At 64.3% G+C, this 114,281-nt stretch carries 108 protein-coding genes, 2 tRNA genes and 1 pseudogene (2 of these 111 cut by a window edge); 72 read left to right on the plus strand and 39 right to left on the minus strand.

All coding sequences use genetic code 11. The features are described 5' to 3' along the window. From murJ to trmB, 16 genes are all read left to right on the plus strand, one after another. Window positions 1–1,391, plus strand: partial view of a murein biosynthesis integral membrane protein MurJ gene (gene murJ / locus ACVJGD_RS28465; protein ID WP_456637345.1) — the 3' portion only. The gene continues 151 nt to the left of window position 1, outside the view; 1,391 of the gene's 1,542 nt are visible here — the last part of the coding sequence; the start codon falls outside the window, past its left edge; it ends in the stop codon at window positions 1,389–1,391. 66 nt (window positions 1,392–1,457) lie between these two features. Next, a complete protein-coding gene (trpS, locus tag ACVJGD_RS28470; RefSeq protein WP_456637346.1) occupies window positions 1,458–2,510 on the plus strand; it encodes a tryptophan--tRNA ligase in 1,053 nt (350 codons plus the stop codon). A 92-nt stretch (window positions 2,511–2,602) separates the two neighbouring features. After that, on the plus strand, window positions 2,603–3,097 hold the full coding sequence (locus ACVJGD_RS28475; protein WP_456637347.1) for a universal stress protein: 495 nt from the start codon (window positions 2,603–2,605) through the stop codon (window positions 3,095–3,097). Window positions 3,098–3,213: 116 nt separating this feature from the next. Then, complete coding sequence (locus ACVJGD_RS28480) at window positions 3,214–3,783, plus strand: NifU family protein (RefSeq protein WP_456637348.1); 570 nt, start codon at window positions 3,214–3,216, stop codon at window positions 3,781–3,783. A 180-nt stretch (window positions 3,784–3,963) separates the two neighbouring features. After that, complete coding sequence (gene tsaB, locus ACVJGD_RS28485; RefSeq protein WP_456637349.1) at window positions 3,964–4,662, plus strand: tRNA (adenosine(37)-N6)-threonylcarbamoyltransferase complex dimerization subunit type 1 TsaB; 699 nt, start codon at window positions 3,964–3,966, stop codon at window positions 4,660–4,662. Beyond that, the gene (gene rimI / locus ACVJGD_RS28490) at window positions 4,659–5,144 is read left to right on the plus strand and encodes a ribosomal protein S18-alanine N-acetyltransferase (protein ID WP_456637350.1); all 486 of its coding nucleotides are present in this window, start codon (window positions 4,659–4,661) and stop codon (window positions 5,142–5,144) included. The genes tsaB and rimI overlap by 4 nt, the downstream gene beginning before the upstream one ends. A 52-nt stretch (window positions 5,145–5,196) precedes the next feature. Next, the gene (locus ACVJGD_RS28495; protein WP_456637351.1) at window positions 5,197–5,646 is read left to right on the plus strand and encodes a Fur family transcriptional regulator; all 450 of its coding nucleotides are present in this window, start codon (window positions 5,197–5,199) and stop codon (window positions 5,644–5,646) included. A 5-nt stretch (window positions 5,647–5,651) separates the two neighbouring features. Further along, a complete protein-coding gene (locus ACVJGD_RS28500; RefSeq protein WP_456637352.1) occupies window positions 5,652–6,329 on the plus strand; it encodes an HAD family hydrolase in 678 nt (225 codons plus the stop codon). Between the two features lie 171 nt (window positions 6,330–6,500). Next, the gene (gene miaB, locus ACVJGD_RS28505) at window positions 6,501–7,901 is read left to right on the plus strand and encodes a tRNA (N6-isopentenyl adenosine(37)-C2)-methylthiotransferase MiaB (protein ID WP_456637353.1); all 1,401 of its coding nucleotides are present in this window, start codon (window positions 6,501–6,503) and stop codon (window positions 7,899–7,901) included. A gap of 4 nt (window positions 7,902–7,905) precedes the next feature. Beyond that, entirely contained in the window at window positions 7,906–8,961 is a 1,056-nt protein-coding gene (locus ACVJGD_RS28510) for a PhoH family protein (RefSeq protein WP_456637354.1), read from the plus strand. Between the two features lie 84 nt (window positions 8,962–9,045). Beyond that, window positions 9,046–9,552, plus strand: coding sequence for an rRNA maturation RNase YbeY (ybeY, locus tag ACVJGD_RS28515; protein WP_456637355.1), 507 nt, complete (start codon window positions 9,046–9,048; stop codon window positions 9,550–9,552). Window position 9,553: 1 nt separating this feature from the next. Continuing rightward, on the plus strand, window positions 9,554–10,684 hold the full coding sequence (locus tag ACVJGD_RS28520; protein WP_456637356.1) for a hemolysin family protein: 1,131 nt from the start codon (window positions 9,554–9,556) through the stop codon (window positions 10,682–10,684). Next, complete coding sequence (gene lnt / locus ACVJGD_RS28525; protein ID WP_456637357.1) at window positions 10,681–12,294, plus strand: apolipoprotein N-acyltransferase; 1,614 nt, start codon at window positions 10,681–10,683, stop codon at window positions 12,292–12,294. The genes ACVJGD_RS28520 and lnt overlap by 4 nt, the downstream gene beginning before the upstream one ends. A gap of 257 nt (window positions 12,295–12,551) precedes the next feature. After that, window positions 12,552–12,968 carry a helix-turn-helix domain-containing protein gene (locus ACVJGD_RS28530; RefSeq protein ID WP_456637358.1) on the plus strand — a complete coding sequence of 139 codons (417 nt, stop codon included), beginning with the start codon at window positions 12,552–12,554 and terminating at the stop codon, window positions 12,966–12,968. 193 nt (window positions 12,969–13,161) lie between these two features. Further along, on the plus strand, window positions 13,162–14,286 hold the full coding sequence (locus ACVJGD_RS28535; protein WP_456637359.1) for a M20 family metallopeptidase: 1,125 nt from the start codon (window positions 13,162–13,164) through the stop codon (window positions 14,284–14,286). Then, complete coding sequence (gene trmB / locus ACVJGD_RS28540; protein WP_456640403.1) at window positions 14,286–15,023, plus strand: tRNA (guanosine(46)-N7)-methyltransferase TrmB; 738 nt, start codon at window positions 14,286–14,288, stop codon at window positions 15,021–15,023. The genes ACVJGD_RS28535 and trmB overlap by 1 nt, the downstream gene beginning before the upstream one ends. A 171-nt stretch (window positions 15,024–15,194) precedes the next feature. On the opposite strand, the gene ACVJGD_RS28545 is transcribed toward trmB, so the two are convergent. Then, the gene (locus tag ACVJGD_RS28545) at window positions 15,195–15,683 is read right to left on the minus strand and encodes a DUF2336 domain-containing protein (protein ID WP_456637360.1); all 489 of its coding nucleotides are present in this window, start codon (window positions 15,681–15,683) and stop codon (window positions 15,195–15,197) included. Further along, window positions 15,634–16,272: pseudogene (locus ACVJGD_RS28550) on the minus strand (DUF2336 domain-containing protein); the annotation flags it as partial. The gene ACVJGD_RS28545 and the pseudogene ACVJGD_RS28550, both read right to left, overlap by 50 nt. A 432-nt stretch (window positions 16,273–16,704) precedes the next feature. Here ACVJGD_RS28550 and rimP point away from each other — a divergent pair. The 10 genes from rimP (at window position 16,705) to ACVJGD_RS28600 (ending at window position 28,863) form a co-directional block, all read left to right on the plus strand. Beyond that, a complete protein-coding gene (rimP, locus tag ACVJGD_RS28555; RefSeq protein WP_456637361.1) occupies window positions 16,705–17,490 on the plus strand; it encodes a ribosome maturation factor RimP in 786 nt (261 codons plus the stop codon). Window positions 17,491–17,492: 2 nt separating this feature from the next. Next, entirely contained in the window at window positions 17,493–19,103 is a 1,611-nt protein-coding gene (gene nusA, locus ACVJGD_RS28560) for a transcription termination factor NusA (protein ID WP_456637362.1), read from the plus strand. Window positions 19,104–19,118: 15 nt separating this feature from the next. Then, window positions 19,119–19,805 carry an RNA-binding protein gene (locus ACVJGD_RS28565; RefSeq protein ID WP_456637363.1) on the plus strand — a complete coding sequence of 229 codons (687 nt, stop codon included), beginning with the start codon at window positions 19,119–19,121 and terminating at the stop codon, window positions 19,803–19,805. A 158-nt stretch (window positions 19,806–19,963) separates the two neighbouring features. Next, complete coding sequence (gene infB, locus ACVJGD_RS28570; protein WP_456637364.1) at window positions 19,964–22,639, plus strand: translation initiation factor IF-2; 2,676 nt, start codon at window positions 19,964–19,966, stop codon at window positions 22,637–22,639. A 146-nt stretch (window positions 22,640–22,785) separates the two neighbouring features. Continuing rightward, window positions 22,786–23,199 (plus strand): 30S ribosome-binding factor RbfA, encoded by a 414-nt coding sequence (rbfA, locus tag ACVJGD_RS28575; protein WP_027580954.1) that lies wholly within the window; start codon window positions 22,786–22,788, stop codon window positions 23,197–23,199. 1 nt (window position 23,200) lies between these two features. After that, the gene (truB, locus tag ACVJGD_RS28580) at window positions 23,201–24,310 is read left to right on the plus strand and encodes a tRNA pseudouridine(55) synthase TruB (protein ID WP_456637365.1); all 1,110 of its coding nucleotides are present in this window, start codon (window positions 23,201–23,203) and stop codon (window positions 24,308–24,310) included. A gap of 2 nt (window positions 24,311–24,312) precedes the next feature. Continuing rightward, window positions 24,313–24,582, plus strand: a complete 270-nt coding sequence (gene rpsO, locus ACVJGD_RS28585; protein WP_456637366.1) for a 30S ribosomal protein S15 — start codon at window positions 24,313–24,315, stop codon at window positions 24,580–24,582. A gap of 380 nt (window positions 24,583–24,962) precedes the next feature. After that, the gene (pnp, locus tag ACVJGD_RS28590; protein WP_456637367.1) at window positions 24,963–27,119 is read left to right on the plus strand and encodes a polyribonucleotide nucleotidyltransferase; all 2,157 of its coding nucleotides are present in this window, start codon (window positions 24,963–24,965) and stop codon (window positions 27,117–27,119) included. A gap of 197 nt (window positions 27,120–27,316) precedes the next feature. After that, complete coding sequence (locus tag ACVJGD_RS28595) at window positions 27,317–28,051, plus strand: superoxide dismutase (protein WP_456637368.1); 735 nt, start codon at window positions 27,317–27,319, stop codon at window positions 28,049–28,051. Between the two features lie 215 nt (window positions 28,052–28,266). Then, window positions 28,267–28,863, plus strand: coding sequence for a glutathione S-transferase family protein (locus ACVJGD_RS28600; RefSeq protein ID WP_456637369.1), 597 nt, complete (start codon window positions 28,267–28,269; stop codon window positions 28,861–28,863). Between the two features lie 99 nt (window positions 28,864–28,962). Here ACVJGD_RS28600 and fabI read toward each other — a convergent pair whose 3' ends face one another. The 3 genes from fabI to fabA form a co-directional block, all read right to left on the minus strand. Next, window positions 28,963–29,763: an enoyl-ACP reductase FabI gene (gene fabI / locus ACVJGD_RS28605; RefSeq protein ID WP_456637370.1), complete on the minus strand. Its 801-nt coding sequence runs from the start codon at window positions 29,761–29,763 to the stop codon at window positions 28,963–28,965. 180 nt (window positions 29,764–29,943) lie between these two features. Further along, window positions 29,944–31,167: a beta-ketoacyl-ACP synthase I gene (fabB, locus tag ACVJGD_RS28610; RefSeq protein ID WP_456637371.1), complete on the minus strand. Its 1,224-nt coding sequence runs from the start codon at window positions 31,165–31,167 to the stop codon at window positions 29,944–29,946. 43 nt (window positions 31,168–31,210) lie between these two features. Beyond that, window positions 31,211–31,732 carry a 3-hydroxyacyl-[acyl-carrier-protein] dehydratase FabA gene (gene fabA, locus ACVJGD_RS28615; RefSeq protein ID WP_027580962.1) on the minus strand — a complete coding sequence of 174 codons (522 nt, stop codon included), beginning with the start codon at window positions 31,730–31,732 and terminating at the stop codon, window positions 31,211–31,213. 323 nt (window positions 31,733–32,055) lie between these two features. Here fabA and irrA point away from each other — a divergent pair, with 323 nt between their 5' ends. After that, on the plus strand, window positions 32,056–32,544 hold the full coding sequence (gene irrA, locus ACVJGD_RS28620) for an iron response transcriptional regulator IrrA (protein ID WP_456637372.1): 489 nt from the start codon (window positions 32,056–32,058) through the stop codon (window positions 32,542–32,544). A gap of 141 nt (window positions 32,545–32,685) precedes the next feature. Here the strand turns inward: irrA and ACVJGD_RS28625 are convergent, their stop codons facing one another. Continuing rightward, entirely contained in the window at window positions 32,686–33,216 is a 531-nt protein-coding gene (locus ACVJGD_RS28625) for an SH3 domain-containing protein (protein WP_456637373.1), read from the minus strand. A 328-nt stretch (window positions 33,217–33,544) separates the two neighbouring features. Here ACVJGD_RS28625 and ACVJGD_RS28630 point away from each other — a divergent pair, with 328 nt between their 5' ends. Both ACVJGD_RS28630 and ACVJGD_RS28635 read left to right on the plus strand, forming a co-directional pair. After that, window positions 33,545–34,546 carry a 2-hydroxyacid dehydrogenase gene (locus tag ACVJGD_RS28630; protein ID WP_456637374.1) on the plus strand — a complete coding sequence of 334 codons (1,002 nt, stop codon included), beginning with the start codon at window positions 33,545–33,547 and terminating at the stop codon, window positions 34,544–34,546. Between the two features lie 341 nt (window positions 34,547–34,887). Beyond that, window positions 34,888–36,954: a putative bifunctional diguanylate cyclase/phosphodiesterase gene (locus ACVJGD_RS28635; protein ID WP_456637375.1), complete on the plus strand. Its 2,067-nt coding sequence runs from the start codon at window positions 34,888–34,890 to the stop codon at window positions 36,952–36,954. A gap of 129 nt (window positions 36,955–37,083) precedes the next feature. Here ACVJGD_RS28635 and ACVJGD_RS28640 read toward each other — a convergent pair whose 3' ends face one another. Beyond that, the gene (locus ACVJGD_RS28640; protein WP_456637376.1) at window positions 37,084–38,004 is read right to left on the minus strand and encodes a LysR family transcriptional regulator; all 921 of its coding nucleotides are present in this window, start codon (window positions 38,002–38,004) and stop codon (window positions 37,084–37,086) included. Window positions 38,005–38,120: 116 nt separating this feature from the next. Between ACVJGD_RS28640 and ACVJGD_RS28645 the strand changes: the two genes are divergently transcribed. Further along, window positions 38,121–39,128 carry an aldo/keto reductase gene (locus ACVJGD_RS28645; protein ID WP_456637377.1) on the plus strand — a complete coding sequence of 336 codons (1,008 nt, stop codon included), beginning with the start codon at window positions 38,121–38,123 and terminating at the stop codon, window positions 39,126–39,128. Window positions 39,129–39,137: 9 nt separating this feature from the next. On the opposite strand, the gene ACVJGD_RS28650 is transcribed toward ACVJGD_RS28645, so the two are convergent. Next, complete coding sequence (locus tag ACVJGD_RS28650) at window positions 39,138–39,941, minus strand: HesA/MoeB/ThiF family protein (protein WP_456637378.1); 804 nt, start codon at window positions 39,939–39,941, stop codon at window positions 39,138–39,140. 227 nt (window positions 39,942–40,168) lie between these two features. Here ACVJGD_RS28650 and ACVJGD_RS28655 point away from each other — a divergent pair, with 227 nt between their 5' ends. After that, on the plus strand, window positions 40,169–41,524 hold the full coding sequence (locus ACVJGD_RS28655) for a serine protease (RefSeq protein ID WP_456637379.1): 1,356 nt from the start codon (window positions 40,169–40,171) through the stop codon (window positions 41,522–41,524). Between the two features lie 57 nt (window positions 41,525–41,581). On the opposite strand, the gene ggt is transcribed toward ACVJGD_RS28655, so the two are convergent. Continuing rightward, window positions 41,582–43,261, minus strand: a complete 1,680-nt coding sequence (gene ggt, locus ACVJGD_RS28660; protein ID WP_456637380.1) for a gamma-glutamyltransferase — start codon at window positions 43,259–43,261, stop codon at window positions 41,582–41,584. 23 nt (window positions 43,262–43,284) lie between these two features. Then, window positions 43,285–44,169 carry a bifunctional DNA-formamidopyrimidine glycosylase/DNA-(apurinic or apyrimidinic site) lyase gene (gene mutM / locus ACVJGD_RS28665; protein ID WP_456637381.1) on the minus strand — a complete coding sequence of 295 codons (885 nt, stop codon included), beginning with the start codon at window positions 44,167–44,169 and terminating at the stop codon, window positions 43,285–43,287. A gap of 189 nt (window positions 44,170–44,358) precedes the next feature. Between mutM and ubiE the strand changes: the two genes are divergently transcribed. From ubiE to trxA, 11 genes are all read left to right on the plus strand, one after another. Continuing rightward, entirely contained in the window at window positions 44,359–45,120 is a 762-nt protein-coding gene (ubiE, locus tag ACVJGD_RS28670; RefSeq protein WP_456637382.1) for a bifunctional demethylmenaquinone methyltransferase/2-methoxy-6-polyprenyl-1,4-benzoquinol methylase UbiE, read from the plus strand. Further along, window positions 45,117–46,691, plus strand: coding sequence for a 2-polyprenylphenol 6-hydroxylase (gene ubiB, locus ACVJGD_RS28675; RefSeq protein ID WP_456637383.1), 1,575 nt, complete (start codon window positions 45,117–45,119; stop codon window positions 46,689–46,691). Before ubiE ends, ubiB begins: the two co-directional genes overlap by 4 nt. A 52-nt stretch (window positions 46,692–46,743) precedes the next feature. After that, the gene (coaBC, locus tag ACVJGD_RS28680) at window positions 46,744–48,156 is read left to right on the plus strand and encodes a bifunctional phosphopantothenoylcysteine decarboxylase/phosphopantothenate--cysteine ligase CoaBC (RefSeq protein ID WP_456637384.1); all 1,413 of its coding nucleotides are present in this window, start codon (window positions 46,744–46,746) and stop codon (window positions 48,154–48,156) included. After that, a complete protein-coding gene (dut, locus tag ACVJGD_RS28685; protein WP_456637385.1) occupies window positions 48,153–48,611 on the plus strand; it encodes a dUTP diphosphatase in 459 nt (152 codons plus the stop codon). The genes coaBC and dut overlap by 4 nt, the downstream gene beginning before the upstream one ends. Window positions 48,612–48,794: 183 nt before the next feature. Further along, window positions 48,795–51,314, plus strand: a complete 2,520-nt coding sequence (locus tag ACVJGD_RS28690; RefSeq protein ID WP_456637386.1) for a PAS-domain containing protein — start codon at window positions 48,795–48,797, stop codon at window positions 51,312–51,314. Next, on the plus strand, window positions 51,311–52,834 hold the full coding sequence (tsaE, locus tag ACVJGD_RS28695) for a tRNA (adenosine(37)-N6)-threonylcarbamoyltransferase complex ATPase subunit type 1 TsaE (protein WP_456637387.1): 1,524 nt from the start codon (window positions 51,311–51,313) through the stop codon (window positions 52,832–52,834). The genes ACVJGD_RS28690 and tsaE overlap by 4 nt, the downstream gene beginning before the upstream one ends. A gap of 150 nt (window positions 52,835–52,984) precedes the next feature. Then, entirely contained in the window at window positions 52,985–53,305 is a 321-nt protein-coding gene (locus tag ACVJGD_RS28700) for a PilZ domain-containing protein (RefSeq protein ID WP_456637388.1), read from the plus strand. A gap of 137 nt (window positions 53,306–53,442) precedes the next feature. Continuing rightward, complete coding sequence (locus ACVJGD_RS28705; RefSeq protein ID WP_456637389.1) at window positions 53,443–54,165, plus strand: nucleotidyltransferase family protein; 723 nt, start codon at window positions 53,443–53,445, stop codon at window positions 54,163–54,165. A 206-nt stretch (window positions 54,166–54,371) separates the two neighbouring features. Beyond that, a complete protein-coding gene (gene addB / locus ACVJGD_RS28710; protein ID WP_456637390.1) occupies window positions 54,372–57,518 on the plus strand; it encodes a double-strand break repair protein AddB in 3,147 nt (1,048 codons plus the stop codon). Next, window positions 57,512–61,033 carry a double-strand break repair helicase AddA gene (gene addA / locus ACVJGD_RS28715; RefSeq protein ID WP_456637391.1) on the plus strand — a complete coding sequence of 1,174 codons (3,522 nt, stop codon included), beginning with the start codon at window positions 57,512–57,514 and terminating at the stop codon, window positions 61,031–61,033. The genes addB and addA overlap by 7 nt, the downstream gene beginning before the upstream one ends. Window positions 61,034–61,099: 66 nt before the next feature. Further along, window positions 61,100–61,420 carry a thioredoxin gene (trxA, locus tag ACVJGD_RS28720; protein ID WP_027580982.1) on the plus strand — a complete coding sequence of 107 codons (321 nt, stop codon included), beginning with the start codon at window positions 61,100–61,102 and terminating at the stop codon, window positions 61,418–61,420. A gap of 56 nt (window positions 61,421–61,476) precedes the next feature. Here the strand turns inward: trxA and ACVJGD_RS28725 are convergent, their stop codons facing one another. The 10 genes from ACVJGD_RS28725 to rpsA all read right to left on the minus strand — a co-directional run bounded on the left by ACVJGD_RS28725 (window position 61,477) and on the right by rpsA (window position 71,346). Continuing rightward, window positions 61,477–62,217: a metallophosphoesterase family protein gene (locus ACVJGD_RS28725; RefSeq protein ID WP_456640404.1), complete on the minus strand. Its 741-nt coding sequence runs from the start codon at window positions 62,215–62,217 to the stop codon at window positions 61,477–61,479. Window positions 62,218–62,219: 2 nt separating this feature from the next. After that, window positions 62,220–63,563, minus strand: coding sequence for a bifunctional folylpolyglutamate synthase/dihydrofolate synthase (locus tag ACVJGD_RS28730; protein ID WP_456637392.1), 1,344 nt, complete (start codon window positions 63,561–63,563; stop codon window positions 62,220–62,222). Continuing rightward, entirely contained in the window at window positions 63,560–64,501 is a 942-nt protein-coding gene (accD, locus tag ACVJGD_RS28735) for an acetyl-CoA carboxylase, carboxyltransferase subunit beta (protein ID WP_456637393.1), read from the minus strand. Before accD ends, ACVJGD_RS28730 begins: the two co-directional genes overlap by 4 nt. A 148-nt stretch (window positions 64,502–64,649) precedes the next feature. Further along, window positions 64,650–65,486 (minus strand): tryptophan synthase subunit alpha, encoded by an 837-nt coding sequence (gene trpA, locus ACVJGD_RS28740; protein ID WP_456637394.1) that lies wholly within the window; start codon window positions 65,484–65,486, stop codon window positions 64,650–64,652. Further along, window positions 65,483–66,700 (minus strand): tryptophan synthase subunit beta, encoded by a 1,218-nt coding sequence (trpB, locus tag ACVJGD_RS28745; RefSeq protein WP_456637395.1) that lies wholly within the window; start codon window positions 66,698–66,700, stop codon window positions 65,483–65,485. Before trpB ends, trpA begins: the two co-directional genes overlap by 4 nt. Continuing rightward, window positions 66,697–67,353, minus strand: coding sequence for a phosphoribosylanthranilate isomerase (locus ACVJGD_RS28750; protein ID WP_456637396.1), 657 nt, complete (start codon window positions 67,351–67,353; stop codon window positions 66,697–66,699). Before ACVJGD_RS28750 ends, trpB begins: the two co-directional genes overlap by 4 nt. A 62-nt stretch (window positions 67,354–67,415) precedes the next feature. After that, a complete protein-coding gene (locus ACVJGD_RS28755; RefSeq protein ID WP_456637397.1) occupies window positions 67,416–67,808 on the minus strand; it encodes a lipopolysaccharide assembly protein LapA domain-containing protein in 393 nt (130 codons plus the stop codon). An 81-nt stretch (window positions 67,809–67,889) separates the two neighbouring features. Next, entirely contained in the window at window positions 67,890–68,237 is a 348-nt protein-coding gene (locus ACVJGD_RS28760; protein WP_456637398.1) for an integration host factor subunit beta, read from the minus strand. Between the two features lie 141 nt (window positions 68,238–68,378). After that, complete coding sequence (sppA, locus tag ACVJGD_RS28765) at window positions 68,379–69,356, minus strand: signal peptide peptidase SppA (RefSeq protein ID WP_456637399.1); 978 nt, start codon at window positions 69,354–69,356, stop codon at window positions 68,379–68,381. A gap of 280 nt (window positions 69,357–69,636) precedes the next feature. After that, entirely contained in the window at window positions 69,637–71,346 is a 1,710-nt protein-coding gene (gene rpsA / locus ACVJGD_RS28770; protein WP_456637400.1) for a 30S ribosomal protein S1, read from the minus strand. 130 nt (window positions 71,347–71,476) lie between these two features. On the opposite strand from rpsA, the gene ACVJGD_RS28775 reads away from it, so the two are divergent. Together ACVJGD_RS28775 and ACVJGD_RS28780 are read left to right on the plus strand one after the other, a co-directional pair. Then, window positions 71,477–71,794: a hypothetical protein gene (locus ACVJGD_RS28775; RefSeq protein WP_456637401.1), complete on the plus strand. Its 318-nt coding sequence runs from the start codon at window positions 71,477–71,479 to the stop codon at window positions 71,792–71,794. 99 nt (window positions 71,795–71,893) lie between these two features. Beyond that, entirely contained in the window at window positions 71,894–72,028 is a 135-nt protein-coding gene (locus ACVJGD_RS28780; protein ID WP_283844408.1) for a hypothetical protein, read from the plus strand. 9 nt (window positions 72,029–72,037) lie between these two features. On the opposite strand, the gene cmk is transcribed toward ACVJGD_RS28780, so the two are convergent. Both cmk and aroA read right to left on the minus strand, forming a co-directional pair. Next, a complete protein-coding gene (cmk, locus tag ACVJGD_RS28785) occupies window positions 72,038–72,676 on the minus strand; it encodes a (d)CMP kinase (RefSeq protein WP_456637402.1) in 639 nt (212 codons plus the stop codon). Continuing rightward, the gene (aroA, locus tag ACVJGD_RS28790) at window positions 72,673–74,034 is read right to left on the minus strand and encodes a 3-phosphoshikimate 1-carboxyvinyltransferase (RefSeq protein ID WP_456637403.1); all 1,362 of its coding nucleotides are present in this window, start codon (window positions 74,032–74,034) and stop codon (window positions 72,673–72,675) included. Before aroA ends, cmk begins: the two co-directional genes overlap by 4 nt. Before the next feature lie 144 nt (window positions 74,035–74,178). Here aroA and ACVJGD_RS28795 point away from each other — a divergent pair, with 144 nt between their 5' ends. From ACVJGD_RS28795 to ACVJGD_RS28805, 3 genes are all read left to right on the plus strand, one after another. Continuing rightward, a complete protein-coding gene (locus ACVJGD_RS28795) occupies window positions 74,179–74,589 on the plus strand; it encodes a TIGR02300 family protein (RefSeq protein WP_456637404.1) in 411 nt (136 codons plus the stop codon). Window positions 74,590–74,653: 64 nt separating this feature from the next. Next, window positions 74,654–74,729, plus strand: a tRNA-Ala gene (locus ACVJGD_RS28800). A 494-nt stretch (window positions 74,730–75,223) separates the two neighbouring features. Further along, window positions 75,224–75,460 (plus strand): GIY-YIG nuclease family protein, encoded by a 237-nt coding sequence (locus ACVJGD_RS28805; protein ID WP_456637405.1) that lies wholly within the window; start codon window positions 75,224–75,226, stop codon window positions 75,458–75,460. A gap of 16 nt (window positions 75,461–75,476) precedes the next feature. Here ACVJGD_RS28805 and ACVJGD_RS28810 read toward each other — a convergent pair whose 3' ends face one another. Continuing rightward, window positions 75,477–75,941, minus strand: coding sequence for a MarR family winged helix-turn-helix transcriptional regulator (locus tag ACVJGD_RS28810; RefSeq protein WP_456637406.1), 465 nt, complete (start codon window positions 75,939–75,941; stop codon window positions 75,477–75,479). 155 nt (window positions 75,942–76,096) lie between these two features. Between ACVJGD_RS28810 and ACVJGD_RS28815 the strand changes: the two genes are divergently transcribed. The 8 genes from ACVJGD_RS28815 (at window position 76,097) to ACVJGD_RS28850 (ending at window position 83,641) form a co-directional block, all read left to right on the plus strand. Then, window positions 76,097–76,522 (plus strand): organic hydroperoxide resistance protein, encoded by a 426-nt coding sequence (locus tag ACVJGD_RS28815; protein WP_456637407.1) that lies wholly within the window; start codon window positions 76,097–76,099, stop codon window positions 76,520–76,522. Window positions 76,523–76,679: 157 nt separating this feature from the next. Beyond that, window positions 76,680–77,885, plus strand: coding sequence for a CaiB/BaiF CoA transferase family protein (locus ACVJGD_RS28820; RefSeq protein ID WP_456637408.1), 1,206 nt, complete (start codon window positions 76,680–76,682; stop codon window positions 77,883–77,885). A gap of 254 nt (window positions 77,886–78,139) precedes the next feature. Next, on the plus strand, window positions 78,140–79,459 hold the full coding sequence (gene ugpB / locus ACVJGD_RS28825; protein ID WP_456637409.1) for a sn-glycerol-3-phosphate ABC transporter substrate-binding protein UgpB: 1,320 nt from the start codon (window positions 78,140–78,142) through the stop codon (window positions 79,457–79,459). Window positions 79,460–79,687: 228 nt separating this feature from the next. Further along, complete coding sequence (gene ugpA / locus ACVJGD_RS28830; protein WP_456637410.1) at window positions 79,688–80,569, plus strand: sn-glycerol-3-phosphate ABC transporter permease UgpA; 882 nt, start codon at window positions 79,688–79,690, stop codon at window positions 80,567–80,569. Then, window positions 80,569–81,417 (plus strand): sn-glycerol-3-phosphate ABC transporter permease UgpE, encoded by an 849-nt coding sequence (gene ugpE / locus ACVJGD_RS28835; RefSeq protein WP_456637411.1) that lies wholly within the window; start codon window positions 80,569–80,571, stop codon window positions 81,415–81,417. Before ugpA ends, ugpE begins: the two co-directional genes overlap by 1 nt. 111 nt (window positions 81,418–81,528) lie before the next feature. Beyond that, a complete protein-coding gene (locus tag ACVJGD_RS28840; protein ID WP_456637412.1) occupies window positions 81,529–82,617 on the plus strand; it encodes a sn-glycerol-3-phosphate import ATP-binding protein UgpC in 1,089 nt (362 codons plus the stop codon). A gap of 282 nt (window positions 82,618–82,899) precedes the next feature. Next, window positions 82,900–83,325, plus strand: a complete 426-nt coding sequence (locus ACVJGD_RS28845) for an Hsp20 family protein (protein WP_027581003.1) — start codon at window positions 82,900–82,902, stop codon at window positions 83,323–83,325. Between the two features lie 49 nt (window positions 83,326–83,374). Then, a complete protein-coding gene (locus tag ACVJGD_RS28850; protein WP_456637413.1) occupies window positions 83,375–83,641 on the plus strand; it encodes a BQ00720 family protein in 267 nt (88 codons plus the stop codon). Between the two features lie 110 nt (window positions 83,642–83,751). On the opposite strand, the gene ACVJGD_RS28855 is transcribed toward ACVJGD_RS28850, so the two are convergent. The 9 genes from ACVJGD_RS28855 to ACVJGD_RS28895 form a co-directional block, all read right to left on the minus strand. Then, window positions 83,752–84,060, minus strand: a complete 309-nt coding sequence (locus ACVJGD_RS28855; RefSeq protein WP_456637414.1) for a HepT-like ribonuclease domain-containing protein — start codon at window positions 84,058–84,060, stop codon at window positions 83,752–83,754. 36 nt (window positions 84,061–84,096) lie between these two features. Continuing rightward, on the minus strand, window positions 84,097–84,393 hold the full coding sequence (locus tag ACVJGD_RS28860; protein ID WP_456637415.1) for a nucleotidyltransferase family protein: 297 nt from the start codon (window positions 84,391–84,393) through the stop codon (window positions 84,097–84,099). Window positions 84,394–84,456: 63 nt separating this feature from the next. Next, window positions 84,457–84,918: a PTS IIA-like nitrogen regulatory protein PtsN gene (gene ptsN, locus ACVJGD_RS28865; protein WP_225122650.1), complete on the minus strand. Its 462-nt coding sequence runs from the start codon at window positions 84,916–84,918 to the stop codon at window positions 84,457–84,459. A gap of 231 nt (window positions 84,919–85,149) precedes the next feature. Continuing rightward, the gene (gene hpf, locus ACVJGD_RS28870; RefSeq protein WP_456637416.1) at window positions 85,150–85,752 is read right to left on the minus strand and encodes a ribosome hibernation-promoting factor, HPF/YfiA family; all 603 of its coding nucleotides are present in this window, start codon (window positions 85,750–85,752) and stop codon (window positions 85,150–85,152) included. A 75-nt stretch (window positions 85,753–85,827) separates the two neighbouring features. Next, the gene (gene rpoN / locus ACVJGD_RS28875; RefSeq protein ID WP_456637417.1) at window positions 85,828–87,468 is read right to left on the minus strand and encodes an RNA polymerase factor sigma-54; all 1,641 of its coding nucleotides are present in this window, start codon (window positions 87,466–87,468) and stop codon (window positions 85,828–85,830) included. A 93-nt stretch (window positions 87,469–87,561) separates the two neighbouring features. Then, a complete protein-coding gene (gene lptB / locus ACVJGD_RS28880) occupies window positions 87,562–88,569 on the minus strand; it encodes an LPS export ABC transporter ATP-binding protein (protein ID WP_456637418.1) in 1,008 nt (335 codons plus the stop codon). A gap of 261 nt (window positions 88,570–88,830) precedes the next feature. Then, window positions 88,831–89,526 (minus strand): LptA/OstA family protein, encoded by a 696-nt coding sequence (locus ACVJGD_RS28885; RefSeq protein ID WP_456637419.1) that lies wholly within the window; start codon window positions 89,524–89,526, stop codon window positions 88,831–88,833. Continuing rightward, complete coding sequence (gene lptC, locus ACVJGD_RS28890; protein WP_456637420.1) at window positions 89,523–90,263, minus strand: LPS export ABC transporter periplasmic protein LptC; 741 nt, start codon at window positions 90,261–90,263, stop codon at window positions 89,523–89,525. Before lptC ends, ACVJGD_RS28885 begins: the two co-directional genes overlap by 4 nt. 165 nt (window positions 90,264–90,428) lie before the next feature. Then, complete coding sequence (locus ACVJGD_RS28895; RefSeq protein ID WP_456637421.1) at window positions 90,429–91,043, minus strand: ribonuclease D; 615 nt, start codon at window positions 91,041–91,043, stop codon at window positions 90,429–90,431. A gap of 221 nt (window positions 91,044–91,264) precedes the next feature. Here ACVJGD_RS28895 and ACVJGD_RS28900 point away from each other — a divergent pair, with 221 nt between their 5' ends. The 4 genes from ACVJGD_RS28900 (at window position 91,265) to ACVJGD_RS28915 (ending at window position 93,677) form a co-directional block, all read left to right on the plus strand. Continuing rightward, window positions 91,265–91,522, plus strand: coding sequence for a type II toxin-antitoxin system ParD family antitoxin (locus tag ACVJGD_RS28900; protein WP_456637422.1), 258 nt, complete (start codon window positions 91,265–91,267; stop codon window positions 91,520–91,522). After that, a complete protein-coding gene (locus ACVJGD_RS28905; RefSeq protein WP_456637423.1) occupies window positions 91,519–91,818 on the plus strand; it encodes a type II toxin-antitoxin system RelE/ParE family toxin in 300 nt (99 codons plus the stop codon). Before ACVJGD_RS28900 ends, ACVJGD_RS28905 begins: the two co-directional genes overlap by 4 nt. Before the next feature lie 223 nt (window positions 91,819–92,041). Next, entirely contained in the window at window positions 92,042–92,911 is an 870-nt protein-coding gene (locus tag ACVJGD_RS28910) for an FkbM family methyltransferase (protein WP_456637424.1), read from the plus strand. 4 nt (window positions 92,912–92,915) lie between these two features. Next, window positions 92,916–93,677, plus strand: coding sequence for a glycosyltransferase family 2 protein (locus tag ACVJGD_RS28915; RefSeq protein WP_456637425.1), 762 nt, complete (start codon window positions 92,916–92,918; stop codon window positions 93,675–93,677). Between the two features lie 51 nt (window positions 93,678–93,728). On the opposite strand, the gene ACVJGD_RS28920 is transcribed toward ACVJGD_RS28915, so the two are convergent. The 3 genes from ACVJGD_RS28920 to ACVJGD_RS28930 form a co-directional block, all read right to left on the minus strand. Next, window positions 93,729–94,154, minus strand: coding sequence for an ester cyclase (locus tag ACVJGD_RS28920; protein WP_456637426.1), 426 nt, complete (start codon window positions 94,152–94,154; stop codon window positions 93,729–93,731). A gap of 151 nt (window positions 94,155–94,305) precedes the next feature. Further along, window positions 94,306–95,193, minus strand: a complete 888-nt coding sequence (locus ACVJGD_RS28925; protein ID WP_456637427.1) for a cation diffusion facilitator family transporter — start codon at window positions 95,191–95,193, stop codon at window positions 94,306–94,308. 405 nt (window positions 95,194–95,598) lie between these two features. Next, window positions 95,599–95,685: transfer RNA gene (locus ACVJGD_RS28930), tRNA-Leu, on the minus strand. A gap of 154 nt (window positions 95,686–95,839) precedes the next feature. Between ACVJGD_RS28930 and ACVJGD_RS28935 the strand changes: the two genes are divergently transcribed. Continuing rightward, window positions 95,840–96,829 carry a complex I NDUFA9 subunit family protein gene (locus ACVJGD_RS28935; protein ID WP_456637428.1) on the plus strand — a complete coding sequence of 330 codons (990 nt, stop codon included), beginning with the start codon at window positions 95,840–95,842 and terminating at the stop codon, window positions 96,827–96,829. Window positions 96,830–96,937: 108 nt separating this feature from the next. On the opposite strand, the gene ACVJGD_RS28940 is transcribed toward ACVJGD_RS28935, so the two are convergent. Next, window positions 96,938–97,744, minus strand: coding sequence for an undecaprenyl-diphosphate phosphatase (locus ACVJGD_RS28940; RefSeq protein ID WP_456637429.1), 807 nt, complete (start codon window positions 97,742–97,744; stop codon window positions 96,938–96,940). 269 nt (window positions 97,745–98,013) lie between these two features. On the opposite strand from ACVJGD_RS28940, the gene ACVJGD_RS28945 reads away from it, so the two are divergent. The 4 genes from ACVJGD_RS28945 to ACVJGD_RS28960 all read left to right on the plus strand — a co-directional run bounded on the left by ACVJGD_RS28945 (window position 98,014) and on the right by ACVJGD_RS28960 (window position 103,706). Continuing rightward, window positions 98,014–98,706: a glutathione S-transferase family protein gene (locus ACVJGD_RS28945; RefSeq protein ID WP_456640405.1), complete on the plus strand. Its 693-nt coding sequence runs from the start codon at window positions 98,014–98,016 to the stop codon at window positions 98,704–98,706. Then, window positions 98,655–99,890 carry a tRNA epoxyqueuosine(34) reductase QueG gene (gene queG, locus ACVJGD_RS28950; protein ID WP_456637430.1) on the plus strand — a complete coding sequence of 412 codons (1,236 nt, stop codon included), beginning with the start codon at window positions 98,655–98,657 and terminating at the stop codon, window positions 99,888–99,890. Before ACVJGD_RS28945 ends, queG begins: the two co-directional genes overlap by 52 nt. A 215-nt stretch (window positions 99,891–100,105) precedes the next feature. Then, window positions 100,106–102,034 (plus strand): hypothetical protein, encoded by a 1,929-nt coding sequence (locus tag ACVJGD_RS28955; protein WP_456637431.1) that lies wholly within the window; start codon window positions 100,106–100,108, stop codon window positions 102,032–102,034. 70 nt (window positions 102,035–102,104) lie between these two features. Beyond that, a complete protein-coding gene (locus ACVJGD_RS28960; RefSeq protein WP_456637432.1) occupies window positions 102,105–103,706 on the plus strand; it encodes a PEP/pyruvate-binding domain-containing protein in 1,602 nt (533 codons plus the stop codon). A gap of 133 nt (window positions 103,707–103,839) precedes the next feature. On the opposite strand, the gene ACVJGD_RS28965 is transcribed toward ACVJGD_RS28960, so the two are convergent. Further along, window positions 103,840–104,310, minus strand: a complete 471-nt coding sequence (locus tag ACVJGD_RS28965; protein WP_456637433.1) for a nuclear transport factor 2 family protein — start codon at window positions 104,308–104,310, stop codon at window positions 103,840–103,842. A gap of 75 nt (window positions 104,311–104,385) precedes the next feature. Beyond that, window positions 104,386–105,201: an alpha/beta hydrolase gene (locus ACVJGD_RS28970; RefSeq protein WP_456637434.1), complete on the minus strand. Its 816-nt coding sequence runs from the start codon at window positions 105,199–105,201 to the stop codon at window positions 104,386–104,388. Window positions 105,202–105,443: 242 nt separating this feature from the next. Between ACVJGD_RS28970 and infC the strand changes: the two genes are divergently transcribed. The 8 genes from infC (at window position 105,444) to ACVJGD_RS29010 (ending at window position 113,343) form a co-directional block, all read left to right on the plus strand. After that, window positions 105,444–105,983, plus strand: coding sequence for a translation initiation factor IF-3 (infC, locus tag ACVJGD_RS28975; RefSeq protein WP_456640406.1), 540 nt, complete (start codon window positions 105,444–105,446; stop codon window positions 105,981–105,983). Window positions 105,984–106,477: 494 nt separating this feature from the next. Further along, window positions 106,478–106,678 (plus strand): 50S ribosomal protein L35, encoded by a 201-nt coding sequence (gene rpmI / locus ACVJGD_RS28980; protein WP_028164829.1) that lies wholly within the window; start codon window positions 106,478–106,480, stop codon window positions 106,676–106,678. Window positions 106,679–106,749: 71 nt separating this feature from the next. Continuing rightward, window positions 106,750–107,109 (plus strand): 50S ribosomal protein L20, encoded by a 360-nt coding sequence (gene rplT, locus ACVJGD_RS28985; protein WP_456637435.1) that lies wholly within the window; start codon window positions 106,750–106,752, stop codon window positions 107,107–107,109. 114 nt (window positions 107,110–107,223) lie between these two features. Beyond that, window positions 107,224–108,306, plus strand: a complete 1,083-nt coding sequence (gene pheS / locus ACVJGD_RS28990; protein WP_456637436.1) for a phenylalanine--tRNA ligase subunit alpha — start codon at window positions 107,224–107,226, stop codon at window positions 108,304–108,306. 419 nt (window positions 108,307–108,725) lie between these two features. Next, window positions 108,726–109,172, plus strand: coding sequence for an endonuclease domain-containing protein (locus tag ACVJGD_RS28995; protein WP_456637437.1), 447 nt, complete (start codon window positions 108,726–108,728; stop codon window positions 109,170–109,172). After that, complete coding sequence (pheT, locus tag ACVJGD_RS29000; protein WP_456637438.1) at window positions 109,169–111,577, plus strand: phenylalanine--tRNA ligase subunit beta; 2,409 nt, start codon at window positions 109,169–109,171, stop codon at window positions 111,575–111,577. The genes ACVJGD_RS28995 and pheT overlap by 4 nt, the downstream gene beginning before the upstream one ends. Then, a complete protein-coding gene (locus tag ACVJGD_RS29005; RefSeq protein WP_456637439.1) occupies window positions 111,574–112,350 on the plus strand; it encodes a sulfite exporter TauE/SafE family protein in 777 nt (258 codons plus the stop codon). The genes pheT and ACVJGD_RS29005 overlap by 4 nt, the downstream gene beginning before the upstream one ends. A gap of 48 nt (window positions 112,351–112,398) precedes the next feature. Beyond that, window positions 112,399–113,343, plus strand: a complete 945-nt coding sequence (locus ACVJGD_RS29010) for an MBL fold metallo-hydrolase (protein WP_456637440.1) — start codon at window positions 112,399–112,401, stop codon at window positions 113,341–113,343. Between the two features lie 827 nt (window positions 113,344–114,170). Here ACVJGD_RS29010 and ACVJGD_RS29015 read toward each other — a convergent pair. After that, window positions 114,171–114,281, minus strand: the 3' portion of a protein-coding gene (locus ACVJGD_RS29015) for a Dph6-related ATP pyrophosphatase (RefSeq protein ID WP_456637441.1). The gene runs 558 nt beyond the window's last position; only the last 111 of its 669 coding nucleotides appear in the window; the start codon falls outside the window, past its right edge; it ends in the stop codon at window positions 114,171–114,173.

Here is a 114,281-nt window from a genome sequence, read left to right on the forward strand (position 1 = left end):
GGCTCCTGACCGAAGGCGCGCTGAATGCCGCGCTGATACCGGCGTGGCTGCGCTTGCGCGAGACCGAAGGTGCTGCGGCCGCCGCGGCCTTCGCCGGACGCGTGCTCGGCACCATCAGCGCCGCGCTGATCGTGGCTTCCGTCCTGATCGGCTTGCTGATGCCGCTGGTGATCGCGGCGCTGGCGCCGGGATTTGTCGGCCGCGAAACGCTCGAGCTTGCCGTTGGCAACGCGCGGCTGATGCTGCCCTATCTCGCCTTCGCAGGACCCGTTACTGTCATGATGGGGCTAATGAACGCGCAGGCACGCTTTGCGCTCACCGCGTTCTCGCCGCTCCTGTTCAATATCGCGTTGATCGCGGTGATGGCGGTGCTGCTGGTATGGCGGGGCGATGCGGCGCATGCCGCGCTGATCGTCGCTGCGACCGTTGGCGTTGCGGGACTTCTGCAACTCTCGATCCTCGTGCTGCGCGGTGGCCGCGCGGCAACGCCGCTCCGCATCTCCTTCGACAAGGACATGCGCGGCTTTCTCGGCAAGGCCGTCCCCGGCATGATCGCAAGCAGCGCGCCGCAATGGCTGATGGTGGCGGGTGCCGTGATCGCTTCCGCCTCGCCTTCGGCGGTCTCCTGGCTTTATTTCGCCAATCGCCTGGTCGAACTGCCGCTCGGCATCGTCGGCGTTGCCATGGGCACGGTGCTGATCCCGGAAATGACCCGCGCGCTGCACAGCGACGACCGAAGCGCCATCGCGCGAACCGAATCGCGCGGCCTGGAATTGGCGGTTGGCCTCGCCCTGCCGGCGACGCTTGGCCTCATCGTATTGAGCGATCCGATCGTGCGGATCCTGTTCGAGCACGGCGCGTTTGCCGCGCACGATGCCACGGCCACCGCGCATGCGCTGACCTGGCTTGCGCTCGGCCTGCCCGCGCATGTGCTGGTGAAAGCGCTATCGCCGGCCTTCTTCGCCCGCGAGGATACCCGCACACCGCTTGTTGGCGCGGTGGCCGCCATCGTGGTGGCGATCATTGCTGCGTTCCTGCTCCGCCACTCTTTCGGCACGCAGGGCATCGCCGCCGGCATCACGCTGGGGGCCTGGAGCAACGCGCTCTATTTGATCAGAAAAGGGGGCGCGACCTTCGGCTTCTCGATCGATGCCGAGGCCCGCGGTCGGCTGCCGCGCATTTGCCTGGCGGCGCTCGCCATGGGAACGCTGCTGTGGCTCCTGCAGGAGCTTTCGCCGCTGGCCACCGGATCACGCGGGCTGGCGCAGGCCGTGCTGCTGCTCGCGGTGATTTTCGCTGCGATAGCGAGCTACGGCCTGTTCTTGAAGCTGTTCGGCGTGATCGGCTGGCGCGAGGCGGTCGCCGCGATCAGGCAAAACCGTGCCGCCTGACTTGCGCAGATAGCCCCAAAATGGCAAACGACCCCGCCAAAGCGGCACTTTCCGGGAATTGAGACCATGGCGTTCGTGGAACGGGTTTTTTCAGGCGTCCAGCCGACGGGCAATCTGCACCTCGGCAACTACCTCGGCGCCATCGTCAACTTCGTCAAGCTGCAGGAGACGCACAACTGCATCTACTGCGTCGTCGACATGCATGCGATCACGCAGGGCGTGGACGTCTGGGGCGGCCCGGCGGAGCTGGCGCGCAACACCCGCGAGGTGACCGCGGCGTTCATCGCCAGCGGCATCGACCCGAAGAAGCACATCGTCTTCAACCAGAGCCAGATCGCAGGCCATGCCGAACTCACCTGGATCTTCAACTGCGTGGCGCGCATCGGCTGGCTGAACCGGATGACGCAGTTCAAGGAGAAGGCCGGCAAGGACCGCGAGAACGCCTCGGTTGGTCTGTACGACTATCCGGTGCTGATGGCGGCCGACATCCTGCTCTATCGCGCCACCCATGTGCCTGTGGGTGAAGACCAGAAGCAGCACCTCGAGCTGTCACGCGACATCGCGCAGAAGTTCAACAACGACTTCGGCGACTCGATCCGCGGCCACGGCTTTGCCGACGGCCTGTTCTTCCCGCTGCCCGAGCCGCTGATCACGGGCCCGGCGACGCGCGTGATGAGCCTGCGCGACGGCACCAAGAAAATGTCGAAATCGGAGCCGTCGGACAATTCGCGCATCAACCTGACCGACGATGCCGATACCATCGCGCAGAAGATCCGCAAAGCGAAGACCGATCCGGAGCCGTTGCCATCAGAGGAAAAGGGACTGGAGATACGTCCCGAAGCCGACAATCTCGTCGGCATCTACGCAGCGCTTGCCGGCATCAGCAAGCAGGACGTGCTGAAGGATTTCGGCGGCGGCCAGTTCTCCAGCTTCAAGAACGCACTGGTCGACGTTTGCGTTGCGAAACTGTCGCCAATCGCGGCCGAAATGAAGCGGTTGGTCGCCGATCCCGGCCATGTCGATCAGATCCTGATCGACGGCGCCAATCGCGCCCGCGTGATCGCCGATGAAACCATGCGCGCCGCGAAAGATATCGTCGGCTTCATCCGACAGCGTTAGGCGATCAACATCGATTGCTGTCACACCCTCTCCCAAAAACCGAGGGCGTGTGGCAGCATGCCCTTGCTTGGCAATAATGCACCGGGACATGCATGACCACCCAGCGACGAAGCTACGAATCTGGTCACAAGCCTAAATGTCTTGTCATCGTTGACGACAGCGCCGAATGGGACCGCGCCGTCTACTACGCCAGCCGGTGGGCGATCCGGGTCGGCGGCGGCGTCGTGATGCTGCGCATCATCGAGACCGAGGACCAGAACCAGCAATGGCTCGGGGTTGCCGACATCATGCGCGCCGAGGCCGAGGAAGCGGCAAACGAGGCGCTCGACCGCGCCGCCGGGCGCGCCAACGGCATCGCCGCGATCACGCCGGAGCGGGTGATTCGCGAGGGCGACCCGACCGAGCAGGTCCTCGACGTCATCGACAAGGACGAGGACATCGCGATCCTGGTGCTGGCGGCCAATCCGGGGGCGGAGGGCCCGGGCCCGATCATCACCACCATGGCCAAGATCATGGGCGAGTTCCCGATTCCCGTCACCATCGTGCCCGGCGGCCTGACCGACGAAGAGATCGATTCGCTGTCGTAACTCCTTGATTGGCCGTCGGAACCGGCGGTTCCCGCCTTGATCCGTGCGTTCGCCGTCGCCATCTGCTAAGGGAACCCCACGCGCCGGCCTTGAACCGGCGACGCCGGAGAAAAGCTATGTTCATCCAGACCGAAGCTACCCCCAATCCCGCCACCCTGAAGTTCATTCCGGGCCGCACCGTGCTCGCGAGCGGCACCATGGAATTTGCAAACGCCGAAGCCGCCGTCCGCTCCCCGCTTGCCGAACGGCTGTTCGCCGTACCTGGCATCACCGGCGTGTTCTATGGCTCCGATTTCGTCACCGTGACCAAGGCTGACGGCGACTGGCAGCATTTGAAGCCCGCGATCCTCGGCGCGATCATGGAGCACTACATGTCCGGCGCGCCGCTGCTCGCCGACGGCAGCGTCGATGGCGACGATTCGCTCGACGAGGACGACGAATTCTTCAACGAAGAAGACGCCGACACCGTCGCGCAGATCAAGGATTTGATCGAGACGCGGGTGCGGCCGGCGGTCGCCAATGACGGCGGCGACATCACCTTCCGCGGCTTCAAGGACGGCGTCGTCTATCTCAACATGAAGGGCGCCTGCTCCGGCTGCCCGTCCTCGACCGCGACGCTGCAGCACGGCATCCAGAATCTGTTGCGGCACTTCGTCCCCGACGTGGTCGAAGTCCGCCCGATGTAAGTAGCGCAGGGTGGGCAAAGCGCAGCGTGCCCACCAGCAATGTCGCAATCCGGATAGATGGTGGGCACAGCGCAAGGGCGCCTTTGCCCATCCTACGAAAAGGGAGTGAGTGGTGAATTGGCGAATGCAGATTGGGATCTTCCCTGATCCATTCGCCATTCCCTATTCGCCAATCGCTCCATGATCATTCTCGCCATCGATACCGCGCTCGACGCCTGCTCCGCCGCGGTGCTCGACACTGCCACGAGCAAGGCGATTGCGCTGGAATCGCAACCGATGAAGCGCGGGCACGCCGAAGCGCTGATGCCGCTGATCGCGCGGGTGATGAAAGCGAGCGGCATTGCCTTCACCGCGCTCGATCGCATTGCCGTCACTACCGGTCCGGGCAGCTTCACCGGATTGCGCGTCGGCCTGTCGGCGGCGCGTGGCATTGCGTTGGCGGCTGGCAAGCCCGTCGTCGGCGTCACAACGCTGACCGCCTATGCCGCGCCCGTTGTCGCCGAGAACGGCGAGCATCCGATCATCTCAGCGATCGATGCGCGGCATGACCATGTCTATTTCCAGGTGGTGAGCGGCGACGGCAGCCCGCTGGTCAAGCCGAAGGTGGCGCCGATCGAAGAGGCGATCGAGGCCGCGCAATCTGGCGCGCCGCATCTGGTCGGCAACGCCGCAAAAATCCTCGCCGACCGCTGGCCGGCGGAGACGGCGCTACCATTCAAGGTCGATTTACAGGCTGCACCGGATGTCACTTGGGTCGCCTGGGTCGGCGCGGCCGTCAGTCCCGAAGAAGCGCCGGCGCGGCCGTTCTATCTGCGCGCGCCGGACGCAAAGCCGCCGGCCAATCCGCCGCTCGACGTCTCGCAACCGACAACGTCATGATGGCCTGGCTTTCCGAATGGCTCAGCCGCGGCACGCCGGCGGTCGAGCCTGCGACTGTGCGCGACGCACCGCGCCTGGCGCAATTGCATGGCGCCTCCTTTCATCGCGGCTGGGGCGAAGGCGAGTTCGAGGCGATGCTTGGTGAGCGCAACACGCTGGTGCATCGGCTGCGGCTCGGGCGCAAGGTCATCGGCTTTGCGGTGTCGCGAATGGGAGCGGACGAAGCTGAAATCCTGTCGATCGCGATCGATTCCAGCCAGCGCGGCCGCGGGCTGTCGCGCGACTTGTTGTTGACCCATCTCGGCCATCTTGCCGGCCGTGGCGTGCGCACTGTTTTCCTCGAAGTGGAGGAAAATAACCAGCCGGCGCGACGGCTCTATGAACGGGCCGGATTTGCCGTCGTCGGTCGCCGCGAACGCTATTACAAGCAGCCCGGTGGGGAACATTTGAATGCGCTTCTGATGCGGCGTGACTTGTCGTAACATGCGGGCAGTGGCAGAACAGTGCTGCCCTGCCCTTCAAGGCTGAAGAAACATGGCTCCGCTGAAATCCTCGTCTGCGATGAAGAACACCGGCATCGAGGCGCGCTGCGCCGCGACCGGCATGCGCATGACCGAGCAGCGCCGCGTCATTGCGCGCGTGCTGGCCGAATCCGTTGATCATCCCGACGTCGAGGAACTTTACCGGCGCTGCGTCGCGATCGACGACAAGATCTCGATCTCGACCGTCTACCGCACCGTAAAACTGTTCGAGGACGCCGGCATCATCGAGCGTCACGACTTTCGCGAGGGCCGCGCGCGCTATGAGCAGATGCCCGACAGCCACCACGACCATCTGATCAATCTGCGCGACGGCAAGGTGATCGAATTCACGTCCGAAGAGATCGAGAAACTGCAGGCGGAGATCGCCCGCAAGCTCGGCTACAAGCTGGTCGACCACCGGCTCGAACTGTATTGCGTCCCGCTGGACGACGAAAAGTCCTGAGTGACTTGATCCCCGATCTCATCATTTTCGATTGCGACGGCGTGCTGGTCGACAGCGAAGTCATCTCATGCCGCGCGCATGCGGAGGTGCTGACGCGTCACGGATATCCGATCACGTCCGAGCAGGTCTTCGATCGTTTCCTTGGTCGCTCGACGCGCCAGGCGAACCTCGAAATCGAAGCGGAGCTTGGCCGCAGCCTGCCTGAGGATTTTCACACGCAATTGCAGGACGAGCTGTTCCGTTCGTTTGAGGCCGATCTTCAAGCGGTGCCGCATATTCACGCCGCACTTGATCGGATCGCCCAGCCCGTTTGCGTGGCATCCAGCGGTTCACCGCAACGCATGAGCGTCAGCCTCGGCCGCACTTCCCTTCACGATCGATTTGCGCCGAACATCTTCTCGGCCGTGCAGGTCAAGAACGGCAAGCCGGCGCCCGATCTCTTCCTGTTCGCGGCCGAGCAGATGAAGGTGCCGCCCGAACACTGTCTCGTGGTCGAGGACAGCGTCCCTGGCATCAGAGCCGCCCGCGCCGCTGGAATGGCGGTGCTCGGCTTTTGCGGCGGCAGCCATTGCGGGCCCGGCCATGCCGAGGCGCTACGCGCCGCCGGCGCCACGATGACATTTGGCGACATGCGGAAACTGCCCGGACTGGTCGAAAGTGGCGCCATCGCGGCCACAATCTGAGCCGTCATTCCGGGGCGATGCGCCAGCATCGAACCCGGAAATCTCGAGATTCCGGGTCTGGTCCTTCGGACCATCCCGGAATGACAGGTCCAAAAGCTGGATTTTGGCTGTCTCAGGCTATATTTGAGCCCTGCGCCCTGAATGCGCTCCTTTCCACCCCAAGTAGGTTCCATGACGCCGCCGCGCAAGCTGCACATCAAATCCTATGGCTGCCAGATGAATGTCTACGATGCACAGCGCATGGTGGATACGCTGGCCGGCGAGGGCTTTGTCGAGACGGCCAACGTAGGCGAAGCGGATCTGGTGATCCTCAACACCTGCCATATCCGCGAGAAGGCCTCGGAAAAGGTCTATTCCGAGCTCGGGCGGCTGCGCGTGATGAAGGACGACGCCGCGCGGCAGGGGCGCGACGTGAAGATTGCGGTCGCCGGCTGCGTCGCGCAGGCCGAGGGCGAGGAGATCATTCGCCGCGCACCTACCGTCGACGTCGTGGTCGGCCCGCAGAGCTACCACCATCTGCCGCAACTGCTGAAGCAGGCGAAAGCGGAAGGCCGCGCGCTGGAGACCGAATTCCCCATCGAGGACAAGTTCGGATTTCTGCCGCCGCCGAAGCCGGATGCGATCCGCTCGCGCGGAATCTCTGCTTTTGTCACCGTGCAGGAAGGCTGCGACAAGTTCTGCACCTTCTGCGTGGTGCCCTACACGCGCGGCGCGGAAGTCTCGCGCCCCGTAACAAGGATCATCGAGGATGTGACGCGGCTTGCCGATAACGGCGTGCGCGAGATCACCTTGATCGGGCAGAACGTCAACGCCTATCACGGCGAAGGCCCCGACGGACGAAGCTGGCCGCTCGGCAAATTGCTTGAGCGGCTCGCCGCCATTCCCGGCGTGCTGCGCCTGCGCTACTCGACCAGCCATCCCCGCGACGTCGAGGACAGCCTGATCGAGGCGCATCGCGACCTGCCGGCGCTGATGCCGTTCGTGCACCTGCCGGTGCAGTCCGGTTCGGACCGGATTTTGACAGCCATGAACCGCAAACATACCGCCGATGACTACCGCCGCGTCATCGACCGGCTTCGCACGGCGCGCCAAGACATTGCTTTTTCATCGGATTTCATCGTCGGCTTCCCCGGCGAAAGCAGGGAAGATTTTTCTGCGACCCTCGCGCTTGTCACGCAAATAGGGTACGCTGCCGCTTATTCGTTCAAATATTCGCCGCGGCCCGGCACGCCGGCGGCGGACATGCAGGAGATGGTGCCAGCGGCAGAAATGGACGAGCGATTGGAGCGGCTCCAGAACTTGATCGACAGCCAGCAATCGGCCTTCAACAAGGCTGCGATCGGTACCACGGTCGATGTGCTGTTCGAACGCGCCGGGCGCAATCCGGGCCAGATCGTCGGCCGCACTGCCTATCTGCAGCCCGCGCATGTGATGGCTTCGTCAGACATCGTCGGAAAGGTCCTGCCGGTCAGGATCGACAGCCTCGAGCGCTACAGCCTGCTCGGCGAGATCGCCGTGCCTAATGCGCGGTCTCAGTCTTCGACTTTTTCGCAGACGACCATTGGAGCCTGAACCCTTGCCAAAAAGCGCATCGGATTCACCTTCGCTTGCTCCCAGCCGCAAACCAGACCGCGACATGCAGATCCCGCCAGAGACCCAGGTCGTCATCGACTTCGACGACAACCGCGCCGCTTCCGCGCTGGTCGGCCCTTATGGCCAGAATCTGGCGCAGATCGAACGCCGGCTCGGCGTGGTCGTCGATTCGCGCGGCAACCAGATCACCATCGCCGGCTCCCGCGATGGCTGCGACGCCGCACGACGCGTGCTGGAGACGCTCTACGGCCAGGCCACGCAGGGACACGACCTTTCGCAGGGCGACGTCGAAGGCGCGATCCGCGCCGTGATCGCCCAGGGCTCGCTGTTCGAGTTCGACGCCAAGACCGCAAAACCCTCGTTCGAGACCATCAACCTGCGCAAGCGCCCGGTGCGGGCACGCACCGCCGCGCAGGATTCCTATATCCGCGCGCTGAAGCGGCATGAGCTGGTGTTCGGTGTCGGGCCGGCCGGGACCGGCAAGACCTGGCTTGCGGTCGCTTATGCGGCACAACTGTTCGAGCGCAAGGAAGTCGACCGCATCATCCTGTCGCGGCCCGCGGTCGAAGCCGGCGAGCGGCTCGGCTTCTTGCCCGGCGATCTCCGCGAGAAGGTCGACCCCTATCTGCGACCGATCTATGACGCGCTCTATGATCTGATGGATGCGCGCGTCGTGGAGCGCGCGCTGCAGGGCGGCGAGATCGAGATCGCGCCGCTTGCCTTCATGCGCGGCCGCACCCTGACCAATGCCGTCATCATCCTGGATGAAGCGCAAAACACCACCTCGATGCAGATGAAGATGTTCCTGACGCGGCTCGGCGAGAACAGCCGCATGATCGTCACCGGCGACCCCTCGCAGGTCGACTTGCCACACGGCCAGGCCTCCGGACTGGCGGAGGCGGTAAGCCTGCTGGAAGGCGTGGAGGGTATCGCGCAGGTGCACTTCACCGCGGAGGACGTGATACGTCACGAATTGGTGGCACGGATCGTCGCGGCCTATGAGGGATTGCCACAACGGCAGGTCGCCGCCAAATCTTGATGTCATCAGCCGGCCTCACGGACCTGCCGCGGGCAGGTTCCGGCCGCAAACCCGAACGCCTAGAAACAACTTTTTGGAACGACAGTGTCTTCCGCCCTCCCCGCTACCGAGGTTCTGGTCACAGCCGATTGCTGGCGGACCGAGCCGGATGCTGAAGCGGTGATCCATCGCGCCATCGAGGCCGCCGCCGAGATCGCCGAGGCCGATGTCGGCGAGGCCGAACTGGCAGTGATGCTGACGGATGATTCCGGAATCCGGACGCTGAACAGCAATTGGCGCGGCATCGACAAGCCGACCAATGTGCTGTCGTTTCCGGCATTGCAGCCGACGGGCGCAGGCGGCCTGGACGACGCCCCGCGCATGCTCGGCGACATCGCGATCGCCTATGAGACGACGCGCAAGGAGGCCGACGAGGAGCAGAAGCCGTTCGATCATCATTTGAGCCACCTCGCGGTGCACGGTTTCCTGCATCTGATCGGCTACGACCACGAGAACGACGACGACGCCGAGCAAATGGAAAATCTCGAGCGCGAAATCCTCGCGCAGCTCGGCATTCCCGATCCCTATGCGGACCGGGAGCGGATGGACTGAAATGGCGGACTCCGAACCTACCCACGACAATCCGCGCGATGTGCGCAACCTGCCGGCCGTCGTGCCGGAGGAAGCGCAGCGTCCCGCCGCGGAGAGCTGGCTGCTGCGCGCGATCCGCACCTTGTTCGGCTGGAAGGCCGGATCGGTCCGCGACGACCTGCAGGTGGTGCTCGATGCATCGACGCCCGATGACGTGAATTTTTCCGCCGTCGAGCGCACCATGCTGCGCAACATCCTCAATCTGCATGAGCGGCGTATCGCCGACGTGATGGTGCATCGCGCCGACATCGTCGCGGTGAAGCGCGACATCCCGCTCGGAGAATTGATGAGCCTGTTCGAAAGCGCCGCGCATTCGCGCCTCGTGGTCTACAACGAAACGCTCGATGATCCCGAGGGCATGGTGCACATCCGCGACCTGGTCGCCTTCATGACCGCAAGGGCGCGCGTCAGCGACACCGGGAAGACGCGGCGCAAGAAGCCGCTGCCCGCCGGCCTCGACCTGCGCGCGGTCGATCTGGCGCTGCCGCTTCACGAAGCCAGTATCATCCGTAAGCTTCTTTATGTGCCGCCGTCGATGCGCGCGATCGACCTGCTGGTGCAGATGCAGGCCACCCGTATTCACCTCGCGCTGGTGGTCGACGAATATGGCGGCACCGACGGGCTGGTGACGATCGAGGACCTCGTCGAGGAAATCGTCGGCGAGATCGACGACGAGCATGACAGCGACGAGCCGCCGTCGATCGTTCGCCAGCCGGACAACTCGTTCATCGCCGACGCCCGGGCGAGCCTCGACGATGTCCGCTCCGTGATCGGCGAAGAGTTCGTCACCGGCGAAGCCGGCGAGGAGGTCGAGACGCTCGGCGGCTATCTGGTGTCGTTTGTGGGCCGCGTGCCGGTGCGCGGCGAGCTGATTTCCGGGCCCGGCAATTTCGAGGTCGAGGTGCTGGACGCCGATCCGCGGCGGGTGAAGCGCGTGCGGATCGCGACTCGCAAGGAACGCAACGTTCCGCGCAAGGAGCGCGAGAGCCGTCGCCGCAGCGAGGCTGCACCCGATGCCAGCCCGCAGGCCGATACCAGCTCCCAGGCCAATGACACCGCGCCTCCCTCCGGCGACGGAGCCGGCCCGCAGTGAAAGTTTCCGATCAACTCCGCGCGGCCGGGCTTTCGATCATCCTGACCTGGGGATGGAAGCGCGCCGTCATTGCGCTCGTGGCCGGCGCGCTGTCGTCGCTCGCGATGGCGCCGTTCAACGCGTGGCCGATCCTGTTCCTGACCTTTCCGGTCGCGGTCTGGCTGATCGACGGAGCCGGGGCCGGCAAGTGGCATGGCATCCCGGCGGCGGCGATCTCCGGCTATTGGTTCGGGCTCGGCTACTTCGTGCCCGGGCTCTACTGGACCGGCTACGCCTTCCTGGTCGACGCGCAGACCTTCGCCTGGCTGATGCCGTTTGCGGTGCTGGGCTTGCCCGCCTATCTCGCACTATTTCCCGCGTTCGGCTTTGCGCTGGCGCGCCTGCTCTGGACCCCCGACAGCTTCCGCGTGCTGGCACTGGCTGCGAGCCTGACGATTGCCGAATGGCTGCGCGGCCATGTGCTCTCAGGATTTCCCTGGAACGCCTTCGGCTATGCGCTGTCGGAACCACTGGCACTGGCGCAGACCGCGTCGCTGATCGGGCTCTGGGGCATGACCTTCTTGACGGTCGCAATCTTTGCAAGTCCGGCCGTCCTGATCGATGGCAAATCGTCCAACCGAAAGCTGTGGCGGGTGCCGGTCACAGCGCTGGTCGTTTTGGCGGCCATGCTGGTGTTCGGCGCGGTGCGGCTGTCGCGGCTGCCGACCACCATGGTCGCCAATGTCAAGCTGCGCATCATGCAGCCCAACCTGCAGCAGGACGTCAAATTCAACTACGCCGCCAAAGCGGAGGTGATGAGGAAGTATCTGACGCTCTCCGATCGCGCCTCCGGTCCGCAATCCACTGGCGTACGCGATGCCAGCATCCTGATCTGGCCGGAATCGGCGTTTCCATTCTTCCTGACGCGCGAAGCCGACGCGATGGCAGAGATCGCCGATCTCCTGCCCCAAGGCACCGTGCTGATCACCGGCTCGGTGCGCGCCCCGGACCTGCCGCCGCGCGCGCGCATCACGCGGGCCTATAATTCGATCTATGTCATCGACCACGACGGCAGCGTGCTGTCGGTTTACGACAAGCTGCACCTGGTGCCGTTCGGCGAATATTTGCCGTTTCAGAACCTGATGGAAAAGCTCGGCTTCGTGCAACTCACGAAGGTCCATGGCGGCTTCATCGCCGGCCAGCGCCGTCACGCGCTTGATATCCCGAATGCGCCGCGCGCGCTGCCCCTGATCTGCTACGAGGCGATTTTTCCGGGCGACATTGACATCCACGATGACCGGCCGGGCTGGATCATCAACGTCACCAATGACGGGTGGTTTGGAATCTCGACCGGCCCCTACCAGCATCTGCAGCAGGCGCGGCTGCGCGCGATCGAGGAGGGCCTGCCTGTCGTTCGCGCAGCGAACACCGGGATTTCCGCGGTCATCGATCCCACGGGGCGGATTGTCGCAGAACTCGGGCTCGGCATCGAAGGCGTGCTCGACGCCAGGCTGCCGGCCGCCATTCCGCCGACGCTATATGCACGTTTCAATGACATTCCTGCAGCGATCATTTTGTTCGGCGCGTTGTTGCTTGTGATCGGACGGCGTGTTGCCCGGCGCAGTTTTTGACGCCAGGGGTCGCTCGATTGTTGCCTGCGCAAGGAAAAATTTAGCAGGCGCGCTTCCCCCAGTTGACAGAACGACCGCGTCATTCGCATTCTACGGTTCCAAGCCGAACTGAAATCCTGCCAGCACAGTAGCTCAAATTGTCCGCATTCGTCCTCGATCCTCCCCGCGGGATTTTGACGATACCGGGGCCTGAGGCATACTCGATGCCTGTTTTGCCTCATCCGCCGGGCGCGTAATCCTTCCAGGAGAGTCAGAAGATGTCTACCAAAGCGCCCAATCCTGTTGACAAATATGTCGGCAGCCGTGTCCGCATGCGGCGGATCATGTTGGGCATGAGCCAGGAGAAACTGGGAGAAAAGCTCGGCCTCACCTTCCAGCAGATTCAGAAATACGAGAAAGGCACCAACCGCGTCGGCGCCAGCCGGCTACAGCAGATTTCCGAGATCCTGCAGGTGCCGGTCTCGTTCCTGTTCGACGGCGGACCGAGCGGCTCGGCAACCGCGGAAGGCTTCAGCGAAGGCGCCTCGCCCAGTTACGTTTCGGACTTTCTCGCAACCTCCGAGGGACTGGCACTGACGCGCGCCTTCACGCGCATCGCCGATGCCAAGCTCCGCCGCAGCATCGTCGAACTGGTCGAGCAGATCGCCGCCCGCGAAGGCCCCGACCAGCGCTGATCGGCGTCATCATTTCCGCGACATGGCGATTGACGCGCCCGCCAGCGCGGGCGCATGACGTTGGTTCCATCGTTCCCAGATCATGATCCGATTAAACGGAATCGGATCATGATCTCATCTCTTTGTTGAGCATGATCTTTTCGGAAAACCGGTTTCCACTTTTCCGGACCATGCTCTAGACACCGGCGCGCCAATGACCTCTACATCCTTCAATCCTGCAGAGATTCTCGACGGCATCCGCCGCTGGGTGGAGATCGAGACGCCGACGGAAGCGCCCGAACAGGTCAACAAACTCGCCGATCTCGTCGCCGATGGCTATCGCGGCCTGCCGGCCACCCTCGAGCGGATCGCCGGCCAGAACGGATGCGGCGATCACCTCGTCGCGCGCTCGGCCTGGGGCCAGGATGCACCGGGAATCCTGGTGCTGAGCCATCTGGATACCGTGCACCCCCTCGGATTCATCCAGCGCCTGCCCTTTGCGATCGATGGCGACAGCGCGTTCGGTCCCGGCATCTACGACATGAAGGGCGGCGCCTATCTCGCCTATCACGCCTTCAGGGAAATTTGCGCCAATGGCGCGCGCCCGCCGCTCGGCGTCACGCAGCTCTACGTTTCGGATGAGGAGATCGGCAGCCCGACCTCGCGGGCGCTGATCGAGGCCGAGGGCCGCAAAGCCAGATATGTGCTGGTGACCGAGCCGGCGCGTGACGGCGGCAAGATCGTCACCGGGCGCAAGGGCGTCGCCCGCTTCGAGATCTTCGTCAAGGGCGTGCCGTCGCACGCCGGCACGCGGCCCGAGGATGGCCGCAGCGCGATCCGCGAACTCGGCAACATCATCCAGACCCTGGAGGCGATGAACGATCTGGAACGCGGCGTCACCGTCAATGTCGGCGTGGTCAGGGGCGGCACCAAGCCGAACGTGATCGCGGAAGAAGCCTATGCCGAAGTCGACATGCGCGTGCCGACCACTGCCGATGCCGAAGAGCTGGTGCCGAAGATCCTCAATCTGAATTCGCGGACCGACGGCGTCAGCGTGCAAGTGGTCGGTGAATTGAACCGGCCGCCTTATGAGAAGACCAACGCCGGCGCAGCGCTCTACGAGCACGCCAAGGCGCTGGCAACCGAGATCGGCTTCGACCTCGTCGACACCTCGACCGGCGGCGGCTCCGACGGCAATTTCACCGCGCCGCATACGGCAACCCTCGACGGTCTCGGCGTTGACGGCAAGGGTGCGCATACCCATTACGAGCAGATGTACATCTCATCGATCGAGCCGCGGGCGCGGCTGCTCTATCGGCTGTACCAGACGCTGCGATGATGAACGCTTCGCGCCATCACGATCGCGACGCGCCGCCGGACGACGGCGCGATCGCGCATGCGCATGGCTCATTCTTCGGGCGGCGCAAGGGCCACAAACTGCGCGCGCATCAGGCCGACCTGATCGAGCATCTGCTGCCGCATCTGGCGCTCGATATCGCAAGCCCTGCGCCGGCCAGCCTCACCGAACTGTTCGATGACAATATCGAGGATGTCAGGCTCGAGATCGGTTTTGGCGGCGGCGAGCATCTCGTCGCCGAAGCCCGCGCGTTTCCGAACTTGGGCTTCATCGGCTGCGAGCCCTATGTCAACGGGATGGCCAAGATCCTGACCCAGATCGAGGCGCACAATATCGGCAATATCCGCCTGTTCGCGGGCGACGCCGCCGAACTGCTCGCCTGGGCGCCGTCGCAATCGATGCGGCGCATCGACCTGATCCATCCCGACCCCTGGCCGAAGCGGCGGCACTGGAAGCGCCGCTTTGTCCAGGACGCCACCGTCGCCGCAATGGCGCGCATCCTCAAAGCGGGCGGCGAATTCCGCTTCGTCAGCGACATCGACGATTACTGCGCCTGGACGCTATGGCACCTGATGCGCTCACCCGATTTCACCTGGACTGCCGAGCGCGCCTCCGACTGGCAGGCCCCGTGGCCCGACTACACGATGACGCGCTACGGCGCCAAAGCCGAGCGCGAGGGACGCAGGGCGACGTATCTGCGGTTTCGTAGGGCTGGCTGAGCATATCCTGACTCGCACTCCAATCTATCGCCTCAGCCTGAGGAGGTCGCGCAGCGACCGTCTCGAAGGCCGAGGCCACCGGCGGGGCCTCATCCTTCGAGACGCGCGTTCCGCGCTCCTCAGGATGAGGGGCAGGCAGCAGCGCATTCGTGGCGACAACGAAAAACCAACCTACCGCGTCTTCCAGAAATCCACGACGCGCTGGGCGGTGGAGGGCATCAGGCGGGTGAAGTTGAGCCGGGCGCTCTCGATGTCGGCGGGCGACGGCACCCGGTTGGGGCCGAGCCGGAGCAGGATCAGCGCGCGTACGGTGGCCCATTCGAGGCCAATGGTCTTGCCCGCGATCAGAATGGGATCGTAGCGGTCGCCGGCGATCAGGCGATCGAGCGTTGCGATCTTGACGCCGGTCATCGCGGCCAGCGCGCACACCGCTTCCTCGTATTTGAACGACTTCGCGAACTCGAGCAGCGCAAGCTCGTTCAATTGATCGGCGTGATGCAATGCGAGGATCGTGCGCTGCGCCGGCGCGAAATCGCGCGCGCTGTCGACCTTCTCGCTCAAGCCGTTGATCTCGCTGATCGCCTGCTTGATCGCGGCCTGCCGCTCCGGCTTGACCACGTCGAACAGGCGGCGGCGGACGATATCGACGGAGCCTGCCACCAGCGTCTTCAACTGCTCGGGCGACAGATCCGCGCGCTGACCGAGCGGCGAGCGTCAGCACGCTGTCCTGGCTGGCGCGCCGGATCAGCGTCGAATAGCCGCTCGTCGAGAATTCGGCGCCGGCATTGCCGGCCGCGCGCCTGACTACGTCGCGATCGCCGCGGCGGACGATGACGTCGGTCAGATCGGCCGAGAGCTTGGGCCGTTCCGCCATCGCGAGCAGATGTTCCTGCCCCTTTGCGCGCGCGATCTCGACCAGAACCCGTTCGTCGATGGCAGGCGATCGGCGCAGCAGCGGCCCCGCGATCGCAATCTCGTCGTCGCGCGCAAGCTGCCCGATCAGGGTGCGCGGTGCATTCGATAGCAGCGACAGGCGTTCGGCGAACTCCGCCCGGGCGGCGCGCTCGGCGTGTGGGACCAGGCTGGTCAGGACACCGTCGAACAGATCGATATGGTCGGTACTGAAACCTGCCGCCCCCTGCAGGAACAGTTCGCCGATCCGGCGCGCGGCCTCGGCACGGCGCCTAGGGTCGCCGGTACGGACGATCTCGTCGAGTTCAGGGATCAGCGCGGTCGCTGTCGTCGTCATAAGCCTACCTAAACCGACCCCGCCATGCCGGTTTTGCGGCGCAATCTAGGTGGCGTTCGTGAACGAAGTGTTAGACATTTGCGCCCGGCCGCCGGACGGCGCAAATTTGCTCGGCGATGGCCTCCGCCCCTTGCCGGACGGGGGGAAAAGCGCTATATCGGCAGCGACTTAAAGTTCTCATACGATCCGTATTGAGGGTGGGCCCGTTCGGACCCGCTCTTTTTTATTACCCGAACGAACCCGGCCGAGCCTGGTCCGGTTTGGGTAATGCAACCAGGGCATGAACCGGCGAAGCGGAAGCCTGTTTTCCGCAAGGATCATGCTCAAACACGAGAGATAACATCGTGACCCGGTTTTGCGTGATCGGATCATGATCCGACGCCGGTCAAGGGCCGGCTAACCAACAGCTCAAGAGTATCTTTGACCCTGGATATGACCGATCCAACCGCTGGTTCCGTCAATGCCGAATTGCTCGCCGAGCCGCGGCTCGTCGTCGAGCCCGGCGCTGCGGCGCGCGTGTCGGCAGTCGCCACCCCGGTCCTGCAGGGACTGGGCTACCGCCTGGTGCGGATCAAGATCACCGGCGAAGCCGGCTGCACCGTCCAGATCATGGCGGAACGGCCGGACGGCTCGATGCAGATCGAGGATTGCGAGGCGATCTCGCGCGCGCTGTCGCCGGTGCTCGACATCGCCGATCCCATCGACCGGGCCTATCGGCTGGAGATCTCCTCGCCGGGCATCGACCGGCCCCTGGTGCGGCGTTCGGATTTCGAGCGCTATGCCGGCCACCTCGTCAAGATCGAGATGGCGGTGACGCATCAGGGCCGCAAGCGGTTCCGCGGCACCCTGAAGGGTGTCGAGGGCAACGCGGTGCGCCTACATCGGGATGACACACGCGAGGGCGAAGATGCGGAGACCTTGCTGGTGATGGAAGACATCGCCGAAGCAAGGCTGGTGCTGACCGACGAGCTGATTGCCGAATCGATGCGGCGCGGCAAGGCTCAGGAGCGCGAGCTGCGCCGCGAACTGGGGCTGGCCCCGCCACAACCCGCGCATGCGAAGGCGCGGCGCGAGCATGCGAAGAGAAGCGATCCGAGCAAGAGCCATAAGCCGAAACAAGGGACCGGCAAGAAGCCGGCTCCGAAGAACACCAAGCAACACCGCCTCGCCGCCGAACGGCTGCGCCGGGGCGAGACCGAGCCTGACGAAGGAGACTAGCCATGGCAGTCAGCGCCAATCGACTTGAACTGCTGCAGATCGCCGACGCTGTCGCGCGCGAAAAATCGATCGACCGCGGCATCGTGATCGCCGCGATGGAGGACGCCATCGCGAAAGCGGCGCGCGCCCGATACGGCAGCGAGACCGACGTCCACGCCGAGATCGACCCCAAGAAGGGCGAACTCCGGCTGTCGCGCCACATGCTGGTGGTCGACGTGGTCGAGAATTCCTCCAACCAGATTTCGCTGGCCGATGCCCAGCGCGCCAATCCCGGCGCCCGGGTCGGCGACACCATCGCCGACACCCTGCCGCCGCTCGAATACGGCCGCATCGCCGCGCAATCGGCCAAACAGGTGATCGTGCAGAAGGTGCGCGAGGCCGAGCGCGACCGGCAATACCAGGAATTCAAGGACCGCATCGGCGACATCGTCAACGGCGTCGTCAAACGCGTCGAATATGGCAGCGTGATCGTCGACCTCGGCCGTGGCGAAGCCATCATCCGCCGCGACGAGATGCTGCCGCGCGAAGTGTTCCGCAACGGCGACCGCGTCCGTGCCTACATCTTCGACGTGCGCCGCGAGACGCGGGGCCCGCAGATCTTCCTGTCGCGCACCCATCCGCAATTCATGGCCAAGCTGTTCGCGCAGGAAGTGCCGGAGATTTATGACGGCATCGTCGAGATCAAGGCGGTGGCGCGCGATCCCGGCTCGCGCGCCAAGATCGGCGTGATCTCGCGGGATTCGTCGGTCGATCCGGTCGGCGCCTGCGTCGGCATGCGCGGTTCGCGCGTGCAGGCCGTGGTCAACGAATTGCAGGGCGAGAAGATCGACATCATCCCGTGGTCGCCGGACATCGCGACCTTCGTCGTCAACGCGCTGGCACCGGCCGAAGTCGCCAAGGTCGTGATCGACGAGGACCGCGAGCGCATCGAGGTCGTGGTGCCCGATACCAACAACCAGCTCTCGCTGGCAATCGGCCGCCGCGGCCAGAATGTGCGCCTGGCATCGCAGCTCACCGGTTGGGATATCGACATCCTGACCGAGCAGGAAGAATCCGAGCGCCGCCAGGCCGATTTCGAGAACTCGACCCGCGTCTTCATGGAGGCGCTGAACGTCGACGAGGTCGTCGGCCAGCTCCTGGCATCGGAGGGTTTCACCTCGGTCGAGGAACTCGCGCTGGTGGATGTGAAGGAACTCGCCGGCATCGAAGGCTTCGACGAGGAAACCGCGACCGAACTGCAGAATCGCGCCAAGGAATATCTGGAGCAGCTCGAGGCGGAACTGGAAGCCAAGCGCAAGGAACTCGGCGTCGAGGATGCCATGAAGACCGTTCCCGGCATCACCTCGAAGATGCTGGTCAAGCTCGGCGAGAACGACGTCAAGACCGTCGAGGATCTCGCCGGCTGCGCCACCGACGATCTGGTCGGCTGGACCGAGCGCAAGGACGGCGGCGAGCCGACCAAGCATACCGGGTTCCTCGACGGGATCGATATCTCCCGCGAGGACGCCGAGGCGATGATCATGCAGGCCCGCGTAAAGGCCGGGTGGATCACCGAGGCTGATCTGGCCAAGCAAAATGCCGAGGCGGACGCCGCCGAAGAACCCACGGCCTAAGGAGATGGCCCGCGCATGCTCGCAATGGCTGACCCCGATCTGGATCATGGGCCGCGGACCGAGAAGTCCGCGACCATGCGGATGTGCGCGGTCAGCCGCGAGGTGCGCCCGATCGACGAACTGATCCGCTTCGTCGTCGCCCCCACCGGCGAGGTGATCGCCGATGTGAAACGCAAGCTGCCCGGGCGCGGCCTCTGGCTTTCAGCCTCGCGCCGTACGGTTGCGGAAGCGGTGCGCCGTCACCAGTTTAGCCGGGGTTTCAAGCGCGACGTCCGCGTCGCGGCAACTCTGCCCGATGATACCGAAGCGCTGCTGGTTCGCAGCAGCCTCGAGGCGCTGGCCATGGCCGCCAAGGCGGGCCGGGTCGTTTCCGGCTTCGGCAAGGTCGAGGACGCGTTGTCGCAGCGGGAAAGACCCCTAAGTCTGATCCATGCGTCCGATGCGGCCCCCGACGGAGTCCGCAAATTGGACGCGATCCTGCGGCAAAGGGGCGGAAAAGACGACGATTCGTTGAAAATATCTGTCGTCACCGCGCTCACATCGGCAGAATTGGATTTGGCACTGGGCCGGTCAAATGTGATACATGCTGCCCTGCTCGCGGGCCCGGCGAGCAAGACGTTCCTGTCGCGCTGCCAGCTTCTGGTCCGATACCGGATGGCCGACGACGACAAGACCGCCGATGCGGCCAGAAATTCTAGCTAGAGCATGATCCGGAAAAGGGGAAACCGGCTTTCCGAAAAGATCATGTTCAAACAACAAGATGGAACGAGATGACGGTCCGAGGACAAGTCATTTCGCTCTTTTGGGACTGCGACGACGCGTGCGAACAGGCACAACGCTAACGAGATTAGGACTGCTGAATGGTTGATACCAAAACCCCTGGCGACAAGACTTTGAGTGTCCCGACCAAGACCTTGACGCTGAAGCCACGCGTCGAGACGGGCACCGTGCGCCAGAGCTTCAGCCATGGCCGCAGCAAGCAGGTTGTGGTCGAGAAGCGCGGCAAGCGCCGCGTCGGTGGCGACGGCCCCGGAACCGAGCCGCATGCGCCCGAGCCGGCCGCGGCCAAGCCCGCGCCGGCTCCGGCGAGGCCGCCGCTCGGCCGTCCGGGTGCGCCATCGCAGCGCAACGCCGGCGGATCCGGCGTGGTGCTGCGCACCCTGACCGAGGACGAGCGCTCAGCCCGCGCCAGTGCGCTCGCAGACGCCCGGCAGCGTGAGATCGAGGAGCGCCGGCAGGCCGAAGAGGAAGCCAAGCGCCGCGCCAGCCGCGAGAGCATCGAACGGGCCGAGCGCGAAGCCGCCGAAGCCCGCCGGCAGGCCGAAGAGGAACGTCATCGCCAGGAAGAGGAAGCCAAGCGTAAGGCCGAGATCGAGGCCAAGCGGCGCTTTGGCGAGGCCGAAGCCAAGCCAGCCGCAGCCGCCAAGCCGGCCGCCGCAGCCCCTGCACCGGCACCGGCGGCTCCGGCCCGTACGCCAGCGACCCCTGCACGCGCACCGGCGACGGCTCCAGCGGCGAGGGCGCCGAGCCCTGCCGCCGAGCCCGATGAGGACGAGGGTCCGCGACAGGTTCGCCGCGGTCCGGGCGGCGCGATGCGCCCTGCGGCCGCCCCGAAGACCACCCACAAACCGGGTCCGCAGAAGCAGCGCGGCCGCTTGACCGTTGTCACCGCGCTCGACGCCGACGACGTGCGCGAGCGCTCGATCGCGTCGTTCCGCCGCCGTACCCAGCGCCTCAAGGGCCTCAGCTCGAACGAGCCGAAGGAAAAGCTTGTCCGCGAAGTCACGATCCCGGAAGTCATCACCATCCAGGAACTCGCCAACCGCATGTCCGAACGCGCGGTCGACGTCATCCGCATGCTGATGAAGCAGGGCGCGATGCACAAGATCACCGACGTGATCGATGCCGACACCGCGCAACTGATCGCCGAGGAACTGGGTCACACCGTGAAGCGCGTGGCCGCGTCCGACGTCGAGGAAGGCCTGTTCGACGTCGTCGACGATTCCACCGATACCGAGCCGCGTTCGCCTGTCGTCACCGTGATGGGCCATGTCGACCACGGCAAGACCTCGCTGCTCGACGCGCTTCGTCACGCCAACGTGGTTGAAGGCGAAGCCGGCGGCATCACCCAGCATATCGGCGCCTATCAGGTGTCGTCGCCGGAAAGCGGCACCAAGATCACCTTCATCGACACGCCCGGCCACGCCGCATTCACCGCGATGCGTGCGCGCGGCGCCAAGGTCACCGATATCGTGGTGCTGGTGGTCGCGGCCGATGACGGCGTGATGCCGCAGACGGTCGAAGCGATCAATCACGCCAAGGCCGCCAGGGTTCCGATCATCGTCGCGATCAACAAGATCGACAAGCCGGACGCGCGGCCCGAACGCGTGCGCACGGAATTGCTGCAGCATGAGGTGCAGGTCGAATCGCTCGGCGGCGAAGTCGTCGATGTCGAGGTCTCGGCCAAGAACAAGACCAACCTCGACCGGCTGCTCGAGATGATCGCGCTGCAGGCCGAGCTTCTCGACCTCAAGACCAACTCGCAGCGCCCGGCCGAAGGCACCGTGATCGAGGCCAAGCTCGACCGCGGCCGCGGTCCGGTCGCGACCGTGCTCGTGCAGCGCGGCACGCTCAGGGTCGGCGACATCATCGTCGCCGGCGCCGAGATGGGCCGCGTCCGCGCGCTGATCTCGGACCAGGGCGAGAATCTCGATGAAGCCGGTCCGTCCGTGCCGGTCGAGGTGCTCGGCTTCAACGGTCCGCCCGAAGCCGGCGATCGCCTTGCGGTGGTGGAGAACGAAGCGCGTGCGCGCCAGGTCACGAGCTATCGCGCGCACCAGAAGCGCGAGAACGCCGCTGCTTCGATCTCGGGCATGCGCGGCTCGCTCGAGCAGATGATGTCGCAGCTCAAGACCGCGGGCCGCAAGGAATTCCCGCTGATCGTGAAGGCCGACGTGCAGGGCTCGCTGGAAGCGATCCTGGGTTCGCTGGAAAAGCTCGGCACCGAGGAAGTCGCCGCCCGCATCCTGCATGCCGGCGTCGGTGGCATCTCCGAGTCCGACGTCACGCTGGCGGAAGGCTTCAACGCCGCGATCATCGGCTTCTCGGTGCGCGCCAACAAGGAGGCGGCGGCGGCCGCCAAGCGCAACGGCATCGAGATCCGCTACTACAACATCATCTACGATCTCGTGGATGACATCAAAAAGGCGATGTCCGGCCTGCTCGCACCGACCCTGCGCGAGACCATGCTCGGCAACGCCCAGATCCTGGAGGTGTTCAACATCTCCAAGGTCGGCAAGGTCGCCGGCTGCCGCGTCACCGACGGTACGGTCGAACGCGGTGCCAATGTCCGCCTGATCCGCGACAACGTCGTCGTGCATGAAGGCAAGCTGTCGACGCTGAAGCGCTTCAAGGACGAAGTGAAGGAAGTGGTCGCCGGCCAGGAATGCGGCATGGCGTTCGAGAACTACGGCGACATGCGTGTCGGCGACGTGATCGAGTGCTACCGTATCGAAACGATCCAGCGCTCTCTGTAAGTCCAAGTCTTACGAAGCGCGGGAATTTCGAGCTGAACCGTCATGCCCCGCGAAGGCGGGGCATCCAGTATTGCAATTGATTCTAGGCACGGAATACTGGATCACCCGCTTTCGCGGGTGATGGCGATAATTTGGGATTTTAGATAATGCCCCGTCATCAGAAGAAGAGTTCCGCCGCCGGCGGCTCGCAACGTCAACTGCGCGTCGGCGAGACGGTGCGCCATGCGGTTGCCGAGATTCTCTCGCACGGTGATGTCCACGATCCGGATCTTCAAGGCCACATCATCACCGTTCCCGAGGTGCGAATGTCGCCGGACCTGAAGCTCGCGACCATCTATGTGATGCCGCTCGGCGGACGCGACACCGAGACCGTGATCGCTGCGCTCGACCGCAACAAGAAATTTCTCCGCGGCGAGATCGCGCACCGCGTTAACCTGAAATTTGCACCTGACATCCGCTTTCGCGTCGACGACCGATTCGACGAAGCGGAACGTATCGAGAAATTACTGAGAACACCTGCGGTGCAACGCGATCTTGCACCCGATTCGGACGACGAGTGAGATGACCGTGACGACCGCAAACCCCGTGATCGAATCGCAAGACGTCGATTCGCATGCGGACGAAGAAAAAAGCTCTGCGCCTGCGCGCGGCAACGAGATGCGCCGCGTCAACAACGATCCGCGCCAGAAACAGAAGCAGCAGGGCAACCAGCCGCGGCGCGACAAGCGCGACGTCCATGGCTGGGTCGTGCTCGACAAGCCAATCGGCATGACGTCGACCCATGCGGTGGCGGTGCTGAAGCGCCTGTTCCAGGCCAAGCGCGCCGGACACGCGGGCACGCTCGATCCGCTCGCCTCGGGCGGGCTGCCGATTGCGCTCGGCGAAGCCACCAAGACGGTTCCCTTCGTCATGGAAGGCCGCAAGCGCTACCGCTTCACCGTTGCCTGGGGCGAGGAGCGCGATACCGACGACATCGAAGGCCGCGTGGTCAGATCCAGCGAACTTCGTCCGTCGGCCGACTCGATCCAGGAACTGCTGCCGCGCTTCACCGGTGTGATCGAGCAGGTTCCCCCGCAATATTCCGCGATCAAGATCCAGGGCGAGCGGGCCTATGACCTGGCGCGGGACGGCGAAAAGGTCGAACTGCAGCCCCGGCCGGTCGAGATTCACGAATTAACCCTGGTGGAACATGGGGATGGCGGCCAGTCCGTGTTCGAGGCCGAATGCGGCAAGGGGACCTATGTTCGCGCTTTGGCTCGGGATATGGGGCGGATTCTCGGCTGTTTCGGCCATATCTGCGCGCTCAGGCGGACCGTTGTCGGTCCGTTTACCGAACGAGACATGATTCCGCTGGAAGAATTGGAGGCTTTGTGCAATAGAGCCGCGTCTGGCGAGGGCAGCCTCGCCGACGCGCTTTTGCCCGTTGAGACCGCGCTGGACGACATCCCGGCACTGGCCGTCACACGGGCGGATGCGGCGAGGCTCCATCGGGGCCAAGCCGTTTTGTTGCGCGGACGGGATGCGCCCAATAGTAGCGGCACAGTCTATGTCACGGTGGCAGGCCGGCTTGTCGCGCTTGCCGAGATTGGCAATGGCGAAATCATCCCCAAGCGCGTGTTCAACCTGACCGGACTGACTGCCAGTTCGGCTCGCAACCATGGAAGTATCTGACGATGTCGATTACCGCCGAACGCAAAGCGGAAGTCATCAAGACGAGTGCCCTCAAAGCCGGCGACACCGGCTCGCCCGAGGTTCAGGTCGCGATCCTGTCGGAACGCATCACCAACCTCACCGAGCACTTCAAGACCCACGTGAAGGATAACCATTCACGCCGCGGCCTGTTGAAGCTCGTGTCGACGCGACGCTCTCTCCTCGACTACATCAAGAAGAAGGACGAGGCGCGTTACAAGGCATTGCTGGAAAAGCATAACATTCGTCGTTGATTTCAAGACTGCGCGCGCAAGTTGGCGCGCGTTTTCGCATGATCTTCCGAGAGACCGGAGTTTCCACCGTTCGGAGACGATCATGCGCAGGAGCATGAACGTGACGACCGCATGTCGCACGCACTCATGCTCCAGCCTGGAGCGTGATCCGGTTTTCCGGAAAGATCATGCTCAAACCTAAAGTGCCCAGCAGCAATCCGGCCGCTGGGCGGGGCAAGATGCCCGTATGAACGAAGGGATGGACGCCATCCGGAACATGAGAACCATGGCAGGATCGCCGGATACTGATCACGGCTTGCGATCAGCGTCCCGCCATCTTGCGCATGGTTTTTGCGTTTTGGAGGCCCCGTCCTTTCGTGAAACCATGAAAGAAGACCGAAATGTTTACGAAGCATTCCGTGGAGATCGACTGGGGCGGACGTCCGCTCAAGCTTGAAACCGGCAAGATCGCCCGCCAAGCCGATGGCGCCGTGGTCGCGACCTACGGCGAGACCGTGGTGCTCGCCACCGTCGTCGCCGCCAAGGCCCCTCGCGAAGGCGTCGACTTCCTGCCACTGACCGTCGATTACCAGGAGAAAGCCTATGCCGCGGGCCGCATTCCCGGCGGCTACTTCAAGCGCGAGGGCCGGCCGACCGAAAAGGAGACGCTGGTCTCCCGCCTGATCGATCGCCCGATCCGCCCGCTGTTCGTCGACGGCTGGCGCAACGAAACCCAGGTGATCGTGACGACGCTGTCGCACGACATGGAGAACGATCCGGACGTGCTGTCGATGGTGGCGGCTTCCGCCGCGCTGACGCTGTCCGGCGTGCCGTTCAAGGGCCCGATCGGTGCGGCCCGCGTCGGTTTTGCCAATGACGAATATGTGCTGAACCCGACGCTGGACGAGATGACTGAAACCCAGCTCGACCTCGTCGTCGCCGGCACGGCAGATGCCGTGCTGATGGTGGAATCGGAAGCCAAGGAGCTGAACGAAGACGTCATGCTCGGCGCCGTGATGTTCGGCCACCGCCACTTCCAGCCGGTCATCAACGCGATCATCGAGCTCGCCGAGAAGGCCGCGAAGGAGCCGCGCGAGGTCACTCCGATCGACAATTCGGCGATCGAGAAGGACATGCTCGCCCTGATCGAGCAGGAACTTCGGACCGCCTATGCGATCCCGGTGAAGCAGGAGCGCTATGCCGCGGTCGGCGCCGCCAAGGAAAAGGTGATAGCGCACTTCTTCCCGGAAGGGCAGGAGCCGAAATACGACAAGCTGCGCGTCGCCGACGTGTTCAAGGAGCTGGAAGCGAAGATCGTCCGCTGGAACATCCTCGACACCGGCAAGCGCATCGACGGCCGCGACGTCAAGACCGTGCGCAACATCGTCGCCGAAGTCGGCGTGCTGCCGCGCGCCCATGGTTCGGCGCTGTTCACGCGCGGCGAGACCCAGGCGATGGTCGTGACCACGCTCGGCACCGGCGAGGATGAGCAGTACATCGACGCGCTGTCGGGAACGTACAAGGAGACGTTCCTGCTGCACTACAACTTCCCGCCCTATTCGGTCGGTGAGACCGGCCGGCTCGGCGGCACCAAGCGTCGCGAAATCGGCCACGGCAAGCTCGCCTGGCGCGCGATCCATCCCGTGCTGCCTCCGCACCACGAATTCCCCTACGCGGTGCGCGTGGTGTCTGAAATCACCGAGTCCAACGGCTCGTCGTCGATGGCCTCGGTCTGCGGCGCCTCGCTGGCGCTGATGGACGCCGGCGTGCCGTTGAAGCGGCCGACCGCCGGTATCGCGATGGGCCTGATCCTCGAAGATCAGCGCTTCGCGGTGCTCTCGGACATCCTCGGCGACGAGGACCATCTCGGCGACATGGATTTCAAGGTCGCCGGCACCGAGGGGGGCATCACCTCGCTGCAGATGGATATCAAGATCGAGGGCATCACCGAGGAGATCATGCGCGTGGCGCTTGGCCAGGCCAAGGAAGGACGCATCCATATCCTCGGCGAGATGGCGAAGGCACTGACGGCCGCGCGCGCCGAGCTCGGCGAATACGCGCCGCGCATCGAGACCTTCAAGATCCCGACCGACAAGATCCGCGAAGTGATCGGCACCGGCGGCAAGGTGATCCGCGAGATCGTCGAGAAGACCGGCGCCAAGATCAACATCGAGGACGACGGCACCGTGAAGGTCGCCTCCAACGACGGCGAGGCGATGAAGGCGGCGATCAAGTGGATCAAGTCGATCACCTCGGAGCCGGAGATCGGCCAGATCTACGACGGCACCGTGGTCAAGGTGATGGAGTTCGGCGCCTTCGTGAACTTCTTCGGCGCCAAGGACGGCCTCGTCCATATCAGCCAGCTCGCGGCCAGCCGCGTGCAGAAGACCTCCGACGTCGTCAAGGAAGGTGACAAGGTCAAGGTCAAGCTGCTCGGCTTCGACGACCGCGGCAAGACCCGGCTGTCGATGAAGGCGGTCGACCAGGAGACCGGCGAGGATCTGGAGGCCAAGCAGAAGACGGACGCGCCGGCGCCGCGCGAGGCGGCCGGCGAGTAAGCGCCTAGACATACTTGGAATTGCTAAAAAGGGCGGCCTCGATGGCCGCCCTAAGTTTATGTGGGGCTTTGCAAATCAACCGTGGCTGATGGCCATGTGCGGTTTGGCCGCGATATCGTGATCATGTTTTGTCGGAACCGCTTCACGTCCTGCGCCTACAATAGGACACCATGCTTTCCTTAAGCCCGGAGGTCACGATGTCATTCCTGTCCCGCCGCCGCCTGATGATGGCCGCAACCGGTCTCGTCGCCGCAGCCGCTTCGCCGCGAATGGTGTTCGCGCAAGCCTCGGCCCAGCCGCCTGCCGGTCCGTTTAAGGTGGATCCGCTGGCGTATCCCGCCAATGCGCTGGAGCCGCATATCGATGCGCTGACGATGCAGATCCATCATGACAAGCATCACCAGGCCTATGTGAACAACGTCAACGCGATCGCCAAGGATCATCCGCAGATCGCCGACAAGCCGATCCCGGATGTGCTCGCCAAGCTCGGCGATGTGCCGGAGGCGGTCCGTACCGGCGTCCGCAACAATCTCGGCGGCCACGCCAACCACACCATGTTCTGGCAGATCATGGGCCCGAATGGCGGCAAGCCGGAGGGCGAGGTGCTCGCCGCCATCGACCGCGACCTCGGCGGCCTGGAGAAACTGCGGACCGACTTCAACGCGGCCGGCGGACGCGTATTCGGTTCGGGCTGGGTGTTCGTCACGGTGACCAAGGACGGCAAGCTCGCGCTCGAGACCCGTCCGAACCAGGACAGCCCGTTGATGGACGGCAAGCGCGTGCTGTTCGGCAACGACGTGTGGGAGCACGCCTATTATCTGCATTACCAGAATCGCCGCCCCGACTATCTGCAGGCCTGGTGGAACACCGTGAACTGGAAGGCGATCGGCGACCGCTACGCCGCCGCAAAGGCCGGCACGCTCGGCGTGTGATCAACGCACATGGGACGCTGCCAAACGGCCGGGCCGCAAGCCCGGTCGTTTTTGCGCGGTCTCCCGTGATCTGCAGCGCTCAGCATGATGCACATGAATAGGCTTGACCCAGATGTCGGCCCGTACCGCTTCGCTGCTCCCAAGGGTTGTAGATTGCCAAATCCGGACTTTCCGGGCGAAGAACGAGCCCTCCGCCAACGAAAGGGTTCAGCTCCATGATCCAGCTCTATTGGTCGCCTCGTTCGCGCTCGTTCACCTGCCTGTGGCTGATGGAAGAAACCGGGCTGCCCTATGAGCGCGTGCTGACCGACATCTCGACCGGCGCGCAGAAGGCGCCGGAGTTCCTGAAGGTCAACCCGATGGGCAAGGTGCCCGCGCTGAAGGACGGCGACGTCGCGCTCGGCGAGGCGGCTGCGATTTGCGCCTATATTGCGGATCGCTATCCGGAGAAGAAGCTCGCACCTGCGCTCACCGATCCGAAGCGGGGACGATATCTGCAGTGGCTGTTCTTCGCGCCGAGCTGCATCGAGCCGGCGCTGATCCAGATCTTCACCAAGCTCGAGGTGCCCGCCAGCACAGCGGCGTGGGGCACCGCAACGCAAGTGTTCGACGTGCTCGATGCCGAGCTGCAGAAGGGGCCGTGGATTCTCGGCGAGGATTTTTCCGCCGCCGACATCGTGGTCGGCTCCGGCCTGAACTATGCAGTGCGGCTGTTCAAGATGGTGCCGTCGCGGCCGTCGTTCGAGGCCTATATCGCGCGCTGTGCTGCGCGCCCCGCGTTCCAGCGCGCGGAGCAGATGACGGCGGGATGAACGTAGCGCTTGTAGGGTGGGCAAAGCGCAGCGTGCCCACCATCTACATCCCACTCGTGATGGTGGGCACGCTTCGCTTTGCCCACCCTAAGAGAAAATCTACTCCGCCTTCAGGTTTTCTGGCCGCGGCATCGAGATCACGTTGTAGCCGGAATCGACGTAGTGGATTTCGCCGGTGACGCCGCCTGAGAGATCGGACAACAGATAGAGCGCGGAACCGCCGAGCTCATCGAGCGTCACGCCGCGGCCGAGCGGCGAATGCTTCTGCTGGAACGCGAACATCGCGCGGGCGTCGCCGATGCCGGAGCCGGCAAGCGTGCGCACCGGTCCCGCCGAAATCGCATTGATGCGGATGGCGCGCGGGCCGAAATCAGCGGCGAGGTAGCGCACGGAGGCTTCCAGCGCCGCCTTCGCAACCCCCATCACGTTGTAATTTGGCATCACGCGCATCGAGCCGCCGAAGGTCAGCGTGATCATCGAGCCGCCAGTCTCCGGCATCAGCTCCGCGGCGCGCTTGGCGAGCTCGGTGAAGGAGAAGCAGGAGATCAGCATGGTGCGCGAAAAATTCTCGCGCGTGGTGTCCGCATAGCGGCCCTTCAGCTCGTTCTTGTCGGAGAAGGCAACGGCGTGGACGAGGAAATCGAGCTGGCCCCATTTCTCGCGCAGGGCCGAGAACACTGCATCGACACTTGCGAGATCCTCGACATCGCAGGGCAGCACCGTATCAACACCGAGCGACTGCGCCAGCGGCTTGACGCGCTTGCCGAGCGCCTCACCCTGGTAGGTGAAGGCGAGCTCGGCGCCCTGCGCATGGAGCGCCTTGGCGATGCCCCAGGCGATCGAGTGATCATTGGCGACGCCCATGATCAGTCCGCGCTTGCCTTTCATCAGGTCCTGCATTGCCCGTCCGCTCCTATTGACTCGCTGCTGCGTCATCACCCGCCACCGGGTCGGCGCTGAGCGCCGCCCGATGACAGGCTCCGCCGGGTGATCCAGTACTCCGAATACGCGAGTGACCGACCGAGAGGCTGCGGCATACTGGATGCCCCGCCTTCGCGGGGCATGACGGGCAAAGGAAAACTACGCATCCAGCCGCTTGAACACCAGCGTCGCGTTGGTGCCGCCGAAGCCGAACGAATTCGACAACACGGTGCCGAGCTTCGCATGGTCGATGCGCTTGCGCACGATCGGCATGTCGGCGAAAACAGGATCGAGCTCGGTGATATGCGCGCTCTCGCAGATGAAGCCGTTGTTCATCATCAAGAGCGAATAGATCGCCTCCTGCACGCCGGTGGCGCCGAGCGAATGGCCGGTCAGCGCCTTAGTCGCCGATATCGGCGGGCATTTCTCGCCGGTGCCGAACACCTTTCGGATCGCCTCGATCTCCGGCGGATCGCCGGCCGGCGTCGAGGTCGCGTGTGGATTGATGTAGTCGATCGGCGTCTTCACCGTCGACAAGGCCATGCGCATGCAGCGCTCGGCGCCTTCGCCCGAGGGCGCCACCATGTCGTAGCCGTCGGAGGTCGCGCCATAGCCGACGATCTCGGCATAGATGCGTGCGCCGCGCGCCTTGGCGTGCTCCAGCTCTTCCAGCACCACGACGCCGGCGCCGCCGGCGATGACGAAGCCGTCGCGGTTGATGTCGTAGGGACGCGAGGCGGTGGCCGGCGTGTCGTTATATTTCGACGACATGGCGCCCATGGCATCGAACAGCACCGACAGCGTCCAGTCGAGCTCCTCGCAGCCGCCGGCGAAGATCACGTCCTGCTTGCCCATCTGGATGATCTCGGAGGCATTGCCGATGCAGTGGTTCGACGTCGCGCAGGCCGAGGAGATCGAATAGTTCACGCCCTTGATCTTGAACCAGGTCGCAAGCGTCGCGGACGCGGTCGACGACATGCCCTTGGGAACGGCGAACGGACCGACCCGCTTCGGGCCCTTGGTGCGCGCGATGTCGGCGGCCTCCACCAGCGTGCGCGTCGACGGCCCGCCCGAACCCATGATGATTCCGGTGCGCTCGTTGGAGACTTCGCCCGCCTCCAGCCCGGCATCGCGGATCGCCTGCTCCATCGCCACGTGATTCCACGCCGCGCCGTCGGCCAGAAACCGCATCGCGCGGCGATCGATCACCTCGGCCGGATTGAGCGTCGGGGCACCTTGCACCTGCGAACGGAAGCCAAGCTCGGCATATTTCTCCGCGCGGGTAATGCCGGACTTTGCCTCGTGAAGGCTCGCAAGCACTTCCTGGGTGTTGTTTCCGATGGACGAGACAATGCCCATCCCGGTGATGACAACCCGCCTCATGATCGCCTCGCCCTGCCGTTAGTTTTCTGTGTGACGGTTTCGGTCACGCCGGGGCCGTGCCCTGCTTGAACAGCCCAACCTTCAAATCCTTCGCGCGATAAATAATCTCGCCGTCCATGGAAAGCCAGCCATCGGCAATGCCGAGCACCAGCCTCGAGCGCATCACGCGCTTGATGTCGACGTTGTACACAACCTTGCGCACGTTCGGCAGCACTTGGCCGCCGAATTTCAGTTCGCCAAGCCCGAGCGCCCGGCCGCGTCCCTCGCCGCCGATCCAGCCAAGGTAAAAACCGACCATCTGCCACATCGCATCCAGGCCAAGGCAGCCGGGCATGACCGGATCGTTCTTGAAGTGGCAGCCGAAGAACCAGAGATCCGGCTTCACATCGAGCTCGGCGCGCACCAGTCCCTTGCCGAACTCGCCGCCGGTCTCGGAAATCTCGCTGATGCGGTCGAACATCAGCATCGGCGGCAACGGCAACTGGGCATTGCCGGGACCAAACATCTCGCCCCTGCCGCACGCCAGCAGATCCTCGTATTCATAACCGCTGCGCCGCTCCAGCATCCTCTTTCCACTCTCCTCAATGTCCCGGTGAAGCGCTCTCGAACGAACCGGACCGTTTCCCCGGCGGGAGAAGATTTCCCGCAACCCGGCGCTACCTTGGGCGCGAACGGCATCGTCTCTACCGATTTCGCATATGTGGTCCGCGCGCTCTCTAACATAGGCGGGAAGGCGCGGCAAAGTGCCGGAATGGGTTAAATTGCTGCATCCCCAGAGGGTTCCGCCTGGATGCCACGGGCGGCCCCCAGTTGCGAGAAACTTGCATCTGAAGGATTTCCTTCTTATAGTCACGTGGAATTGCCCGAGTTTAGGTAGCTAGAGTGCATATGAGCGACGAAGTTCCGCATGTGAGCGATGACGCTGGTCAGGTCGCCCGCAGCCCCGGTCATCAGCCGGCGCTGACCGGCTGCCCATGGCATGACGTCAATGAAATGCTGCAGGCGGCAGGCCTTCGGCCGACCCGTCAGCGCATGGCGTTGGGCTGGCTCCTGTTCGGCAAGGGCGCCCGTCACCTCACCGCAGAAATGCTTTACGAGGAGGCGACGCTAGCCAAGGTCCCGGTATCGCTGGCCACTGTTTACAACACGCTGAACCAGCTCACCGATGCCGGCCTGCTCCGTCAGGTCAGCGTCGACGGCACCAAGACCTATTTCGACACCAACGTCACCGCGCACCACCATTTCTATCTCGAGAACAACCACGAGCTGGTCGACATTCCCGACCCGCATCTGGTGCTCTCGAAGATGCCGGATATCCCGGAAGGCTACGAGATCGCGCGCATCGACATGGTAGTGCGGTTGCGCAAAAGGCGCTGATTTCTGTCGCCCCGACACAAATCGGAATTTCGTAGGGTGGGCAAAGGCGCTCTTGCGCCGTGCCCACCATTAATCGCCTGTGCTCTCGATGGTGGGCACGCTTCGCTTTGCCCACCCTACAGGATCATCGCCGGAATTTAGCTAATTCACCTTCTCGTCGGCGTAGACGCCCCACAGGCGCTGCTGCTGCTCGATCCAGCCGTCGAAGCCGTTGCCGGTGACACGGCACCAGCTATTGGCGCATTTCTTCACCTGCGCGATGACACCGGCCTGCAGCCGGGCCGCCACCGCGCTGGCCGCGTCCGGGCGATCGTAGAGCGCCGCCAGATCGTCCTTGTGCTTCATCGTGACGACCGCAGTGCGGCGGCCCGACAGCAGCGAATGATACACCCAGCCTTCGGCGCCTTCGGAATCGCGCACCCGGCGCCAGTTCTCGAACTCGGCGGTGATTTCGACCGGCAGGCCGGAGCGGGTGTAGACCCAGGCGACGTCATTGTCCTTGGTCGGGCCGGCGCGGACATTCACATGATCGGATTTGAGGCTGACATAGCGCGGTATCGGCAGGCCGCTGGTGGTCGGGGTCGCATCCTTGGCCGAATGCCCTGGGGATACCGAAGTGCCGAGCATGCACCCGACCAGCATCGCCAACCAACTCAACCGCCCCAACGCCATCAACTCGTCTCCTGCCGAGAACGCCAACTCAAATTCTGCGAGCTGAACCCTTAAGCGCCCAGAACCCCAGACCCCTGTGCCGCGCGTCAATGCCCCGGCCCGTCTTGCCGAGGGGTTCTTGTGTTGGCCCGGTCTTCTGCTAGAGAGGACTGAACGTTAAGAACCAGAACGCCCGACTTTCCTTGGAAACCCGAGGCAAGTATCGGGGAACCCAGGGAAACGTGAAGGAAACGCCGGGACCGCGCAGCAACCGCAGTTTCGAACAACCGGGTTAATGAGGCCTGAACGGCGAAGCCTTTGACGGGCCGAAGCCTCATGAGAGCAGGACATGTCGGTTAAGAAGAAGCCTCTCGTCGTCGTCACCCGCAAGCTGCCGGATTCGATCGAGACCCGGATGCGCGAATTGTTCGACGCGAGGCTCAATCTCGACGACACGCCGATGACGACCGAGCAGATCGCGGAAGCCGTGCGCACTGCTGATGTGCTGGTGCCGACCGTCACCGACCTGATCCGCGAGGACGTGCTCAACCAGAGCGAATCCAAGCTGCGGCTGATCGCCAATTTCGGCAACGGCGTCGACAATATCGACGTCGCGGCGGCGCATGCGCGCGGCATCACCGTGACCAACACGCCGAAGGTGCTGACCGAAGATACCGCCGACATGACCATGGCGCTGATCCTCGCGGTGCCCCGACGGATGATCGAGGGCGCCTCGATCCTGACCGAGGGCAAGAACTGGCCGGGCTGGTCGCCGACCTGGATGCTCGGCCATCGCATCGGCGGAAAAAGGCTCGGCATCATCGGCATGGGCCGCATCGGCCAGGCGGTGGCGCGCCGCGCCCGCGCCTTCGGCCTGCAGATCCATTATCACAACCGCCGCCCGGTGGCGCCGCGCATCGCCGACGAACTTGGCGCCACCTATTGGGAAAGCCTCGACCAGATGCTGGCGCGGATGGACATCCTCTCGGTGAACTGTCCGCATACGCCTGCGACCTTCCACCTGCTGTCCGCGCGGCGGCTGAAGCTGATCCGCAAGGACGCCTATATCGTCAACACCGCGCGCGGCGAGGTGATCGACGAGGACACGCTGATCAAGCTGATCGAAGCCGGTGAGATCGGCGGTGCCGGCCTCGACGTCTATGAGCACGAGCCCGCGGTCAATCCGAAGCTGGTGCGGCTCGCCAAGGCCGGCAAGGTGACGCTGCTGCCGCATATGGGCTCGGCCACCATCGAGGGCCGCGTCGAGATGGGCGAGAAGGTGATCATCAACATCCGCACCTTCCTCGACAACCACAAGCCGCCGGACCGCGTGCTGCCGAGCATGCTTTAGCGCATGATCCGGAAAGGTGTGAAGCGGCCATCCCGCGTAACAAACGCGAATCGCATGACGGGAATTTCCCTCGGTCCGGCGTATCCGCCGACGAATGCCTCGACCTCGGCTTCAGAGATGGGTGGCAAGTAAGGATATCCCTGCGCCGAACGGCCTCCCCATCGCCTGCGGGCGCCAGGTGCCTGAACGAGACGGCCACAAGCCGTTAACCCTTCCTTGCGGTTGATCCGATTCCGGCCCGCTCGGGTAAGTGATCGTTATGCTTCCTTTCAGACAATTCGCTCGGAAAATGCAGCATAGCCTCGTATTGCCAGCATTTATTTTGTTCAGAGATTGCGGTCATGCGCGTTGTATCCTGCCTCTTTACCGAACATGATTTGCGGTTGGTCCTACTTGCGGCGGTCGTCTGCGTCTGCGGTTGCTGGATCACGTTCGGGCTTTTTGAGCGTGCGGTGAAAAGCACAGGGATGCAGCGCCAGGGCTGGAATTTCCAGACTGGAGTAGCCGCGGGCGCGTCGGTCTGGTGTACGCACTTCGTAGCCATGCTCGCCTACGAGCCGAGAGTGGCAGTCGCGTTCGACCCTCTGCTCACGGTCGCGTCGCTGGTCATCGCCATCGCGGGGCTGGGGCTGGGCTTCGCACTCGCATCCAGCAGCACGGCCAAGTTCACGCCGGAATTCGGCGGAGCGGTGGTCGGCCTTGCTATTTCGGCCATGCACTATACCGGAATGGCCGCTTATCACGTCGAGGGCATCGTCCAGTGGGATGCCGGCTATGTCGCCGCCTCGGTGACGCTCTCAGTCGCTCTCAGCGCATTCGCCGTGCGCGTGGCCGCGCGACGGTCCCTCCCCCGGTCGACCTATTGGGCCGTCGGTCTTCTCGTGCTTGCAATAGTGTCACTGCACTTCACCGCGATGGCTGCCGTCACGGTCTTCCCGCTGTCGTCGGGCCCGACGTCGGCCAACCCGGCCGTGTTCCAGACCATGGCCGTGGCGATTGCCGGCGTCTCGCTCATTATCGTTGGCACGGGCGTCGCGAGCTACCTGGTGGACGTTCAGTCGCGCACTGAAAATATTCGGCAGCTACGGCACATGGCGCTCAACGATGCACTCACCGGCCTGCCCAACCGCGCAAGCTTCGCTGACCGGCTCGGTGTCGAGTTGGCGAAGGCGACGGAACAACGCACCAGGATTGCCGTCATCGGCATCGACCTCGATCGCTTTAAGGAAATCAATGATCTCAGGGGACACGGCGCCGGCGATCAAGCACTGAAGATCGTCGCGAGCCGACTCAAGCACATGCTCGTGGGCGGAGAATTCGTGGCTCGGGTCGGCGGCGACGAGTTCAGCGCCATCAAGCGATTTGACGGGCAGAACGAGTTGCTCGACTTTGTCGCGCGGCTGGAAGCGGCGCTCTTTGAACCGATTGAGATCGATGATTTCAGGACGGCTTCGGGCGCCAGCATCGGCGTCGCTGTTTTTCCGGAGGATGGCCGCACTCCCGAAGCTCTGGTTAGCAATGCCGACCTTGCCATGTATCGTGCCAAGGCCGACCTCACGCAGGCGGTATGCTTCTACGAGCACCATCTGGATGAGATGGCGCGCGAGCGCCGCGGCCTCGCCAGTGACTTGCGATATGCCGTGGAGCGAGGACAGCTTGAACTCCACTACCAGGTGCAGACCTCCGTCGCGACGGGCGAGGTGTGCGGCTACGAGGTATTGCTGCGCTGGCGCCATCCCGAGCGCGGCATGATCCCGCCGATAGAGTTCATCCCCATCGCGGAAGAAAACGGTACGATTCTTGCGATCGGCGAATGGGTCATGCGCGAGGCCTGCGCACAGGCGGCCCTGTGGCAGAACCCGCACAAGATCGCGGTCAATCTGTCCCCGGTGCAGTTCGCCCATTCCAAGCTGCCCCGCCTGGTGCACCAGATCCTCCTCGAGACCGGTCTGCCGCCGGCCCGGCTGGAACTGGAGATCACTGAAACGGCGATCATTACCGACAAGGCCCGCACACTGCACACCTTGCGCCAGATCAGAGCGCTTGGCGTCACCATCGCACTTGACGATTTCGGGACCGGCTATTCGTCGCTCGACACCCTGCGGTCGTTTCCGTTTGACAGGATCAAGCTCGACCGCTCATTCATGACCGAGGTGGAACAGAGCCCGCAGTCCAAGGCGATCGTCCGCGCCGTCCTTGCGCTTGGCAAGAGCCTCAACATTCCGATACTGGCCGAGGGTGTTGAAACGATGGACCAGCTTGCCATCCTTCGCCATGAGGGCTGCGATGAAGCGCAGGGTTACCTGCTCGGTCGGCCCAAGCCGTGCGATCAGATCTTCCAGTCTGCTCCCGGGAAGAGCTACGCGCTCCACTTGCCGAACGTTGATCTGGTCGGGCGTCTGGCGTGACGGAACAGGCCCGTCGGTGCGCGAGGATGGCCGCAATGCGTCTGATGGAAACCACGCGCTCACCCGCGAAGGCCGGTCACTGGCGCAAGGTGTGACCGAGCAGTTGCGGCTTCCTCTAAAGGAGATAACTCAAGCCGTACCACCACCCCTTTTCTCACGCTTGCGCCAGTCGGCGACGAACGCCACGAAGGCGGCAAGCGCGGGCGGCACCTGACGCCGGCTCGGATAGTACAAGAACGGGCCGGGGAACGGCTCGCACCAATCTTCCAGCAAGCTGACCAGTGCCCCGGACTTCAGGGCTTCACTTACGTAGCCATCGAGCGTTGCCCAAATACCTGCGCCGTCGAGCGCAGCGCGCATGGCAAGGCCCATATTGGTCGAGATCAGCTTTGCGGGCGGATCGACCTTCAAGAGCTGGCCGCGCTTCTCAAATTCCCAACCGTGCATGACGCCGCTGCTGTAGCGCGCGCGGATGCAATCGTGCTCGAGCAGGTCCTTCGGATGGCTCGGCCTGCCGCGGCGCGCGACATAAGCAGGCGATGCCACGACGACGTAGCTCTGCGGGCCGCTCAGCGAAATCGCCACCATGTCCTGCGCGAGATGCTCGCCATAGCGCACGCCGGCATCGAAGCCCCCGCTGACGATATCGACGAAACCGCTTTCGGAGACGATATCGAGGTCGACCTGCGGATGGGCCTCCAGGAACGGCCCGACCATCGGCGCCAGCACGAGGTCGACCGCCGGCGGCGGCGCGTTGATGCGCAGGCGGCCCGACGCAACCTCGCGCAGGCCCCGCACCTGCTCGAGAGCATCGCTGACATCGCGGAGCGCGGGCGCGACGCGCGACAGCAGCAGCTCGCCTGCCTCGGTCAGCGCGACGCTGCGGGTGGTGCGGTTCATCAAGCGGACGCCAAGGCGATCCTCCAGATCCTTTAGACGCTGGCTAAGGCTTGACGCCGACACGCGAATTTCCCGCGCCGCGCGCCGAAAATTACGGGTGCGGGCGATCGCCACGAAAGCGTCGAGGTCGTGCAGGTCAGGGTCCGCCATTGTTCGACAGGATGAACAAGCTATTCTCGATTGTCCAGCTTCTCGGCGTAATGGAAAGGACGCATATCCTCCCTCGTCACGCGGCGCCATCAGCCGCCTTTTCGAGGAAAGCCAACATGGAACAACGCAAACTCGGTTCAACCGGCCCCACCGTTTCCGCCCTTGGTCTCGGCTGCATGGGCATGTCGGAGGTCTATGGACCGGCCGATCGCGGCGAGAGCATCGCCACGATCCATGCGGCACTCGATGCCGGAATCACGCTGCTCGACACCGGCGACTTCTATGCCATGGGCCACAATGAAATGCTGGTCCGCGAAGCGCTGAAGGATTGCCCGCGCGACAAAGTGCAGATCAGCGTGAAGTTCGGTGCGCTGCGCGGTCCCGGCGGCGAATTCGCAGGGTTGGATTGCCGTCCCGCCGCGATCAAGAATTTTCTTGCCTATTCGCTGCAGCGGCTCGGCACCGACTACATCGACATCTACCGACCCGCGCGTCTCGATCCCAACGTTCCCATCGAAGAGACGATCGGCGGCATCGCCGAGATCGTGAAGGCCGGCCACATCAGGCATATCGGCCTGTCCGAGGTCGGCTCGGACACGATCCGACGGGCGCATGCCGTGCACCCGATCGTCGATCTCCAGATCGAATATTCGCTGATCGCACGCGGCATCGAGCGTGACATCCTCAAGACCTGCCGCGAGCTCGGCATCGGCATCACCGCCTATGGCGTGCTGTCCCGCGGCCTGATCAGCGGCCATTGGACGAAGGACAGCGGCAAGGTCGGCAAGGACTACCGGCTGATGACGCCGCGCTTCCAGGGCGCAAACCTCGATGCCAATCTCGCGCTCGTGGAGTCGTTGCGCGCAATCGCCAGCGAGATCGGCGCAACGCCGGCACAGGTCGCAATCGCCTGGGTGGCGGCGCAGGGCAAGGAGATCGTGCCGCTGGTCGGCGCCCGTCGCCGCGACCGTCTCACCGAAGCACTTGGCGCGACCAAGGTCACGCTGACGCAGGCTCATCTTGCGGCGCTGGCAAAAGCCTTCCCGCCGGATGTCGCCTCGGGCACACGCTATGCCGCCGAGCAGATGGCACATCTGGACAGCGAGAAGCCCGCTACAACGTAACGGCCGCAATCAGGTGCGATGGGCGCTCAGGTCAGTCATGACCGGCCCATCGCCATTGAGCGGATTGGCCGGATCGCGCGCGTAACGCAAGGTCTCGAAGCGCATCGCGCGCGCATCCACCATCAAAATGCGCCCGACCAGGCCCTCGCCGAAGCCGACGATCTCACGGATCGCCTCCAGCGCCATCATCGAGCCCAGGACACCTGCGAGCGCGCCCATCACGCCGGCTTCCGCGCAAGCGGGAACCGTGCCGGGCGGCGGAGGCTCCGGAAACAGGCAGCGATAGGTCGGATTGAACTCACCGGCCTTGTTTTTCTCGTGGGCGCGGATCGTGGTGAGCGAGCCGTCGAACACGCCGAGCGCGGCTGTGATCAGCGGCTTGCCGGCGAGGAAGCAGGCATCGGAGACAAGGTAGCGCGTCTCGAAATTGTCGGAGCCGTCGAGCACGATATCGTAGCCGCCGATCAGCGACATCACATTGTTCGCGTCGAGCCGCACCGCATGCGGCTCGAAATTGACATGCGGGTTGAGCGCATGAATCTGCTCGGCGGCGCTGTCCACCTTGCGTTTGCCGATGTCCGGCGTCGCATGGATGATTTGGCGCTGCAGATTGGACAAGGAGACCGTGTCGTCATCGACGACCCCGAGCGTGCCGACGCCGGCCGCCGCCAGATACATCAGCGCCGGCGCACCCAGGCCGCCCGCGCCGATCACCAGCACCGAAGCTTCCTTCAGCGCCGCCTGTCCGGGCCCACCGACTTCGCGTAGCACGATATGGCGGGCGTAACGTTCGAGTTCGTCGGCAGTCAGCATTGCAGACCTTGTCCTTCCTCGCGCTCCCTACCGGACCCTCATGGTGAGGAGCGCGGAACGCGCGTCTCGAACCATGAGGCCCAGACCTCGCCCGTGGCCCATCCTTCGAGACGGCCGCTACGCGGCCTCCTCAGGATGAGGTCGGAGTCGTGAACCCTCACGCCGTTGTTGCCGACCAAGCAGATGTGCATAATCGGCCCACCGCGCAATAACCTCCCGGATTTGTCATGAGATCGATGCTTTCGGCAACATTGATGATCGTGACAATGGGTGCCGCGCAGGCACAGACGACGCCGCCCGCGACCGGGGTCGCCAAGCCGAAGACGGTCGCGACCGTGCCGGTCCGCCCCGCGCGGCAGAAGCCGGAAGAAACGGCAAACGGGATGACGCAGGCCGAGCGGCTGACGCTGCAATCCGATCTCGCCTGGGTTGGCCAGTATAATGGGGCGATCACGGGCGATGTCAGCGAGCGCATGGTCAATGCGATCAAGGAATTCCAGAAATCGCGCGGCGGCAAGCCGACCGGCGTGCTCAATCCGCAGGAGCGCGGCGTGCTCGCCGAGACCGCGCGCCGCAAGCAGGAGAGCGTCGGCTGGCGGATCGTCACCGAGCCCGGCACCGGCGCCCGGCTCGGCATTCCCTCAAAACTGGTTCCGCAGCTCGCAAGCGGCGTCGACGGCGCCAAATGGACGTCGCCGACGGGGACGGTCCAGGTCATGCTGGCGCGGCGCAAGGAGGCGAACCCGACCACCGCAAAACTTGCCGAGCGCGAGAAGAAGGAGCCGGGGCGGACCGTCGACTATACCGTCATCAAGCCGGATTTCTTCGTGCTGTCGGGCCTGCAGGGGCTGAAGAAGTTCTACATCCGCGGCACGTTCAAGGGCGACGAGGTCCGCATCCTCTCCATCCTCTATGACCAGGCGACCGAAAACACCGTCGAACCGGTGGTGATCGCGATGTCGAGCGCGTTCAACGCGTTCCCATCCGGCCCGCAGGTCGCGGGTCCCCCGCCACGTAAGACGGTGGAATACGGCACCGGCGTTGTTGTCAGCGATGACGGCGCGATCGTGACCGACCGCCTGGTCACCGACGAATGCATCGCGATCACGATTGGCGGCCACGGCAATGCCGACCGGATCGCCGAAGACAAGGAGCACGATCTCGCGCTGCTGCACATCTACGGCGCACGCGGATTGAAGCCGCTGAATATCGGCGGCACTGGCGCCAAGCCGACACTCGACCTCACCGGCATCGCCGATCCGCAGAACCAGGGCGGCGGCAATGCCGTCAGCAGCGCCAAGGCGACAGCCACGCCTGTCGGCAGCGACGTTACTCTCACGCCTGCACCGGCGATCGGCTTCTCCGGCGCCACGGCGCTCGATGCAGACGGCAAGTTCGCCGGACTCGCTTTGCTGAAGCCTGTGATCGTTGCCGGCCCGGCGAATACGGCATCTGCCTCGCAGGCGATGCTGGCGCCCGCGGAAACCGTCCGCAGCTTCCTCAAAGCTCACGGCGTGAATGCGAATGGCACGTCGTCCGACGCGAAGGCCGCTGTCGTCCGTGTGATCTGCGTGCGCAAATAAGGCGCGCTCCCCGCCTCGCCCCGCTCTTGCGGGGAGAGGGAGAAGATCGAACGTGCCTCACACCAATCTGAATCTCACGCCCGCGCGCGCGAGACCGCCGGCGATTCCAATCGGCGTGCCGTCGGCGCGCCAGCAGGCGGCACCCAGCATGCGGCCGTCCTCATCAAACTCGATCGCGTTCATGCCGCCGGCGACCGAGGAGACCGGCGCGACCGTGTGGCCCAGGCTCGCGAGTTTGTCCCGCACGCTCTCGGGAATTGCGAGTTCGACTTCGAGTGCATTGCCCTCGGTCCACACGCGCGGCGCCTCCACCGCTTCCTGCAGGCTCATGCCGTGATCGATCAGGTTGATCAGCGCCTGCATTGCGCTGGGGAAGATGCGTTTTCCCCCGGGCAGGCCCAGCGCGTATTTCAGCTTGCCGTCGCGCAGCGCCATCATCGGCGACATCGAGGTGGTGACGCGCTTGCCGGCCGCCAGCGACAGTGCATGGCCGGGACGCGGATCGAACAGATGCATGTAATTGTTCGGAATGGCGCCTAGGCCCGGGACGATGATCTTGGCGCCGAACAGATTGTTGATGGTCTGCGTGGTGGCAACCACATTGCCGAACGCATCCGCCGCCGTCAGATGCGTGGTGTGCGCGCCCTCGAGCTGCGCAACGCCCGCGCCCCAGGCCTGCGCCCGATCGGGATCGATCGCACGGCGGCGCTCCTCGGCATAGGCTTTCGACGTCAGCCGCTCGACGGGCACGTTGACATAAGCGGGATCGCCGCTCGCCGCCGCACGGTCGGCGAAGGCGATCTTCAGCACCTCGGCAAGATAGTGGATCGTCTCGGCGGTGCCGAAACCGAGGCGCGCGATGTCATAGCCTTCGAGGATGTTCAGCATCTCCGCGATGTGCACGCCGGAAGCCGCCGGCGGCGGCGGTCCCAGGATGGCCCAGCCGCGATAATCGGCGCGGATCGGCTGGCGCTCGACGGTCCTGTAGGCTGCGAGATCTGTGCGGCGGATGTATCCGCCGTTCTTCTCCATATAGTCGACCAGGATATCGCCGAGCGGCCCCTGATACAGCGCGGCCTCGCCGTGCTCGGCGATATGCCGCAGGGTTTCCGCGTATTCGGCCTGCACCACGCGTTCGCCGATCTTGAGCGGCTCGCCGTTCGGGAGGTAGATCGCCGAGATCGGCCTGTCCTTCAGCATGTCGGCAGCGCTCTCGCGGATGCATTCGTGCAAGTAAGGCGTCACGGCATAGCCGCGGGCGGCATGCTTGATCGCGGGCTGCATGACATCGGCAAGGCTCATGGTGCCGAACCGCCGCAGCGTCTCGCACCAGGCCATCAGCGAACCCGGCACCGCGACCGCCTTCGGGCCCACGCAGTTCTCATCGCCGATGGTGTCGAACACGTCGTGTGCCGCCCCTGGCTTCGACGTGTAGGTATCGGGACGGACCGCGAGCGGCACGGTGCTCTGGCCGTCGATGAAGCGATGGGTGCCGTCGGCGAGGCGGATATGCGCCATGCCGCCGCCGATGATGCCGACCATCATCGGCTCGACCACGGTCAGCGTGAACAATGTCGCGATCGCTGCATCGATGGCGTTGCCGCCGGCGGCAAGCATCTCGGCGCCCGCGCTTGAGGCCAGCGGATGATTGCTGACCACCATGCCGCGGCTGGAGATGGCCGGCTGCTTCTCGCATTCGAAACTTGTCGCCGCGCGATCGCGCCAATTGCCGCTCATGACGTCGCTCCCATTGTTGTCGGTTATTTCTGGCATTTCGGGCACCAGAAGGTCGAACGGCCGTTCTGGGTAAAACGCTTCACGGTGCCGCCGCAGCCCGGCGTCGGGCATTTCTCGCCTTCGCGGTCATAGACCTGGAACGAATGCTGGAAATAGCCGAGTTCGCCATTGGTCTGGCGATGGTCGCGCAGCGATGAGCCGCCGGCCCTGATCGCCTGATTCAACACATCATGGATCGCAGGAACCAGACGTTGCGCGTGCTCTGTCGGCTCCGCCGTCTTCTTCGTGGCCAGCGTTGCCGCCAGCCGCCGCGGCGACAGGCGCGCGCGAAACAGCGCCTCGCAGACGTAGATGTTGCCGAGCCCCGCGACCACGCGCTGGTCGAGCAGCGCCGCCTTCAGGCTGGTCTTCTTGTTGGCGCAGGAGCGTGCCAGCATCGCGGCATCGAATTCGTTGCCGAGTGGTTCGGGGCCGAGGCCCTTCAGGAGCGGCTCGTCCTCGATCGCGTTGCGCGCGATCACTTTCATGTAGCCGAAGCGGCGCGGGTCGTTGAAGATGATCGCGGCGCCCGACGACATGTGGAAGATCACATGATCGTGCGCGCGGTCCTGATTCCGCTCGTAGTGGAAATGGCCGGGCGCGATCTTGTCGTCGTCCTTCAGCACGCGGAACGAGCCGGACATGCCCAGATGCATCAAGAGCACGTCGCCCGAGGTCAGGTCCGCCATCAGATATTTCGCGCGGCGGCCGAGACCCGCGACGGTCTGCCCCTCCAGCCGTGCGACAAAATCCTTCTGAAAAGGAAACCGCAGGTCCTTGCGGCGGGCTTCCGCCTTCAGGATTTTCGCGCCCTCCATCGACGGCTGCAGGCCGCGGCGGACGGTCTCGACTTCGGGGAGTTCGGGCATGGAATGTCATTCACAGGAAGCGTGATCGGCAAAAGTGTAAGCGGTTTTGCGCCCGATCGCGCGCCAAATTAACAATTTGCGAACAATCCGTCGGACCGCGGCCGGTTTGGCGGATTGTGCGCGGAGGTGCTGACGTGATAGCGCCATTGCGGCTGGCGCGCTATGGTCGCGCCTTGAGGTATTGCGTTGATGGATCGGCGGGACCAAACCACCCATTTCGGCTTCAGGGACGTCCCCCTGGGCGAGAAGCAGACGCTGGTGAACGAGGTGTTCCACAGCGTGGCGTCGCGTTATGACTTGATGAACGATCTGATGTCGATCGGCCTGCACCGGGTCTGGAAGGACATCATGATCACTCAGCTCAATCCGCCGAAGAGCGAGGCGCCGTTCGCGCTGCTCGACGTCGCGGGCGGCACCGGCGATATCGCGTTCCGCGCGGCGAAAGCGGGCGGCCCTGGTTTCCGTGCCACCGTCTGCGACATCAATGCCGACATGCTCGAGGTTGGCCGCAACCGCGCCCGCGCCCAGCATCTCGACGACCGGGTTTCCTTCGTCGCCGGCAATGCCGAGGCGCTAAGCTTTCCCGACCGTTCGTTCGACGCCTACACGATCGCGTTCGGCATCCGCAATGTGCCGCAGATCGATGTCGCGCTGCGCGAGGCCTATCGCGTGCTGCGGCCCGGCAGCCGATTCCTCTGTCTCGAATTTTCCACCGTCGATGTGCCCGGCCTCGACCGGCTCTACGACCTGTTCTCGTTCAGGGTGATCCCGCCACTCGGCCGCGCCGTGACCGGTGATGCCGAGTCCTATCAGTATCTCGTCGAATCGATCCGCAAGTTTCCACGGCCCAGCGCCTTTGCCGAGATGATCACCGCCGCCGGCTTTGCGCGCGTGAAATGGGAAATCCTCTCCGGCGGCATCGTGGCGCTGCATTCGGGCTGGCGTTTGTGATTTCTGCAACAACCCACATCGTGCGCCTCGCCCGCGCCGCCTACGTCTTCGCGCGCGAAGGCGTGTTCGGCGTCGTCGATCCGGCCCTGGTGCCGCCGCCGGCGCAACTCCTGGTGAAGCTCGCCCGCCTGGTCGAGCGGCGCGGCGCCAAGTCCGGACCGCGGCTGTCGCGCGCGCTGACGCGGCTCGGGCCGGCCTATCTCAAGCTCGGCCAGTTCCTCGCCACGCGGCCCGACGTCGTCGGCGTAGTGCTGGCCAAGGATCTGGAGAGCCTGCAGGACCGGCTGCCGCCCTTCCCGCAATCCGAAGCCGAAGCCGTGATCGCGCAATCGCTGGAACGCCCGCTGGCGCAGGCATTCGTGAGCCTCGGACCCCCGGTCGCTGCCGCCTCGATCGCGCAGGTGCATCGCGGCGAGATCGAGCGCCGCGGCGTGCGCCAACAGGTGGCCGTGAAGGTGCTGCGGCCGAACGTCGCCTCCCGCTTCCGCCGCGATCTGTCCGATTTCTTCTTTGTCGCACACAAGGCGGAAGCGCATTCGGCCGAAGCGCGGCGATTGCGGCTGGTCGAGGTCATCAACACGATGTCGCGCTCGGTCGCGATGGAGATGGACCTGCGATTAGAGGCCGCCGCCCTCTCCGAGATGGCGGAGAACACCAACGACGATCCGGATTTCCGCGTACCGGCGGTGGACTGGGACCGCACCACCCACAACGTGCTGACGATGGAATGGATCGACGGCATCCCGCTGAACGACCGTATCAGGCTCGAGCAAGCCCAGGTCGACCTGCCCGATCTCGGCCGCAAGGTGATCCAGAGCTTCCTGCGCCACGCGCTGCGCGACGGCTTCTTCCACGCCGACATGCATCCCGGCAATCTGTTCCTGGACGATACCGGCCGGCTGGTCGCGGTCGACTTCGGCATCATGGGCCGGCTCGGGCAGAAGGAGCGGCGCTTCCTCGCCGAAATCCTGCTCGGCTTCATCGTCCGCGACTATCGCCGCGTCGCCGAGGTGCACTTCGAGGCCGGCTATGTGCCGGGGCATCACTCGGTGGAGAACTTCGCGCAGGCGATCCGCGCCATCGGCGAGCCGATCCACAACCGCACCGCCGAGGAAATCTCGATGGCGCGGCTGCTGACGCTGCTGCTCGAAGTCACCGGCCTGTTCGACATGCAGACGCGCCCCGAATTGATCCTGCTGCAGAAGACCATGGTGGTGGTCGAGGGCGTGGCGCGCGGCTTCGACCCCAAGCTCGACATCTGGAAAATTGCCGATCCCGTCGTGCGCGAATGGATCGAGCGCAATCTCGGGCCGGTCGGGCGTATCCAGGGTGCCATGTCGGGTGCCGGCGAGCTCGCCCGCGTGCTGGCGCATCTGCCCGATATCGCCTCGCGCGCGGTCGCAGTGCTCGGCAATCTCGAGAAGATGACGCGCGAGGGCGTCACGCTGTCGCCGGAGACGATCGCGGCGATGGGACGGACCGAGGGCCGCAAGAACCGCTGGCGGACGGTCGCGCTCTGGATCATCGCGGCCACTTTCATCGGAATCCTGATCGCCGTCCGGAATTTGTGATTGCAATGATAGCATATAATGCTAGCATTGCGGTCAAACCGATGGTGCCGCCATGGCCAATCTGACGATTCGCAAGCTCGATGACGCCGTCCGTGACGAGCTGCGCCTGCGTGCCGCCCGTAACGGGCGCTCGGTCGAGGACGAGGTACGGGTCATCCTGGGCGAGGTGGTGGCGCAGCAGCCCCTGGAGGCCACGCCCGCGGCTCCTGCTCCGCGCCCGCACGCGCCTGTCGCGTCGGCCAACGGCTTGGCGCGGGTCACCCTGATCATCGGAGGCGGCATCGCCGCCTACAAGGCGCTGGATTTGATCCGGCGGCTCAAGGAGCGCCACATCCATGTCCGCTGCGTGCTGACCAAGGCGGCGCAGCAATTCGTCACGCCGCTTGCGGCCAGCGCCCTGTCGCACGAGCGCGTCTATACCGACCTGTTCGATCCCGAGAGCGAATTCGATGCCGGTCACATCCGCCTCGCCCGCGAGTGCGACCTGGTCGTGGTGGCGCCGGCAACCGCGGACTTGATTGCAAAAATGGCGCACGGCCATGCCGACGACCTCGCCTCCGCGATCCTGCTCGCCGCCAATCGCCCGATCCTGCTGGCGCCGGCGATGAATCCACTGATGTGGAACAACGCCGCCACCCGCCGCAATGTGCTGCAGCTCCGCCGCGACGGCATCCTGACGGTCGGTCCCAATGCCGGCGAGATGGCGGAAGCGGGCGAAGCCGGTGTCGGGCGGATGGCCGAACCGACGGAAATCGCTGCCGCTGCCGAGCATATCCTGCGCCCGCCGCATCCGCGCCCGCTTCAGGGCAAGCGCGTGCTGATCACCGCGGGCCCGACGCATGAGGCGATCGATCCGGTGCGCTACATCGCCAATCGCTCCTCGGGCAAGCAGGGCTTTGCCATCGCCGCCGCCGCGCGAGATGCCGGCGCCGAGGTCGTGCTGGTCTCCGGGCCGGTCGACCTCGCCGATCCACCCGGCGTGTCGGTGATCTCAGTGGAATCCGCGCGCGACATGCTGCACCGGGTGGAAGCGGCGCTGCCTGTCGATGTCGCGATCTTTGCCGCCGCGGTCGCCGACTGGCGCGTCGCCAGTGAAGGCGAGCAGAAACTGAAGAAGACCGACGCCGGCGTGCCGTCGCTGCAACTGGTGGAGAACCCCGACATCCTCGCCACGACAGCGAAACTCACGGACAAGCGCCCGCAGCTGGTGATTGGCTTTGCCGCCGAAACCGAGCATCTGATCGAGAATGCGAAGGCAAAGATCGCCCGCAAGGGCTGCGACTGGATCGTGGCCAACGATGTTTCCCCCGCCACCGGCGTGATGGGCGGCGACCGCAACACCGTTCATCTGCTGACACGCGAGGGCGAGGATATCAGCGTCGATTCCTGGCCGGTCATGACCAAGGAGCAGGTCGCAACCGAACTGGTGGCGCGGATCGCGAAAGCCGTGGAGAGAAAATCGTGAGTACGACGATCAAGGTCGAAGTCAGGCAATTGCCGCATGGCGAAGGCCTTCCGCTGCCGGCCTACCAGACCGCCGATGCCGCTGGGCTCGATCTCTTGGCCGCAGTGCCCGAAGACACGCCGCTGGTCCTCGCATCAGGCAAATACGCAATGGTTCCGACCGCGCTGACGATTGCGCTGCCGCCGGGCTACGAGGCGCAGGTGCGGCCGCGTTCCGGACTTGCCGCCAAACACGGCGTGACCGTGTTGAATTCGCCTGGTACCATCGACGCCGACTATCGCGGCGAGATCAACGTGCTGCTGATCAATCACGGCGAGACACCATTTTCGATTCGACGCGGCGAGCGTATCGCGCAGATGGTGATCGCACCGGTCGTGCAGGCAGGCCTGGTTCCGGCGACAGCGCTGTCGAGCACCGAACGAGGCAGCGGCGGCTTCGGCTCGACCGGGCGATAAGTCGTTCGAATACAGATAAAATTTGGGCAGGCGCACGAGCCGAGCTCCGCATTTTTCACAGCGTGTCTTGCGTTCACGATCTGGACTCTTACTCGCTGAGTCAGCTTGAGGATATGCTCTTACGATTCGTGAGCGCGGCGGGGGTCTAACGCCGGGCCGAAGTCGTGCGTTCTGGGGCAAATTATGTCGGGCGTGGTCGCCGCAATGCGTCGAACCCTGCTGTCGTGCACCTCACTGGCGCGCGACGGCCTGCTCGGGCTCGCCGCCACGCTGGCGCTGTCCACCGGATCGGCGCGTGCCGCCGACTGGCTGTTCGAGCCGATGATCTCGGCGTGGTTCGACCTCGATCACCAGGAATTCGTCCTGTTCACCGCCGCGCTGGCATTGCTCGGCTTTTCCGTGGTCGCCGCGATCCTCTTGATGAGGACTCGCGTTCGCGCCACCCGGGGCGAGGGACATTTGCGCGCCGAGATCGCCGATCTGCAGGCCCAATCCGATCGCCTGCGTGCACTGCTGTTTGCGGAACCGCAGGTCCTGATTTCCTGGGCGGCCGGCGACAACCGCCCCGAGATCAGCGGCGACATTGCATTGCTGACCTCGCAGGAGGCGACGCAGAACTCGCCCCAGCGCGTGCTGGCGTTCGGAACCTGGCTGCCGCCGGAACCGGCGCTGCAGATGGACCATGCGGTCGACGCGCTGCGCGAGGCCGGCCAGGGCTTCCTGCTCAACCTCACCACCTCGAACGGCCGCGCGATCGAGGTGATGGGTCGCGCCATCGGCGGCCAGGCGATCGTGCGGATGCGCGAGCTCGGCGGCTTGCGTCGCGAACTGGCCGAAGCCAATCTGCGCTACAAGATGCTGCAGGAGGAGACCGAGCTGCTGCGCGATTTCGCCGCCGCCGCACCCTGGCCGATCTGGGCCAAGAATGCGCAGGACGATCTGCGCTATGCGAACGCGGCCTATCTGCGGGCGACCGAGGGCGCGAGTGTCGTGGATGCGATCCACCGCAATCTCGAACTTCTGGAGAACGACCAGCGGATCGAAATGGCCAAGGCGCTGCACGAATATTCGACCTATGCCGCGCGATTGCCGATCGTGGTCGGCGGCGAGCGGCGGATCTACGACGTCCAGGCGCTGAAGCTTGCCGGCGGCAGCGCCGGCATCGCCATCGACGCCAGCGAAGTCGCCGCGCTTCGCGCCGCGCTCACCCGGATGGCGGAAGCGCATCGCCGCACCCTCGACCAGCTCTCCTCCGGCGTGGCCGTGTTCGACGCCGACCGGCGGCTCGCCTTCTACAACGAATCCTACCGCCGCCTCTGGGACCTCGATCAGGCGTTCCTCGACTCTAATCCGGACGATTCCAGCATCCTCGACCGGCTGCGCGCCGCCCGCAAACTGCCCGAGCAACCGGATTTCCGCGCCTGGAAGACCAAGCTGCACGAGGCCTATCGCGCGGTCGAATCGGAGAGCTACACTTGGTTCCTGCCTGACGGCCGCGCGGTCAGCGTCGTTACCACGCCGAACCTCGAAGGCGGCGTCACCTATCTGTTCGACAACGTCACCGAAAGCCTCGATCTGGCGCGCCGCTTCGACGGCCTGATCCGGGTCCAGCACGAGACCCTCGACAATCTCAACGAGGCGGTCGCGGTGTTCGGCAGCAACGGCCGGGTGCAATTGTTCAACCCGGCATTCGAGAAAATGTGGCGGCTGCCGGCGGATGCGCTGCGCGAACAGCCGCATATCGAGACCGTGGAAGCGCTGTGCAAGCCGCTGTTCGACGATCCGATCGTCTGGCGGGCGCTGCGCGAGGCGATCACCGCGATCGAGAACCGGGCCCAGGTCGCGCTGAAGCTCGAGCGCAAGGACGGCAGCGTGCTTCATTGCATGACCATGCCGCTGCCCGACGGCGCGACCATGCTGACGTTCCAGGACATCACCGACACGGAGAATGTCGAACGCGCGCTGCGCGAGCGCAACGAGGCGCTCGAAGCGGCCGACCAGATGAAGGTCGACTTCGTCCACCACGTGTCCTACGAACTGCGCGCGCCGCTCACCACCATCATCGGCTTTGCGCATTTCCTCTCTGATCCCGCGACCGGGCCGCTCAACGAGAAGCAGGCGGAATATCTCGACTACGTCACCAAATCGACCAACGCGCTGCTCGCGCTCACCAACAACATCCTCGATCTCGCCACCATCGATGCCGGTGCGATGACGCTCGAGCTCGGCTCCGTCGATATCGGCAAGACGATCGAGGCCGCGGCCGAAGGCATCCAGGACCGGCTCGCGACCGACCGCATCACGCTCAAGGTCGATATCGAGCCCAACATCGGCGATTTCATCGGCGATGAACGACGCGTCGTGCAGGTGCTCTATAACCTGCTCGCCAACGCCGTCGGCTTCTCCCCGCATGACGGGACGGTCACGATCAGCGCGCGACGCGCCGAGCACAGCGTCGTGTTCGCGGTGACCGACAGCGGTCCGGGCATCGCGCCCGAGGTCAAGGACAAGGTGTTCAACTGGTTCGAGAGTCATTCCCATGGCTCGCGGCACCGCGGCGCCGGCCTCGGCCTGTCGCTGGTGCGCTCCTTCGTCGAGCTGCATGGCGGCAAGGTCCGCGTCGATTCGACTGTCGGCAAGGGCACGACCGTCACTTGCGTCTTCCCGGTCGACCAGAACGCGCATCGCAACGCCGCCGAATGATTGTCACCAGCACATTCACGGTTGCACTCGCCAATGAGGTCGCGACCGCGCATCTGATGGCCGATCTCGCGCTCTTGATCGGGCCCGGCGAAGTCATCGCGCTTTCCGGCGATCTCGGCGCCGGCAAGACCGCAGCCGCCCGCGCGCTGATCCGCTATCTCGCCGCCGACGATACGCTGGAAGTGCCGAGCCCGACCTTCACGCTGGCGCAAAGCTACGAGCTGCCGGCGTTCCCGCTGATCCATGCCGATCTCTACCGCATCAATGAGCCGAGCGAACTGGAGGAGATCGGGCTGTCGCCTTTGCCCGACGGCACGGTGGCGCTGATCGAATGGCCGGAGCGCGCGCCGGGTGCCCTGCCGCCCGATCGTATCGACATTGTGATGAGCCACCGGCCGGCGCTGGGATCGACCGCGCGCGCCGCCGAGATCACCGGCCACGGCAAGTCTGCCGCCGTCGTCATGCGGCTGAAGGCGCTGCGCCAGTTCCTCGACAATGCCGGCTATGCGGACGCACGGCGCGAGCGTATGCCGGGCGACGCCTCGACCCGCTCCTACGCGCGCCTATTCGACGACAATGGCAGCGTCATCCTGATGAATTCGCCGCGCCGCCCCGACGGGCCGCCGATCTACGACGGCAAGTCCTATAGCGCGGCCGTCCATCTCGCCGAGGACGTCAAGCCGTTCGTCGCGATCGACAATGGCCTGCGAGACCATGGCTTCTCCGCACCTGCGATCCGTCACTCCGATATCGATCTGGGATTCCTGATCACCGAGGATTTCGGCAAGGAAGGCGTCGTCGAGGGCGATCCGCCGGTACCGATCACCGAGCGCTACGAAGCCGCGACCGACATGCTGGCGGCGCTGCATCGCGAGAAGCTGCCGGAGACGCTGCCGCTGACTCCGCAACTCACCTACGAGATTCCCGTCTTCGACATCGACGCCTGGCTCGTCGAAATCGGGCTGATGATCGAATGGTACTTGCCGGACCGCGGCGTCACGCTTGCTTCCGACCTGCGCGACGAATTTTTCGCGATGTGGCGAACATTGCTGGAGAAGCCGGCCGCCGCGCCACGGACCTGGGTGCTGCGCGACTTCCACTCGCCCAATATGATCTGGCTCGGCGAGCGCACCGGCATCCTGCGGGTCGGCCTGATCGACTTCCAGGACGCCGTGCTGGGGCCTGCCACCTACGATCTGGTGTCGCTATTGCAGGACGCGCGGATCGACGTGCCCGAGCAGCTCGAGCTCACGCTGCTCTCCCGCTACATCAAGGCGCGGCGGACCACCGAGGAGCATTTCGACGCGGCCAGCTTCGCCGAGCTCTACGCGATCATGTCGGCCCAGCGTAACACGCGCCTGCTCGGGACGTTCGCGCGGCTCAACGGGCGAGACGGCAAGCCGCATTATCTCAAGCACCAGCCGCGGATCTGGACCTATCTTACTCGTTCATTGGCCCACCCGGCCCTGGCCGGCCTCCGCGAATGGTATGGGGCCCATGTCCCGCCGCCGGTTGCCTGATTTACTGCCTGTTAGCCCGAGCCGCCCTAGTGTGACACACGCTGCGGATGCAGAGCGGCTGGAGCATGACGGAAGCCGGTTTTCCCTCGCGACAAACGCGAAGCGTTTGCGCGGGAAGATCATGCTCAATTGAAAGATTTGAGTTTGGCGATGAAGACAGAACGGCAGCGCGGCGAGCGTGTCACCTTCGAACGCGGCATTCCCGCGCATATGATGGGGATCGACGGCACGTGGCGGCGTGACTGCACCATGGAAGACGTTTCCGAGACCGGCGCCAAGCTGACGGTCGAGGGCTCGGTGGAAGGCCTGCACCTGAAGGAGTTCTTCCTGCTGTTGTCCTCGACCGGACTTGCCTATCGCCGCTGTGAATTGTCCTGGGTCAATGGCGACCAGATCGGGGTCAATTTCCTCAAGCAGGGCGACAAAAAGAAGAAGGCGGGCAAGCGCGGCTCGCAACCCGCTGACGCCTGAAAATTGTTGTTTTGATGCACTTTCTTCGTCGCACGGCCGTCATGTGCGTCGACTATCGCGTCGACCCCATGCGCGCCCCGAATCGGCGTGATAGGATGGCGCGCGTCATGATTTGAACGGTTCGAGAGCCCGGAAGTATGCCCGTCACCCCCCGTAAAGCCATGGTCCTCGCTGCCGGTCTCGGCCTGCGCATGCGGCCTTTGACCGACCATATGCCGAAGCCGCTGGTGAGCGTGGCGGGCCAGCCCCTGCTCGATCATGTCCTGGACAAGCTTGCCACTGCCGGCGTCAGCGAAGCCGTGGTCAACGTGCACTATCTGCCCGACCAGATCATAGAACACGTCAAGACGCGGAAGCAGCCGCGCGTGATCATCTCGGACGAGCGCGACAAGGTGCTGGGCACCGGCGGCGCCGTCGTGAAGGCGTTGCCGCTGCTCGGGCCTGAGCCGTTCTTCCACGTCAACGCCGACACGATGTGGATCGACGGCGTGCGGCCGAATCTGGCGCGGCTTGCGGAGACCTTCGACCCTGCCAGAATGGATATCCTGCTCCTGATGGCGCCGACTGCGAGCAGCATCGGCTATAGCGGCCGCGGCGACTATTCCATGCTGCCGGACGGCGCACTGCGCAAGCGGCGGGAACAGCAGGTGGTGCCGTTCGTCTATGCCGGCGCCGCTATCATGTCGCCGTCGATCTTTGCCGACGCCCCCAAAGGCGAGTTCTCGCTGACCAAGTTGTTCGACCGCGCCAATGAGCAGGAACGGCTGTTCGGGCTCAGGCTCGACGGTGTCTGGATGCATGTTGGAACCCCCGAGGCCGTGCAAGCCGCGGAAGAAGCCTTCCTGGAAAGCGTGGCGTAGGCCGGACACCGCCGCCTAACCTGTCGTCATGCTCCGCGCATGCGGGGCATCCAGTACGCCGCAGCCTCTCGGGTCAATCACCGCCGTCTCTGGAATACTGGATCACCCGCTTTCGCGGGTGATGACCGGTGAGTAGCGGCTGGACCGCGCATGACCATCGGGAAATCGCCCCCTATATTAACGCCTGATCCCGAATCAGGCCCCTCATGCGCGTTTTCAGCGTTCCCCTCTCCGTCCCATTCCTGCGTACCGTTATCGCCGCTTTGGTCGACGGTCGCCTGGTCAGGGGATTCGACGCGCGCGGCACTCCCGAAAAGCTGGCCGACGCGACGCTCTATCTGCCGACGCGGCGCGCGGGCCGGCTCGCCCGAGAGATATTCCTCGATGTCCTGAACACGGATGCCGTGGTGCTGCCGCGCATCGTCGCGCTCGGCGACATCGACGAGGATGAACTCGCTTTCGCGGAAGAGGCGGAACAGTTCGGCGGCGCAGCGCCGCTGGAGATTCCGCCCAAGCTTGGCGAACTCGAGCGGCGGCTGACGCTGGCGAGGCTGGTCGCAGCCTGGGCCAAGAGCCCGGTGACCGCGCCACAGGTGGTCGGCGGCCCCGCATCGACGCTGCAGCTTGCCGGCGATCTCGCGCGGCTGATGGACGACATGGTGACGCGCGGCGTCGAGTGGAGCGCGCTCGATAAGCTGGTCCCCGATCAGCTTGACCAATATTGGCAGCATTCGCTGGATTTCCTGCGCATCGCGCGGCAGGCTTGGCCGGCCCATCTCGCCGAGGTCGGCCGCATCGAGCCGGCGGCGCGGCGCGACCTCTTGATCGCTGCAGAAGCCGCGCGCCTGACAGCGCAACCCGCTGGTCCCGTGATCGCAGCGGGCTCGACCGGTTCGATGCCGACGACCGCCAAGTTTCTCCACGCGGTAGCCAGGCTGCCGCACGGTGCCGTCGTGCTGCCCGGCCTCGATACCGATCTTGATGAAGAGTCTTGGGACACGATCGGCGGCATGCGCGATGCCAAGGGCAGATTCACCACGCCGCCCGCGTCGAACCATCCGCAATTCGCCATGCACGCGCTGCTCGATCGCTTCGGCATCAAGCGCGACGAGGTGGAAATTCTGGGTGAGCCGGCAGCACACGGGCGCGAGGTGCTGATGTCGGAAGCGATGCGGCCGTCCAGCGCCACGGCGCAATGGCACGACCGGCTCGAACAGCCCGAAATCGCCGAGAAGATTTCCGCCGGCATGAACGGCATCGCCGTTGTGGCGGCGCCCAACCCGGAGATGGAAGCGCTCGCCATCGCCATTGCGATGCGCGAGGCGCGGCATCTCAATAAATCAGCCGCACTGGTGACGCCGGACCGCGCTTTGGCGCGGCGGGTGATGGCGGCACTGACGCGCTGGAATCTCGAATTCGACGATTCCGGCGGTGAAGCGCTGATGGACACGCCGTCCGGCATTTTCGCCCGCCTCACCGCCGAAGCCGCGACCAAGGGGCTGGAGCCGCCGACACTGCTCGCGCTCTTGAAACATTCGCTGTTTCGGCTCGGCGCCGCGCCTGGCGCCCACCGGCGCGCGACCGAAGTCTTGGAGCTGGCGCTCTTGCGCGGCACGCGGCCGCAAGCAGGGAGCGAAGGCCTTGCCCGCGACTTCGAACGCTTCCGCAGCGAACTCGCCAAGCTGCGCCGCGGGGAGACCTCATCGCTGCATGCCCTCGAACAGCGGACCAGGCTCCGCGATGTCGAGCTCGACCAGGCGCAGTCGCTGATATCAAAGCTGAGGGCCGTGCTTTCGCCGCTCGAAAGCCTCAGCGCGTCCAAGCCTTACGATTTTGCCGAGCTGGCGCTGCGGCATCGCGGGGCTCTCTCCGCGCTGTCCTGCGATCAGCACGGCGTCGCCGTCGCCTTCGAGGAACAAGCAGGCTCCGTGCTCGTATCCGCTTTCGATGATCTCGTCGGCGCAAAGAAACTGAGCGGCGTGATGGTCCCGCTCGCCGATTACCCTGACGTCTTCCAGACCGCTTTTGCTGACAGGATGGTGCGCCGCCCGGAATCGCCCCGCGCGCATCTCCACATCTTCGGCCAGCTCGAAGCGCGACTGACGGAGACCGACCGTGTCATCCTCGGTGGGCTCGTGGAAGGCGTCTGGCCGCCGGCGCCGCGGATCGATCCCTGGCTCAGCCGGCCAATGCGGCACGAGCTCGGTCTCGATTTGCCGGAACGGCGTATCGGCCTTTCCGCGCATGACTTCGCGCAACTGCTCGGCACCGATGATGTGATCCTCAGCCACTCGGCCAAGGTCGGCGGCGCGCCGGCAGTGGCCTCGCGCTTCCTGCACCGGTTTGAGGCGGTCGCCGGCGAGGCGCGCTGGAAGGCCGCGAAGGCATCGGGCGAGAAATACGTCCATTACGCCGCCGAACTCGACCGGCCGGAGAAAGTCGAGCCGATCGCGCAGCCTGCGCCAAGACCGCCGCTCGCGACACGGCCGCTCAAGATGTCGGTGACCGCGATCGAGGACTGGCTGCGCGATCCCTATACGATCTATGCAAGATATATCCTGAGGCTCGACCCGCTCGATCCCGTCGACATGCCGCTGTCGGCGGCCGATCGCGGCTCGGCGATCCACGCCGCGCTCGGCGAATTCACGGAAGCCTTCGCCAACGGGCTGCCGGACGATCCGCTTCGGGCGCTGCGCGAGATCGGCGGCAAGCATTTTGCGCCATTGATGGAACGCCCGGAAGCGCGGGCGCTGTGGTGGCCGAGGTTTCAGCGCATCGCAGCGTGGTTTGCCGAATGGGAGACCGCGCGGCGCGGCGATATCGCGGCCATCAATGCCGAGATTCGCGGCGAAATCGGCATCTCCCTCGATAATGCGCGCATCTTCACGCTTTCGGCGCGCGCCGACCGGATCGAACGCAATCACGACGGCTCGTTCGCGATCCTCGACTACAAGACCGGGCAGCCGCCGACCGGCAAACAGGTCCGCATGGGATTGTCGCCGCAGCTCACGCTGGAAGCCGCGATCCTGCGCGAGGGCGGGTTTGAGGGAATTCCCGCCGGCGCATCCGTCGGCGAACTCACCTATGTCAGGCTGAGCGGCAACAACCCGCCGGGCGAGCAGCGGACGCTGGAACTGAAGATCAGGCCAGGCGATACGCCGCAAGCGCCCGACGATGCCGCCGACCACGCGCGGCGGGAATTGGAAAACCTGATCCGCCAGTTCGAGGACGAGAACCAGCCCTACACCTCGCTGAATCTCTCGATGTGGGCCAATCGCTACGGCACCTATGACGACCTCGCCCGCATCAAGGAATGGTCGGCGGCAGGCGGTCTGGGAGTGGAGGAATGGTGAAAACGCCCCGCCCCATTCCCGACGCGGTGCGCGCCACGCAGGCGCGCGCATCCGATCCCAAGGCGTCCGCGTTCGTGTCCGCCAATGCCGGCTCGGGCAAGACCCATGTGCTGGTGCAGCGCGTGATCCGGCTGCTGCTCGAGGGCACCCCGCCCGAAAAGATCCTCTGCATCACCTTCACCAAGGCGGCCGCGGCCAACATGGCCGAGCGGGTGTTCTCCACGCTCGGCCACTGGGTCACCCTCGACGATACCGCGCTGGACGCCGCGATCCGCGAAGCCGGCATCGCCCATCCCAATGCAAAGCTCCGGAGGGAGGCGCGAAAGCTGTTCGCCTGCGCGCTGGAGACGCCGGGCGGGCTGAAGGTGCAGACCATCCACGCGCTGTGCACGCGTTTGCTGCAGCAGTTCCCGTTCGAGGCCAATGTGCCGGCGCGGTTTGCCGTGCTCGACGAGCGCGACCAGAACGAGATGATGGAGCGCGCCAACCTCGCCGTGCTCTTGGAAGCCTCGCGCAACCCCGACAGCGCCACCGGGCGCGCGTTGATGGTGGCGATGGCAAGCGCCGCTGACGTCACCTTCAAGGACGTGGTGCGCGAGGCGTGCCTCAGCCGCGACCACTTCATGGCCTGGACCGATACCGCGGGCAGCGCGGAAGCCGCCGCCGCAGAGATGTCGGCGGCGCTTGGCGTCGCCGCCAATGATTCGATCGAGGATGTCGAGCGCGATATCCTCGACGGTCCTTATCTGCCACGCGCGCGCTGGGAGGACGTTGCGCTTGTCCTTGAGACAAGCAGCAAGGCCGATCAGAAGCAGGCCGCTCGACTTCGTTCCGCGCTGCTGTTCACCGGCAGTGCACAAGTGGACGAATACCTCAGCGTATTCCTTACCGATGAGCGGCTGCCACGCGACTCCGTGGTGACAAAGAAATTCTGCCGAGACAATGATGCAGTCGGCAACCTGTTCGACGCAGAAATCCGCCGCATCCATCCGCTGATCGAACGCCGCCGCGCCGTGACGATCCGCGACCGCACCGAGGCGCTGCTGCATATCGCGACTGCCGCGGCTGCGAACTATCGCCGAGAGAAACTAGAGCGCGGGCTACTCGATTATGACGACCTCATCGACAAGACGTTAGAGATGCTCGACCGCGTCTCCTCCGGCTGGGTGCACTACAAGCTCGACCGCGGCGTCGATCATGTCCTGATCGATGAGGCGCAGGATACGAGCCCGAAGCAATGGGACATCGTCGCGCACATCATCTCCGAATTCACCTCCGGCGCCGGCGCGCGCGACGGCGTGGTACGGACGGTGTTCGCCGTCGGCGACGAGAAGCAGTCGATCTTCTCGTTCCAGGGCGCGGCTCCGCATGAATTCGATCTGCGCCGCCGCGAATTGAAGAAGAAGTTCGAGGATGCCGGGCTGAAATTCGATCCGGTCTCCTTCACCTATTCGTTCCGTTCGGGCCCGGCGATCCTGCAATCGGTCGACCATGTCTTCCGCGAGCAGGAGATCTATCGCAGCATCCATGCGGTCGAGAACGGCTACCCGCTCCACAATGCGCTGGCCGACGCCGGCCCCAGCATGATCGAGCTCTGGGAGCTCGCGGAAGCCGACGACCGGCAGGACATCGAGGGCTGGCGCGCGCCGTTCGACGGCGTCTCCGTCACCAGCCCCGAAGTCAAACTGTCAAAGCGCATCCAGGCCGAAATCCGCCGGCTGGTGGAGAGCGGCACCATGACCGGCAGCCGCGGCAACCGGCGGCCGCTCACTTACGGCGATGTCCTGGTGCTGGTGCGACGGCGCGGCAACGCGTTCGACGCTGTGATCCAGGCGCTGAAGCATGCCAATATCCCGGTCGCCGGCGCCGACCGGCTGAAGCTGACCGAGCACATCGCCATCATCGACCTGATGAACCTCGCGGACGCGCTGCTGCTGCCGCAAGACGATCTGGCGCTTGCGGTGGCGCTGAAGAGCCCGCTGTTCGGCCTTGATGACGACGATCTGTTCAAGCTGGCCTGGGAGCGCAAGGGATCGCTGCGCCAGGCGCTGGCGCTGCATGCGGCGACCGACGAGCGCCTCGCGGCCGCGCTGAAACGGCTCGAGCGATGCGAGCGGCAGTTTGCCGATTCGACCCCGTTCGCCTTCTATGCCTGGCTGCTCGGCGGCGATGGCGGGCGGGCGCGCTTCCTGCGCCGGCTGGGGCATGAGGCCAATGACGCGCTCGATGAATTCCTCGAGCTCGCGCTGGCCTATGAGCGCAAGGCGCCCAGCTCGCTGCAAGGCTTCGTGGCGTGGCTCCGCGCCGCCGACACCGAGGTGAAGCGCGACATGGAGATCTCGCGCGACGAAGTGCGCGTGATGACCGTGCACGGCGCCAAGGGACTGGAGGCCTCCGTCGTGTTCCTGGTTGATACCACGACCTCACCCTCGGATACGCAGCGCCTGCGGCTGATCCATCTGCCGCAGGGTAATGGCGCGCCACACGCGCCCGGCGTCGTGGTCTGGGCCGGCCGCAAGGCCGAAGATCCAGGTCCGGTCGCCAAGGCGCGCGAGGCGATGCTGGAGGAGACCGAGGATGAATATCGCCGCCTGCTCTATGTCGCGATGACGCGCGCCGCCGATCGGCTGATCGTCGGCGGCTGCCTGCCCGGCAACATGAAGAAGGTCCGGACTTCCTCCTGGTATGACCTGATCGACAGGGGCCTCGCCAATTCCGGCCTCAGCCTGCAGGAGATCGAGACCCCGGCGGGCCTGGTGAAGCGCTATTTCCGGCCCGAGGATGCCGATGCTGCGACCGGCATCGCGGCGTTGGGGGCACCGCGGCCGATCGAACTGCCGTCCTGGCTGCAGCGGCCGGCGCCGACTGAACTCGCCGCCGACGGCCGGCTGCGGCCATCCGACCCGACCGACGACAGCCGCCGCGTCCGCAGCGGCGAGCAGCTCACCCAGCGCGCCCGCGCCATCCATCGCGGCACGCTAGTGCACCGGCTGTTGCAGTCGCTGCCGGATATCGCGGCCGAGCGCCGGCCCGGTGCGGCGCTCTCCTATCTCGAGCGCAATGCCCAGGATTGGACCGGGCAGGAGCGCGCGGCGCTGGCCGAAGGCGTGCTGGCCCTGATCGCAGATCGGCGTTTCGCAGCCGTGTTCGCCGCCGGAAGCCGGGCGGAAGTGTCGATTGTCGGCCGGCTGGAGCGGCCCGGGCAATCGCCGGCGCTGGTGTCCGGCCAGATCGACCGGCTGGTGGTGACGGCAGAGGAAGTCCTCATCGTCGACTTCAAGACCAACCACGCCCCGCCGAAAACTGCGGCCGAGGCGCCGCGGGGCTATGTCCGGCAGCTCGCGCTCTACCGGGCTGTGCTGCGCAAGCTCTATCCCGGGCGACCCGTCCGTGCCGTCCTGCTCTGGACCGAAAGTACTGAATTGATGGAGATTTCGGCCTCCGCGCTGGACAGGGAGCTGGCATCCCATCATGCCGGCGTGACCGAGCTTGACCCGGCAGGGGCTCGTTCATAGGTTTGTCCTAAGATTCCCGGGCGCGACTCAGTCGCGCCCTTTTCTTCCAACCGAACGAGGTATCCCATGGCCGTGGGCAAGGTTTCTGACGCCAATTTCGAAGCCGAAGTGCTCAATGCGACCGGGCCTGTCGTGGTCGATTTCTGGGCCGAATGGTGCGGCCCCTGCCGCATGATCGCGCCCGCGCTGGACGAGATCGCGGGTTCGATGGGCGACAAGGTCAAGATCGTGAAGCTCAACGTCGATGAGAGCCCGAAGACGGCTTCCAAATATGGCGTGATGTCGATCCCGACTTTGATGATCTTCAAGGGCGGCGAGATGGCCTCCCGCCAAGTCGGCGCGGCGCCAAAGGCGAAGCTGCAGCAGTGGATTTCGGCTGCGGTCTGATCCGCTTTCGCTTTAGATGATTGCTAAACGGCCGGCGACCGCCGGCCGTTTTATTTTCAGCGTATCCAGCCGGTCGCCAATGCAGATGCCAACTCAGGCTGGCCATTCTCGCGCGCCAGCGCGGCCATCGCGTCGTGGTCATAGGGCACATGGCGAAACGTCACCCGCCAGGCACCGTCGGCCAATTCCAGGATCGCGTAGCGCGCGTCGGGCGTGCCCGCCTCCACGACGTGCTTGTACGGATGGACGTCGCGGTAGCCTGGGGAACCGACGCTGCCGGGATTGACGATCAGGCGACCGTCGCGAAGCCGCACCGCCCGCGCAAGATGGCTATGGCCACAGAGGATAAGCGACTGGGTGATACCGCTCGCGGCCCGCTCGATCGCCTCCAGCGACGCCATCCGCACCGTACCATCAGGCTGCACCGTCTCCAGCCAATAGACTTCGTCGTCGACAGGCATCGCATGGCAGAGGAACACCTGGTCGCGAAACACGCACGTCGGCGGCACCGCGCGCAACCAGTCGAGATGGCTCTGATCGAGTTGCGCATGCGCGGGCCGGTCCCACGAACCCATCTTCTCCGGCGGGCGGTCGATGAGATAGCGGTCGTGATTGCCGAGCACGTGAACGGCACCGAGCGCCATCAGCGCATCCATCGTCCGCCGCGCGTCCAGCGGACCGCTCGCCATGTCGCCGAGATTGACGATCTCGGTGATCTCCTGCGCGCGAATGTCGGCAACGACAGCCTCCAGCGCCAGATAGTTACCGTGGACATCGGCGATGGCGGCGAAGCGCATGGTCACGACGGCGGCGTGCCGTTCACATCGAGCACATGGCCGGCGAGATAGAGCGAGCCGGTGATCAGGATGCGTGGCGGCACTTCGTAGGCAAGCTGCGAGAGCGCCTGCAGCGCGGCTTCCACGCTTGCCGCGATCTCCACGCGCATGCCGAACACGCGCGCGGCATCCGCCAGCCGATCCGGCGGCATGGCGCCCGCGCGGTGCGGAATCTCCACCGCGATGATATGACGGGTCAGGCCGGCGAAATTGGCGAGGAAGCCGGATGCATCCTTGTTCGCCATCATGCCGGCGATCACGACCAGCGGACGCGACACGCGCTCCTCGAGATCGCCGAGTGCAGCGGCCGCCACACGCCCGCCTTCCGCATTGTGGCCGCCGTCGAGCCAGATCTCCGAACCCGCCGGCGCCAGATTGACCAGCCCGCCCGACGCCAGCCGCTGCATCCGCGCCGGCCATTCGGCATTGACGATGCCGGCCTCGAACGCCGCGATCCCGATCTTGAACGCGTCGATCGCGCGCAGCGTCGCGATCGCGAGTCCGGCATTGTCAAACTGGTGACGGCCGAACAGTTTCGGCGCCGCCAGATCCATCAGGCCGCGATCATCCTGATAGACCAGCCGGCCGCGCTCGACCCCGACATGCCATTGCTGCCCGGCCGCATGCAGCGGCGCCCGCCGGCGCGCCGCCTGCGCCTCGACGACAGACATTGCGTCGGGCGACTGCTCGGCACAGATCACCGGCACGCCGCGCTTGATGATCGCGGCCTTCTCGCCGGCGATCGCGGTCAGCGTGTCGCCGAGGAATTCAGTGTGATCCATGCTGATCGGTGCGATGACGGAGGCGAGCGGCGTCTCGATCACATTGGTCGAATCCAGCCTGCCGCCGAGACCGACTTCCAACACCACGACATCGGCCGGATGCGCGGCGAACAGGCAGAACGCCGCCGCGGTCTCGATCTCGAAGATCGTGATCGGATGGCCGTCGTTGACGCATTCGCAATGTTCGAGCACCGAGCGCAATTCGTCGTCACCGACCAGCACACCGCCGCCGACGCGGCCAAGGCGATAGCATTCGTTCAGCCGCACCAGATAGGGCGAGGTGAAGACATGGACGCGCAGGCCGGCCGCCTCCAGGGTCGCGCGCAAATAGGCGATCGTGGAGCCCTTGCCATTGGTGCCGGCAACATGGATCACCGGCGGCAGCTTGCGCTCGGGATGATCGAGCCGCGCGAGCAGCCCATGCATGCGATCGAGGCTGAGGTCGATCGTCTTCGGATGCAGCGCCGAGAGGCGCGCAACCAACTCGCCGAGCGTCGGCGATGGTTGGGCGGCGGGTACGTTCACGCGTGGGGCGCTGCCGGCACGGTTTCCGGTGCCGAGACGATCTGGGCGGGCGTGGTGACCTCCGGCGCCGGCTTTAAGGGAACCTGCAGCGGCGGCGATTTGGTGAGCAGGCGGCACAGCCGCGCCAGCGTCGCGCGCATGTCATGGCGATGCACGACCATGTCGACCATGCCGTGGTCGCGCAGATATTCGGCGCGCTGGAATCCGTCCGGCAGTTTCTCGCGGATGGTCTGCTCGATCACGCGCGCGCCGGCGAAGCCGATCAGCGCGCCGGGCTCGGCGATATGGACGTCGCCCAGCATCGCATAGGAGGCGGTGACCCCGCCGGTGGTCGGATTGGTCAGCACAACGATGTATGGCTGCTTGGCCTCGCGCAGCATCTGCACACCCACGGTCGTGCGCGGCATCTGCATCAGCGACAGGATGCCTTCCTGCATCCGCGCGCCGCCCGAGGCTGCGAACACGATGAAGGGCGACTTCTTCTCGACCGCGAGCTCAAGCCCACGCACCATCGCCTCTCCGGCGGCCATGCCGAGCGAGCCGCCCATGAAATCGAAATCCTGCACCGCGATCACGACGCCGGCGCCCTCGAGCTTGCCGTACCCCACCTTGATCGCGTCATTCAGCGAAGTCTTGGCCCGCGCATCCTTGATGCGGTCGACATATTTGCGCTCGTCGCGGAACTTCAGCGGATCGGGCGTCACCTCCGGCAACGCCACGTCGAACCAGGTCTCGTTGTCGAAGATCGACTTCAGCCGCGCCACCGCGCCCATGCGCATGTGATAGTTCGAGCCGGGAATGACGAACTGGTTGGCCTCGACATCCTTGTAGAACACGAGCTGCCCGGAATCCGGGCACTTGATCCAAAGATTCTCCGGGGTCTCGCGCCGCAGGATGCTGCGGATCTTCGGCCGGACGACATTGGTGAGCCAGTTCATGCTTCGCTCCGAAATGCGGTCGGTTCCGCATCCTTGTTTGAGCATGATCCTTTCGGAAAACCGGTGCCCACTTTTCCGGATCATGCTCGCTAAACATATGGCGGGCCGGGTAACGCCCGGCAAGCCGCCCTGCAACCACGATTGCGGCCTATTCGGCCGCTTGTTTGGCGCCCCGGACGCCCTGCGCCAGCGCGGCGACAAGGTCGGCCACGGCGGTCACGGTTTTTACCGTCGCCCGCCCTTCCGCATCGAGGCTGCCGCGCACCGCATCGACCAGCGCGGTGCCGACTACCGCACCGTTGGCGTTTTCGGCGATCGCCCGCGCGGTCTCCGGCGTACGGATACCGAAACCGACGCAAACCGGCAGCTTGGTATGCCGCTTGATGCGCGCTACCGCTTCGGCGACCGCCTTGGCGTCCGCCGCTGCGGCACCGGTGATGCCGGTGATCGAGACATAATAGACGAACCCCGAGGTGTTCGCGAGCACCGCCGGCAGGCGCTTGTCGTCGGTGGTCGGCGTCGCCAGCCGGATGAAATTGAGCCCGGCCTTCATCGCCGGCAGGCACAGCTCGGTGTCCTCCTCCGGCGGCAGGTCGACGATGATCAGGCCGTCGACGCCGGCGGTCTTGGCATCGGCAAGGAACTTGTCGACGCCGTAAATGTAGATCGGGTTGTAGTAGCCCATCAGCACCAGCGGCGTAGCGTCGTCATCCTTGCGGAAGCCGCGCACCATCTCGAGCGTCTTCTTGAGCGTCATGCCGCCCTTGAGCGCGCGCAAGCCCGCCGCCTGGATCGACGGACCATCCGCCATCGGATCGGTGAAGGGCATGCCGATCTCGATGAGATCGGCACCGGCCTTCGGCAGCGCCTTGATGATGTCGAGCGACGTCGCAGGGTCCGGATCGCCGGCCATCACGAAAGTGACAAAGGCGGAGCGGCCCTGTTTCGCGAGCTCGGCAAAACGTGCATCGATACGGGTGGTCACTTGTCTCGGCCCTTCAAGATGTCGCCGACCTGCGGCACGTCCTTGTCGCCGCGGCCGGAGAGGTTGACCACCATCAGGTGATCCCGGGGACGTTTCGGCGCGAGCTCCATCACCTTGGCGATGGCGTGCGCCGGCTCCAGCGCCGGGATGATGCCTTCGAGCCGCGACAGCAACTGGAAGGCTTCCAGCGCCTCCTCATCGGTCGCCGAGAGATAGTTGACGCGGCCGGTCTCGTGCAGCCAGGCGTGCTCCGGCCCGATGCCGGGATAGTCGAGGCCCGCCGAGATCGAGTGCGCTTCCTGGATCTGGCCGTCTTCGTCCATCAAGAGATAGGTGCGGTTGCCGTGCAGCACGCCCGGCCGGCCGCCCGCGATCGACGCCGCATGCAATTGCGTCAGCCCGTGGCCGGCGGCCTCGACGCCAAAGATCTCGACCGAGGGATCGTCGAGGAAGGGATGGAACAGGCCCATCGCATTGGAGCCACCACCGATGCAGGCGACGAGCGAATCCGGCAGGCGACCCTCGACCTCCTGCAATTGCTGGCGCGTTTCGATGCCGATGATCGACTGGAAGTCGCGCACCATCATCGGATAGGGATGCGGGCCGGCCACGGTGCCGATGCAGTAGAACGTGTTGTGCACGTTGGTCACCCAGTCGCGCAGCGCATCGTTCATCGCGTCCTTCAGCGTGCGCGCGCCCGATTGCACCGGGACCACCTTGGCGCCCAGCATCTCCATGCGGATCACGTTGGGCTGCTGCCGCGCGACGTCGACTGCACCCATATAGACCACGCATTCGAGCCCGAACCGCGCGCACAGCGTCGCCGTGGCGACACCGTGCTGACCGGCGCCGGTCTCGGCGATGATGCGCTTCTTGCCCATGCGGCGCGCGAGCATGATCTGGCCGAGCACATTGTTGACCTTGTGCGAGCCGGTGTGATTGAGCTCCTCGCGCTTGAAATAGATTTTTGCGCCGCCGAGATGCTCGGTCAGCCGCTCGGCGAAATAGAGCGGCGACGGCCGGCCGACATAGTGCTTCAGATGGCCGTCCATCTCCTTCTGGAAGGCGGGATCGGCCTTGGCCTCGGCATAGGCCTTTTCGAGATCGAGGATCAGCGGCATCAGCGTTTCCGCGACGAAGCGTCCGCCGAAAATGCCGAAATGCCCGCGCTCGTCGGGACCGCTGCGGAAAGAGTTGGGTAGTGCTGGGCTCATCGAACCATCAATTCTTTGGCGCGCGCGGCGCGGATGAAGGCGCGGATCAGTTCGGGATCCTTGATGCCCGGCGAACGTTCGACGCCGGAGGAAATGTCGACGCCGCCGGCATGGGTGACACGGACGGCTTCGGCGACATTGTCGGCGTTCAGCCCACCTGAGACCATGAAGGGCAAGTCAAGCTCGAGCTTTTCAAGCACGCGCCAGTCGAACACCGTGCCGAGCCCTCCCGGCCGGGTCGCACCCTTCGGCGCGCGGGCGTCGAACAGGATGCGGTCGGCGACCGCGGCATAGCCCGCGAGGGGTGCGAGATCGGCTGCGGTCTCGACGGCAAGCACCTTCATCGCCTGCAGGCCGAACCTTTGCTTGATGTCGCGCACGCGCGCGACCGTCTCCTTGCCATGCAGTTGCAAAATGTCGGGCTGCAGCGTCTCGACGATGTTTTCGAGCGTGGCGTCATCCGCATCGACGGTGAGCGCCACCTTCACGGCGCGGCCCTTCGCCTGCCGGCCCAGCTCCCGCGCGGTCTCAAGCGACAGATGCCGCGGCGAAGGCGGAAAGAACACGAAACCCACCATATCGGCACCGGCCTCTAGCGCGACGCCGAGCGTCTCGCGCGTGGACAGGCCGCAGATTTTGACGAGCAGGGGCATGGTCTCTGAAGGCACGTTCTCAACGGCCGGAACTGACGGGCCCGGCACGGACGGGGCGGGTTCTACAACGTCGCGCCCTGCTTGTCTCGCCCGACGACCCCCGATGAAGCACCATTTACCGGGCCTACGAGGCGGCGCCGTTCGGCCTGCACGGCGGCCAGCGCCGCCCGCAGATCGGCCAGTTCCGCCCGGGCCTGACGGGCGTCAGCCTCATGCTGCCGCGCCGCACGGCGCCAGCGATGCTGCCGGAACCAGGTGGCTATGCCGCCCGCGATCACGCCCAGGATCGCCATGATAATCAGCACCAGGAACAACGGCAGCGTTATCGCCACCGTCGGAGTGGTCGAATTGAACGGATCGAATGAAACCGTCACCAGGTGACGGTTCGCGACGGCGAAGATGATGAAGAACAGGCCAAGCAGGATGACGAGCAGCGTCGTGAAGAACTTTCGCATCACCATCCCTCGCATCAGCCGACAATCGCATGCCGATCTATAGCAATCGGAGACGCGGATGCGCCAGCAATCTCGGCGAGATCAGGCGCTCGATTCCGGCGAGCTGCCGCCACTGCCGGTGTCGCGGTTCAGGCGCTCGCGCATTTCCTTGCCGGTCTTGAAGAACGGAACGCTCTTCTGATCGACCGGCACATGCGCACCCGTTCGCGGATTGCGGCCGGCCCGCGCCGGGCGATGCTTCACCGAGAACGCGCCGAAACCGCGCAGCTCAACCCGATCGCCGCGCGCCAGCGCAGCCACGATCTCATCGAGGATCGCATTGACGATGTTCTCGACATCCCGCTGGTAGAGATGCGGGTTGTGCTCGGCGATACGCTGAACAAGTTCGGATTTGATCATCGAGAGTGTGGCCCGGGACCTTGCGGACATCCATTTCCGTGAAAATGCCTTGAACTGTCAAGACGCTAAATCACTTTTGGTGCCGATGAGGAGCCGTGACAAATGGCCCGAACCCGACTTTTCGCGATTCCCGCAATACGGGAATGCGACCAAAGGCCGATTGTGCGCATCTCAATTGCTCCCCGACGGCTGCCATAACGCCAGCATGCCATCCATGCCGAGCCGATCGACGGCCTGGACGAGGCCGACCTGCTCAATGCGGCGCGCGATCCCGCTCAAACCAAATGCATCAAGCGTGACCGAAGCCGCCGTGCGCAGGAATGTCAGATCGCCAAAGCGCGGATTGAGCTTGTAGTCGCGCACCGGCAACTCGCTCTTGATCTTCTTCTCCTGGACCAGCCAGGCGACCGCGGTCTTCTCATCGCCGAGCTGATCGACGAGCTTCAATTCCACTGCCTGCCGGCCAGTGAAGACACGCCCGTCCGCGACCTTTTCGAGCAGGGCATCATCCATGCCGCGCCGCTCCTTCACGAGGCCGCGGAACCAGGCGTAGGAATCCTTCACCAGCGCATCGATCGCGGCGCGCGCTTCCGGGCTGGTCGGCTCATAGCCGTTGGGCGCGGCTTTCAGCGGCGAGGACTTCACCTCCTCGACCTTCACGCCCACTGTCTTCAGGAGTTCGCTGACATTGGGAAACTGGAACAGCACGCCGATCGAGCCGACCAGCGAGCTCTGCTGCGCGACGATATGGTCGGCGGCAATCGCGGTGATATAGCCGCCGGAGGCCGCCAATCCCTCGACCACCACGACCAGCGGCTTCTTCGCCTTCAGCCGCGTCAGCGCGTCGTAAAGCTGCTCGGAACCGGCGGTCGTGCCGCCGGGCGAATTGATGTGGACAATGACGGCCGCGGCCTGCGACTTCTCCAGCCGCTCCAGCGCCTCGACGCGATCATGGTCGCTGCGGATCAGACCCTCGATATTGACGCGCGCGATCGATCCCGCTGTCGTCAGCGAGCTGCGTCCGCCGGCTGCGATCACGCCGACGCCAACGACGGCCGCGATCGCAACCACCGCGGCCGCGACACGCCAGAACGTCAGCTTGCGGCGAATCCGGCGACGATCGACGATCACGTCTGAATCAAGCGACATCGAAAATCTCCAAAAGAGCTCAACGCGTTCTTGCAATCACAGGATGACGGAGAGCTTATCAAAATACATCAATTGCGGTGCAATATGAAGAAAACAAGGCTGGTGTAGCGTTACAGCCGTAGCCTGGCTGGAATACGCCGAAACACGCAGCCGTAGCCCGGACGGAGCCAACGAGTCGCGCGAACGCGCGCCCGATGACAGGCTCCATCCGAGGCTACGCCCAAACAAAAAGCCCCGGCCGAAGCCGGGGCTTTGATGATGCAAGAAGGAGAGCGAGTGCTCACTTCTCGTTGGCGCGATTCTTGAGTGCGGTGCCGAGAATGTCACCGAGCGTCGCACCCGAATCGGAGGAGCCGTACTGCGCGATGGCTTCCTTCTCCTCGGCCACTTCCAGCGCCTTGATCGAGACCTGCACCTTGCGGGCCTTCTTGTCGAACTGGATCACCCGTGCATCGACCTTCTCACCGACGGCGAAGCGTTCGGCGCGCTGGTCGTTGCGGTCGCGGGCGAGTTCCGAGCGCTTGATGAAGGTGGTGAAGTCGGTGCCGGCGATCTTCACCTCGATGCCGCTCTCCTTCACCTCGAGCACTTCGCAGGTCACGACCGCGCCCTTCTTGACGTCGCCCGGCTCGGCGAAGGGATCGCCCTCGAGCTGCTTGACGCCGAGCGAGATGCGCTCCTTCTCGACATCGACATCGAGCACGACGGCCTTCACCAGGTCGCCCTTCTTGAAGTTGTCGATCACCTGCTCGCCGGGAAGCTTCCAGTCGAGATCGGACAGATGCACCATGCCGTCGACGTCGCCTTCGAGACCCAGGAACAGGCCGAACTCGGTCTTGTTCTTGACCTCGCCCTCGACCACCGAACCGACCGGGTGCTTCTCGACGAAGACCTCCCACGGGTTGCGCATGGTCTGCTTGAGGCCGAGCGAGATGCGCCGCTTGACCGAATCGACTTCCAGCACCTGCACCTCGACTTCCTGCGAGGTGGAGACGATCTTGCCGGGATGCATGTTCTTCTTGGTCCACGACATCTCGGAGACGTGGATCAGGCCTTCGATGCCCGGCTCGAGCTCGACGAACGCGCCGTAGTCGGTGATGTTGGTGACGCGGCCGGTGAAGCGGGCGCCGAGCGGATATTTCGCCTCGATGCCCTGCCACGGATCGTCCAGGAGCTGCTTCATGCCGAGCGAGATGCGGTGCGTCTCGTGGTTGATCTTGATGATCTTGACCTTCACGGTCTGGCCGATGGAGAGCACCTCGGTCGGGTGATTGACGCGGCGCCATGCAATATCGGTGACGTGCAACAGGCCATCGATGCCGCCGAGGTCGACGAACGCACCGTAATCGGTGATGTTCTTGACCACGCCGTCGATCACCTGACCCTCTTCGAGGTTCTGCACCAGTTCCTGGCGCTGCTCGGCGCGGGTCTCTTCCAGCACGGTGCGGCGGGACACCACGATGTTGCCGCGGCGGCGGTCCATCTTGAGGATCTGGAACGGCTGCGAATTGTTCATCAGCGGCCCGACGTCGCGGATCGGACGGATATCGACCTGCGAGCGCGGCAGGAAGGCCACGGCGCCGTCGAGATCGACGGTGAAGCCGCCCTTGACCTGGTTGAAGATGACGCCCGTGACCTTCTCGTTGTTCTGGAACGCCTTCTCGAGCTTGCCCCAGCTTTCCTCACGCCGCGCCTTGTCGCGCGACAGCACCGCTTCACCCAGCGCATTCTCGATGCGGTCGAGGAACACCTCGACCTCGTCGCCGACCTTGAGATCGCTTTCGCGGCCGGGGCCGGCGAATTCGCGCAGCGCCACGCGGCCCTCGGTCTTCAGGCCGACGTCGATGACGGCCATGTCCTTTTCGATGGCAACCACCTTGCCCTTGACGACCGAGCTCTCCTGCAGATTGCCGCCGGCAAAGGATTCATCGAGCATCGCGGCGAAATCGTCGCGGGTAGGACTATAGGAAGCAGCAGTATTCGAAGCCATATGTTCTCCAGATGCGGGTGTCTTGCCGGCCGTTCGGGTTAAGGGCGCATCGCGCATGTGGTGTCAGGTCCGCAAATCCTGACGACCGCTCCTTGCGCGAAGGCGCAAAAGCGGGCCGGCAGCAAGCCACATGTTCGATACGTTGATGGCGCGCATTCCGCAAAAGTGGAAACCGGTTTTGCGAAAGAATGCGCGTGACGCAGATGTCCAGGCCGGAAACGAAGGATCGACTTCGAGAACCGATGGAGCGGGCGCTCCTCCAATGTCGGCCGGGGCTCATACCCCCCTGCCGGCCCGCTCGGGCGGCCCCGACATGGTCGATGGCGGCACGGACGCTATCGATATAGTATCCACCGCTATTTTCGGCAAGCCAGAAATGCCCGATTTGCGGGCCTCTGAGGCTGAAACAAGCCTTAACAATGCCCGACTGCATTTGAACAATTGTTGACCGTGTTGCGCGAAAGGCGTCCGGCAGGGCTTGCGGTGGAACCCGGGCTTAAGCGAGCCCGCGCATAGTGGGGCCACCCAAGACACAGGGGGTACGACCATGAAAAGCCTGATCGCCCTGGCCGTCGTTGCCGCTTTTGCACTCGGCCATGCCATCGCCGCGATGCCCGGCGCGGCGGCGTCGATGCGGACTTTTTCGGCTGCACAGTCTTTTTCGGGACTGGCTGACCAGTAAAGTGCCTCGTTAGGCCAGTCCGCGCGCGGCGCGCACCGATTCGACGATTGCAATCGCGGCGCGCACGCCGGCCTCGATATCGAGATTGGAATTGTCCAGCGTGTGCGCATCGGGCGCCGCCTTGAGCGGAGCCACGGGACGGTTCTTGTCGCGCTCGTCACGCTTGAGAATATCAGCCAGCACCGCTGCCTCATCGGCGTCCTCGCCGCGTGCGCGGGCCTCCAGCGTCCGCCGCCGCGCCCGCACGCGCGGATCGGCGACGACAAAGATCTTCACGTCGGCATCCGGGCAGATCACGGTTCCAATGTCGCGGCCGTCAAGCACCGCGCCGGGCGGATCGGCCGCGAACTGGCGCTGGAAATTGACCAGCGCCTCGCGCACTTTCGGGATCGCCGAGACGACGGAAGCGGCATCGCCGATCCGCTGCGTCTTCAACTCGGGATGGCCGAATTTCTCAGGATCGAGCTCCATCGCCGCCTTGATCGCGCGCGCCTCATCGGTGAGGTCGGCGCCGGCATCGAGCAGCGCTTTCGCCACCGCGCGATAGATCACGCCGGTGTCGAGATGGCGGTAGCCATAATGGGCGGCGAGCCGTTTTCCCAGCGTGCCTTTGCCGGATGCGGCCGGCCCGTCGATAGCGATGATCATGAAAACTCCGCGCCGAGCGAGCGCATCATCGGAATGAAATCCGGGAAACTGGTGGCGATGAAGGCGGTGTCGTCGACCCTCACCGGCCGGTCGGCGGCGAGCCCCATCACCAGTGCCGACATCGCGATGCGATGGTCCATGTGGGTGGCGACTACGCCGCCGCCGGGCACATGGCCCTTGCCCTCGACGATCAAATCGTCGCCTGAAATCTCGACCTTGACGCCGTTGACGCGCAGCATGTCGGCGGTGGCTTCGAGGCGATCGGATTCCTTCACGCGCAATTCCTGCAGGCCGCGCATGATGGTGGTGCCTTCGGCGTAAGCCGCCGCGACCGCCAGCACCAGATATTCGTCGATCATCGACGGCGCGCGTTCCGGCGGCACCTCGACCCCGCGCAATTTGGAAGCACGCACGCGCAACCGCGCCATCGGCTCGCCGCCATCACTGCGCAGCTCGTCCTCTTCGATCGAGGCGCCCATCTCGCGCAGCGTGGCGAACAGGCCAGTGCGCAGCGGATTGGTCATGACGTCCGGCAGCACGATATCGGAGCCGTCGACAACCAGCGCCGCCACGACCGGGAACGATGCTGAGGAGGGATCGGCGGGCACGACGACCTCGGCGCCGTGCAGCTCCGGCTGGCCGGTCAGCACGATCCGGCGGCCGTGGCTGCCTTCCTTGCTCGAGGTGAGTTCGGCGCCAAAATGCTTCAGCATCAGCTCGGTGTGATCGCGGCTGGCTTCCTGCTCGATCACCGTGGTGACGCCGGGCGCCGAAAGCCCCGCCAGCAGCACCGCGGACTTGATCTGGGCCGAGGCGACCGGGGTCCTGTAGACGATCGGCACTGGGCTCCGGGCGCCATGCAGCGTCAGCGGCAGGCGGCCGCCTTCCCTCATCTCGCCGGCCTTGGCCCCCATCAGTTCCAGCGGATCGAGGATCCGCCGCATCGGCCGCGAGCGCAGCGAGGCGTCGCCGTCGAAGGTGGCGGTGATCGGACAGCCGGCGACCGCGCCCATCACCAGCCGGCAGCCGGTGCCGGAATTGCCGAAATCGAGCGGGCTGGCAGGCTCCGCGAAGCCGCCGACGCCGACGCCCCGGACCGACCAGGCAAACGGCCCGGTCCGCTCGACCGCAGCGCCCAGCGCCCGCATCGATTTGGCGGTGTTGAGCACGTCTTCACCCTCGAGCAGCCCGGAAATCCGGCTTTGGCCAACCGCCAGCGCGCCCAGGATCAGGGCCCGGTGGGAGATCGACTTGTCGCCGGGCACGCGCGCCCTGCCGTTCAGGGGACCGCTCGCACGGGCTTCCAAGGGGGTCTTGGAGGGGGTCTTTTCGGGATTCTGGGGGTCGGAATGGGCCAAGATCGCGTCCTCTCGCGGCGCGGCAGGTAACACATCGAACCCCCGGCGTCACCCGGGGACAAATGCCCGCAAACCGCTATTGACAGCGGCCCCTCAACTAGCCAAGTGAAGCACCGCTTTTCAGAAAATTCCTGGGATCACCACGTGGCCAAGTCCGACCTCGGAACCAAACGCATTTGCCCGACCACGGGCAAGAAGTTCTATGATCTGAACAAGAACCCGGTCATCTCGCCTTACACCGGCGAGGTTGTGCCGATCGCCCCCGTGGCGCCGCCGCGCGCGACCCGAGGCGCCAGCGCCGCTGCGGCCACCACCGCCGCGGATATGCCGGAGCCCGCGGAGGCCGAAGAGTTGGTCTCGCTCGAGGAGGCCGATGCCGAGGAGAACACCGGCAAGGTCAAGGCCGTCGTTCCCGAATCCGAGGACGACATCGAGATCGACGAGACCCTCGAAGACGATGATGACGATGATTCCACCTTCATCGCCGACGAAGAAGAGGGCGATGAGGACGTCACCGACATCATTGGCGACGTCGGAGGCGATGAAGAGACTTGAGATCGATCCAGAACTGTGTTCTGGGTCTTTCCCCGCGAGTCGGATGCGGCTCGCGATCCCTTAAGGGGCCATAGCTCAGCTGGGAGAGCGCTTGCATGGCATGCAAGAGGTCGGCGGTTCGATCCCGCCTGGCTCCACCAGCCTTCGCTCGCTTCGCGAGCTACGGCTCGGCAAGCCGGCCGAGTTCTCTCGTAGCGAAGCTAGCGAAGGCTGCCGCGCCGAAGCCCGCAGGGCGAAGGCGGGCTCCATCCAGACACACACTATCTTCCACTTCGCTCGCTTCGCGAGCTACGGCTCGGCAAGCCAGCCGAGCTCTCTCGTAGCGAAGCTAGCGAAGGCTGCCGCGCCGAAGCCCGCAGGGCGAAGGCGGGCTCCATCCAGACACACACTATCGCTCGCTTCGCGAGCTACGGCTCGGCAAGCCACGCCGAGCTCTCTCGTAGCGAAGCCAGCGAAGGCTGCCGCGCCATAGCCCGAAGGGCGACGGCGGGCCTGACCCACACCCACCAAACTTTTCGCCCGCTTCGGCTCGGTCATATCATCGTGGCAAAAGCAGCGGCGTAGCCCGCACGCTCAAGCGGGACCCTAAGTCTATGCAATACTGCCCCCACGACATTCCTTTGGGGGCAGTGCCATGAAATACGTCTACATTCTCGAAAGTCTCGATTCCCAGCATTTTTACGTGGGCATCACCGACGATTTGCGCGCCAGATTGGCAAGACACAATGCTGGCGAGGTGCCCCACACTTCGAAATACGGGCCCTGGCGAATCAAGACATACGTCGCCTTTAGCGACGAAACACAGGCGTTTGCGTTCGAGAGATACTTGAAATCGCCTTCCGGCCGCGCCTTCGCCAAGAAGCGCCTCTGATCCTCTCCCCGCCCCCTCACTCTCCCACCGCCGCATTCAGCCTGTCCCGCAGCGCCACGATCTCATCCCTCATCGCCGATAGTTCCGGGATCGAGCAGGCCGCGGCGGCTAGCACCGACTGCGGCACCGCTCTCGCTTTCTCTTTCAGCGCCTGCCCCTGCGGCGTGAGCGCGATCAGCACCTGCCGCTCGTCTTCCGTGCCGCGTGTACGCTTGATGAGCTGCGCCGTCTCCAGCCGCTTGAGCAGCGGCGTCAGCGTGCCGGAGTCCAGGAACAGCCGCTCGCCGATATCCTTGACCGGCACGCCATCCCTCTCCCACAGCACCAGCATCACCAGGTATTGCGGATAGGTCAGGCCGAGCCGGTCCAGCAGCGGCTTGTAGACGCGGTTGAACGCGTGCGCGGTCGAATAGATCGCAAAGCAGATCTGATTGTCGAGCCGTAGCGGCTGGTCCGCGACCGCCAACTGTTTCCGTGCCATTTCTCAGCCTCGTCAGAATCTCGGTTCATTGTGGGCCGGCGCGGCCGCGCATTCAATTGCGAACAATTAAATGTGAGGCCATGCATTTTATATTGTACACAATCTAATTGTCTGCAATATAAATGGCGTCGAAACCGTTGATCAGGGAGACACCCATGTCCGTGAACGTGCTCTACAAGACCAGCGCCAAGGCCACCGGCGGCCGCGACGGCCACGCCGCAACGCTCGATGGCGCGCTCGACGTCAAGCTCACCACCCCGAAGGAGCTCGGTGGCGGAGGCGGCGCCGGCAACAACCCCGAACAGCTCTTTGCGGCCGGCTACGCCGCCTGCTTCATCGGCGCGATGAAGTTCGTGGCCTCGCAGGGCGGCCCGAAGGTGCCCGCCGACGCCTCGGTGACCTCGACGGTCGGCATCGGGCCGCGCTCGGAAGGCGGCTTCGGCCTCGATATCGCGCTCGACATCTCGCTGCCGGGGCTGGCGCGCGCGGACGCCGCGGCGCTGGTGGAAAAGGCCCACCAGGTGTGCCCCTACTCCAACGCCACGCGCGGCAATGTCGATGTACGCCTGAACGTGGTGTAATCCGCATGGCGGAATAGCCCGCCGCACCCGGCGGGCTATTCGCGTTGCGATCGGTGTGCGGCATGCCCGCGACGCGCGATAAGGCATTGCCGCCGCGTGCGAAGACCGCTAGCTCTGGACAAGCCCTCCATCTGTTTGACGTGAGCGAAGGTTTTCCATGAGTTCAGAAGCGGTCGCAGGCGCGATGGCCGGCCTGCGCGTGATCGACCTGACGCGCGTGCTCGGCGGTCCCTATTGCACGCAGATTCTCGCCGACCATGGCGCCGACGTGATCAAGGTCGAGCCGCCTGCCGGCGACGAAGTGCGCGACTGGGGCCCTCCCTTTCACGATGAGGACGCGGCCTATTTCGTCGGCATCAACCGCAACAAACGCTCGATCGGGCTCGACCTCGCCTCCGAAGGCGGCCGTGCCGTGCTGATGAAGCTGCTCGAAGGCGCCGACGTTCTGATCGAGAATTTCAAGCCGGGCACGCTCGACAAATGGGGTATCGGCAACGACGTGCTGCGCGCGAAATTTCCGCGGCTGGTGCATTGCCGGATCTCCGGCTTCGGCGCCGACGGCCCGCGCGGCGGCAATCCCGGCTATGATGCGATCATCCAGGCGATGACCGGCATGATCGCCGCCACCGGCTCGCCGCAGAGCGGCCCGATGCGGATCGGCGTGCCGCTGGTCGACATCACCACCGGGCTTTACGCGGCGATCGGCATCCTGATGGCGCTGTCGGAGCGGCAACGCTCCGGCGTCGGTCAGTTCCTCGAGACCACGCTGTACGAGACCGGCCTTGCGATCATGCATCCGCACACGGCCAACTACTTCATGCACGGCAAGCCACCTGGTCTCACCGGCAACGAGCATCCGAACCTCGTTCCGTACGCGATCTTCCCGACCAAGACCGACAACATCTTCATCGGTGTCGGCAATGACGGCACCTTCCGCAAACTGGCCAAGGAGATCGGCAAGCCCGAGCTCGGCACCGATCCGCGCTTTGCCCGCAACAAGGACCGCATCGCCAACCGCGACGCGCTGCGCGCCGAGCTTGCCGCTGTGTTCAGCCAGTATGAGGCCGAGCCTTTCTGCAACCGCCTGCTCGCCGCCGGCCTGCCGGCGGGCCCGGTGCAGAAGATCGACCAGGCGCTGACCAATCCGCACACAATCTATCGTGGCGATATCATCGCGAAGGACTGGTACAAGGGCGTCGCATCGCCGATCCGGCTGGAACGCACCAAGCCCAGCCTGCGCCGCACCCCGCCCAAGTTCAGCCAGCACGCCACTGAGGTGCTCGGCGAATTCGGCTACTCGCAGGCCGAAGTCGAGGCCCTGGTCGCCAAGGGCGTGGTCTGCGGACCTGAGCGGAAGCGCTGATCGTTCCGGCCTTAGCCAGGGCAGTAACCCCGGCCCATCCCGTTGGCTGCGGCGGCTGCTGGCTCCAAGATTGCTGATCATGAATCCGGGGCCCGGCATTCGCCGGGCCAAAGGATGTGTGCTGCTTTTTCGTGCCTCCGTCCTTGGTCCGGCTTCCCTGGTACCCGGGTCCTCGCTTATACGGTCATTTGCCCGTCATTCCGCGCTGCTAGCGCAACTAAATCGAAATGGCGGCCTAACGGGAGGGAGTTTTGATGGCTTTTCGAGCATTTGGCGCTGCAGCAGCCGTTGCGGCCACGCTGGCATTCGGCGCCTCGCCCGCATTTGCGGTGACCGAGATCCAGTGGTGGCACGCCATGACCGGCGGCAACAATGATGTCGTGGTCAAGCTCGCCAACGACTTCAACGCATCGCAGAGCGAGTACAAGGTCGTTCCGACCTACAAGGGCGGCTATGCCGACACGATGAACGCCGGCATCGCCGCATTCCGCGCCGGCAATGCGCCCCACATCATGCAGGTCTTCGAGGTCGGCACCGCCACCATGATGGCGGCAACCGGCGCCATCAAGCCGGTCTACAAATTGATGCAGGAGGCCGGCGAGAAATTCGACCCCAAAAGCTACCTGCCTGCGATCACCGGCTACTACTCGACCTCGAAAGGGGAGATGCTGTCCTTCCCCTTCAACTCGTCCTCGACCGTGATGTGGGTCAATCTCGACGCCTTGAAGAAGGCTGACATTGCCGAGATCCCGAAGACCTGGCCGGAAGTGTTCGACGCGGCCAAAAAACTGAAGGCCGCGGGCTACAGCAATTGCGGCTTCTCCAACGCCTGGGTCACCTGGGTCAATCTCGAGCAGCTCTCGGCCTGGCACAACGTGCCGCTGGCCAGCAAGGCCAACGGGCTCGACGGCTTCGACACCGTGCTGCAGTTCAACGGGCCGCTGCAGGTCAAGCACCTCGAGAAGCTGATCGAGTTGCAGAAGGACAAGACCTACGACTATTCCGGCCGCACCAACACCGGAGAGGGCCGCTTCACCTCGGGCGAGTGCCCGATCTTCCTGACTTCGTCGGCTTTCTTCGGCAATGTGAGGTCGCAGGCCAAGTTCAAGTGGACCAATGCGCCGATGCCCTACTACCCGGACGCCAAGGGCGCGCCGCAGAATTCCATCATCGGAGGCGCCTCGCTGTGGGTGATGGGTGGCAAGACGGCCGAGGAATACAAGGGCGTCGCCAAGTTCCTGGCGTTCCTCTCCAACACCGACCGCCAGGTCGAGATCCACAAGGCGTCCGGTTATCTGCCGATTACCAAGGCCGCGTACGAGAAGGCCAAGGCGGACGGCTTCTACAAGGATCAGCCCTACCTCGAGACGCCGCTGAAGGAACTGACCAACAAGGAGCCGACCGAGAACTCGCGCGGCCTGCGCCTCGGCAACATGGTCCAGCTTCGCGACATCTGGGCGGAGGAAATCGAGCAGGCGCTGGCCGGCAAGAAGACCGCCAAGCAGGCGCTGGATGCCGCCGTCGAGCGCGGCAACCAGATGCTCCGGCAGTTTGAAAAAACCGCGGTGCGCTGAGTCTCGCGTTTTATTTTCGCACCTCAATGTCGTCCCGGGCTTGACCCGGGACCCATAACCACCGAACTCCGTTGTTGAACCAAGCTCCAACTCCGAGTCTTCGTCACCACAGCCGCCTGTGGTTATGGGTCCCGGGTCAAGCCCGGGACGACGGCTGATTTCGGAGCTACAATCATACGCTGAGGATCAGGCCGGCCGCACGATGCGGCCCGCCTTGCTTGGGGTGTCATGCAGAAGCAGTCGGTCTTCCAGTCGAAGCTGTTGCCCTATGCGCTGGTCGCGCCGCAGCTCGCGATCGTTTTGATCTTCTTCTATTGGCCGGCCGCGCAGGCGGTGCTGCAATCCTTCCTGCTTCAGGATGCGTTCGGGCTCTCGACCAGTTTCGTCTGGTTCGAGAACTATCAGGACATCCTGAGCCAGCCGGATTATTGGGCGGCGATCGTCAGGACCTTCGTGTTCTCCTTCGCCATCGCGTTCTCGTCGCTGTCGTTTGCGCTGCTGCTGGCTGTCATGGCCGACAAGCCGCTGCGCGGCGGCACGCTGTATCGCACGCTGCTGATCTGGCCCTATGCCGTCGCGCCCCCGGTGGTCGGCGTACTCTGGGTGTTCATGCTGCACCCCTCACTCGGGATCCTGGCGCGCGGATTGCGCGGCATGGGCATCGACTGGAATCCGCTGCTCGACGGCAATCAGGCCGCGCTCCTGATCATTCTCGCCGCCGCCTGGAAGCAGATTTCCTACAATTTCCTGTTCTTCCTTGCAGGCCTGCAGAGCATTCCAAGAAGCGTGATCGAGGCGGCCGCGATCGATGGCGCGCGCCCGATGCGGCGGTTCTGGACGGTGACCTTCCCGCTGCTGTCGCCGACCATCTTCTTCCTCCTGGTCGTCAACATCGTCTACGCCTTCTTCGACACGTTCGGCATCATCGACACGATGACGCGCGGCGGACCGGCGAAGGCGACCGAGACCATGGTGTACAAGGTCTATGTCGACGGCCTGCTCGGCGGCAATCTCGGCGGCTCCGCAGCCCAATCGGTGATCCTGATGGGCATCGTCATCGGCCTCACGGCGATCCAGTTCCGCTTCGTCGAACACAAGGTGACTTATTGATGGTCGAGCAGGAAGGCATCCAGCGGTACGTCGCGCATGCGATCCTGTGGATCGGCATCGCGATCGTGGCGTTTCCGGTCTATCTCGCCATCGTTGCGTCCACCCAGGAAAACGCCGTCATCGCCAACGGCCAGATGTCGCTCTTGCCGGGCGGACATTTCCTGGCAACCTACTATCAGACCATCTTCGTCGGCACGAGCGGCTCGACCCGCGAGCCGGTCGGCACGATGCTGCTCAACTCGCTGGTGATGGCGCTCCTGATCGCATTCGGCAAGATCGCGATCTCGATCATCTCGGCCTACGCGATCGTCTATTTCCGCTTTCCGTTCCGGATGGCGATGTTCTGGCTGATCTTCATCACCTTGATGCTGCCGGTCGAGGTGCGGATCTATCCGACCTACAAGATCGTCGCGGACCTGCATCTGCTCGACAGCTATGCCGGCCTCTCGCTGCCGCTGATCGCATCCGCCACCGCGACCTTGCTGTTTCGCCAGTTCTTCATGACCGTCCCCGACGAGCTGCTCGAGGCATCGCGCATCGACGGCGCCGGACCGTTCCGCTTCTTCTGGGATACGCTGTTGCCGCTGTCGCGCACCAACATGGCGGCACTGTTCGTCATCCTCTTCATCCTCGGCTGGAATCAATATCTCTGGCCGCTCTTGATCACCACGCGCGACGACATGCAGACGATCCAGATCGGCATCCGCAAGATGATCACCACCACCGATGCGCTGACCGAATGGCCGGTGGTGATGGCGACCGCCGTGCTCGCGATGCTGCCGCCGGTGTTCGTGGTGGTGATGATGCAGAAACTGTTCGTGCGCGGATTGGTGGAGACGGAAAAGTGAATATGGCGAATAGCGAATGGCGAGTAGCGAGTGGTGGACCGTGCAGGCTCCGCTCTCTTTCCTTCCCTATTCGCCACTCCCTATTCGCTATTCGCGCCCGCGGAGGCGGGCATGGCTAACGTCACCCTCCGTAGCGTCCGCAAGACCTATCCGGGCGGCTTCGAAGCGATCAAGGGCATCGATTTCGAGGTCGGCGACGGCCAGTTCTGCGTGCTGGTCGGCCCGTCCGGCTGCGGCAAGTCGACCTTGCTGCGCATGGTGGCGGGGCTCGAGACCATCACCGGCGGCGAGATCGACATCGGTGGCCGCGTGGTCAACCAGGTCGAGCCCGCCGACCGCGACATCGCGATGGTGTTCCAGAACTACGCGCTCTATCCGCATATGAGCGTCTATAACAACATGGCCTACGGCCTGCGCAACCGCGGCATGGCGGAGGGGGAGATCAGGAAGCGCGTCGAGGAGGCCGCGCGCATCCTCGAGCTTGCCGCCATGCTCGACCGCAAGCCGCGGCAGCTCTCCGGCGGCCAGCGCCAGCGCGTCGCGATGGGGCGCGCGATCGTGAGGCAGCCGAAGGTGTTCCTGTTCGACGAACCGTTGTCGAACTTGGACGCCAAGCTGCGCATCGCGATGCGGGTCGAGATCCGCAAATTGCAGCGACGGCTGAACACGACCTCGATCTACGTCACCCATGATCAGCTCGAGGCGATGACGCTCGCCGATATTCTGGTGGTGATGAACGGCGGCGTGGTCGAGCAGATCGGCAATCCGCTCGAAATCTACCAGAGGCCTGCGACCACCTTCGTTGCCGCCTTCATCGGCGCGCCCCCGATGAACCTGATGCCGCTGGCTTCCGATGAACTCAGGTTGCAGCTCTCCGGTGATATCAGCGCCGGCGAGGCCGGCATTCTCGGGATCCGACCCGAGGACTTCGTGATCTCGAACGAAACGGTCACAGGCGGCATCACGCTCGGCCTCACCGTGGAGGCGATCGAGCACGTCGGCGCCGAGACCTTCGTCTACGGTACCCGCCAGCGCGAGGAACAGGGCGTGGCCGCCAACCCCGGCGAATTGCCGCCGGGCGAGATCATCGTCCGGGTTCCCGGCGTAACCGGCCCCGCCATCGGGCAGCGAATCCGGGCCGTCGCTCCCCATGACAAATTGCACCTGTTCACTGCGGACGGCCGGAAGCGGGTGGGGTGAGAACTGCCCATCACGCGTCATTCCGGGGCGCGCGCAGCGCGAGCCCGGAATCCATCGGGCGGCTTGTACCGGCGGAGGAATGGATTCCGGGTTCATCGCTACCGCGACGACCCGGAATGACGGCGTTTGCGGGCCGATATAGGCCGATTAATCCTGATTCCAGAGGTGCTTGAACCCTTCGCGAATCGCCCCCATATTCGCTGATGACCGGAGGGCAAGAGGCCCATCGGTTGCATGGGGTGCCGCAAGGGCCCCTCAAAGTCGCTTCGAGAGGACTTTGGGATGTCTCGTGTTCCATCGTTGTCCAGTCCGTTCCTTCTAGGATTCGACGAAATCGAGCGTGCGCTCGATCGCGTCGTGAAAGGCGCCGACGGCTATCCTCCATACAACATCGAGCGGTTTGACCGGTCCAACGGCCAGCCCGAGCGCCTGCGCATCACGCTGGCGGTGGCGGGATTCACCCGCGACCAACTCGATGTGACGGTTGAGGAAAACCAGCTCGTGATCCGGGGCCGCCAGCAGGAGGACAAGGCTCGGCAATACATCCATCGCGGCATTGCCGCGCGCCACTTCCAGCGCACCTTCGTGCTGGCGGAGGGGATGCAGGTGCTGGGCGCGGATCTGAAGAACGGGCTGTTGTCGGTCGACCTGGCCAGGCCGGAACCTGAAAGGGTCATTAAGACAATCGCTATCAATGAGCACGAATAATGGAACGAGGAGCGGACTCGACCGCTTATTCGACAGAGGAGTCGAGACCATGAGTGAAGTGAGTACGACGTTAGAACGCGATAGCGTCTCCCCGGAGGCGTTGGCCCATCTGGGCGAAGGTCATATCGCCTATGTGAAGCAGGTCCGTTCCGAGGATGTACCGGATCTCTTTCCCCAGGCGCCGAAGATCGCGCCGGGACTGAAACTCTTTGCGCTCCATGCCGCCGACGGCACGCCGATCATGCTGACCGACAGCCGGGAAGCCGCGATCGCCAACGCCTGGAGCAATGAGCTGCAGGCCGTCAGCGTCCACTGACGCCGGTCGCTTGACGCCGGCTGGTTGAACGCGACCACAGCGAATTCGAATGCGCGGGCATGTCCTCCAACGAGGGCTGCCCGCGTATTTTTTCAAAGCCGCTTCCGGCGTTATTTCAATGACTCTCGAAGCTCAAGCAGCGCCGCCTTAAGCAGCGGTAGATCGTCTTTGACGGCCTTCCAGATGATTGCAGGGTCGACCCGCTGGTAATCATGCCGCAAAATATTGCCGATGCCGGCGATATCCTTCCAACGCACATCCTTGTGCTGCGCCTTCAAGTCGTTGCCGAGATGTCGGCTGGCTTCGGAGATAATCTCTATTCCACGTTCAACCGCAGAACGCAGCAACCACGAGCGCTCGTAATCGCGAATCGTTTTTCCGGCCAGCGCCTTCTCGATACCGCGGACGCTCTCGAGCATGTCGTGTATCCGCAGCAAAGGGGAACGCGTGGGCATTCAGAAAACCCGCGTCGCCTCAGCTTCGATCTGTTTTCGGATGAGCGGATGGAGCCCCTTGCGAGTGGTCAAATCGACCTCGACGCCAAGGCTCTCCTCGAGTAGCCGCTTGGCGGCCACCAAATCCAGGGCGTTAAAGCGGCTCCGAGGATCGTAGTCGACAAACAAGTCGATGTCGCTTTTCGCGTTGGCCTTGTTGCGAGCCGTCGAACCAAACAGATAGAGCGACGTTGCTCCCAGCGCCTTGATGGCGCTCGCCTGGCTCCGCAGTTTCCTCAATGCTTCAGCTCTTGTCATGCAGCCAATCGTATCATGCACGGCGAACTACCGGCAAAGCGGTATGTGCTTCGCAGGTAACGACTACGCCGCGCTTGCCGGCGGCAGCGCGAGCACCGAATAGATCGCCTGTGCGTCGCGGGACGCGCGGAGCTTCTTGGCGACGTCCTGATCGCGTAGCAGGCGGGCGATGCGCGCCAGGGCCTTGAGGTGATCGGCGCCGGCGCCTTCAGGGGCGAGCAGCAGGAAGATCAGGTCGACCGGCTGGCCGTCCATCGCCTCAAAATCGATCGGGCGCTCCAGGCGCGCGAACAGACCGAACAGCTTTTCCAGCTTCGGCAATTTACCGTGGGGAATGGCGACGCCGTAACCGACTGCGGTGGTGCCCAGCTTCTCGCGCTGCAGCAATACCTCGAAGATCGAACGTTCGTTCTGCCCCGTAAGACTTGCGGCCCGCGCGGCGAGTTCCTGCAGCGCCTGCTTCTTGCTGATGACTTTCAACGCCGGGAGAATCGCCTCGGGTGCGACCAGATCGGTAATCGTCATGGGGCGTTCCGAGGTGAAGTGAACCGTCAAGTTGCGAAATAGGATGTCAGGCGCAGGCGTCAAGAAGATGAATCGGGAAGCGGCCTTTCGGTCCGGATCCCGATGGGGCGGCTTCTACTCCAAGGCATGAGCCGTGCCAACTCCCGCCGGCCAGTTCCCTTGAGCCTATGCTTAAGGGCCGCGGACCATAGGGACGGCCAAGGGGCACGTCAATGCGGATCGGCATAACCATTATGGATTAACCACGGGCGGATCGACCCAGCCCACATTGCCGTCCGCACGGCGGTAAATGATATTCACGCGGCCGCTACCGCCGTGCTGGAAGACCAGGCAGGATGCGCCGGTCAGGTCCAATTCCAGCACCGCCTCGCTGACTGACAGCCGCTTCAGCGAGGTGGTCGCCTCGGCGATGATCACGGGACTGTACTCGGTGACTTCTCCTTCGCCTTCGGCCGGCGCCTCGATCACGTAGCTTGGCGCATCCAGGGGAACACCGTTCAGCTCGGCAAGGGCGGCGGAAGCCGCGTAGGCCTTGCGGGCCGAGCGGTCCTTCAGCCGGCTCTTGTAGCGGCGCAGGCGCTTCTCGATCATCAAGAGTGCGGCGTCGGCGCTGGCATAGGCGTCGGGGGCGTTCGAATCCGCTTCCAGCGTGATCCCGGAATCCAGGTGCAGCGCACAGTCGGTGCGGAAGCCGAAGCCGTCCTTGCTCAGCGTGATATGGCCGGAATAGTTGCCGTCGAAATATTTCTTCAGAACCTCATCGGTGCGCTCGCTCACGCGTGCGCGAAGCGCCTCGCCGATTGAAATGCTCTTTCCGGAGATTCGAAGGGTCATTGCGTGCCTCTATGCCTATGAACCCCGATCGTTTCGGAGGGGTACCAAGACTAGCGCGATTTGACGCGAACGCAATTACACAGGTGCGGTATCGCGCGACCGGTCTGGAGAGGAAGCAGGTGCTGAAAGGGCGTGTCCAAGCATGCTCTGTTTGTCGCGGCGGCGCTGCACCGAGGAAGGAATTCGCATCGCTTCGCGATACTTGGCGACGGTGCGGCGGGCGATATCAATGCCCGATGCGCGCAATCGTTCCACGATCGTATCGTCGGAGAGGATCGCGGACGGCGATTCGGCGTCGATCAACTGCTTGATGTGATGACGCACGGCTTCCGCCGAATGCGCCTCGCCGCCGTCGGCGGAAGCGATCGACGCCGTGAAGAAATACTTCAGTTCAAAAGTGCCGCGATTGGTCGCCATATATTTGTTGGCGGTCACACGCGACACCGTCGATTCGTGCATCTGGATCGCATCCGCCACGGCTTTCAGATTGAGCGGCCGCAAATGCGCCACGCCATAGGTGAAGAAGCCGTCTTGCTGGCGCACGATCTCGGTTGCGACCTTGAGGATCGTACGGGCGCGCTGGTCGAGCGCGCGGACCAGCCAGGTCGCGTTCTGCAGGCAATCCGTGAAGTAGGACTTGTCGCCGTCCTTCCGGACCGTCTTCGACAATTCGGCATAATAAGTCTGGTTCACCAGGACGCGCGGCAACGTGTCGCTGTTGAGCTCGACATGCCAGCCGCCATCCGGCCCCGGCCGCACATAGACGTCCGGCACCATGGTTTGCGTCCGCGACGTGCCGAACTTCAACCCCGGCTTCGGATCGAGCCTGCGGATCTCGCCGATCATGTCGGTGATGTCTTCGTCGTCGACGCCGCACAGCTTCCGCAGCGAGGCGATATCGCGCTTGGCGAGAAGATCGAGATGCTCGACCAGGGCCTGCATCGCCGGGTCGTAGCGGTCGAGTTCGCGGAGCTGGATCGCGAGGCACTCGCTCAAGCTGCGCGCGCAGACGCCGGGAGGATCGAATTTCTGCAGCACCGAAAGCACTGCCTCGACCTCGTGCTGCGGCGCACCGAGACGTTCCGCCGCCTGTCCGAGATCCGGCGGCAGGTAGCCGGCCTCGTCGACGAGGTCGATCAGATATTGCCCGATCATGCGCTGGGATGGCGAGGTGAAGGCGACCGCAAGCTGCTCGGCAAGATGATCGGCGAGCGTCAGGTCGGCGGCGACAAAGGCTTCGAGATTGTAGTCTTCATCGCTCGAGGCGCCGCCGCCCCACTCGGTATAGGCGGTCGGAGCCGCGTCTTTCGCGGCGCGTTCGGCAGCCTCCGCCGGCTCTTCGGAGAAGACGTTGTCGAGACCGGTATCCAGCGTCTGCTCGATCTCGGCGCGACTACCGAGATCGCGGTTCAGCCATTCCGCCTGGCCCGGCTCGAAGCCGTCGGAGGAACTCGCGGCCTCGCCGCCGGCTTCCTCGCCATAGCTGGAATCGTCAGCTTCGGAAAACTCCGGCCGCTCCGAAGCGGGCTCGCCCGCCACCGGCGGTTCCGGTCCATCGCTGGCACGTTCCAGCAGCGGGTTCCGCTCCAGTTCCTCTTCCACGAAAGCCGAGAGGTCCAGGTTGGACAGTTGCAGCAGCTTGATCGCCTGCATCAACTGCGGCGTCATGACCAGCGACTGCGACTGGCGGAACTCTAATCTCTGGGTCAGTGCCATGGAGGCAAGAACGGTCCAAAAGGAAGTTGGCTCGATTCTTGCTTAGCCTAGTCCAAGGCTAATGTATACGGCTTGACGGATCGGAAAAAAGGGCTAGAGGCGGAATTCTTCGCCAAGGTAAAGCCGGCGGACATCCGGGTTGTTGACGATCTCATCCGGGCTGCCTTCCGTCAAGATTTCCCCGGCGTAAACGATATAGGCGCGGTCGGTCAGGCCGAGCGTTTCCCGCACATTGTGGTCGGTGATGAGCACCCCGATACCGCGATTGGTCAGGTGACGGACAAGATCCTGGATGTCACCGACCGCGATCGGGTCGATGCCGGCGAAGGGCTCGTCGAGCAGCATGTAATTGGGCCGCGTCGCCAGCGCGCGGGCGATCTCGACGCGGCGGCGCTCGCCGCCCGAGAGCGCGATCGATGGCGTCTTTCGCAACCGCGTAATGTTGAATTCGTCGAGCAGCGCGTCGAGTTCCGCCTCGCGCTTCTTCCGGGACGGCTCGACCACCTCGAGCACCGCGCGGATGTTCTGCTCGACCGACAATCCGCGGAAGATCGAGGCTTCCTGTGGCAGATAGCCGATGCCGAGGCGGGCGCGCTGATACATCGGCAGTTTCGTCACATCATGGCCGTCGAGCTCGATGGCGCCGCGATCGGCCTTGATCAGTCCGGTGATCATGTAGAACACGGTGGTCTTGCCGGCGCCGTTGGGGCCGAGCAGGCCGACCGCCTCGCCGCGACGGACATAGATGCTGACGCCGCGTACGACCTGGCGGCTGCCAAAGCTCTTTTCCACGCTATGCACAGCCAGATAGCCGGGGCGCCGGATCAGGCGCGGGGCGCTGGCGCCGTTGGTCTTGGCGGACGTCTTGGCGGCGCGCGGACGCGGCCTCTCCTCCCTGGGCGGCTCGGCCGCCGGTTGCGGATGCGGCAGGTCCAGGCCGGGCATCGGGGCGGCACGCGCCACCGGTGGCGTATCCCGAACAGAGCTTGTCAGCATCTCGCCAAAGGAATCGCCGAGCGCGGTGATGTCCTCACGCGAGCGCGCGAAGCCGGAACTGCGTTTCGCAGGGCGCTTTCGGAACATGCCGAATATGTCCACCATCCCGCTTCGCCAGCCTTTCACGGTGTCCCCGGGGACTGCGCCCGCGGGCTAATCGATTCGCTCGCGAACCTTGAATGCATGGATGCCCTTGCCCTGCGGAAGCGCTCGCCCACCCCAGGCGCCTTCCACCACCGGACGTCCACTTGAGAGCACGATCTGTTCGGAAAACCGGTTCCCACTTTTCCGGATCAATGCCCTAGATACAGTCTCGCCCCGCCGGCTTCAACCTCGCCGCCCCAAGATAACAAGTAAGCCATTGATTTATTTCGGCTTACTGGAAGGCGGCGCCGACCCGCCGCTGCCCGGCGGCGGACAACCCTGGCCACCGCCGCCGCCCTGCCCGCCCTGTCCCTGCTGGATCAGCGCCTGCACCCTGCCGCCGTCGGATTCCACGCGCGAGACGCCGGTCGTCATGTCCACCAGCAGCCGGTCGCCGCGCAGCACATTCTTGCACTGCGTCAGCACGACGCCGCCAAGCATGGTGATCAGATTGGCCTTGGTGTCGAAGATCGCGGTCTCCCCGGTGACGACCTGGTCCTTCTGGGTCACCACCACGTTGCCCTTGGCCTCCAGCCGCTTGATCGAGGAGCTGCCGCCCGGCCCCGGCTGGGCCGACTGCATCGGCGCCGATTTTGCGCCCTTGGCGTTCGACGGCGGCGGCGTGCCTTGTGCTGAATTCGATTCGTAGAACACGACGAGCGTTTTCGAGGTCATGGTGGTGTCGCCCTGTACCACCTTCACATTGCCCGAGAATGTCGCCTCCTTCTTCTTGTCGCGCATCTCTAGCGCCGCCGCCTCGATCTGGATCGGCTGGTCGCGATTCTGGGTAAACCCCTGCATGGCGTTGGGCACGCCGGAGACCGCTCCTTGCGCGCGCACCGAAGGTGACGCGATCATCGCGAGCACGAAGGCCGCCGTTGCAACACCGCGCGAAGAAAACAGCTTCATGAAGATCATTTCGTGTTGGCGGATTTACCTGAGCCCGAGCGCGTCCTCTGTGGTGGCGGCGCAGGTACCGGCGCCGGCTCCGGTTCAGCCTGCGCGGGCGGATTATCCATGATCAAATTCATCACGACATTGCCTTCGAAGCGCACGACCTCGCCGTTGTTGTAGATCCGGAGCTTGTCGGCGGTCAGCGTGCCGTTCAGCAATTTGACGTCGACATGCTCGTCCGACGTCACCGTGCCCTTGTTGATATCGACAAAGGCCTGGGAAAGCTTTGCCTCATAGCCGGTCGACGATTGCAGGAAGATGTCCTTGCGCAGGTCGAGCAACTGCTGCTTGCTGTCGAAGAAGCCGGTGCGCGCGTCCATGGTCACCGTGGAGCGGTCTTCCATCAGCACCTTTGCACGCAGGATCTGGAGCTCGACATGATCGGGGTCGGTGAGGTCCTGGATCGCCGCCTTGGCCCAGAGCTCGTACGGACGCTGGTCGGTGGAGAAGCCTGCGAGGTGCGGTGATTCCATCGTGATCTTGGTGCCGGAGACGACCAGATTGCCCATGTCGACCGGCAGCTTCGGCAACAGCATGCGGAACGGATTGAAGACCGACACCCCAACGATCGCAAGCAATGACAGCACCACGGCCGCCGGGACCGCGATGCGCAGAATCCGCACCATCCGGCTGTGGCGCTCGGCGGCGGCAAAGCGCGCCTCGAGGCCGGCTAGATAGGCTGGGTTCTGGACCGAATTCACCGCTGCTCCAAAAGCGCGAGGTCTGGCAAAGGCTCACATCATTCTACCCGGAACCGCCGGATTGCGCAGCCGGGACCTCGCGTCGCGGCCAGTGCACACTCGCGTTACGAGTGTGACCGAAACGGGGCGGGCGGACGCCCTATCACGCGCCCGCGTCGGGCCCGTTCAGGAATGGGCAAAGATGTCTTCGGCTTCCCAGCCGCCGAGATCGAGCCTGGCGCGGGTTGGCAGGAATTCGAAGCAGGCTTTCGCCAGTTCGGTCCGGCCCTCGCGCGCCAGCATCGCATCGAGCTTCTCGCGCAGCGCATGCAGATGCAGCACGTCGGAGGCGGCATAGGCAAGCTGCGCCTCGCTCAGCGCCTGCGCGCCCCAGTCGCTCGACTGCTGCTGCTTCGACAGTTCGATGTTGAGCACCTCGCGCACCAGGTCCTTCAGCCCGTGGCGGTCGGTATAGGTGCGGGTGAGACGGGACGCGATCTTGGTGCAGTACACCGGCGTCGGCATCACGCCATAGGCATTGTAGAGCGCCGCAAGGTCGAACCGCGCGAAATGGAAGATCTTCAGGATATTTGGATTGGCGAGCAGCGCCTTCAGGTTCGGCGCGTTCGCGGACCCCATCGGCACCTGCACGACGTCGGCGGTGCCGTCGCCACTCGACATCTGCACCACGCAGAGCCGGTCGCGATGCGGATTGAGCCCCATGGTCTCGGTGTCGATCGCAACGGAATCCTTGTAGCGGGCGAGATCCGGCAAATCGCCGCGATGCAGGCGGATGGTCATGAAAGCGTGCCTCGGGTCAAAAAAGTTCGATTCGAGGCGAGACACTAGCCTCCCAAGGGCGTGGAGGCGAGCGCCAGGACCGTCACAAACCGCAATAAAACGAGCCATTTGCCGTGATTTTGCGTTCTGTGAGCGCACCGAGCGCGGTCGTCTCAGCCGCTTGAACGGCAAGCCGATCAATAATAGTTATTGGTGGGGGATGTCCAAGCGGAGAAACCGTTATGGCAGTGAGTGCGGACTTGGGTGACGCGCTTGAGCGCTTCGTGAACAAGCTCGTGGAATCGGGCCGTTACCATTCCAAAAGCGAAGTTCTGCGCGAGGGCGTGCGGCTCATCCAGGAGCGGGAGGTACGACTCGCGGCGCTGGACGCATCCATCGCGCGGGGCCTCGCAGATGTGGACTCGGGTCGAGTCCGGACGAGCTCTGAGGTGTTCGATCGTCTGGAAGCGAAATTGGCAGTCGGTCGCGAACGCAAGTGATCGTTGTCATCACCGCGGAAGCCGAGGCCGATCTCGAGCAGATCGCAACCTACGTCGCTGAGCAAAGCCCCACGAGTGCACTCAACCTCGTCCGTGAGCTGCGACAGCGATGCGAATCATTGGCCGACACGCCGCGTGGCTATCCCCTGGTGCCACGCTACGAGCAGTTCGGCATTCGGCGACGACCATTTGGCCGTTTCCTGATCTTCTGTCGCCTCGGCGTCGACGCGATAGAAGTCATCCATGTCCTTCACGGCGCGCGGGACTACGAGTCGCTGCTATTTCCCGACGAATGATAGCCGCTGGACACGGAAGGGCTTTGCCGCGCCCATCTTTAGGTCTCCAGGTCTCCGTCGAAAATGCAAATCGCAGGCCGGTCCACGGTCATCTCCTGAGCTGCCTCGCTCAGGAAGCCGGCCATGAAGCGTTTGGCGGCATCTGGACTTTGGCTTATCTGCTTTGTACGGACGATCTCCTCCCGAGGAGGTCGCGACGCCGAGATACGATCAGAGCGAAAAGATGCGCCGAATCCCCAGACCGCTCCAATCGATGAAGCTCCTGCTCGCCTGGATGATGCCATCAGGCACGTCTTTCCAGACCTACGCGGCGGGGTCGAAGCTGCGCTTCATCGTCCAGTGCCGGGACGTGATCGGCCGTCACATCGCGAAATATGGCCGGTTTGAACCACAATTGACCGGTTGGATCGGTGCGTATCTGCAAGACCGACCGAAGGGCATCGTCGTCGACGTCGGCGCCAATCTCGGCTGGCATGCGGTGCATGCCGCTCAACATGCTTCCGTCACCACCGTGGTGGCGTTCGAACCGGATGCGACGAATGCGTGGCTGCTCGACCGCAATCTCACGATCAACGACATCGACAAGGTCGTCGTCTACCCTTGCGCGGTCGGAGCCAGCGTCGGGCGCGCCCACCTGCACCGTTACAAAAGGTCCAACAACGGCCGCCACTCGCTGATCAAGAACTATGGCCTGGGCTCGCGCGTGGTCCCGTTGACCGACGTCGATTCCGCGCTCGAAACCCTTGGGTTGGCGCAGGACAGAGTGCTGCTGATGAAGATCGATGTGGAGGGCTTCGAGCCCGCGGTTCTGGCGGGCGCCGCGAAGGCGCTCGAGCGCGCCGATGTCGTCATCACGGAATATTCGCCTCAACTCAGCCGCGACGGCGATTTGTCGGTCGAAGGGATGGTCGACCGGCTGCTTGCGGCTGGATTTGTGCCCCATCAACTCGCAGGGCAATCATCCAAAGCTGTCAGGGTTGAGCTCAACGATCTGCGTCGCATCGAGGACCAGACCGATATCCTCTGGATCAAGCCAGCAGCGAACGGCAGCGCCGTTGTCTCATCCGCGCAGGCCGAGCCATCCGCGGGATGACGGCATGCCGAGCCTGTCCCTCATCGTGATCACCAAGAACGAAGAGCACTGCATCGCACGGTGCCTGCGCTCGGTCGATGCGGACGAGATCATCGTGGTCGACAGCGGCAGCACGGATCGAACGGTGGAGATCGCCCGCGCCAGCGGCGCGCGTGTCGTGGTGACATCGGATTGGCCGGGATACGGGCCGCAGAAGAGCCGTGCACTCGATCTGGCGCAAGGCGACTGGGTTCTGTCGCTTGACGCCGACGAATGGATCGAGCCGGATTTTCGTGATCGCATCCGGAGCGCCATCAACGCGCCGGACGCGCCTGCCGCCTACCGGACGCTCCGGCGCTCGCGTTTCTGCGGCAAGGCGTTGCGGTTCGGAGGCTGGTCCTCCGATTACGTCGTTCGCCTGTTCCAGCGCGGGCAAGCGCGATTTTCCGACGACCTGGTCCACGAAGGGCTGATCGTCGACGGCCCCATCAGACGGATCGATGTCACCATCGAGCATGATTCCATCGAATCCTGGTCCGACGCAAAGGACAAGATCGACCGCTATTCCCGAGCCGCAGCACAGCAAATGAACGCCCGAGGCCGCCGCGCAGGCCCCCTCGCTGCCCCGTTGCATGGCCTGGCCGCCTTCCTGAAAGTCTACGTTCTGCGCCTGGGATTCCTGGACGGCGCCGCCGGCTGGGGCGTGGCACAGTACAACCGGCAATACGCTGCCGCGAAATGGCGGCGTCTTGCGGAATATTCCGCGCAAGCGAAGCGCGACGGTTGAAGGGCGGCCGCTGCTCCATCGCTTCCCACATCGGCGAGGATACGGCTGCCATCACTTCATGGGTGGCGGGCTCGTCCAGCTTTCCTGCGCCGCAAGATCGTTCCACACCGAGCCGAGCGGTTGGAGCGTGACCCACGTCTCGGCGAGCTTGCCGTCCTCGATACGATATACCTGCAGGCCCGCTCGGGTGCACACCTTGCCGGTGCCCTGGTCGGTCCACTTCATTGTGAAACGATACCAGGCACGATTTCCGTGCAGAAGGTGATCGTACACAATGATCCGCACATCGGGCCTGTCCCGTCTTAACTTGGCGAGTTCGGCCGCGTAGGCTTCCCGCGTTACGGTTCGATCACCGGCTTCATCATGCCTGACGTAGTGAGGACAGACGCATTCAGGGACGAGATCGAATTTGGCATCGTGCCACACGCGCTCCCACCGGTCGAACAGGTCGCGCAAGACTGCGTTGTCGGACATCATCAATTCTCTCTGGCGAAGACCATTGGTAACATGGATCAACGTCACTCAAAGAAGGAACATTTCATTGGGGACAATCGTCGTTAGCCCCGTAGCCCGGGTGGAGCGGAACACATAACCCGCGGCCGTTGGCAAGCTCAGACGCAAATCGATTTCAGATAACCACGATACCCGAGTGTTTGGCCTTTTCTTCCGGCTCCACATGAATCGTAATGCGCCTGTCCTCATCATCCGCCCGTAACGCCGCTTCGAGCCGGTCACATATCCGGTGCGCCTCTGACACCGTCATCTGACCGGGAACGACGAGGTGAAACTCGATGAACGTCACACGTCCGGCGTGGCGGGTGCGGATATCGTGAGCCTCCAGCGCACCTGCCGCATGGTCGGCAATCGTCCGGCGAATGACGCTTAACGTCGCCTCAGGTACCGCTTCGTCGAGCAGGCCGCCGGCGGACTCCCTGAGGACCCCCCAGCCGGTCCACAGGATTGTCGCCGCGACCATGAGAGCAAGTGCGGGATCAAGAAACTGCCATTTCATGAAGAGCGCGAGCACAAGTCCGAGCAGGATGCCGACGGATGAGATCACATCGGTCAGGAGATGCCGGCCGTCTGCAACAAGCGCCGGCGAGCGCACGCGCCGTCCCCGTGTGATCAGCACCCAGGCCCAGGCGGCGTTGATGCTGCTGGCGAACCCGTTCACGAGCAGGCCTTCCGGCACTACGGCAAGCTGTCTCGGATGCAGGAAGCCGGCGTACGCCTCGCGCACAATCAGGAGCGCAGCGATGATGATCATCACTCCCTCCAGGACTGCACTGAAGTATTCGATCTTGTGGTGTCCGAACGGATGATTGGCGTCGGCTGGCTTGGCCGAGATGTGGACCGCCAGCAATGCAACAACGGCCGTTACAACGTTGACGATGCTTTCGAGCGCATCGGAGTAGAGCGCAATGGAGCCGGTCAGCCAGTACGCCAGGCTTTTCAACCCAAGCACCAACACGCTGACGAGAATGCTTCCTATTGCAAAGCTCAGTGGCTTGTTCATCGCACAGATCATGCTGGGTGATGGGCGCGTGCTGTACCGAAGCGACGGCAGGCTTGCAACTTCGATTGGGACTTTCAAATGCGAATGAATTTCATTTGCGCTCGCCTCAGTGGCGGAGTGCCGTCACGGCGCGGCGGACGTTCTGTCAAATGAAGCCGGCTTGGCACGCGACTACCCGACGGGCGGGGTGCGCGCTCTAACACTGTCAGTCGACAACGGTCCCACTTGTGCTGCCGCCAAGCGAGAGAAGGCCGGAGCCATTCCGTTTTTCGGTGCCGGGACAATGCTCCGTAGCCCGGGGCCGCTCACAACCACTCTCACAGATCCCGGGTTGCGCGTTCCGCTCCACCCGGGCTGCGGCTCTGCGGCTTCAAATCGGCGATTTTAACCACTTGAAAAGGGGAGTGGTGCCCAGGAAAGGACTCGAACCTTCACGGCCGTGAAGCCACTGGCACCTGAAGCCAGCGCGTCTACCAATTCCGCCACCTGGGCACGTGGCGGGGTTAGTAAGGACCGGTCGCGCGCTTGTCAAATAGACGATTGGAAAGTCAAATAGTCTGTACAGGGTGGCCGCGATGGCGTATCGCGACACCCGCCCGAACAGGCCCCAAAATCGCAGCTATTTCGACCCGCAGGAACTGACCCCATGGCATCGAACCTGGATACGCTCGTCACGGTCTTTGGCGGATCGGGCTTCCTGGGGCGGCACGTGGTCCGGGCGCTGTGCAAGCGCGATTACCGCATCCGTGTCGCGGTCCGGCGGCCGGAACTGGCCGGGCACCTGCAGCCGCTGGGCAAGGTCGGCCAGATCCACGCGGTCCAGGCCAATCTGCGCTACCCCGCCTCCGTTCAGGCCGCGATGCGCGATTCGCATGTCGCCATCAACCTGGTCGGCATCCTCACCGAAAGCGGCGGGCAGACCTTCGAGGCGGTCCAGGCCAAGGGGGCCGAGGCGGTGGCTGCGGCCGCCAGCGCCGAGGGCGCGCGGGTGGTGCATGTCTCGGCGATCGGCGCCGATGCCGATTCGGCCTCCGCCTATGCCCGCGCCAAGGCGGCCGGCGAAGCGGCGGTGCTGGCGGCCTCGCCGTCGGCGACCATCCTGCGTCCGTCGCTGGTGTTCGGGCCGGAGGATCAATTCACCAACCGCTTTGCGGCGATGGCCCGGATGTCGCCGGCGATCCCGCTGGTCGGCGGCGGCCTGACCAGGATGCAGCCGGCCTTTGTCGGCGACGTCGCCACCGCTGTGGCCGATGCCGTCGACGGCAAGACCAGGCCGGGCGCGATCTACGAGCTGGGCGGCCCGGAAGTGCTGACCATGCGCGAGATCATGGAAACGATCCTTGAAATCACCGACCGTGACCGGGCGCTGGTTTCGCTGCCGTTCGGCCTTGCCAGGATCATGGCTGCGTTCCTGCAATTCGCGCCGGGCGCGCTGAAGCTCACGGCGGATCAGGTCGAGCTGCTGCGCAAGGACAATGTGGTGTCGGACGCCGCCAAGGCTGCCGGCCTCACCTTCGAAGGGCTGGGCATCACGGCCGATTCGCTCGAAGCAATCGCCCCGCAATATCTCTGGCGCTTCCGCCCCGCCGGACAGTTCGAGCGCAAGAACACGTATCGTCCACCGTCCCAGGCTTGAGTCAGTCGAATCGTAGGGTGGGCAAAGCGCAGCGTGCCCACCTTTTCTTGCATCGAATGTGGATGGTGGGCACGCTACGCTTAGCCCACCCTACAAATTGCCGGACCCTTACCCCCCCAGCGCCAGCGCGATCAGGCCGAGCGTGCCGACGATGACGCGCCACCACGCGAACAGCGTGAAGCCGTGGCGGGTGACATAGGTGAGGAAGGTCTTCACCACGATCACCGCGGTGACGAGCGAGACCACGAATCCGATCGCGACGATCAACAGATTGTCCGTCGTCATCTCGGCGCGGTTCTTGTAGAAATCATAGGCGAAGGCGCCGATCATGGTCGGGATCGCCAGGAAGAACGAGAACTCCGCCGCCGCGCGCTTGTCGGAGCCGAGCAGCATCGCCGCGACGATCGAGGCGCCGGAGCGCGACACGCCCGGGATCATCGCAAAGCACTGCGCAATGCCGATCCACAGATACATCATCAGCGGATATCTCGTCGCGTCATGTTCGCGCGGCTTGAGCTCGAGCTGATCGACCCACAGCAGGATGGCGCCGCCGACGATCAACGAGAAACACACGACCCATGGATTGAACAGGACGCTCTTGATGTATTTGCCGGCAATGAGGCCGACGATGACCGCCGGCAGGAACGCGACCAGCACGCCGATGACGAAGCGCCGGTCATCGGCATTGGTGAACATGCCGAGCGCCACCCGCCACAGTTTGGTGAAATAGAGTCCGACGATCGCAAGGATCGCGCCGAGCTGGATCAGAACGGTGAAGCTGTCCCAGAAGGCGCCCTCGCCGAGCCCGAAGAAGCGTTCCGCCAGCAGGAGATGCCCGGTCGATGAAACGGGCAGGAATTCCGTGACGCCTTCGATTATGCCCAGAATCACCGCCCGCAACGTATCGGTCATCATGATGTGGCCTGCTTTTGCTGGAGAAATCGGGTCCTTCTCGCCTATTCCCCGTTTTGCTGCAATCGCTAAAAGCGCCAAACATAGGTTGCCTGATTCGTCTGATTGGCTAGAGCATGATCCGGAGAAGCGGCAGGCCGGTTCTGCGAAAAGATCATGCTCAAACAAAGACATCGGACCATGATCCGATTTCATCCGATCCGATCATGATCTAGTGTCCGGAATCTGCCGCGGCTTCGACATGATCAGGCCGTGAAATGCTGAAGGACTTCATGTACACGCTGTTTCATCATCCGTTCTGTCCGCATTCCCGTTTCATTCGCCTGGTGCTCGGCGAATACGGGCTCGATCTGCGGCTGGTGGAGGAACGGGTCTGGGAACGTCGCGAGGCCTATCTGGCGCTCAATCCGGCGGCAACGACGCCGACCTTGATCGCCGAGGGTTTCCCGCCGGTTCCCGGTGTCGGCGTGATCGCCGAATATCTCGACGAGGCGCATGGGCTCAAGGCCGGCGACCGGCGCCTGATGCCGACCTCGACCGCAGAGCGCGTCGAGGTGCGCCGGCTGATGTCCTGGTTCAACGACAAGTTCTTCGAGGAGGCCTCCAATCCGCTGGTGACCGAGCGCATCTACAAGCGCTTCATGAGCGAGGAGGATGGCGGAGGCGCACCGAATGCGGAGATGCTTCGCGCGGCGAAGGTTAATGTGCGCTATCATCTGACCTATATCGGCTGGCTGGCGCGGACGCGGAACTATCTCGCCGGCGACCGGCTGTCGTACGCGGATCTCGCCGCCGCGGCGCATCTTTCGGCGATCGACTATCTGGGCGACGTGCCATGGAGCGAGGACGACGCAGCAAAGGCATGGTACGCGCGGGTGAAATCCCGCCCGTCGTTCCGTCCGCTGCTCAGCGAATGGCTGGCGGGCGTGCCGGCGTCGCGGACCTATGTGGACCTCGACTTCTGACCCCTGCGCCGAAGCTTTCACCGGCCGATCTCAAATCCGCGCTCGAACACGAAGCCCGCGCGCTCGGCTTTGACTGCATCGGGGTGACCGATCCCGGCGCGATCGGACAGGCGGGCAAATATTTCCGCGAGTTCCTCGACTTGGGCGGCCATGGCGACATGGATTGGCTCGCAGCGCACCCGGAGCGCCGCAGCGATCCGCGCGTGCTATGGCCTGGCGTGCGCTCGATCATCATGCTCGGCGTCAATTACGGGCCCGACGCGAATCCGCTTGAGATCCTGAAGCGCCGCGACCGTGGCGCGATCTCGGCCTACGCGCAGGGTGATGATTATCACGACGTGATCAAGAAGCGGCTGAAGGCGCTGGCGCGTTGGCTGGTCGCGGCCAGCGGCGATGACGTGAAAGTGTTCATCGACACCGCCGCCGTGATGGAAAAGCCGCTGGCGCAGGCCGCCGGTCTCGGCTGGCAGGGCAAGCACACCAACCTGGTGTCGCGTGACTTCGGCTCATGGCTGTTCCTCGGTGCGATCTTCACCGCAACCGACCTGCCGCGCGATGCCGCCGACATCGATCATTGCGGCTCCTGCAGCGCCTGCCAGGACATCTGCCCGACCGCGGCATTTCCAGCGCCCTACAAGCTCGATGCGCGGCGCTGCATCTCCTATCTCACCATCGAGAGCAAGGGCCCGATCCCGCGCGAATTCCGTAAATCGCTCGGCAACCGCATTTATGGCTGCGACGATTGCCTCGCGGTGTGTCCGTGGAACAAGTTCGCGCAGGCAGGGCACGAAGCGAAACTTGCGGCCCGCGCGGAGTTGCGCGCGCCTGACCTTGCCGATCTCGTGCGGCTCGACGATGCCGCGTTTCGCGCGCTGTTTTCGAAATCGCCGGTCAAGCGCATCGGCCGCGACCGCTTTGTCCGCAACGTGCTGATCGCGATCGGCAACTCCGACGATGCCACGTTGGCCGGCGAGGCCGAGCGCCTGCTCGACGATGCCAGCCCGCTGGTGCGCGGCGCGGCCGTGTGGGCCTTGTCGCAACTGATGGAACGTGAGGCATTTGCCGAGTTGGCATCAAACGCCATCGCCGCCGAAGCGGATGCGACGGTGCGAGAAGAATGGTGCGTATCTTCCCCGGTGCCAAACCCTCATCCTGAGGAGCGCGCAGCGCGTCTCGAAGGATGAGGCCACCGACCGGGCCTCATGGTTCTCCAGGCGATGCGAAGCATCGTCCGGAGACGGCGCTTGCGCGCCTCCTCACCATGAGGGTCAACAGCGATTCCCTGCGAAGACGTAGCGACCGAGTCGAATATGACAACCACATGAATGATCTAGCGCAAGGAGACCGCCCCGGACGCGAGGCATAGAGACCGCAGCAATGTCTCGCGCGGGTGCAGGTCATGAAAGCCAAGATCATCAGTGAACTCGGACAGGCCGACATTCTGCTGCCATCGCTGGTGGCCGAAGGCCTCGCCGCCAACGATCGCATCAAGGTCCGCTTGAGCGCGCTGCAAGCCGCCGCCGAACATGCGCGGCAGCCCGATCACCCGATCAACGAGCTTGCTGTGGAGAGCCATGCCGCGGGGATCGCGCCGGCCACCATCGCCTCGCTGGTCGGCGGCGCGCACATGATCGGCGACAGCCGTCTCAGCGCACCTAGTCTCGCGAAGCTGATGAAGGAGATCCAGGACGACATCGCGACCATGATCCGCGCGGTCAATGCCGGCAGCGTGGCGGACGGCGAGAAGGCGAATGCACGGCTGGACGCGATCCGCGCCGCCGGCCTGCTGGACGCATCCAGCGAGATCGAGCTCGCGCGGATCGCGCGGCTGACCGGCGTCGGCGAAGAGAGCGGCGACAGCCTGCACCGGCTGGTGATGGAGCTGCACAAGGCGCTCAACAAGCTCGCCGCCGGCTGCTCGGAAGAGATTCTGGCCGGCGCCCATGTGTTCGGCCTGCACAGCGAGGACCGCGCGCCCGTCGAAAGTTTCATGAAGGGCCTGAACGAGACGCGCGGCCTCAAATTCGATCATCCGGGCCTCGACACCATGGCGATGCGGTCCGACGGCCGGCTCCTGATCCAGAACGACATCGGCACCACCGACGCGCATGTGCTGGTGATCGCGGTCCGGAAGAACGCGGTCACCGTCACCTACAGCGACGTGCATCTGGCTCGGGCGAAATTCTTCATCTCGCTGTTCGACAAGTTCGACGCAAAATGGAGCGGGCTCGATCGCCATGCGGCCAGCGGCCTTGGCGAGGATAACGCCTTCTTCCTCGTCACCGGCCAGTTCGAAGGTGGAAGCGCCGCGGACCGCAACGATTTCCTGGCCGCGGTCGGTGCCGCGCTGGTGTTCCTGATCGACTGGAACAAGGCGCGGAAATTGCTGCGAACCTGGGTCGCCAAGGACGACGCCGCGCGGATCCTGGAATGGGCGGCGCGGCACAGAATAGGCCACCGCGCCTTCCTCGAACTCGGCGGCAATGAATTGCTCGGCGGCGCCGTGCGCAATGCCGCGCCGGCCCGTATCGGCTTCGGCGAGCGGCTGGACCAGGCGCTCGGACGCGCCGCCGCGATCGATTTCCTGAAAACGGTGCTGCGGCTTTCGACCGAGGCGCTGCTCGCCGGCCAATCGGTGAGGATGGTGCGCGACCAGATCGAGGCCGATCTGGTGCGGCGGCTGGAGCGCGTGGAGAGCGCGCTGCTGGCGATGGTGCTGCGCCAGGTCGGACTGGCGCACGACCTCGTCGCCGCGATCTCCCGTTATGTCGCGACCCTGCAGGCCAGCCAGGCTGTCGATGGCAAGGTGCTCGCCGCGCGTGCGGCGCGTATCGAGCAGAAGGCAGACCGCCTCGCCTTCGAAGCGCGGCGCGAAGTCGGCCGGCTCGACGCGCGGCCTGTCATCGGACAGTTGATCGACCGCGCGGAAGAAGCCGTCGATGAGCTCGAACAGGCCGCCTTCATCGCGTCGCTCGCGCCGACAGAACTCGACAAATCACTGGTGTCCGCGCTCGCCGAACTCTGCGCGGTCGCCATCACCGCAACTGAAGCTGCCGCCAGCGGACTTGCCGCTGCGATCGAAGTGCCGGAGGGCCGCCGCGCCGATTCCGAGGATGCGCTCGCCGCTGTCGTCCGCCTGGTCGACGCCGAGCACGCCGCCGACGAAAAGGAACGCGCCATCACCGCGCTGGTGTTCACTGGCGGCCACGACGTCGCCACCTCGCTTTCGGTGCTCGAACTCGCCCGCGCCGTGGAACGCTCGACCGACCGCCTCGCCGGCTTCGGGCACCTGTTGCGGCGGCACATCATGATCGACCTGGCAGCCTGAGCGAGCATGATCCGGAAAAGTGGGAACCGGTTTTCCGAAAAGATCATGCTCAAATAAAAGGGAGTGTGAGATGCAAATCGTGCGTATCGGCGGCGAGGAGACCATCTGTCACCCGACCGAGGAGATCGGCGCCAAGGCTGCGAACCTCGCCACGATGGCGGCGCTCGGCCTGCCGGTGCCGCCGGCTTTCGTGCTGCCGGTGAAACTCTGCGCCGATCTCGCCGACAAGCATGCGCACGCGGAACGGCGCTTGCGCGACGGGCTGAAGGAAGGCATCGCATTCCTGGAGAGCGCGACCGGGAAACGCTTCGGTGATCATCGGCATCCGCTTTTGGTCTCGGTGCGCTCAGGCGCCGCGCGGTCGATGCCGGGCATGCTGGAGACTGTCCTCAATGTCGGCTGCACCTCGCGCGCGGTGCACGGCCTGATCCGCGCCACCGGCCGGCCGCGATTGGCATGGGATTGCCGCCGGCGTTTCCTCGAGAGTTTTGCCGAGACCGTGCTCGGCTTCGACCTCGCGCCATTTGCTGCGCGGATCGCCGAGCTGACCGCGGAGGAAAGCGTTGCGACCGATCGCGAGCTCGACGGCGAGGCGATCGAACGGCTCGCCGCCGACGAGCAGGCATTGATCGAGGACCGCGACGACGGCTGGCTCGAGGACGCCGGGCAGCAGCTCGAACGCGCGGCCCGCGCCGTCTATCAGTCCTGGATGAGCGAGCGCGCGCAGACCTATCGTCGGCTGCAGAAGCTCGACGATCTCAAGGGCACCGCCGTGACGGTGCAGGCGATGGTGTTCGGCAATGGCGGTCTCGCCTCGGGCGCAGGCGTTGCCTTCTCGCGCGATCCTTCGAACGGCGCAGCGCGGCCGATGATCGACCTGGTGCTCGATGCGCAGGGAGAGGACGTCGTGTCGGGCCGGCGCACACCCGACAGCGAAGGAACGATCGCCCGCGCGCTGCCCCGGCTCACGACCGAGCTCGGCGACATCCTGAAACGGCTGGAACGGGAATTTTGCGACGTGCAGGACGTCGAGTTCACCGTCGAGGACGGCAGATTGTGGATCCTGCAGACGCGCTCCGCCAAGCGCACGCCACGCGCTGCGCTAAAGATCGCGATCGATCTCGTGCATGAGGGGCTGATCACGCCGAAGGAAGGACTGAGCCGCATCGCCGATGTCGACCTCGCCTCGTTGGTCGAAGTCTCGCTGGTGACGGCGGAGGATCCGGTCGTCACCGGCATCGGCGCCTCCGGCGGCATTGCGGTCGGACGCGCCGCCTTCGATTCCGAAAGCGCAGAGCGCCTGGCCTCCGCCGGCGACCCCGTGATCCTGATGCGCCCCGATACCAGCACGGCCGATGTCGCCGGCTTTGCGGTGGCGGCCGGCATCGTCACGGCCGTCGGCGCGCGCACAGCCCATGCCGCGCTGGTCGCGCGCCAGATGGGCAAACCGTGCGTCGTCGGATGCGCCGACATGACGATCGACGCAGCGGCCGAACGTGCCTCGCTCGGCAAGTCGGCCATCCTGGCCGGCGACTGGATCACCATCGATGGCGACAGCGGCAACATCCATCTCGGACGGCGTGAAACGGTGGTGAGGCGGCCCGAAGCGGAGCTTGCCGAGATCGCGAGCTGGCGCGCGCGGCCACAGACGCGCAAGTCAGCGCCGGCTTGAGCGAGCGGCATTGCTCATCTCGCGTCATTCCGGGGCGCGACGAAGTCGCGAACCCGGAATCCATTTCGCCGCTTGCGCCCGTGGCCCGATGGATTCCGGGTTCGCGCTGACGCGCGCCCCGGAATGACAGCCGTTACGTCGCGAGATGCCGCGCCATTTCCGGACGCGCCTTCAGCGCGGCGCCCTGCTTGGCGACGATCTTTGCAATCCGCTCCGGCACAAAGTGCATATCGAGGAAGGCAGGCGCGGTGTTGGCGACCTCGTGATATTCCGCGATGCGGCCGTCGCGAAGCGTCATGATCGCGACGCCCTCGAACATCGCCCGTGCGCCACCAGCCTCCGGCAGCATCGAGCGGTAGCTGAATGTGTAGCGCGCATAGAGCGTACGGCCGTCGCTGACGGGATCATGCATGTCCCAGCGGAAGTCAGTCGCGGTGCGATAGAACACGTCGTCGATCATCTCAGCGATCGCAGCACGCCCGGTGAACGCGCCATAGAAGACGTCGTGATAGACGCCGTCTTCGGTGAACAAATCAGCGAATGCCGCGCCCTTGCGCCGTTCGACCGCGTCGCAGAAGGCGCGGAGCAGGCTTGCTGTGTCCATTGTTATTCCTCCCTGCGCTCTTTATTTGAGCATGATCTTTTCGGAAAACCGGTTTCCACTTTTCCGGATCATGCTCTACCCGATCTCCGCCACAGCCGCGATGATCCGGGCGATGTCCTGCGGGCGCGACAGGCGGTGGTCGCCGTCCTGGATCATGGTCAGCACCACGTCCTCGCTCGGCAGCCGATGCGCCAGCGAGAATGCATGTTGCCAGGGCACGTCGGGATCCTGCGCGCCCTGCAGGATGCGCACCGGGCAGCCGACATCGATCTTGGCTCCGAGTAACAAATGATGGCGTCCCTCCTCGATCAGAGTCCGCGTGATCGGATAGGGCGTGTCGCCATATTGCGAGGGCCGCAGCCAGACACCCTTGGTCTCGATCTCCTTGCGGATGTCAGGCGAAAAGCCCTTCCACATCAGTTCTTCGGTAAAATCCGGCGCCGGCGCGATCAGCACCATCCCTGCGAGCGAGGCGCGGCTGTCGGCACGCTTTGCAAGCTCGCGCGCCAGCAGCAGCGCCATCCATCCCCCCATCGACGAGCCGATCACGACTTGCGGCCCGCTGCAGAACTGCGTGAACACTGCGACACTCTCTTCGAGCCAGCGCCCGATGGTGCCGTCGATGAACTTGCCGCCGGATTCGCCATGGCCGGAATAATCGAACCGGACAAAGGCGCGTTCCTGTTCCACAGCCCACGCGTCAAGCGCGACCGCCTTGGTGCCCTTCATGTCGGAATTGAAGCCGCCGAGCCAGAACAGCCCAGGACAACGCTCAAGACCATGCGCAAGGCTGCGACCTCTGCGCACACGTACCGCGATGCGGCGGCGATCGGCGCCGTTCCCTACCTCGATGAACTCTGGTTCCTGGTCGATCGTCGCGGAAGTGGTCATGGGATCGTCATTCTCGTCAGTGCGTTTTCGATAGACATGGGGTAAACGGTAGACATGGGGTAAACCGTGCGCGGACAAGGTGTCGCTCCTTGTAGAGTATCCGCTCACCAAATATCTGCTGCATCGCGTGACCCAAATGCCGCGCATTTGACGGTTTTGGGATGCAACTTGCGAGCACGCTTGCCCGTTGCCACGTATTGCTTCAAAATATCGCCTTCCTTCACAACTTTGGAGAGTTACCCATTCGCCGTCCCAATAGAGCCCCGCCCACTGTCGCCAAAGACGGGCCGCGCACCAACGATGACATCCGCAACGCGCAGATCCAACTGATCGACCAGAACGGTACCAATATGGGCACCGTCGAAACCATGGTGGCCATCAAGATGGCCATGGAAGCAGGCATGGACCTGGTCGAGATTTCGCCGAATACGAATCCTCCCGTCTGCAAGATCATGGACTACGGGAAGTATAAATATTCTGCGCAGAAGAAAGCCGCCGAAGCCCGCAAGAAACAGAAGATCGTCGAGATCAAGGAGATCAAGCTCCGTCCGATGATCGACGATCACGACTACGACGTGAAGATGCGCGCGATGCAACGCTTCTTCGAGGAAGGCGACAAGGTCAAGATCACCTTGCGCTATCGAGGTCGCGAGATGGCGCACCAGGAGATCGGCACCAAGCTGTTGGACAAGGTCAAGGCCGACGTCGCGCAATATGCCAAGGTCGAGCAGGACGCGAAGTTCGAAGGCCGCCAGGTCGTGATGGTGCTGGCACCGCGCTGACCGGAATCTTCGATCGATGAAAGGAAACGCCGGCCGGACCGGTCCGGCGGGCGTTTTCGTTCTCTTCTCCCTCTCCCGCTTGCGGGGGAGGGCCGGGGTGGGGGTCTCTCCGCGATTCAGGCCCTCGCAAGCGGAAACAGCCCCCACCCGGCGCTACGCCATAGCCGAAGCTCCGCTTCGGCGCGTCTTAAGAACGGCCGCCGAGGGCGGCCTACGCCTCCCCCGCAAGCGGGAGAGGTGAAGCACCCCCGGGGACCGGCATGATCCCCGACAGGCAGAGTCGGCCCAGCCGACAGTTCCGGGATTGCCAATTCGCCCCCACTCTGCCATAAGCGCAGCCTTCGCCGCCCGGCTGATCAAGGGCTGCCGTGGCGACGTCCTGTGCGGGTTGCTCATTTTCAGAAAAACCTGAGCACATTCAACGCTCTAACGAGCATTTTAGCCGGCCGACGCCCCTCGCGGGCGGTTTCGTGCTGGCGTTTAAGGAGAGCCAAATGCCCAAGCTGAAGACCAAATCGGGCGCTAAAAAGCGCTTCAAAGTGACCGGTACCGGCAAGGTGATGCACGCCCAGCGCGGCAAGCGCCACGGCATGATCAAGCGGACCAACAAGCAGATCCGCCAGCTCCGCGGCACCCGCGTGCTGTTCAAGACCGACGGCGACAACATCAAGAAGTATTTCTTGCCGAACGCCTGAGCTGAGCCGCTTGAACCCGGCCGCCGCCTGCGCGGCCCCGTCACCACTTCAGAAATCTAAGGATTTACGTCATGTCTCGCGTCAAACGCGGTGTGACCGCCCACGCCAAGCACAAGAAAGTCTACAAGGCCGCCAAGGGCTATTACGGCCGCCGCAAGAACACCATCCGCGTCGCCAAGCAGGCGGTCGAGAAGGCCGGCCAATATGCGTTCCGCGACCGCAAGCGCAAGAAGCGCACCTTCCGCGCGCTCTGGATCCAACGCCTCAACGCCGCCGTGCGTCCGTTCGGCCTGACCTACAGCCGATTTATCGACGGCCTCTCCAAGTCAGGCATCGCTGTCGACCGCAAGGTGCTGTCGGATCTCGCGATCCACGAACCGGCTGCGTTCCAGGCGATCGCCGAGAAGGCCAAGGCCGCCCTCGCGGCCTGAAGCTATCGTCGCATTCGTCTTTCTGCGAAGTTTCTGGAAGTTGTCATGCCCGGCTAGGTCCGGGCATGCCGGGCTGGGAGCGCCGGCTTGGTATCCTGGCCAAAAGGGATTGCCATGACCGACCTCACTCAACTCGAATCCCAGATCCTCTCTGATATTGCCAGCGCCAGCGACGAAGCGGCGCTGGAAGCGGTGCGCGTCGCCTCCCTCGGCAAGAAGGGCTCGATCTCGGCGCTGCTTGCGACGCTGGGCAAGATGTCGCCGGAGGAGCGCAAAACGCAGGGCGCGGCGATCAATCTCGCCAAGGACAAGGTCACGCAGGCGCTCGCCGCGCGGCGTGAGGTGCTGAAAGCCGCCGCGCTCGACGCCCGGCTTGCTTCCGAAACCGTCGACGTCACGCTGCCACTGCGCGAGGCGCCGGCCGAAGCAGGCCGCATCCATCCGCTCAGCCAGGTCTGGGACGAACTGACGGCGATCTTCGCCGACATGGGATTCTCGGTCGCCGAAGGTCCTGACATCGAGACCGACGACTACAACTTCACAAAGCTGAATTTCCCGATCGGCCATCCCGCGCGCGAAATGCACGACACCTTCTTCTTCAACCCGAAGGAAGACGGCTCGCGCATGCTGCTGCGGACCCACACCTCGCCGGTGCAGGTGCGCACGATGCTCACCCAAAAACCGCCGATCCGCGTGATCTGTCCCGGCCGCACCTATCGCATCGATTCGGACGCGACCCACACGCCGCAGTTCCACCAGGTCGAGGGGCTCGTGATCGACAAGCAGTCGCATCTCGGCCACCTCAAGTGGATTTTGCATGAGTTCTGCAAGGCGTTCTTCGAGGTCGACCACATCAACATGCGCTTCCGGCCTTCGTTCTTCCCGTTCACCGAGCCGTCGCTGGAGGTCGACATCCAGTGCCGCCGCGACAAGGGCGAGATCCGCTTCGGCGAGGGCGAGGATTGGCTCGAAATTTTGGGCTGTGGCATGGTGCACCCGAACGTGCTGCGCGCCTGCGGCCTCGACCCCGACGTCTACCAGGGCTTTGCCTGGGGCATGGGCATCGACCGCATCGCGATGCTGAAATACGGCATGAGCGACCTGCGCCAACTGTTCGACAGCGACGTCCGCTGGCTCAGCCACTACGGCTTCAAGCCGCTGGAGCTCCCGACGCTGGCGGGAGGCCTGAGTTCGTGAGCCACCTTGGCAGTCCCTGGGTGGATAGAGCCCCCACCCTGACCCTCCCCCGCAGGCGGGGGAGGGAATGGATAGCGCTGAGTTTGTGTCACGAGGATACTTTCGCTCCATCCGCACGAACGGTGGGACTCCCTCCCCCGCCTGCGGGGGAGGGCTGGGGTGAGGGTGTCTCCGCGAAGAGAATTTCGAAGCACGAGCTCAGAAGCCCGACACCGAGGTTTGAGTTCGCGAGTCACATCGGCAACCCCTGGGCGGATAGAGCCCCCACCCTGACCCTCCCCCGCAGGCGGGGGAGGGAATGGATAGCGCTGAGTTTGTGTCACGAGGATACTTTCGCTCCATCCGCGCAACAGGTGGGGCTCCCTCCCCCGCGTGCGGGGGAGGGTTGGGGTGAGGGTCTCTCCACAAAGGGGCTGCCAATGGTTGATCCCGAACATCCCGAATGGAAGATGTCGGACAGACTGCGTGCCAACGCGCGCGCGCTCCGGCGCAACTCGACCGATGCAGAACGCATCCTGTGGTCGGAGCTTCGCACTCACCGACTGAACGGGATCAGTTTCCGACGTCAGGTCCCCATAGAAAACTTCATCGCCGATTTCGTCTGCCATGCCGCCAAGCTCGCTATCGAGCTCGATGGCGGACAGCATTTTTCCGATCAAGGCGAGCGTGCCGATGCTGCTCGCTCGGCGATCATCGAAGCAAAGGGCTTCAAAGTTCTTCGCTTCAGCAATCTCGATGTCATGACCAACCGCGCTGGGGTGCTCGAAACAATTGCCGCAAGCGTTGCGGAGAGAGCCCCCACCCTGACCCTCCCCCGCAGGCGGGGGAGGGAAGATCGCGCGCTTGCAGAGAAGCAGAGCAAATGAAATTCACCCTCTCCTGGCTGAAGGAACATCTCGACACCGACGAGCCGCTGGAAAAGCTCGCGGACAAGCTCACCATGATCGGGCTCGAAGTCGAGAGCATCGAGGACAAGGCGAAGGCGCTGGCGCCGTTCACCATTGCGCGCGTGATCTCGGCCGAGCAGCATCCGAATGCCGATCGGCTGCGGGTCTGCATGGTCGACACCGGCAACGGCGCTGCGCCGGTGCAGGTGGTCTGCGGCGCACCGAATGCACGCGCCGGCCTGATCAGCGTGTTCTCGGCCCCCGGCACCTTCATTCCCGGCAAGAACATCACGCTCGGCGTCGGCACCATCAGAGGCGTCGAGAGCCGCGGCATGCTGTGCTCGGCGGCCGAGCTCGAGATTTCCGACGATCATGACGGCATCATCGAACTGCCTGCCGACGCGCCCGTCGGCCAGGGCTATGCCGAATGGGCCGGGCTCGGCGATCCCGTGATCGAGATCAACCTGACGCCGAACCGGCAGGATTGCACCGGCGTGCATGGGATCGCGCGCGATCTCTCCGCCGCCGACATGGGCAAGTTCATCGACCCAGCGATCAAGCCGATCAAGGGCGAGTTCGCCTCGCCCGTGACGGTGACGGTGGAAGACGCCTCGCTCTGCCCGGGCTTCGCGCTGCGGCTGGTGCGCGGCGTGAAGAACGGCCCGTCGCCGGAATGGCTGCAGAAGCGCCTGGCCGCGATCGGCCTCAGGCCGATCAATGCGCTGGTCGATATCACCAACTTCATGACCTACGACCGCGCGCGCCCGCTGCACGTGTTCGATGCCCGGAAGGTGAAGGGCAATCTGGTGGTGCGTCGTGCCCGCGACGGCGAGACGCTGCTCGCGCTCGACGGCCGCACCTACACGCTCGATTCCTCGATGTGCGTCATTGCCGATGATGCCGGCGTCGAATCGCTCGCGGGCATCATGGGCGGCGAGGCCTCCGGCTGCGACGAGAACACCACCGACGTCCTGATCGAATCGGCGCTGTGGAACGAGATCAACATCGCTCAGACCGGGCGCAAGCTCGGCATCAATTCGGATGCGCGTTACCGCTTCGAGCGCGGCGTCGATCCGGCCTTCATGGTGCCGGGCCTTGAGCTTGCGACCAAGATGGTGATGGAATTGTGCGGCGGCGCGCCGTCGGAAAACATCGTCGTCGGCAATCGATTCGGCGACGACCGCGTGATCGATTTTCCGCTTACCGAGGTCAAGCGCCTCGCCGGAATCGAGGTGCCGCTGGTCGAGACGAAGCGCATCCTCACCCATCTCGGCTTCATGGTCGCGGGCACCGGGCCGGTCGTGAAGATCGCGGTGCCGTCCTGGCGCACCGACGTGCATGGCAAGGCCGATATCGTCGAGGAGATCGTCCGCATCGTCGGCGTCGACAAGGTGCCGGAGACGCCGTTCGATCGCGGCGAGGAGCCGCGCAAGCCAGTCCTGACCGCGATCCAGCTCCGCACCCGGCGTGCCAAGCGGGCGCTGGCCGCGCGCGGCATGGTGGAAGCCGTGACCTGGTCGTTCATCTCAAAACCCGCAGCGGAATTGTTCGGCGGTGGACAAGCCGAGTTGGTGCTTGCCAACCCGATCGCATCTGACCTCTCGGACATGCGGCCGAGCCTGCTGCCCGGCCTGGTTGCCGCAGCGCAGGCCAACATCAACCGCGGCTATCCCGACGTGACGCTGTTCGAGGTCGGCCAGGTGTTCAAGGGCGACAGGCCGGAAGACCAGTTCGTTGCCGCGTCCGGCGTGCGCCACGGCTTCGCGCCCTCGGAAGGTGTCGGTCGCACCTGGTCCGGCTCGGCCACGACTGATGCGTTCGACGCCAAGGCCGACGCGTTCGCCGTGCTGGCGGCGGCCGGCGCGCCGGTGCAGGCGCTGCAGATTGTGCCCGGCGGCCCCGGCTGGCTGCATCCCGGTCGCTCCGGCACCATCCAGATCGGCCCGCAGAACGTGCTCGGCCATTTCGGCGAGTTGCACCCGCGCGCGCTGGAGGCGCTCGGTGCCGATGGCCCGATGATCGCGTTCGAGGTGATCCTTGATCGCATCCCCGATTCCAAGCGCAAGCCGACCCGCGCCAAGCCCGCGCTCGAACTCTCCGCATTCCAGCCGGTGTCGCGCGACTTCGCCTTTATCGTCGATCGCAGCGTCAAGGCGGGCGACATCGTTCGCGCCGCGCTGGCCGCGGACAAGAAGCTGATCACCGAGGTCACCGTGTTCGACGTCTACGAGGGCAAGGGCATGGAGGACGGCAAGAAGTCGATCGCGATTGCGGTCACCATTCAGCCGCGCGAAAAGACGCTGACCGACCAGGAGATCGACGCGGTGGCGGGCAAGATCGTCACTGAGGTCACGAAGAAGACCGGCGGCACTCTCCGGGGATGAGCCCGTTTGGTCTCATCCCTTCCGACGTCAGCCTCAACGTTGCGCTGGCGATCTGTGCCATCGCCTTCGTCTCGGGCACGGCGCGCGGATTTTCCGGCTTCGGCTCGGCGCTGATCTTCATGCCGCTGGCGAGCAGCGTCGCCGCGCCACGGCTGGTGGCGGCGCTGCTGCTGATCATCGATTTCGTCGCCGCGATGCCGCTGCTTCCGAGCGCGTGGCAGAAGGCTGACCGCAAGGCGACCGCGATCATGGTGCTCGGCGCATTCGTCGGTGTGCCGATCGGCACGTACTTTCTCAGCGTGCTCGACCCCGTGACCACGCGCTGGATCATTTCGGGTTTCGTCGCCGCGCTGATGGCGCTGCTCTTGTCAGGCTGGCGCTATCACGGCAAGGACCACGCAGCGCTTTCCATCGGCATCGGTGGCCTCTCCGGTTTTTGCAGTGGCCTCGCCCAGACCGGCGGCCCCCCGATCGTCGGCTACTGGCTCGGTCGCCCGATCACTCCCACGGTCGCGCGCGCCAACATCGTGCTGTTCTTCGGCGCCTCGGACTTCTTTTCCGTCGTGAGCTATCTCTTCACCGGCCTGATCACCGCCGATTCCATCAAGTTCTCGCTCGTGGTCGGGCCGGTCTACGCCATCGGCGTCTGGTTCGGCGCCTCTCTGTTCGGCAAAGCCAGCGAACGCGTCTTCCGCGCCATCTGCTACGCCCTGATCGCCGCCGCCGTCATCGTCGGCCTGCCCGCCCTCGACGGCGTGCTGCGCGGACGCTAGATTCGGACGTTGGATGCGCAAGAAAGAAAAAGGCTGAGGGAGGTATCCATGATCGATCGCCGGAACGCGCTGAAACTGGCGCTCAGCGCCGCAGCCGCACTTGCCGCGCCGGCCGTGCTGGCACAGGCCGCAAAGCCTCGGACGCGCATCGTGTTTCTGGGCACCAAAGGCGGCCCGCGCGTCGGCATCGGCGCCTCAAATCCTGCCAACCTCGTTGTGGTCAACGACACGCCGTTTGTGATCGATTGTGGCATGGGGGTGAGCCGTCAGCTCGTGAAGGCGGGCGTGCCAATCCCTTCCATCAAATACATCTTCATCACCCACCATCATTCCGATCACAATCTCGAATACGGCAATCTCTTCTACAATGCCTGGGCCGCCGGCCTGTCGACGCCGATCCACTCGTTCGGTCCGAAGGGGATCGAGGCGATGACCAAGGCGTTTTGGGAGTTGAACAAATTCGATGTCGAGACGCGGATCGAGGATGAGGGCCGACCCGATCCGCGCAAATTGCTGATCGCGAAAGACGTCGGCGACGACGGTGTGGTGTTGAAGACGTCCGACGTGACGGTCACAGCCTTCCGCACCCCGCATCCACCCATCGTCGACAATTTTGCTTACAAGTTCGAAACGCCTGATGGCACCATCGTGTTCTCCAGCGACACCGCCTACAATCCGAAGCTCGCCGAGTTCGCCAAGGGAGCCGACGTGCTGGTGCATGAATGCATGTATATGCCTGCCGTCGATCGTCTGGTCGCCAAGACGAAGAACGGAGCAACACTGAAGAAGCATCTTCTCGAGAGCCACACCACGACCGAGGACGTCGGCCGCGTCGCGGCTGCCGCAGGGGTCAAGGTGCTGGTCATGAGCCATTTCGTGCCCGGAGACGACCCGCTCGTCACTGACGATAACTGGACCGAAGACGTGAAGAAGAATTTTTCCGGCCGTATCGTGGTAGCGAAGGATCTGATGGAGTTGAAGCTGCCGGTGTGAGCGACGTATCAACCGCAATCACTCTCATGGCGGGCCATGCCAGGCGCTGTGCGGTTCGCACGATTTTTCTTAATCCAATCAACGTGATTTGCCCTGTCCACTCCTCTCGCGAAAAATATTCCGCTTCCGTCGTCGGGCAAATCAGTGATTTAACTCCGCGCGTCTCATCCGAATGAGGGGCGGGTCGCGATCGTCACGAACGTTGCGGTGAGATGCGGTGGACGCGATGCGTGCGACTGACGAGCACACACATCACGGACGGCGAAGTCGTGTGGTTCTGGCGCCCCGACGCTGGCGCTAAGCTTGCGGGAAGTATCCCGCAGGTGACGGTGGCAAGAAAGCCCGGTCACCGGGAAGAGCACGAAGTAAGCTGTAAAACCATCGCGCAGGGAAAGCCGGAGTTGCTTCGGTTGACCTGTGGTCCTACCCCCGTGCTTTTTGTTGCACGGGGCCCACGAGTGCAACCGGCACCCGGCTTTCCCTGCCTCTGTTCGACGAGAGGGTGAAGAATGAAGCAAACCTCGGACGCAATGCGCCGCGAGAATGCGGACTCACATCCCCTCCGCGCTGTTTGACATTCAAATCCGAATGCATCCTCGTCATTGCGAGCGCAGCGAAACAATCCATCGCGCCACTTGCTGAGGCATGGATTGCTTCGCTCGCAATGACGAGGAGAGAATGTGTGTCACAACAGAGGTCCGTAGGGTGGGCAAAGCGACTACACGCACGACTGTCAAAACAAGCACAGGCGGAAGCGTGCCCACCATAGCGAGCGGAGTGCGGATGGTGGGCACGGCGCTGACGCGCCTTTGCCCACCCTACGCGATCTACCCGATCACCAGATCGCAATACGCATAACCATCGCGCGCTACCCGTTCGCCTGTGGTGACGGCAAGCCGGTGCGAGAACATCGGGCCAGCGACGACGCAGGTGTGAAA

This window comes from Bradyrhizobium sp. USDA 10063 (assembly GCF_054063735.1).

Coding starts and splice junctions, on each gene's coding strand:
- trpS (WP_456637346.1), top strand. CDS start 1,458: ATGGCGTTCGTGGAACGGGTTTTTTCAGGCGTCCAGCCGACGGGCAAT.
- ACVJGD_RS28475 (WP_456637347.1), top strand. CDS start 2,603: ATGACCACCCAGCGACGAAGCTACGAATCTGGTCACAAGCCTAAATGT.
- ACVJGD_RS28480 (WP_456637348.1), top strand. CDS start 3,214: ATGTTCATCCAGACCGAAGCTACCCCCAATCCCGCCACCCTGAAGTTC.
- tsaB (WP_456637349.1), top strand. CDS start 3,964: ATGATCATTCTCGCCATCGATACCGCGCTCGACGCCTGCTCCGCCGCG.
- rimI (WP_456637350.1), top strand. CDS start 4,659: ATGATGGCCTGGCTTTCCGAATGGCTCAGCCGCGGCACGCCGGCGGTC.
- ACVJGD_RS28495 (WP_456637351.1), top strand. CDS start 5,197: ATGGCTCCGCTGAAATCCTCGTCTGCGATGAAGAACACCGGCATCGAG.
- miaB (WP_456637353.1), top strand. CDS start 6,501: ATGACGCCGCCGCGCAAGCTGCACATCAAATCCTATGGCTGCCAGATG.
- ACVJGD_RS28520 (WP_456637356.1), top strand. CDS start 9,554: ATGGCGGACTCCGAACCTACCCACGACAATCCGCGCGATGTGCGCAAC.
- ACVJGD_RS28530 (WP_456637358.1), top strand. CDS start 12,552: ATGTCTACCAAAGCGCCCAATCCTGTTGACAAATATGTCGGCAGCCGT.
- ACVJGD_RS28535 (WP_456637359.1), top strand. CDS start 13,162: ATGACCTCTACATCCTTCAATCCTGCAGAGATTCTCGACGGCATCCGC.
- trmB (WP_456640403.1), top strand. CDS start 14,286: ATGAACGCTTCGCGCCATCACGATCGCGACGCGCCGCCGGACGACGGC.
- rimP (WP_456637361.1), top strand. CDS start 16,705: ATGACCGATCCAACCGCTGGTTCCGTCAATGCCGAATTGCTCGCCGAG.
- nusA (WP_456637362.1), top strand. CDS start 17,493: ATGGCAGTCAGCGCCAATCGACTTGAACTGCTGCAGATCGCCGACGCT.
- ACVJGD_RS28565 (WP_456637363.1), top strand. CDS start 19,119: ATGCTCGCAATGGCTGACCCCGATCTGGATCATGGGCCGCGGACCGAG.
- infB (WP_456637364.1), top strand. CDS start 19,964: ATGGTTGATACCAAAACCCCTGGCGACAAGACTTTGAGTGTCCCGACC.
- rbfA (WP_027580954.1), top strand. CDS start 22,786: ATGCCCCGTCATCAGAAGAAGAGTTCCGCCGCCGGCGGCTCGCAACGT.
- truB (WP_456637365.1), top strand. CDS start 23,201: ATGACCGTGACGACCGCAAACCCCGTGATCGAATCGCAAGACGTCGAT.
- rpsO (WP_456637366.1), top strand. CDS start 24,313: ATGTCGATTACCGCCGAACGCAAAGCGGAAGTCATCAAGACGAGTGCC.
- pnp (WP_456637367.1), top strand. CDS start 24,963: ATGTTTACGAAGCATTCCGTGGAGATCGACTGGGGCGGACGTCCGCTC.
- ACVJGD_RS28595 (WP_456637368.1), top strand. CDS start 27,317: ATGTCATTCCTGTCCCGCCGCCGCCTGATGATGGCCGCAACCGGTCTC.
- ACVJGD_RS28600 (WP_456637369.1), top strand. CDS start 28,267: ATGATCCAGCTCTATTGGTCGCCTCGTTCGCGCTCGTTCACCTGCCTG.
- fabI (WP_456637370.1), bottom strand. CDS start 29,763: ATGCAGGACCTGATGAAAGGCAAGCGCGGACTGATCATGGGCGTCGCC.
- fabB (WP_456637371.1), bottom strand. CDS start 31,167: ATGAGGCGGGTTGTCATCACCGGGATGGGCATTGTCTCGTCCATCGGA.
- fabA (WP_027580962.1), bottom strand. CDS start 31,732: ATGCTGGAGCGGCGCAGCGGTTATGAATACGAGGATCTGCTGGCGTGC.
- irrA (WP_456637372.1), top strand. CDS start 32,056: ATGAGCGACGAAGTTCCGCATGTGAGCGATGACGCTGGTCAGGTCGCC.
- ACVJGD_RS28625 (WP_456637373.1), bottom strand. CDS start 33,216: ATGGCGTTGGGGCGGTTGAGTTGGTTGGCGATGCTGGTCGGGTGCATG.
- ACVJGD_RS28630 (WP_456637374.1), top strand. CDS start 33,545: ATGTCGGTTAAGAAGAAGCCTCTCGTCGTCGTCACCCGCAAGCTGCCG.
- ACVJGD_RS28635 (WP_456637375.1), top strand. CDS start 34,888: ATGCGCGTTGTATCCTGCCTCTTTACCGAACATGATTTGCGGTTGGTC.
- ACVJGD_RS28640 (WP_456637376.1), bottom strand. CDS start 38,004: ATGGCGGACCCTGACCTGCACGACCTCGACGCTTTCGTGGCGATCGCC.
- ACVJGD_RS28645 (WP_456637377.1), top strand. CDS start 38,121: ATGGAACAACGCAAACTCGGTTCAACCGGCCCCACCGTTTCCGCCCTT.
- ACVJGD_RS28650 (WP_456637378.1), bottom strand. CDS start 39,941: ATGCTGACTGCCGACGAACTCGAACGTTACGCCCGCCATATCGTGCTA.
- ACVJGD_RS28655 (WP_456637379.1), top strand. CDS start 40,169: ATGAGATCGATGCTTTCGGCAACATTGATGATCGTGACAATGGGTGCC.
- ggt (WP_456637380.1), bottom strand. CDS start 43,261: ATGAGCGGCAATTGGCGCGATCGCGCGGCGACAAGTTTCGAATGCGAG.
- mutM (WP_456637381.1), bottom strand. CDS start 44,169: ATGCCCGAACTCCCCGAAGTCGAGACCGTCCGCCGCGGCCTGCAGCCG.
- ubiE (WP_456637382.1), top strand. CDS start 44,359: ATGGATCGGCGGGACCAAACCACCCATTTCGGCTTCAGGGACGTCCCC.
- coaBC (WP_456637384.1), top strand. CDS start 46,744: ATGGCCAATCTGACGATTCGCAAGCTCGATGACGCCGTCCGTGACGAG.
- ACVJGD_RS28690 (WP_456637386.1), top strand. CDS start 48,795: ATGTCGGGCGTGGTCGCCGCAATGCGTCGAACCCTGCTGTCGTGCACC.
- tsaE (WP_456637387.1), top strand. CDS start 51,311: ATGATTGTCACCAGCACATTCACGGTTGCACTCGCCAATGAGGTCGCG.
- ACVJGD_RS28700 (WP_456637388.1), top strand. CDS start 52,985: ATGAAGACAGAACGGCAGCGCGGCGAGCGTGTCACCTTCGAACGCGGC.
- ACVJGD_RS28705 (WP_456637389.1), top strand. CDS start 53,443: ATGCCCGTCACCCCCCGTAAAGCCATGGTCCTCGCTGCCGGTCTCGGC.
- addB (WP_456637390.1), top strand. CDS start 54,372: ATGCGCGTTTTCAGCGTTCCCCTCTCCGTCCCATTCCTGCGTACCGTT.
- addA (WP_456637391.1), top strand. CDS start 57,512: ATGGTGAAAACGCCCCGCCCCATTCCCGACGCGGTGCGCGCCACGCAG.
- trxA (WP_027580982.1), top strand. CDS start 61,100: ATGGCCGTGGGCAAGGTTTCTGACGCCAATTTCGAAGCCGAAGTGCTC.
- ACVJGD_RS28725 (WP_456640404.1), bottom strand. CDS start 62,217: ATGCGCTTCGCCGCCATCGCCGATGTCCACGGTAACTATCTGGCGCTG.
- accD (WP_456637393.1), bottom strand. CDS start 64,501: ATGAACTGGCTCACCAATGTCGTCCGGCCGAAGATCCGCAGCATCCTG.
- trpB (WP_456637395.1), bottom strand. CDS start 66,700: ATGAGCCCAGCACTACCCAACTCTTTCCGCAGCGGTCCCGACGAGCGC.
- ACVJGD_RS28750 (WP_456637396.1), bottom strand. CDS start 67,353: ATGCCCCTGCTCGTCAAAATCTGCGGCCTGTCCACGCGCGAGACGCTC.
- ACVJGD_RS28755 (WP_456637397.1), bottom strand. CDS start 67,808: ATGCGAAAGTTCTTCACGACGCTGCTCGTCATCCTGCTTGGCCTGTTC.
- ACVJGD_RS28760 (WP_456637398.1), bottom strand. CDS start 68,237: ATGTCCGCAAGGTCCCGGGCCACACTCTCGATGATCAAATCCGAACTT.
- sppA (WP_456637399.1), bottom strand. CDS start 69,356: ATGTCGCTTGATTCAGACGTGATCGTCGATCGTCGCCGGATTCGCCGC.
- rpsA (WP_456637400.1), bottom strand. CDS start 71,346: ATGGCTTCGAATACTGCTGCTTCCTATAGTCCTACCCGCGACGATTTC.
- ACVJGD_RS28775 (WP_456637401.1), top strand. CDS start 71,477: ATGTTCGATACGTTGATGGCGCGCATTCCGCAAAAGTGGAAACCGGTT.
- ACVJGD_RS28780 (WP_283844408.1), top strand. CDS start 71,894: ATGAAAAGCCTGATCGCCCTGGCCGTCGTTGCCGCTTTTGCACTCGGC.
- cmk (WP_456637402.1), bottom strand. CDS start 72,676: ATGATCATCGCTATCGACGGGCCGGCCGCATCCGGCAAAGGCACGCTG.
- ACVJGD_RS28805 (WP_456637405.1), top strand. CDS start 75,224: ATGAAATACGTCTACATTCTCGAAAGTCTCGATTCCCAGCATTTTTAC.
- ACVJGD_RS28810 (WP_456637406.1), bottom strand. CDS start 75,941: ATGGCACGGAAACAGTTGGCGGTCGCGGACCAGCCGCTACGGCTCGAC.
- ACVJGD_RS28815 (WP_456637407.1), top strand. CDS start 76,097: ATGTCCGTGAACGTGCTCTACAAGACCAGCGCCAAGGCCACCGGCGGC.
- ACVJGD_RS28820 (WP_456637408.1), top strand. CDS start 76,680: ATGAGTTCAGAAGCGGTCGCAGGCGCGATGGCCGGCCTGCGCGTGATC.
- ugpB (WP_456637409.1), top strand. CDS start 78,140: ATGGCTTTTCGAGCATTTGGCGCTGCAGCAGCCGTTGCGGCCACGCTG.
- ugpA (WP_456637410.1), top strand. CDS start 79,688: ATGCAGAAGCAGTCGGTCTTCCAGTCGAAGCTGTTGCCCTATGCGCTG.
- ugpE (WP_456637411.1), top strand. CDS start 80,569: ATGGTCGAGCAGGAAGGCATCCAGCGGTACGTCGCGCATGCGATCCTG.
- ACVJGD_RS28840 (WP_456637412.1), top strand. CDS start 81,529: ATGGCTAACGTCACCCTCCGTAGCGTCCGCAAGACCTATCCGGGCGGC.
- ACVJGD_RS28845 (WP_027581003.1), top strand. CDS start 82,900: ATGTCTCGTGTTCCATCGTTGTCCAGTCCGTTCCTTCTAGGATTCGAC.
- ACVJGD_RS28850 (WP_456637413.1), top strand. CDS start 83,375: ATGAGTGAAGTGAGTACGACGTTAGAACGCGATAGCGTCTCCCCGGAG.
- ACVJGD_RS28855 (WP_456637414.1), bottom strand. CDS start 84,060: ATGCTCGAGAGCGTCCGCGGTATCGAGAAGGCGCTGGCCGGAAAAACG.
- ACVJGD_RS28860 (WP_456637415.1), bottom strand. CDS start 84,393: ATGACAAGAGCTGAAGCATTGAGGAAACTGCGGAGCCAGGCGAGCGCC.
- ptsN (WP_225122650.1), bottom strand. CDS start 84,918: ATGACGATTACCGATCTGGTCGCACCCGAGGCGATTCTCCCGGCGTTG.
- hpf (WP_456637416.1), bottom strand. CDS start 85,752: ATGACCCTTCGAATCTCCGGAAAGAGCATTTCAATCGGCGAGGCGCTT.
- rpoN (WP_456637417.1), bottom strand. CDS start 87,468: ATGGCACTGACCCAGAGATTAGAGTTCCGCCAGTCGCAGTCGCTGGTC.
- lptB (WP_456637418.1), bottom strand. CDS start 88,569: ATGGTGGACATATTCGGCATGTTCCGAAAGCGCCCTGCGAAACGCAGT.
- ACVJGD_RS28885 (WP_456637419.1), bottom strand. CDS start 89,526: ATGATCTTCATGAAGCTGTTTTCTTCGCGCGGTGTTGCAACGGCGGCC.
- ACVJGD_RS28895 (WP_456637421.1), bottom strand. CDS start 91,043: ATGACCATCCGCCTGCATCGCGGCGATTTGCCGGATCTCGCCCGCTAC.
- ACVJGD_RS28900 (WP_456637422.1), top strand. CDS start 91,265: ATGGCAGTGAGTGCGGACTTGGGTGACGCGCTTGAGCGCTTCGTGAAC.
- ACVJGD_RS28910 (WP_456637424.1), top strand. CDS start 92,042: ATGCGCCGAATCCCCAGACCGCTCCAATCGATGAAGCTCCTGCTCGCC.
- ACVJGD_RS28915 (WP_456637425.1), top strand. CDS start 92,916: ATGCCGAGCCTGTCCCTCATCGTGATCACCAAGAACGAAGAGCACTGC.
- ACVJGD_RS28920 (WP_456637426.1), bottom strand. CDS start 94,154: ATGATGTCCGACAACGCAGTCTTGCGCGACCTGTTCGACCGGTGGGAG.
- ACVJGD_RS28925 (WP_456637427.1), bottom strand. CDS start 95,193: ATGAACAAGCCACTGAGCTTTGCAATAGGAAGCATTCTCGTCAGCGTG.
- ACVJGD_RS28935 (WP_456637428.1), top strand. CDS start 95,840: ATGGCATCGAACCTGGATACGCTCGTCACGGTCTTTGGCGGATCGGGC.
- ACVJGD_RS28940 (WP_456637429.1), bottom strand. CDS start 97,744: ATGATGACCGATACGTTGCGGGCGGTGATTCTGGGCATAATCGAAGGC.
- ACVJGD_RS28945 (WP_456640405.1), top strand. CDS start 98,014: ATGTACACGCTGTTTCATCATCCGTTCTGTCCGCATTCCCGTTTCATT.
- queG (WP_456637430.1), top strand. CDS start 98,655: ATGGCTGGCGGGCGTGCCGGCGTCGCGGACCTATGTGGACCTCGACTT.
- ACVJGD_RS28955 (WP_456637431.1), top strand. CDS start 100,106: ATGAAAGCCAAGATCATCAGTGAACTCGGACAGGCCGACATTCTGCTG.
- ACVJGD_RS28960 (WP_456637432.1), top strand. CDS start 102,105: ATGCAAATCGTGCGTATCGGCGGCGAGGAGACCATCTGTCACCCGACC.
- ACVJGD_RS28965 (WP_456637433.1), bottom strand. CDS start 104,310: ATGGACACAGCAAGCCTGCTCCGCGCCTTCTGCGACGCGGTCGAACGG.
- ACVJGD_RS28970 (WP_456637434.1), bottom strand. CDS start 105,201: ATGACCACTTCCGCGACGATCGACCAGGAACCAGAGTTCATCGAGGTA.
- rpmI (WP_028164829.1), top strand. CDS start 106,478: ATGCCCAAGCTGAAGACCAAATCGGGCGCTAAAAAGCGCTTCAAAGTG.
- rplT (WP_456637435.1), top strand. CDS start 106,750: ATGTCTCGCGTCAAACGCGGTGTGACCGCCCACGCCAAGCACAAGAAA.
- pheS (WP_456637436.1), top strand. CDS start 107,224: ATGACCGACCTCACTCAACTCGAATCCCAGATCCTCTCTGATATTGCC.
- ACVJGD_RS28995 (WP_456637437.1), top strand. CDS start 108,726: ATGGTTGATCCCGAACATCCCGAATGGAAGATGTCGGACAGACTGCGT.
- pheT (WP_456637438.1), top strand. CDS start 109,169: ATGAAATTCACCCTCTCCTGGCTGAAGGAACATCTCGACACCGACGAG.
- ACVJGD_RS29005 (WP_456637439.1), top strand. CDS start 111,574: ATGAGCCCGTTTGGTCTCATCCCTTCCGACGTCAGCCTCAACGTTGCG.
- ACVJGD_RS29010 (WP_456637440.1), top strand. CDS start 112,399: ATGATCGATCGCCGGAACGCGCTGAAACTGGCGCTCAGCGCCGCAGCC.